Origin of the sequence: Shewanella sp. MMG014 (genome assembly GCF_018100775.1) — a bacterium.
Classification (GTDB): domain Bacteria; phylum Pseudomonadota; class Gammaproteobacteria; order Enterobacterales; family Shewanellaceae; genus Shewanella; species Shewanella japonica.
This window is the reverse complement of sequence record NZ_JAGJDZ010000006.1, coordinates 173,014-288,356: the sequence shown is the minus strand read 5'-3', so window position 1 is coordinate 288,356 and position 115,343 is coordinate 173,014. Positions and strand designations below refer to the sequence as shown.

Genomic DNA, 115,343 nt, shown 5'->3' with positions numbered 1-115,343 from the left:
TCAATAACATGAGTAAGCGTTTGTACTGATTACCTGTTGTGTCGCTAATCAATTTGCATCCTATGTTCATTGTATTTAGAGTAAAGCTCATTTACATGACATGGACCTTAGATATGGAAGCAAGTTTTTGGCACAGTAAGTGGCAGCAACAGCAAATTGGTTTTCACCAGCCGCAAATAAATGAATTTCTAATTAAATATTGGTCGCAACTGGCTATACCGTCCGCTGCTGAGGTATTTGTTCCATTATGCGGCAAGTCGTTGGACATGTGTTATCTCGCCGAACAAGGTCACAGTGTTTTGGGCTGTGAGTTAAACCCAATCGCAGTTGAAGACTTTTTTAAAGAAAATACCTTGCCTGTTACACAACAAGCGCAAGGTGAGCATCAAGAGTACACCACAGATCAAATCACGCTTATACAAGGTGATATCTTTACGCTATCAGCGACGACCACACAAAAAATTGGCGCTTTTTATGATCGTGCAGCATTAATTGCTTGGCCAGAGGTAATGCGTCAGCAGTATGCCAAGAAATTAGCAGAGCTGATCCCATCAGGCGTCAAGGGTTTACTCATTACCTTAGATTATGATCAAGACACACTTAATGGCCCCCCATTTGCTGTTAGCCCATCTTGGATAGAGTCATACCTAGCTGAATCTTTTGACGTTGAGTTATTAGAGTGCGCTGATGTGTTGCGTGATAATCCAAGGTTTATTAATAAACAGGTTCCTTGGTTGAATGAAGCTGCGTATATCTTAACTAAAAAGTAATGGCTAAATTTAACGGTAAAAATTGATATAAAAAAAGCGACCATCAGGTCGCTTTTTTATTAACTAAAGACTCTCTAAAGAGGCATTAATTAGAAGTCGTAGCGCATACCAACAGTAAATACGTTGTCATCTTCTAGATCGATGGTTGGGCCACCGTCAAGTTGGTAATCACCTTCGTACATAGCGTAGTGGCCATATACTAGAGTCGATTTAGAGATGCGGTAGTCAGCACCTACAGTGATTTGTGTAATGCTAGCATCAGTTACAACACCATCTGCTGCTTTTTGTTTAGTTAGGTAACGACCGAAACCACCTTCATCAACACCGTACTCAGCTTTTAAGTTAACGCCGTTTAAGTTGTAAACCACGTTTAAGAAGTAAGAATCACCTTCTTGATCAGTTGTTTGGCTTTCAGTGCTTTGGTATAAACCGCCTACTTTAAAATCACCTAGTTTAACTTGAGCAACGCCACGGTAAGCATCGATGCCACCGATTGTGTTGTAAGCAGCTGCTACATAGTAGTTTTGCGCTTTAAGTTTTTTATCACCGATTGTTGCACTTAATGCGTACTGACTTTCGTAAGACTCATCACCGTTTGCATCAGTGTAGTTATCTTCCATTAAGTAAGTTGCGTTTAACGTGATTAAATCAGCGATTTTTGGAGAGTAGTACCAGATACCGTCAGCAGAACGAGTTTGACCAGCTACTAAACGGTCGATATCAGCATTGGTGTTACCGAAAACGTCAACGCCGCCTTCAGATTGCTTGAATACTGTATCGTTACGGCCCACTAAAACAGTACCGAAGTTAGATTTTAAACCTAAGAAAGTGTTACGTGCTTTGAACACATCAGAGCTAGATGAAGTGTTTTCAACTTGGAATTCCATTTGGTATAGCACTTCGAAAGCATCAGAGATTTTTTCGCTGCCTTTAACACCTAAGTGAGAGAAGTTGTTTTCGAATACAGTGCCAGCTTTACCTTCTTGGGTAGTCACACCTAGATCTGAATCTGTTATTGCTAAGTCTAAACGACCGTAGAAATTTGGACCTTCAGCTGCTGCGCCGAAAGAAGTTAATGCAATCACAGAGGCCACAGATGCTGAAATTAGCGTCTTTTTCATCTTCATACTCCCTTTAGAACCTAAGGTTCTATTCCCATTTTATGGGTTGTTTTAGTGAATTTCAGTCACAGCGGCAATGAATTTACATAGCACTGTGATATGAACTTGACGGAATTTTTGCAGGTTTGAGCTGCTTAAGTTGTGGGCTATGTCAAACTTTTTGGGATAACGTAATGATTTGATGAAAAAATGTGACAAGTTCGAGACTTTTGACTATTAGTTAACAGTGATTTAGCAAACTACCCCTTTGTGGAGGTTCACATAATTGGCGATATGGTGTAAGTGGCGCTGTAATAGGGTTTAAGCATAGTTAAGGTGTTGCTTAATTGTTAACTCTTTGGCGGTATTTGCATATGCGTTATGCATTTTTGCATAGGAAAAAGTGCGTTTGATATATTGAGCTCAAAAAAAAGCGACCTATTGAGGTCGCTTTAGCATTTGCTTAACAATTCGCTGTTAATTAATTCAACAGCTTATCAGTGTATTTAGAAATCTAAACGTACACCAACAGTGAAGATATCATCACTTAAATCTTCAACAACACCATTTAGCTTCATGTCGCCGTCGTATTTCGTGTAGTGACCGTATACTAAAGTGTTGTTGCTTAAACGGTAATCAGCACCGATGCTGAATTGTTGAATTTCAACGTCAGATACATCTTTACGTGCGTCTAATACGTTTGCACCTTCGTCATTTTCAAGCTGACCAGTACGACGGTCTACAATTTTACCTAGACCTGAATCATCGTAACCGTACATTGCTTTAATTTTAAGGTTACCCATCACGTATGCAGCGTTGATGAAGTAACTGTCACCTTCAAGGTGTGCTAATTCGCTTTTTAGGCTTTCAGTGTTTTGGTATAAACCGCCCACAATGAAGTTGCCAAATTTAGCTTGAACTACACCACGGTATGCTTCGATGTCTGTAATTCCGTCTTGGTAAGCGGCAGCTGCATAGAAGTTGTGAGATTTAAGTGCTCTATCACCAATCGTTGCACTTAATGCGTACATAGAGTCACTTTGTGATTCGTAGTTATCATCCATTAAGTAAGTCGCGTTAAGTGTTAGCATGTCAGCTAACTTTGGTGAGTAATAGCTAATGCCGTCACCAGAACGAGTTTGACCAGCTGCTAATAAGTCGATGTCTGAGTTGCTGTTACCGAATAAGTCAAAGCCGCCTTCAGATTGCTTAAATACAGTGTCATTACGACCAACTAATGCAGTACCAGCGTTGGTTTTAAGACCGATGAAGGTGTTACGAGCAGCGAATGTGTTACCTGAATTATCAAAGTTGCTTACGCCGAATTCCATTTGGTAAAGAATTTCGAAGTCATCGTTGATTTTCTCTGTGCCTTTCACACCTAACCAAGAGAAATTGTTTTCAATGACTGTACCGTCTTTTTGGTTTTGAGTTGCGACACCCAAGTCAGAGTTCGTAAGTGCAAGATCAGCACGACCGTAGAAATTTGGACCATCAGCTAAAGCAGTAAATGAAGTCATAGCAGTACAAGATAAAATAGCTGCAGTGATCAGGTTTTTTTTCATCATCTTAATCTTCCTTTGGTAAGGGCTTGATTTTGTTGGGCACTCATCAGGTGTGCTCAACATTGATAGAAATAGTGACTCATAACGGATACGTTAAAGACACTATTATTCTGGATCCTTTATTTGCGCCCGATATTGACATAAAAGCTTCACTGAAAAGTGTGATAATTATCACTAATGATGTTTTTTATTTGATTTGTATCATATTGGTTTACAAGGCTTATATTGCTTTTTAACAAGCAAGCCGCAACCGTTAACTGCACTTATCATAAAATGATGTGGTTAGTTAATGTTTGCAACAGGTGTGTCGAGAAATATGGCTATCTCAATCTGCAGTATTTATTGCAATGGCAGAGTTTTATTTCGCTCCTCAGCGAATTCGTATAAAATACCGCCCCCGAATAAGTCAGTAGCAAGAGCATCACATGTTGTCAGAATCATATTTAAATCGTTTTGGTGGAATTGGCCGTTTATATGGTCAACATGCACTTGAAAACTTTGCCAAGGCACATGTGGTCATTATTGGAATTGGCGGTGTAGGCACTTGGGTTGCTGAGTCGTTAGCTCGTAGTGGGATCGGGCAAATCACATTAGTTGATTTAGATGACATTTGCGTGACTAATACTAATCGTCAATCTCATGCATTAGCGTCAACCATTGGCGAGTCAAAGGTTGAGGTGATGGCAAAGCGTTTACGTGAAATTAATCCAGAATGCGTTGTTTATGAAGTCGAAGACTTTATAACAGCAGATAACTTGGCTGAATACTTGGGCACTAAGCAAGAGCCTCTTGCGATTGATTATGTGGTTGATTGTATTGACGCAGTAAAGCAGAAAGCGGCTTTAATTGCCTGGTGTAAGCGTAATAAGCTGAAAATAGTGACCGTGGGTGGAGCAGGTGGTCAAACTGATCCAGCCCAAATTCAGTTAACTGACTTAGCTAAAACCATTCAAGATCCTTTACTCGCAAAAGTGAGGGGAATTTTAAGACGTGAATATAATTTCACTAAAAATACGCAAAGACGGTTTGCTGTTGATGCGGTATTTTCAACTCAACATCTAGTTTATCCGCAAAATGATGGCAGTGTATGTAGTACCAAGGCTGCATCTGACGGTAGCATGAGAATGGATTGTGCTTCAGGCTTTGGCGCGGTCACTATGGTCACAGGTACATTTGGTTTTATTGCCGCGAGCAGAGTGTTAGCAAGACTTGCAGAAAAGTAACTAAAGTTATCGCCCCTCATTTCAGTGTTGCAACATTTTTTGGCGTAATCCAATAAGGTTACGCCATCTATATTAAGACTTTTCTGTATAACAATGAACGATTTGCCATCTTCACATAACGTAAGAGAAGCGTGATAATTAGCGGTCGAAATAGTTCTATTTCAGATGGCCCACATCATCAGCCACGCCCCTGTGCATCTTAAGTCCTATTAAACATTTATTTTTTTGCTTACGGATAATCTCTTGGCACTAAAATTGCTTTTGAAGTGACAGATTCAAAAATCTGACACTTTGGACGTAACATGATGAAATTTAAATTAGATACCTTAAAGTTAGCCAATATTAAGCGTGTATTGGTAAGCGTGATGCTTTGGTGGGTGGTAGCGTGTGCAGTATTATTATTTGCACCGAACCATGTGTTACAAACTTTGTCCCTTGACGGTTTTGTGTCTAACTATGGGCACTTTATTGGTTTAGGTTTAATTGTTGGTGCCGCTTTCTTTTTGAGTCAGTTATTCACATTTGTTGTTGATGAGTCGATTAGTTACTTACGAGAAAAACGTGCCATAGAAACCATTGAAGCGAAAGTGAAGCTATTAGATCCGGCTGAACGTGCCTTATTACGAGAGTTCTTTCTTCAAGGAGCCACTATTTTGGCACTACCGCAAAACGAGTTAGCCGTAAAAGGACTCGTTGCAACAAGTATTCTTGAGCTTGTCGGTAATGAAAGACATTACGCTATTCAAGGGCCTACTGCTGAATATAAGATTTCAATGAAGGCGCGCGTATACCTCAATCGGGAAGTGCTGCGTTTACCCGCCGGCGAACCAAGTAAAGAAGAGTTAACTCATCTAATCAAAGCAAGGCCGCAGTTTATTAATGGATTAGTGCAGCCAAGAAAACATGCCGCTTAATTGACTATGTAGACTTAAGTCAGTGCTGAACTTTTCAATATGAATTATTGACACAAAAATGGGGGCTAATGCCCCCTAATTATTTGCCAAAAAACACAAAAACTGACTTAAATCTAAATAAGAATTACCTATTTTTTTGGAGCCGACTTCACAATAAACATCCACATCATGTACGACATAATTCCCATAGTGCAGAAGATAACAATCATTGACAGCAAACCAATTGCATTACCAAACATTAAATCTAACCAGAATGCCATTTCATAATCCTCTTTATCGTGAAGTCATAAGTAACATATCGCATACATCTGTTAACAATTATGATCTCGATCAATTAACCTTTCGGTTATTGCTTAATCGCTAATGTAATGTATTAGAAAGGAGTCAATTATAAGCTTCATCACACAAATGCTGGCTAATCCAAGCAAGTTGAGACGTTTAAAGCAGTGTTTAACGTAACTGAATACTTGCTTTGAATGAGATTTGAGCTATTGAAATGAAAACTTCGATTAAGGTGCTGAAAGGGCTTGCCATTGCCATTGGCCTAGGTATAATTCTGATTCTCGATTGAGCCTAGCTCTTTTGAAACATCAATATGATGCCGGTGTGGTGAAATTGGTATACACGACGGATTCAAAATCCGTTGCTTTCGAGCGTGGCGGTTCAAGTCCGCCCACCGGTACCAAATCTATAAATTAAGACGTCTTATGACGTCTTTTTTTATGCCTAAATCCCCATGATTAGTGGCTTTCACGTCTTATTATGTTTTTTGTCTTCTTGTAACATCCTAACATTTATGTACCATGGCATGTACCACAGAATCTTTCTGGTACATGAAATATGGCAAAAGTAATCACCCCCTTAACTAATACTCAAGTAAAGCAAGCTAAAGCAAAAGAAAAGGATTATTACTTACCTGATGGTCAAGGATTGCAATTGCGCATTTCATCTAAAGGGAAGAAGTCTTGGATTTTTAAGTATCAAACACCGATAACAAAAAAAAGAACCAATATTAGTTTTGGTTCTTACCCTGAAGTCTCGCTAGCTTTAGCTAGGAAAAGACGAGAAGAAGCCAGAGAAAATCTATCAATAGGCGTTAACCCTAAAACGGATAGAGAAGAGCAGGAAAGTGTTAGAAAAGCAGCTAGTGAAAATACATTTTCTAAGCAGTCACATAGATGGTTGATGCTTAAAAAAGAAAATACACTAGTCAGTACGTACTTAAAACGAAAACAAATGCTTGAGAAATACTTATCTCCAGCGTTAGAACATATCCCTGTTACAAGCATAAAACCTTTATTAGTTAAGGAGCTCTTAGACCCTATTGCTAAAGAAGGAAAAATTGAAACCGTTAAGCGTTTATGCATTATTTTAAATGAAATAATGAGGTTAGCCGTTGCAGCTGGAGTTATTGAATATAATCCCCTCACTGAAATGACTAAGCTGTATGCAAGTAAAAAGGTCACCCATAACCCTGCTTTAAGCCCTGAAGAGCTCCCTGAGTTAGTCAGTAAAATATCAGAAAGTAATACAAAAAAGGTTACAAGATTACTGATTTTGTGGCAATTACATACTATGACTCGCCCTGGTGAGGCTGTGCGTGCTAGGTGGTCTGAAATTGATTTTGAAAATAAAGTATGGATTGTTACAGCTGCCACAATGAAAATGAAAAAAGAGCATATGGTGCCTTTAACTGAGCAAATGCTACAGATACTAGAAGAGGTTAGGCAAGTATCAGGTCATCATGAATTTATATTTCCCGCCGATAGAAACCCTAGGTTACACGCCAACCCTCAAACAGCTAATATGGCGCTGAAACGCATGGGATTTAAAGGCCGAACCACAGCTCATGGTTTGCGCTCGTTAGCGAGTACAACTCTAAATTTAGAAGGCTTTAACCGTGATTTAATTGAAGCGGCACTAGCACATGAAGAGGAGAATAAAATCAGGAAAGCTTATAACCGAAATGATTATCTTGAGCCTCGTAGGCCACTTATGGCGTGGTGGAGTGACCGTATTGAAAAAGCTGGTTTAGGGGAGCAGATGCGAGTTGGATTTAAGGGGCTTAGAATCGTTTCTTAAATAGAGTTTACTGGTGGGGTATTAGTGTAATTATTAGCAAGTAACAGGTGGAAAGGTGTCTTTAACGTATTGACTGAGCAGGTTATTCACTCCTTTTTGGAGAAGATAAGCTCCTGAAGTGATAACGTTGCCAACTTTTACTAAACGGCGAACACCAGAAAGAGATGAACACTTATCACTTCTACTTAGGCAAACAGAGCTAGGTGGTGTTGTCAGAAACAGATGGACAAGTTTTGTACGCTGAACAGCAGTCTAAGCCATTAGTTTTACCTAAATTTATCAGTTATAGATCAGAGCCTTAACTGACTAGAGTAAACCTAAATCTTACCCCTCTTTGTTATTCCTTTTCTTGTCGAATTAACTGCTTACTCACGTTCATCGCTTGATTAATATGAGATTATAATCTGGACATTAGATTATTGCTGGAAGGGGCCATGTAGTGTTCGTTTTCACAATTGAACTTAACGGTAAACACGTAGTGCAGTTTATCAAATTAAGAGAATAAAAAAAACAAATGAGTAAGTTACTTAAATTAAAGCAGTATTTAACAGTTGAAGATGCTGCCAAGTATTTATCGAGCTCTATAGCAGAGCCGGTGTCACCAGCTGATCTTTACAGGCTAGCGCTAGATAAACACTTACTAATGTCAGTCAAGCTCAACGCCAATGCATATGTAAAAGGGGGGCAATACATTACCCCCGAAGACAGTGATTCGAATACTTTCCAAATTGAGAAAAACCTTGCCACTAACGAAGTCCTAGATAAGCCATATCAAGTCTGTTTAGATGATGAGCTGCAGGTAGGTGAAAACAGTTGGCTTGTTTTCGATAAAAAGGTTCAAGTCATTGATGGGATTTGGGACCTTGCCATGATTGGGCTAGAGTATTATGAGATCGACAAGCTGTATCAGAAAGAGGTAGGTGGGACTGTTCCGACTCTTGATGCATTAAATGGTTTTTTTTTGAAACGTAATGATCATATTTATAAAGTTCAAAGAAACCTGCAGCTTGAGGGAAATCAATACAATTCCACAGCGTTAGAAGCCAATCTCAAGCAAATATTGACTGCAAACGGCAAGAGCCTTTGGGATCTTAAACTCAGTAATAACAGCTTAGAATTAGACGGATTAAGTGATGATGAACTCGATGACTTAATGGCATTGAGTTGTGCGCTTATACCATATGAAACTGGCGAGTATGTCGAAAGTGACTGCTACATAGAGTTGAAGAAACCCAGTTATCAAATTGTTATAAAAACTCAAGAGCTTGACCGCTTTATTCAATCACTTGGAGGTACACCGAAGGAAGTTGCGCCGCTTACAGAAAAGGTCTATACAAAAAATAATTATAATAAAGCCCAAACCCAAGCCAAATATTCAAAATGGCAAAGGCAAGCTATTAAGTTAAAAAAATCGCATCCTAGTCACTCCAAAACGTGGATAGCAGCACAAATTGCTAAATTACCAATCGCTGAAGGTAAAAGCGCAGATACCATTAGAAAAAACATCAAAATTTAGCATAAAGTTGGGCGATTTTTTTTCGCCCATAATTCCCTTTTAATTAACTGTTTTTAAAAGAATAATTTCTTCGGCTATTTTTTATAACGCCCAATCCTTTTTATTTTTTCCTTTCATATCAACTTTTTAAATGGTCTTTCTGTTCATTTCTTAGGGCTTTAATCGCCCAAATCGCCCACCTAATCTTCCTCTCGTCCAATAATCCACTAAAAGGTTCCAAGATGTTCGAAAAAGTAATCCGTATGCCTGAAGTAAAGAACAAAACAGGTTTATCTCGTAGCAGTATTTATTTACGAATCTCTAAGGGGGAGTTCCCAGCAAGTATCTCATTAGGTGAGCGTGCGGTAGGTTGGCTTGAGTCTGATGTTGAGCAATGGATAGATGAACGCATTGCAGCATCTAAGGAGGCTAACAATGGGTAGTCGTAATAATCCTAATCGAATCAAAATTCATCGCATTTATACCGTTTTGGATGTCAGTGAAACTTTAGGTGTTCACCCGAAAACTGTACGTAATTGGATTAATGCTGGCTTGCCAGTTATCGATGCAACCCGCCCTTTACTTATTCAGGGGGCTGACTTGAAGCTGTATTTACAAGAGAAGCGCAAAACATATCTGCATCGGTGTGAGCTTAATGAGATGTATTGCTTCAAATGTAAGAGCCCTATAGTGCCAAACATCGACTCAGTTCAATTTATAGCAAAACCTGCAGGCATGGCACAAATGAGAGGCTGCTGTAATGAGTGTGGCAAGTGGGTAAATAAGTATGTTTCTTGGCGCGACGTTAACCAAATTTGGACTGAGCTAGGGGGGAAATTACCGATAGCAGAGAAACACTTAATCCTAAGGGGTCAAAAGCCCTTAAATTATCCTTTAGATAAGGTATTTGATGATGAAAAGAAGTAGCACTAAAAACACACGAATACTTTACGAATATGCAAAGTATTTAAAGGAAGCAAAACAGCTAGATGACTCAACGATTGACAGTGTAATGAAGTCTATTAATCGTTTTGAAGAGGCAACTAATTATATCGACTTTAAGAAGTTTCGGAGTAAGCATGCAACCGCTTTTAAGAAGAAGCTTCTCAATAGTAAGTCACTTGTGACAGGCGATACCTTAAGCAAGGCTACTGTGCTGACCAGCATGCGACACCTTAAAGGTTTCTTCCAATTTCTGATAACGCAGAAAGGCTACCGATCAAAAATTAATTATAGCGATATCGAGTATTTTAACTTATCCGAAAAAGATACCCGTATTGCCAATGCCAAGCGTAAAAGAAGCGTGGCAACGGTTGAGCAAATTTTGCAGACTTTGGAAGCTATGCCATGTGATACGGCATTAGAAATGCGTGATAGGGCGTTACTTGCTTTTGTTCTTTTGACTGGTGCAAGAGATGGTGCGGTTGCTTCGGCTAAAATCAAACATGTTGACCTGGTTGAAAAAAGTTTTCATCAAGACGCAAGAGAAGTAAATACAAAGTTTAGTAAAACCTTCACCACTTATTTTTTTCCGGTCGGTGAGCTGCCACTCAAGATTTTGACGGAATGGGTTGAGTATTTGATAAAAGAGCATGGGTATAAGCAAAATGCGCCCTTGTTCCCAAAAACCAAGTTGGCACATAACAAAAACCAGCAATTTGAGGTCGTTGGTTTGCTTAAGGAGAGTTGGAGCAATGCAACTCCGATCCGAAAAGTGTTTAAACAAGCCTTTGAAGCTGTTGATTTGCCTTATTTTAATCCACACAGCTTCCGCAATACTTTGGTAAGGCTTGGTGAGAACCTGTGCCGTACGCCAGAAGAGTTTAAAGCATGGAGCCAAAACCTAGGGCACGAAAGTGTGTTGACCAGCTTTTATAGCTACGGTGATGTGTCTGACTACAAACAAGCCGAGTTGTTGCGTAAGTTATCTAAGCCTGCTGAACAGACTTCGCCAGATATGGAAGACCAATTTAAGCTGTTCATGGAGTTTCAGAAGATGATGGGAAAATAGCTCATCTAATCAAGCCTAATGCTGGTATCAAAAAACATTCGTATATTGATACCAGCTTTCTCTACTTAACATTAGTATCATAAAATTAGGGTCAATATTTGATGGTACCTTAATTATATGATACCCCTATATTTGATACCTTCTACAAAGTGAGTGACCCATGCGTATCTTTTCCTATTGCCGTGTTTCTACAACAGAGCAAACCACAGAAAACCAAATTCTTGCTATCCGACAAAAAGGGTATGAGGTAAATGATGCTCGCACTATCAGTGAAACGGTCTCAGGTTCTGTTGAGGCTATGAAGCGTGAGAAGTTTAAGATGCTAATCAATCACCAGATGGAACGTGGCGATATGCTGGTGGTCTTAAAGCTAGACCGTTTAGGCAGAGATAACATTGACGTTCAAAACACCATCAATCTACTTACAGATAAAGGCATCAAGGTTGTTTGCTTAGACTTACCAGTAGCAGACCTATCAAGTGCAGAAGGTAAGCTGATGCTGCAGATGTTTTCAGCTTTTGCAGAGTTTGAGCGAAACCGTATTAGAGAGCGGACAAAAGAAGGACTTGTGCGAGCTAAAGCTCAGGGGAAAAAACTTGGCAGGCCAGCAGCCCATGCAACAACGCATTCAGTTAAAGCAAAGAAAGCTGAGGGTTTATCGCAATCAAAAGCTGCGGAAGTGTTAGGTTTAGGGATTGCTACAGTGAAGAGGCATTGGAATAAGCAATAGCCCAATTCTGATATAGTTTATAAGTCGTACACCTTATGCTGACTTGTTAATACGCCCTTGTTTCGACCTTAAATGTATTGTTTCTGATTTTAATAGACTTGTTTTTTAGGACTAATTAGATCAATTAAGCAGCTAAGGTTCACGCCAAGTGTGGAAAATAAAAAATGATAAATAACTAATATTCAGTAGGATAGATTTTAATTTGTCTTTGTCTAACTTTCGTTATCAATGATCACATGCTAAGATACTGTTTATTAATACAGCATTAGATTTTTAGTTTTTACTGGAGAAAAAATGAACAAAATCAAAAAATGTGTAACTGTCCGTTTTTTTTCTATTGATGCAAGCACTTCATTTTTCGAAAATTTTGAAGCTAATTACTCTATCAGCTGTGATGAGTCCTCTTCTTCCCGTATTGTAACTATTAGAAATAACAAACACTTAATCAAAGCCATATCAAATGTTAATGATAATTACACTATTTCTGTAGTAAAAGAAAGAAACACTTGGCAAACAAAAGCTACTCGTGATGGAGAAATATCAGGTTTAGCAGTTAACCAAGGAATAATTGGTGATCCTTACTATTTTAGTGTGTTACCCAAACAAAAAATAATTTTTGGTTTTACTACTGGCCCAATCGGTAGTTTAAAAAGTGCTGCCCAGTTTGCTTTAGACCAATTCAACTCTGATAGATCTGAAAACATTACCTTATCACTTATACCAAAAGAGAAAGAGTACTCAAAACTTAAAGAACTTCCAGACTACAGTAGTCTCCACTTTAAAATTAACTCATCATCACTATCTGATGTAGCTGATGATGCGCCTCAACTTATTAAAAATTTAAGCTCAGCGCCCTACATTGAAAATAATATACAACTATCCCTTGATTTAGATTGTAGCAATGACCCTGAAAGTATTGTTACCAAGCAAAGCTTGATCGAGATTGTGAATTACCTTTCAGAAAATGATGCTTGTACCGTTCTGAAGGTAAAAGGGTTAGACAATGAGGGTAAAAAAGTAAATCTAGATTTTGGAAATGCATTTATGAACTTTAAAGTTGAGCTTAAACTAAGAAGTAAGTACATAGATCAAAGTACATCCTTGGAAGTATTAAGCTCAGCTTTTGACTCAATGGAAAGTTTATTTAGCTAAGGACCTAATTTCTTTTTTAGTTATAGAGTGAAGCTTATCTAGTTTATTGTTATCTAACATTGCAACCAATTTATATATTGATACTTCTACAAAACTCTTAGGAAGATTACGTTCTATCTCTCTAGCTGCTTCTCTTGAAAGCCCTATGTTTATCAAACTAAGCATTTTGTCATCACAGGCACCAATTTCAAGGTAGCTGTGTAATTTTACGCTTGTTTTATTAATCGATTTCTGTCTCATTTTGTTCGTTAATAACAAGTGATAACAGCTAATCGCATTACGAAGTCTAAACCTCACATCATTATTAATTACCTTAATTACATTTCTTACAGACTTGTTGACGTTACTTTTTCCAAGATTCTTCTTGTCCCACTTAATTTGTTCAGAAATTATTTCTTTAAGACTTGCTCCTGAAATCCACTTAGAAGAAATATAAATAATATATTCAATAGTGTACTCGTCACTATTAATGTATACGCCGAGTTCGTTGAGTTTACTCGCGACTTTCTTCAAAGAATTATATAGCTCAGGTGATTTTGGATGCGGTAAGACCCAGTCGTCAAAGTTTTCTATAGTTTCTAGAAAACTGAATAGCTTATTTTGTTGAATATAACCGACTGTAGGGTTTGCTTCTAATGTAAAAGGAGTTACTTGAAGCGAACGAAAGGCGTTATTCACACTATTAACTAAAAAATCAATATCTGAATTCTTTAAATTTAATTCTTTAGAGTTAACCGTATGTTCTAATCCATCGTTTGAAAACTCTCTAATTAATTTATTAGCAATTGTATAAAACCGATACTGGTCAGAATCAGAATGGGGGTATCTACCTGAAAGAGCATTTATAACATCGCTAAGCTCTTCATTTAAAGTTTTATAATAGGTGGGAATTTTATTGTCATCATCATCATCATCATCTTCTTCTTCAAAATAATCTTTGAACGTCCATTCATCAGGCTCTATCATAAAAATATTCCCAGAAAAGTGCTCTAACATTCTTCCAGCGCGCCCTGTAATATTACTTATTTTTACATTTTCAAGCCTTTCTGAAGGTTGACCTATAATTGTCTGTATTGGGTTTTTTAAAAACAAATTCTTTGCAGGAAGGTTAACTCCCTCAGCTAAAGTGCTAGTACAAGCAATATACTTTATCTCTCCCTCTTTCGCTAAGGTTTCAATCATTACTCGCACAGAGCTAGGTAAAGGTCCGTAGTGAAAAGCTACGCCTTTTCTTAAATTGTTTGCCAAAGAAAAATCTTCATGTATAAACTGCTCGATATAATCAGCGGATTCTTCTAAAGATTCTGTAGTATCAAAATCTTCTATTCTATCAGCAATGTCCCTAGCTATATCTTCGCAATAGTTTGTTTTACTTCTATAAATTATATTGCTTTGACCATAACCTAATCTTAGTACAGTATCAGCCAAATTGGTGCCTGTGAATTCTTTAGCTAACTTGACTATATGGTCTGAGTTTCTTCTTGATATTTCAATATTTCTACCAGACAACTTTACTGACATTAAAATTTTTGCAACAGGAGAGTGCCTAGTAATTTCTTTATGAAAATCTATACCTTCAAAAACAGAAGAAAATGCATTTTGATAACTTTCTGATGGCATGCTTACTATTATTTGCGGGAGACTATCCTCAAGGATCTTCTCTAAAGTTAAGTGTAGTAAAACCCCTCTGCTTTTATCCGAAATGTTGTGTGCTTCATCAACAAAAAGATAGTTAAAACTCAAGTCTCCACGCTGGATTAATTCATAAAGCCTTTCTTGTGTCATTACGAAAATAGTCTTGTTATTGAAATCTTTGTCATCTCTTGGGATGGTACAGATCTCAATATCTTCATGCTGTTTAAAATCTTTAGCTATCTCATAGACCTTACTTGACACCTCAGAAATTAGAGCTCTAGTAGGGACGACAATCGCGGCAAATGAACCATTTGAATTTGCGACCTCTTTAACTAAATAGGTTAGTATAATATGCGTCTTTCCAGCCGAAGTTGGAGCAATGGTAATTACGTCCTCATCAGATTCTAAGTTCATCCACAACATTCTTTGGAAATCAGTCAGTGGATAATTTAATTCATTGACTGAATTTAGTGCCATCTTAAAATCTAGCTTGGCATCAGTATAAAAACCAAGGTCATATTTAAATTCAGGGTACCTGTTTTTTAATAAAGTGATGTTGGGAAAATCGCCATATTCTAAAAATATATTCTGAGCAATTGGAATTATTCCAGGATAGTCTTTACTTGCAACATCAAGTAACATCGCCAGTAAAATAGTGCCTTCCTTTCTGATGGACGTATCATTAGACTTACAAAAATATTGGACTGTTGTTAGGATCCTCTTTACGAATGATTTATCAAAGTCATTATTACTTCCTGATAAAAAATCAATATATCCTACGAACAAGCTTTCCCTATCTTTAACAAAGTTAGCGTTAGAAAGAATATCGATACTTATTTTTTCAATTACTTCACTCATTTGTAAATTCCAATATAAGAAATAAACTCATCAACTAATTCACTAACACAAGTAAATGGCAGCATTAACAAAGTTACCTCTTCTGCTTCAAGACCTTTATCTTCAACTTTTTTAAAAAAGTCGTACACATAGTGAGATGCAATCTCTTTGTAGGCTTCTATGTAATGAGCATCATTCTCGTAAATAACATCTGGTTGAGTGAAGCCAATAAAGCATGGTGAATGTATGCTTTTCAGGTTTTCAGTAGATACATAAGGATTAAGAACATCCAAAATTTTTTCTTCAAACTCGGAGTCTAAATTTGGGAAGTCCATGTGACTGTCAAGAAGATCAAACTCCACATCAAACTTACCTTTGGCGCTAACCATTGAAGATGCAGCTTTAGTAGCAGCAGAATTGAAATTTTGGTAGAGCTTTGACTCACCGAGGTAAACTCTAAATTCTCCATCAACCATTTGACCATGTACAGCATCAGCTCCAAAAACAGGCATTGTTGGAACTGTTTTCATAGAAACTTTACTTAGCAACTTTGGAGCATTTAGATATACATCTAGCAAAGTAAACAAGATCAACTCTCCTAACTCACCTTGAGCAGTATGTTTGCTAATTTTTCTTAATGCTTTATTAAACAATTCTTCCATTGCTGTAGTGCTGTGCATACCGAGCTTTTTTTCTATTTCTTTGCATGAGAAAACAAAGTTTTGAAGTATTCCATTTTTAACACATTCAAAAAACTTTGTGAGGCTAATTTTGCCGTCCTCATAACACGGTAAATAAACCAGCAGTGTATTAACCTGTCTATTATCAGGTAATCGAAAAGTATAAGGGAGCTCTTTCAAGATGCTTTTTATTTCGACTGCATTATTGAGCTGTGGCTTCAATACTTTATCCATAAGTCTGCTAGTACTCCGAGTATAAGGGCGTTTTTTATGCGATAAAGAACATAGTACACCCATATGTACTTGAATTGTTATCTCTTTTAGGATCTATGACTCTAGTAAAGACTAGGAACTTAAAAAGGCTATTGCAATAAGAAAGCGGATAGCTATCGGCGGTGAAAACTTGATTATAAATACATTTCCTAATCCTACACATCATCCTTAGATCCTCTTCGTTAACCCACTTCTATCTAAGAACTGAGTTAAAGAAGTATTTACACGGACAGGTGATTACTCCCCCCTCTTTTAGCCAATGATGACGTTTGCAAATGCGCGCTAGAGCAAGCTGAAAATGATAAGAAGAATAACTAGGTTTAAGTTTGGCATGGAGTCTGAAATTCATCCGATGAGCGACGCTATAGTCCAATTGAGTTAATATGGATACTATGAAAAACACTTTAAGCATTCTGTGAAGATTGAGGGGGGCAGTTCCCTCTTGTGAGTGGCTTTTAGCAACTGGAGTAACGTAATATTAAGAATGTCAGAATGTCTCTGGAGCGCTATCGCTCATGTGTCTTAAAGAACAAAAAAGAGTGTACATATTGGTTGGTGTTTATAGTTGCTTACTTAATTTTAGGTGTGTTACTTAGAAATCCAGAGCTAACATGCTCTTTAATCGCAGTAAAAGTAGGGGTACTCAAATACATGGAAAATTCTTCAAATGTGATTGCGATAGTTGGCGCTGTAGCGGCCATTTCATCAAGTATTGCCGCCTTTTACACATCTCGAGTCGCAAGTTCTTCAAGAGATTTAGCAAAAAATGCACTAAGCTTTCAATATCAAGATTCCATAAAAGAATCGCTTGAACTCATTACATCTACCTTAATCTCTACAAGAAGTGTGATGGTAAAACCCACAGATACAGTGGAAACAAGTCATACACATTATTCACTTTCATTAAAACGCACTGATTGGATATTCGCAGCTCAGGAAGTGGATAATGTAATTAGTCAAATTAAAGTTTTAGCGATTAATCCTGAGCATGAAAAGCGTTTAATGGAGCGCTATGGCCGCATGTTAGAGCAAAAAATATCTCCTTCAAAATATGGTAAAACAGGTACGATTTTTACTTGCGGCAAGCCTAATGACTCCTATTTGGTTAGAAAATTTGTAAATAACCCTAAAAATATAAGAGATGAGGATTTGTTCGTTGTGTATTTATTCACAGAACAGTATAAGCAGTATAATGCTGGCAGTGGGCAATATCCTGTGAATAATATATGTTGCTACTTTGGCGAACTGAGTAGCCTAAACCTTTCTTAGATGTAACTAAGCCTTGTCGAGCTTTTAAGTGCGAAAAATGTGTGATTGCCGTGTTGAATACTTACAATCAGATCCCATTATTTAGAATAACTTCAAATGAAGGGTATAAATAGGGGTATTAAAATTTAGATTGTTAAAGTTGACTTTTAAAACAATGTCTTAAGTTGTTATGTGCAGCATGATGTAACCAGCATGTTCCTACATGACCCATGACGCCCATGTTTTTAATCTACAGATAACAGGCTATTTGGTGCAATAGTGTCATGGGTTTAATCGATTGATATGATTTATGAGAGATTTTTGTTATTTATTTCAAAAAATATTTTTAACGAGTGAAATCAGTTTATGACTTTAGCTTTATGTACCACTTAATGTACCACAGGTGTTGGTTGTTTTAGTTAAAGTGATTATTTAACAATATCTTATGTGTTTTTGTTTAGTCCGCCCACCGTACCATCTCCTTTTTGAGGAATAAACCGACTTAATGTCGGTTTTTTTGTGCCTGCTTTTTGTTGAAATATGCCAATCTAACGCTTTAAGTTCTAATAACACCTATCGAAAATATTACTTAACTAATTGCTTTTATATGTATTATTTCTTATTTGACGTTTTTCGAATCCAGCGACAATACCGAGTTCATAAAAGGGTATTTGACGTGTTAACGAATCTTGCAGTAGCGCGTAGCCGCCGTCATCGATAGAGAGTTCATCAGCAAGACTTTCGCCTTTAATCCAGCCTAGTCCATACAACAGAACAGCGGTCATGCAGGTGTATTGAATTATGCCAGAAAAATAATGCTTCATAAAAATCTCATATTTATCATGTTCTCAGTAAGAGTTGAGCGGTTTTTTAACGACTCTGTAGTATTACTGTTTTATTAAGCTATTGAATATGCTCAAAGTTAATAATGAGCGAATAGTAAAGGTAAGGGATGACATTTTTATGAAAGCTTAGCATGGTTTATCAATAAGCAATCGTACCAATGAGACTGTTTAAGTAGGGGATTTGGCTAATGCATTAAGTGCTAGAGGCTTAAATACTTTTGCTGGCCACATAAAAATAGTTTGTTAATTGAATTGTTATTAACCAAGTAACGGTTATTAACTGCTTAATAAAGCACCATTATTGATTATTACTCTAGAGACTAAAGCTATTGTGAATAATTAAAGTACTTTTATGTCTGGCTAGATATCATTTTCTGATGAATATCATTTTAGGTATTGATGGTTTTATATGTTAATTGGTTAACTAATTGAGTCTCATGCAAATAATAAAGGACACATTAAGTGTCCTCTATTATTAGTATGTTAGTTATTTAACTAGAACTTATAATCAATAGCTAAATAGACCTGCTGGGTATCATTTAATGAGAAGGTACCTGTATTCGCACCATTACCCACATCTTTTTCATAATCTTGCTTTAGGTATTGATAACCAATTTCTGTAGACCAGTTGTCATTGATATTGTACATAAAGCCAGTTTGACCACCCCAAACGAAGTTATTGCCAGAGCTTAAATCAGCATCTTTAATACTCGTGTGTGTCATACCAGCAGTGGCGCCGACAAACCAATTCATTTTATTACTAGCACCGAGTGGAACAAGGTAATCGTATGACAGTAAGAAGTTTTGTTGCTTGCCTATATCTTCAGAGTTGTAGCCATAAGTACCATATACACGGCTGTTGTCATTGATATAGGTACCAACGCGAAGTTGATAAGCCATATCTTTTTCTTTTTCTTTACCACCACCGACTGTTGAGTCTTCATATTTGTTTTGTTGGTAGCCAGCTGCGCCACCAATAAACCAATCAGATGCCATTGCTGGTACAGACATCATTGAGGTGATCACACCTGCTAAAATAAGTTGCTTTGTTTTCATAATCCACTCCAAGTAAAAAATGTAAGTCAGTTCGTTTTGATGGATTCACTATAATCTCGAGATGCTGAATAAAAACTGAATGAAAACATTAAGGTTTATTTTCGGCTAATTATTATTTGTATAAGAATTAAACTTGGATTGGTTTTCAATATTTATAATTAGTTATTTTTAATATGGCTAATTTGATGTTATTTAGACGAAATTATTTGGTTCATCTTATTGTTGGTGAATGCCTTTTTTGTATATTCGAGTTGATTAAAGATTAGATGATCACAGTTTTACAATTAACTTTGTTTTTTACATGAGCAAGGTCACTGTATCGTTTTTAACTGATATTGAGTGCTAGATTATTGATGTATAAACAAGGTGTAAGGCTGTCAAAAAACATAACTAGTCTATAGCCTTAAAAACGATTTCAGCATCATGGATACAGCGAGCTCCCTACATTAACTCTGCTGTTGACTCTGAAATCAATCTGTTATGACGCAGGAAGTCATACATAAATTAATGTTTGCTAAGGAGATTTAGCTAATGTTCTATATTCATATGCTGTTGCTGCTAGCGGTGATATTCGTTGGTATCCGTCACGGTGGTGTTGCGTTTGGTTTGCTTGGCGGTTTAGGTGTTTCGGTTTTGGCATTTGTGTTCGGTATTGCCCCAGGATCGCCGCCAGTCAGTGTTATGCTGATTATTCTCGCTGTAGTGGCTGCTTCAGCTACCCTTGAGGCCACGGGTGGCCTTAAGTTATTAGTTAAATATGCTGAAAAATTACTTAGAAAACATCCTAGCCAAATTACTTTTTTAGGCCCGTTATGTACTTATTCGTTAACTGTTTTAGTGGGAACCGGCCATTCAGTTTACCCACTATTGCCAGTTATTTATGATGTTGCTTATAAAAAAGGTATTCGTCCTGAGCGTCCATTAGCTATGGCAACAGTGGCATCTCAAATGGGGATTACTGCAAGCCCTATTGCTGCTGCGGCGGCAGTAGTCATGGCCACTGCGATGGATAACAATCTTGATATCAGTTTAATTAATGTGTTGTCGGTAACGATTCCGGCTACGTTAGTTGGTGTGCTAGCAGGTTGTGCTTGGAGTTTACATCGCGGTAAAGATTTAGATAAAGATGAAGCATTTCAAGAACGCCTTAAAGATGATGAATTTCGTCAGAATCTGATTGATCCTGAGGTTGAAACTGATGATCAGGCACATACCGATAGCATTGCCAAAAGAGGTTTAGCATTATTTTTGGCCGGGATTTTATCTGTTATCGTGTTAGCTATGTTCAGTAAAGAATTGCTACCAGAAGGCGTAAAAATGTCTGTAGCGATACAGTTCATGATGTTGTCTGTTGGTGCGGTTATATTACTGGCAACAAAGGTTTCGCCACAAAAGATTGTTAATAGTAATGTCTTTACTGCCGGTATGACGGCTGTGGTGATTATTTTTGGTATTGCATGGTTGAGTGACACTATTATTGGACATCATAAAAGCTACTTAGTGAGTTCATTAAGTGACTTAGTGAGCGCCTACCCTTGGTCATTTGCGATTGCCATGTTTATGGCATCTATTTTTCTTAAAAGCCAAGCGGCAGTATTAACGATTATGTTCCCGTTGGGATTTGCATTAGGTATACCCGCACCTGTGTTAATTGGTGTTATACCTGCTTGTTATGCTTACTTCTTTTTCCCATTCTACCCAAGTGATTTAGCGGCAATTAGCTTTGACCGTTCAGGTACGACAAATATTGGTAAGTATGTGTTAAATCATAGCTTTTTAGTGCCAGGATTTATCGGTGTCACCACGGCAACCGTATTGGGTTACTTTATCTCGACATTGGTTATTAACCATTAACTGATAAGTCAATCGACATAAAAAAGCCCAGCATATGCTGGGCTTTTTACGTTAAGTGTTAAATAACGATTATGACTTCATTTTACGACGACGGAACATCGCTAAAGGAAGAAGAAGTGTAGTTAACCAGCCCATAGAGCCGCTGTCATCCTTAAGGTCAGGAGCAGAAAGAATATCTATTGAAACTTGTTCAGTAGTACTATCTGCTTCGCCATCATTTGCTGTGACAGTGAAGGTATAGACACCAGTCTTAGTAGAAACAAAGCTAATATCTTTGGCTGTACTATCGAAAGATACATCTACAGGTCCAGCTGTTTGAGTCCAAGCATATGTTAGCGAGTCACCATCAACATCAGCAGCACCAGAACTAACTGTTGCTTCCAGACCTACTAAGATCTTGCTGGCTGAAGGGGATACAGTCGGTGCATCGTTAACATTGGTTACATCAACCACTACTTCAGTTGGAGTGCTTACAGTACCTGCAGCGTCTGTAGCTGAGTAGGTAAACATATCCTTACCGAAGAAATCTTTATTAGGCGTGTAAGTTGCTTCGCCAGACTCTGTGATTGTCACTGTACCATTTGCTGGCTCATCAACAATTTTCACCATACCAAGATCACCTGTAGCGGCAATATTGATAATGCGTTGAGCAGAGGCTGTTATTCCATCACCAGTCACTTTAGAGCGAGCCACTTTTTGAGCTGGCATTGTATCATTCTCTAAAACGTTGAATGTAACAGCTGTTTCTTCAACTGTAGTTGAGCTGTCCATATACCCAAGATCGAAATCTTCCGCTGTTGCTTTATAGTCAATTTTGACTTGTCCAGCAGCTGATGAAACAACTTGAAGGTAGTCATCGTTAGTTACCGCAGTTCCTTCGCCATTGTAGTAATAAGTAGAACCAATCGTGCCACCTATATTTTCTGCACCAATAGATACATTAGCAGGCATATTTGGAATATCTAGGTAGTTAAATGAAACATCTTCAACATCACCAGTCTTAATCCAAACACTAAATGAATATGCCGTACCAGATGGGTCGGCATATAATTGGCCATCGTTCCATTCAACAACAATGAAGGTTCCTGATGCAAGTTCGATAATGTTTAAGCCTAATTGACCGCCACCAGTATCAGTTGCAGTTCCATCACTTAAATCAAAATCTGACCAGAAAGGAGCAAGAATGTTATTAGGGTTAGCACTATCAGGTAATTCTTTATTATTCCAAGTACCGCCTGTATTACCGCCACCAACTAAAACAATACCATTGTCTGAAATCGTAATCGTATCGTAAGTTGAACCATTATATTTGAATGATGGAAGACCTTCATAAGTGAATGATTTTTCATCACAGCCTTCGTCACATGTTGGAATAAATGCTAAATCTGCATCAAAAATACTTGGATAAGTACCAGTGAAGGCTTCGATAGACATTTCAGATTGCTCTAAACTTCCAACCCAAGTAATTACACCAGTTTCTTCGTTTACACTAAAACCATTTTGAGAAGCATTGGTTAAAGTAACAGATACATCATCTTCTGAAGTTAACATGGAACCTTCAGGTGCCATTGCTGTGAAGGTAACAGTATTCTCAAACATCGTGTTGTTGAGCACTGCTGAAATTTCCATATCATCTGAAGTCGTCAAATCTGCATCATCAGAAGTTACAGAAATCAATGAAGAGTCGCTAGACTCTTGCGCTAACACTGCGAGAGGTAAATGAGCATCTTGCATGCCTGATGCACTCGAAAGCATCACATTACCGAATATCCAATCACCATATTCTGCAAAAGTAGAATCGACTGTGACCATAAAGGTCGCAGAGCCGCCAGCTGGGATATCTAAAGTACTTGGAGAAACCATGATGCCTGCAGAATCAGAGCTTGCGGCTAATGACCATGAGGTGTCTTCTTCACTCTTATTGTAAACCGTGCGAGTGAAAGTACATGGACCAACACATGAATCAGCAGCAATTGAAGGCTTATCGAAAGTTAATACCGCTTTAGCTGCAGCATCTAAATCCATACGACCCGCACCCATTGCAAACGGTGAAGCTGCAGTAGTTGCATCATCATCTAGGATGCCATCAACAGTTGAAGTTGATGTTAGCGCGGTCTTAATATCATTTGCAGACCAATCAGGATGTAATTGACGCATCATTGCTGCAGCGCCAGCAACATGAGGGCTTGCCATACTGGTACCAGAGATCATATTGAAATCTAGTCCACCATCATCAGGCGAGTAAGCTGATAAGATATTAGTACCTGGAGCAGCAATATCCGGCTTTAAGATATTTTGGTTACCGTTTGGTCCACGTGAGCTAGAACTATTAATAGTATCAGCTAGTTCAGGTACCATTAAACGCTTAATTTCTGAACCAACAGTACCTTCGGTTGCCGTTTCGCCCATAGCATCGATAATATCTAATCCATCACCATTTGAAATCATCACCGATGGGAATGTAACGCCAGGCATAGACATGGTAATCGGTGCACCAGGATTACTGTTATATACTACAAGTGCACTTGCACCAGCATTCATCGCATTTTCAGCTTTCGACGAAAATGCACAAGCACCTCGAGATATTAATGCGATACTGTCTTTAAAGCTATCAACTGGGAAAGCATCACACCCTTCAAAATTAGCTTCATCGATATTTATTGCAGCAACAACAGGTGCTGTAACATCCATTTCGATAACCGTATCAGAACCAGGGATTGCGAGTAAGTCTTCACCACCAGCATTGAAACTGTTGGCAAAGTAGCGGCCTGTTGTGCTGTTGGCTACAGCAATACCAGACTCAATACATGCAGGGCAACCAATAGTGCTTGCGCCATTTCCGTCGTTACCCGCTGCAGAAACAACGACAACACCTGCCGCTTCAGCTGCTTCAAACATGGTTTTATATGGGCTACTGGCAGGATCCGCACCAGCGCCACCACCCCAAGAGTTGTTGATAACATCAGCGCCATCATTAACTGCATGCTCCAACGCTTCCATTAACATGATGTTAGAGCCACTACCACCTGAACAGTCTGCTTTAGAATATAACGCCTTGTATGACATTAAGTATGCTGCAGGAGCTACACCTGATAATTCAACATCAATGTCATTAAATTGGGTAGAGACTAAGTTACCTACCGCTGTACCTGCAACGTGTGTACCGTGACCGCCGTAACCTAGTGGACTCATGTATTCATCAGGACAGACTTCAAAAGTCGGTTGAGACCAGCGGGCTACAATCAGTTTGTTATTACAGAATGACTCATCTGTTGTTGAACAGTAATCATCAGTTGGCATGGCGCCCATAGGAGCTTCAAAACCTTCATCGGCAAACATTGGGTTTTCTGGTCGAATACCACCATCGATAACCGCAACTCGAATGCCTTTACCTGCATTTGCCATTCCATTCACAGTTGTCCACATTGCTTCAGTATTAATCACTTGAAGTGATGCATCCATGCTGATGTCATACATAGTTTCAGGGTAAACAGATTTAACCCCAGGAATAGCCATTAACTGCTCAATAGTTAAATTTTGACCTGCGACTGTTACGCCATTGAAAAGCGTTTTGAATTGGCGCTCTACTTTACTGTTGGCAGAGATTTTATTGAGTGCATTTGAAAATGCTTTCTGTTCATTAGCAAGATGTGATGCGTAATTTTGAACAGCAGCAGATTGTATATCTAATTTGGTTTCCTTTGCAGTTACTGCTGTTGCAGCAAGATTTTGAGTACCGCCTTGGTATGATGCTACCGCAGGAGAAGAGAGTTCAACGATAAATCGTTTTGGTGCAGTTACATTGATAGGGCTGACAGCTGGTTTGCTGTATTGATTACTAGACAATATTTCTAACTCATATTTATTGCCTGTCATTTCGGTGTTTGCAAAGCTAGCACTTGATAGTAGTGCTGCTGATATAGCTATTGATAATTTAGTCTTCACAACTTCTTCCTTGGTTAAAGCATTGACCACGTCCAAGCATGTGTAGGGTAGAGACTAGGTCTGTGGTAATGCTGTTTTATAATTTTGTTTATAATGCGTATGGCGCATTCTTCGATGCACTCTACGACTTTTTAACACAAAACTTTAACAAAGGTAACCAAAGGTGTTACAAATTTGCAAAATTATTATGAATTTTAACTATCTCTTAAGTGGTATATCATTATTAAGTAAGTTATAAGCCATTATTTTTTGGACTAAGGCTTAACACCACGAACAATAGGGTTTTGTAGGCTGATTAATGTTTCTGTTGATTGAATTTCATCAATTGACTGGATGCGATTGATTAAAACATGCTGTAATCCATCGATAGACTGGCACATTACCTTTACAAAAACACTGTAATTACCAGTGGTATAATATGCCTCAACAACTTCCTCAAGGGCATTTAACTTTGATATGGCAGCAGGATAATCACCTGCACTTTTTAAATTGATACCAATAAAACAGCAAACGTCATAGCCTAAAGCTTTAGGATCTACTGTTATCCTTGCTCCAGTAATAATGCCTGCTTGTTTCATTTTTTCTACTCGGACATGAATCGTCCCTGCACTGACGGCAAACCGTTTCGCCAGTTCAGCAAAAGGGGTGCGGGCTTCTTCCATCAATGCTTCAAGAATTTGATTATCGAGCTGATCTCTTTGAAATGGGGTTTCCATATTAAAATGCCTAATTTAGTTACAATTAGTTATTAATTTAAGACTAAATATAAATAAATGCCATCAAATACTTCTCATGAAGTCATTTTGATGAATACCCCTTCTGTGATTAAGTCGCTTCAGAGGAGGTGATTTTGAATATGACAATCGACAACTATCTAGACATAAGTCATTAAAATAACGATGCAGAGTATGTAGTAAAGACAAGTAAGCTGGAAAACTAAGTATGAGAGCTAAGTATGGTCTCTCAGTAAGAGACCTAAGTAAAAGAAACTAGCGAGTCACAATAAGGGAAACCATATTAATAGCAATAGTCATAGGGCTGACAGTGCGACAATCTATGATTGAGTCACTTTAATAGTAATATCTCGGTTTTATCGCTAATTAAGCCCTAATTATTGATCATTAATAGGTTCTATAAATGGCACTTCGGCTTTAAAGGTTAATGCTTGCTGATGATACGGGTGATTAAACGAAAGTTCTGCAGCATGCAGTAGTAATCGTGTTGATAATCTTTTGGCGAGTGGATCAGCGTAAAAACCATCACCTAAAATGACATGGCCTATTGCCATCATATGAATTCTTAGTTGATGAGAACGACCTGTAATGGGCGTGAGTTTAACTAAGGTAGATTGTTTGGCGTAACTGATGACTTCTACATAGGTTAATGAGGGCTTACCTAACTTATGGTCCACTTTTTGTTTCGGGCGATTTGGCCAGTCGCAAATCAGCGGGTAATCCACTTGCTTAATCGCAGGGTTCACATGGCCCGCAACTCTTGCGTAATAGGTTTTGGCCGTTTCTCTATCTCGAAACTGACGTTTTAACTCACGCTCTGCATTACGGCGCAGCGCAACGACAATAACCCCAGATGTGGCCATATCTAAGCGATGTACAATTTGTGCATTGGGGTGCTTCTCAAGCACACGGCTATATACGCTGTCATGGTATTGAGCTTCTCTTCCAGGAATAGATAACAATCCTGAAGGCTTATTCAGCACGATGATGTCTTTATCTTCGTGAATGATATCAAGCCAAGGATCGGTTGGAGGAAGGTAAATGAAATCTGCCATGGTAAGCCTTTAACGTAAATGCGCGGCAAAGATACCTTTGCCGTCATATTTGTGCAAGTTGTTCTCGCTACCTTTGTGGCTAAATGACAATTTCAGCCTTTACTTAAATCAAATCGTTAAATTTTGTATTAAGAAAAAGCGTTGCCATTAACGTGCATAATGGTAAAAGTCCAAACAACAAAAGCGAGAGGAACATGAACCAAGGCATAAAAGCTTTGATCTAATCGAGACATACCTTGAGCATTCCAGATTAAATACACATGCGCGATGAGCACTAAAGGAAATAATGACAGTAGCGGATAGAGGGCAAACGGGCTCGCATCAGCAAAAATACTGTGACTAAACAGTGCCCAAAATACCATAAAACTGGTGGTTAGCGGCGGTGCAGCTAACCGATATTGTTCTGGATAAGGAAACATCCTATAACCTTAATAGCAACAAAAGATACTACTAGATTAACCTTTAATTTCCTTTTTGCCATGTATTACTTTTCGATGGACTACAGAATAATGTCTAAGCCCAGCAGGTCCATGAGATACCACAACTGATAACAGCACAATAAAGATAGTGATCTCAGGCTTCCAATTTGCCATTGGGATAAATAGCAACAAGAGTAAAATTTTACAGATGGTTAATACGCCTTTTAATTGAATTAACCAGCGCCAATCGCGAATAACTTCCCATGCAAACAGGGCTACACCACTGGCCATTGCTATTATCCAATAGTTAAGCCACTCACTTTGCTCTATACCCAGTAGCAGACCGCCACCGGCACCGACGACACCAACAATATGCAAGGCGCGTAAACTGGTTTTTCCGAGGCGTTGGATCCAAAATTGAAATTCTGATACTTCTTGTTGCTGCTTTTTAGACATAGAAAATACGTAATTGGTCAGTTATTGACGTATCAGCTTAACAAATTCATTTCGAATGAATAGCGATCTATAGCAAACTCTAAATTATTGCTATGCTGATGTGATAAAAATGCGCAACCTTGATATCCGATTTACTTATTTGATTTCAAGTATAAGCCGTTGTAACGCTTTCTATTAAGGACAATGACATGAAAATTGGCTTCTTCAGTGCCAAAAATTACGATATTCAGCACTTTGATGCAATCAACCAAGATTTTGGTGCAACCATTGAATATTTCGATTATCGACTTTGCATGCAAAACGTTAAATTGGCTGATGGTTTTGAAGTGGTGTGCGCATTTGTTAACGACTCATTGTGCGAAGAAGTTTTAGTAGAGCTGGCTAAAGGTGGCACAAAAATTATCGCAATGCGCTGCGCCGGATTTAATAATGTGGATTTAGATGCAGCGCATCGATTAGGGATCACTGTCGTCAACGTACCAGCTTATTCTCCCGAGTCGGTTGCAGAGCATACTATTGCGATTATGCTGACATTGAACCGGAAAATACATAAAGCATACCAACGCACTCGTGACGCCAACTTCGCCCTATCGGGTTTGGTGGGTTTTAACATGCATGGCAAAACCGTCGGTGTTATTGGCACTGGGAAAATAGGCATTGCTACGATTAAGATTTTGCTAGGTTTTGGCTGTAAGGTGATTGCTTACGATCCATATCCTAATCAGCAAGTGATTGATTTAGGAGTTAACTATACCAGTCTCGATGAATTGTACCCTCAATGTGACATCATCAGTTTGCACTGCCCATTGACTGAAGATAATCATCATATGCTGTGTACTCAAAGTTTTCATAAAATGAAAACAGGGGTCATGGTGGTTAATACTTCACGTGGTGGATTGTTAAATGCAATCGATGCCATGGAAGCGCTAAAAGAGGGGCAACTTGGTGCATTAGGTTTGGATGTTTATGAAAATGAAAAAGAACTCTTTTTTCAAGATAAGTCCAACGAAATAATTCAAGATGATGTTTTTAGACGACTGTCAGCCTGTCACAATGTTATCTTCACTGGTCATCAAGCGTTTTTAACTGATGAGGCGCTTAATGCAATAGCCTCGACAACCTTAAAAAATGTCACCGACTTACTTTCAGGGCTGCATTCAGCTAACGAGTTAAATTAGATTGTAAGCAAACATGGTGAGGCTCATTATTTTAGGTAATGCTCAACGTTTACACATATTAATAAAACCAGCACTCAGACTGACTAAAAAGAGGGAATATGATAATCACCAAGGAAGTTCATGATATTGACACGCCAACAGGCGTGATGCGCACCTACGTTTATCGCCCAGATGTCGCAGGACAGTTCTCGACAATTATTTTTTACTCTGAAATTTTTCAGCAAACAGCACCTATAGCTCGCAGTGCAGCAATACTTGCTGGGCACGGATTTGTCGTGCTAGTTCCTGAGGTTTTTCACGAGTTAAACCCGATTGGTACCGTGCTCGATTATGATGATATTGGTAAAGATAAAGGTAATGCGGATAAATTTGCAAAGCCATTAGAACATCATGATAGTGATACGCAAGCAATGGTGGATTTTGCTCGTAGCCAAGCCTATTGCACCAGTAAAGTCGCTGCTATGGGAGTGTGTATAGGAGGGCATTTAGCATATAGAGCAGCGCTGAATGCGGATATCAGTGGCGCTTTTTGCTTGTATCCTACAGACATACATTCCAATACCTTACCGTGTGAAGCATTGAATGATTCACTTACCCGCACGGGGGATATTGCTGGTGAGGTGGCCTTGGTGTTTGGCAAGCAAGATCCCCACGTGTCTAGTGAAGGGCGTAAACTGATTTACCAAAAGCTTGAGCAAGAAGGCGTGAGTTTTAGCTGGCAAGAAGTCAATGCTCAGCATGCGTTTATGCGTGATGAAGGTGAACGTTATGATGCGGCACTGGCATTGCAAATGTATTTACAAGCTGTGGCATTTTTTCAGCGCTTATTAAATTAACCCGATACACAGATGCGATAGCACTCGTGAAGCTAGCTTAATTAATGAATGCGCTATGGGGGCTCCCCCATGTGGCGCATTTTTTATTAGGGCAATGTGTAAAGCTAATCAGGCGTGATATCTTCATCGATATAATGAGAGGCGGTTTTCTCTGTGGATGAGTTTGGTTCCTTCACTGTTTTAGGTATTTTTATGACTGCCTTTTGTAGCATAAGGTTATTCGGGTAAGTCATCATATCGCCTTGTTCGCGTTTAATTATCACATGAAATAAACTGATTTCGACAATCACCCCTGTCATATCTTCATCTTTATCCACGATTTTTATCTTATCGCCAATTCGATACGGAAATGCAAAGAAAATCAGTACCCCTGCAGTAATGTTGCTTAACATTGACCATTGGGCAAATAACGCAACCCCCAAAACGGCAAAGGCTGATGAAACAAATAACGAGACTTCTTGGTACCCCAATCCTAATGACACAGCCATAATGGATGCAGTAATAAAAAAGAGTAGATAAGTTAATAGTCTTGTCACTAAACGGCTGCGTACTTCATTGACCTGTTTTTTCTTGGCTTGTTGGCTGATAAATTGCTTCAGCTGTTGCTGTATAAAGATAAATACAGCAATGCAAATAGCGCAAATTAGGATTTGAATTGTCATAGTGGCTCACTTTAATGCGTCAAGTTCCGACTTATTTAAGCTAAGTTTGAAGTCAAGATGATGTGAGTTTGAATTTATCCTGTAAACTGTCTTTCTTGCAACCAAATTCGTCAGGTTGAAATTAGCTGACGGTATACCAGAGTCAGTTCCATGTCAGATTATCAGCAGTTACATCATATTAGTGATGAGATCGGTCCTATCTATGTCTTAGAAGACAATGAATGTCGAATTTTGTCCTTTGGTGACAATGACGAACAAAGTAAAATCCTTAAAGCCCAGCCCCATATTCCTCAGCATACCTATATTCAAGCGATGTTAGCAGTATTGCTTTTTAGCCAACCTAAAAGTGCAATCATATTAGGTTTAGGTGGCGGTGGGTTAATTCATGCTTTGCGCCGTTATGATGCAGCCATAAAATTGACCGCTGTTGAACTGCGTTCACCTGTTATTGATATTGCTAAACGATTTTTTCAGTTGCCAATTGGCAAAAAGTTGAATTTGGTTCATCAAGATGGCACCGCATTTCTTGCCGAAGGTAATCATAAACGCGTAGATATTATTTTCGCGGATATGTACATAGAGCAAGGCGTCGATGAAAAACAACTTACTGGGGAGTTTATTGCGCATTGTCATCAAAGCTTAAAAGCTGACGGATTTTTGGTACTCAATTGCTGGAAAGAGCACAGTAAAAGTGAACTATTAAAGCAGACATTGTCTATGCACTTTGCGAATGTTTATGCCACATTAACCGGTGGAGGCAATTGGGTTGTGTATGCCAGTAAGCAGCCACACTCTTTTGGTAGTGCAGTCAATAAGCAACATGTGCAGCAATTATCCAAACAGCTTGATTATCCAGTTGGACGGGCGCTAACACGTTTTACCCAATGGGAATAAGCAAGTTTAATATCAGTGATTCGGAAAATCCGATAACCTAAGTCTTTTATCTGTCTTTGTTCTAAAAAACCGATTAGGGTGATAGTTTTTACCCGTTATATTTAATTTTAAAGACTCGCTATTATCTATTCCATCAAACGGATACAGCGACACACTTAATTAAATTATCGGAGTAACACAATGACTCAATCAATTATCAATTCTACAATCAAGCCATTTTCAGCTACAGCATTTCACAATGGCGAATTTGTACCAGTGACTGAGCAAGACCTTTTAGGCAAATGGTCAGTAGTATTCTTTTACCCTGCTGATTTTACTTTCGTATGCCCTACTGAATTAGGCGACATGGCAGACCATTACGCTAAGCTACAAGAAATGGGCGTAGAAGTTTACTCAGTATCTACTGACACTCACTTCACTCACAAAGCATGGCACGCAAGTTCAGACACTATCGGCAAAATCAACTACCCAATGATTGGTGACCCAACTGGTGCAATCACGCGTAATTTCGGTGTGATGATTGAAGAAGATGGTTTAGCACTTCGCGGTACATTTGTAATGAACCCAGAAGGCGAAATCAAAGTTGCTGAAGTACATGACCTAGGTATTGGTCGTAGCGCATCAGAGCTAGTACGTAAAATTCAAGCTGCTCAGTACGTAGCAACACACGACGGTGAAGTTTGTCCAGCAGCATGGCAGCCAGGTGAAGAAACACTTGCTCCATCAATTGACTTAGTCGGTAAAATCTAAGCTTACAGACTTAATACGTCATATTGGCTTACTCATCTCATCATCTGAGTAAGCCATATTGCTAACAAAGGTTAGCAAGCCTGTTTCAAATCATCTCCGGTCAATCTTAGGAGTCCCGATTTCTGTGTGATTCATCACCATGCAGAGATACTAAGATTGACAATTTTTTTGCTCAATCTCATTTTATTTTCCAGGAGCACACGTATGTTAGATACGAATATTAAAAATCAACTGAATACCTACCTGCAAAACCTCAAGCGCCCAGTTGAACTTGTCGTGTCAGCAGATGCAAGCTCTAAGTCTCAAGAGTTGTTATCACTTGCTCAAGATATTGAAGGTTTATCATCTTTAGTGAGTTTACAGCAGCAAACGTCGGATAGAACGCCGTCAATGAGCATTAAAAATCCACAAAATGGATCAAATATTACCTTTGCTGGTTTACCAATGGGGCATGAATTTACCTCTTTAGTGCTTGCGTTACTGCACTCTGGTGGTCATCCGATCAAATTAGATGCGGATGTGATCGAACAGATCCAAAACTTACCTGGTGAATTCCATTTCGAAACCTATGTGTCGTTGAGCTGCCAGACTTGTCCTGAAGTGGTGCAAGCGTTGAATATGATGGCTGCGACTAACCCAAATATTACTAATGTGATGATTGATGGCGCATTATTTCAAGATGAAATTAATGACCGCAATATCATGTCGGTGCCTACAGTGTATATGAATGGAGAGCCGTTCTCTGTTGGCGCGATTTCTGTTGTAGAAATCTTAAACAAGTTAGATGTCAATGCAGCAGCAAGAAAAGCTGAACAGTTAAATAACAAAGAATCGTTTGATGTTTTAGTTGTTGGTGGTGGCCCTGCTGGCGCATCAGCTGCGATATATGCAGCGCGCAAAGGACTTCGCACTGGCGTAGTTGCTGATAAGTTTGGTGGCCAAGTGGCTGAAACTGTTGGCATTGAGAACTTTATTTCAGTGTCTAAAACAGAAGGCCCTAAGCTGGTGGCCAACCTTGAAGCACACGTTAAAGATTATGATGTCGATATCATGGATAATCAACGTGCTTTGTCATTAAAGTCGGGTAAACAATTTGAACTAGAACTTGAAAGTGGCGCTAAGCTAACAAGTAAAACCATTTTATTAGCAACGGGTGCACGCTGGCGTGAAATGAATGTACCTGGTGAGCAAGAATATCGCGGTAGTGGTGTAGCTTATTGTCCTCATTGCGATGGCCCTTTATTTAAAGGTAAGCGTGTTGCAGTGATTGGCGGTGGTAATTCCGGCATTGAAGCCGCTATTGACTTAGCTGGCATCGTTGAACATGTCACCGTACTTGAATTTGACGCTAGTTTACGTGCTGATGAAGTCTTGCAACGTAAAGCTAATTCAATGGGTAACATTGACATTATAACTCAAGCAATGACCACTGAAGTTTTGGGTGACGGTAAGCGTGTAACGGGTCTTACATATACTGACCGCAGCACAAACGAATCTCATCATGTTGAACTTGCAGGTATTTTTGTTCAAATTGGTTTAGTACCCAATACAGAGTGGCTAACCGATACCGTAGACTTAACTTCGCGTGGTGAGATTATCGTTGATGGTAAAGGTGAGACATCTATTCCCGGAGTATTTGCAGCTGGCGATGTGACTAACTCAGCTTACAAGCAAATTATCATTGCGATGGGAAGTGGTGCAACAGCATCATTAGGGGCATTCGATTACTTGATTCGTCATAGTGATGAAGCAGATAACGCAACTGATGATACTGTTGAGAAAGCATTGAACTCTGATACCGTTGCTGCATAAGTCACCTCCACAAACAAGGCGATAGCCTTTAGGTTACTTTAGCAAATATCGAAAAAGTAAAAGCAGCTAACTTTGTTAGCTGTTTTTTGTTTGGCGAGTAAATTTAGCGTTAACAGTGAAGTGACTAAACCAAGTGGCAATACTATGTAAGCTATTGTTGTTTAAGTTCAAGTGCTGGTTAAATAAAAAGCAAAAAGCATGTCGCAACAGGTGTGAAAGTCGCTATAATCAATTGAGATATCCTCATACATAAGTGAACGATGCAAAAAACAACCCCGACATTTGAGCAACAGTTACACTTTGAAACCCAGCAATACCTTGCCAAAGGGTGTCGTTGGTTAAGTGTACTGAGCTTTATTTTAGCGGTTGTGATTGGCATTACTCGATTGTTGAATATTCCAGAGCTAAATTTCACCTTCACATTGATTAGTATCCTGCCATTAGCATTAGTATCGCTTTACGGCGCAATGCGTGATTTTTCTCTTCCTTCGTCGCAAAAGATAAATGACTACGGCCGCTTCTATCGTTATATATTGGCGTTACTTTTATGTTGGATCACCGTCTGTAACTGGTTGATATTATCAGCACCATTTGCTCAAGGAAAAGTAGAATCAATATTGCATTTAATGATGTTTGCTTTATCTATCGCATTTTTTCCCCTCCGTCGTTTATTGCTTTTTGCTGTATTCATCATGTCGACTTATATGGCATCGGTGAGAGTTTTCTTTTTTGCTGATGAGTTGTTTTTCCCAATCATGAAAATGTTGAGCTTTCTTGGGATTGTCATTTCAGGTCAGCAAGTCATTGAAAAATGGTTTAGAAAGTCGATTTTTAAAGATGTTGAAAATCAACGCTTAGTGAATGAACTCAATCAATTAGCGTTAACGGACAGTTTGACCAAGCTGAGTAATCGACGTTATTTTGATGCGATGTTAACCAAAGAAATTCAGCATTGCGAGCGAAGCGGCTCTGCTATGTCAATCATTCTAATGGATATAGACTTCTTTAAAAAACTCAATGACTACTCAGGCCATCAGCGTGGTGACGAATGCTTGATTGAGCTGGCAAAGCTATTAAAACATCAGATTAAAAGGCCGAGAGATGTTTGTGCTCGTTATGGCGGAGAAGAGTTTATTGTGTTGCTTCCAGAAACCGATATAGCAGGCGCAGTTGAAGTCGCTAATAATATTAAGTTACGTCTTAACCAATTAGCATTTCAGCACCCAGACTCTTTGGTGAGCGAGTATGTCACTGTCTCTCAAGGGGTTGCGCAATGGCAACCTGGGATCAATGCAGAACAATTAATCAAGCAAGCTGATGATAAGCTTTACGAAGTTAAAGCGACGACTCGAAATAATATTGCTTATTAACTTTAGCAATTTGCCGAGTGGCCGATATACAAATTGTAACGTATTTGTCGTTAATAGCAGTATAAAAGGATTTTAACGCGTTTTAGCAAGGTAAGCTGCGATAAATAATATGGTCACTTTAAAGTGACAGCGCAGTTTATTTATACGTGTTTTATTAAGGCAAATATCCTTTTACGAGTGCTTTGGGGGCAACAAATGAATTGGTTTAGCAACATGTCAATCTTCAAGAAAGTCGGCTTGATTTTCGTACTTTCTGTCATCATCTTTGCCGTCAATTTAACGATCAGTATTATTTCGATTAATAAGAACAACGATGCTATGACGTTCATGCAAGACAAAGTCTCGCAGCGTGTTGAGCTTGCCAATCAAAATGTTATTTATGTTCAAAGGCTTGATGAACTTTATACTCAAGCGGTGTCATTTTCTGATGAAGACTTGATTGATAACGCCAATAAAACATACCAATCTTTGCAAAAAAACATTAATAGCCTTATCAGTCTCGACAGTGAACAGTCGAGTAATTTGTCATTACTTAATAAAGAACTAAATCAATATAATGAAGTGACCTTTGACCTTGCAAAAGGCATGGTTGATAACACGATTGACATGAGCAAAGTCGGCCAGATTATTGCTACTAAAACCCAAGTTTATGACAAATTAATGGTAGGTATTCAGCAATATAAAGCGGACAAAGTTACCGAGTTTAATTATACGATTCAAGAGTCGGTTAGCCATTCAGAAACCGGTTTAATGCTGACGTTATCTATTGGTTTGTCTTTACTATTATTAATGGCTATTGCAACTATCTCTATTGCCAAATCGTTAAGTAGCTCTGCGGGTAATTTAGCTAACTCGCTTGGTGAATTAGCCGATGGTAAAGGTGATTTACGTCATCAACTTGATGTCACAGGGCGCGATGAACTAGGCCAAGTCTCGACCAACTTTAACCGTTTTTTACGTTTACTTGCCGATGCGATTCAGCAAGTGGTAAGCGTTACAGCGCCATTACTACAAAGCGCTGAGTCATTAAAAGAGCGAATGGGTATTGCGACTCAAGCAACAGAAAAGCAAAGTCTAGATGCCAAAACAGTGCAGCACTCAATGGAAGAAATGGGTTTGTCTGTTAATGAAATTTCTCAAAGCGCCCAACAGGCAGCAGAAGCGGCTGATAGTGCAGAGCGTGAAGCCACAAACGGCCTAGCTGTGGTGGCAAGTACGATTAATATTTCTCAAGAGCTTAATGCAGAAATTGAAATCGCTTCAGAGTCGATTAATGAATTAGCCAAAGACACTGAAAGTGTAAATTCAATTCTCAATGTCATTACCTCCATTGCAGAACAAACAAACTTATTGGCGCTTAATGCCGCGATTGAAGCTGCACGAGCGGGTGAGCAAGGCCGAGGTTTTGCGGTTGTGGCGGATGAAGTTCGGGCTTTAGCCTCTAAAACTGCAGATGCCACTAAAGAAATTCGTGAAGTTCTGTCTCGCTTAAAAGGCGCCGCAGAATCATCAGTTACAACGATGGATGTTGCTATTGGTAAAGCGTCTGATAATGAAAAACATGCCCGTGAAACTGGTGATGTTTTAAAGTCTATTCAAGAACAGATTGTGAATATCAATACCATGAATACGCACATAGCAGCGGCAACAGAGCAGCAATCTGCAGTAGCTGCGCAAGTCAGCCATAACGTTGTTGAAATGAATGCTTCATTTGTACAAACATTAGAGATTTTAGCCGAAGTACAAGATGTGTCTGATGGGTTGTTAGATTTCTCTGACGAGCTGAATAATGCCACCTCTCAGTTTAAGCTTTAATGTGCTTCCTAAGTTGATGTCTGAGGTATGTGACTTAGCCTTATGCCTTAAGGGTGTTTCTTAGCCTTTTTCACTGGATATGTTCAAACTTTAACTTAACATTGGCACATTAAATTAATGAAAAAACCACCTCTTAGGTGGTTTTTTTGTGGCTGTAGTTAGCGGTTTTTCGGTTGCTGCTTTTACTTGGTAGTAGGTTAACACCTCAAAACGCCAAAACCTGCTCACAATTGTATGCTGATTAAGCAAATTATACTTCAACTGCTGCTTTGTTAAGCGCTGTTTTGAGTTATGTTAGCGTATCATTTAGGCCAATTTAATCAGCGAAATTGCTTCACGCATCGCTTTGATTTAACTTATTAGCATAAGAAAATTGCTCACAACAATAACCGTGATAAAACGAGTTTTTGCTTTCGCAGATAGTGCGTAAAAGGATCCCAATGCCAAGCTTGATCAGAATCGTATTAATCAATACCCATTTACCGGGTGTCGTTGAATTACAACTTGATGGACATACCAATATTTGTGGTACCAATGCATCAGGTAAAACGACATTACAACGACTGGTACCTGTATTTTATGGTGAGTACCCAAGTCGGGTCGTTCCGTCGACTAGGGATAGCTTTGAACGTTGGTATTTGCCTCATGATTCAAGCTACATCATTTACGAATATCAAAAGAGCGATGGCAAGCTATACCAAGCGATTATGTCTTCTGCTGGTGATGGTAAAGGGGTTAATTACCGGTTTATTGCCAAAGGCTTTGAGTTAGATGATTACGTAAAATCACGTAATGGCGACACCATTATTTGTCATACCATGGCTGAACTTGGTCGTGAAATGAAGCGTGCCCAAGTGACTCACACTCATTTGCTAAATACCCGAGAGTATCGAGCCATTATTCAGCACGATCGCAGCTTACTCACCACAGGCGGCAATAAAGGCGAGCTACGCACTTATGGGCATCAATTCTCCTTATGTGATAGCGAATACTCACTACGTCATATTGAAAAACTCGCTAAAGCGGTGCATTCCAAAGAAGGAAAAATGGAAACCGTTAAGTCGATGGTGGCGGCGATTTTAGAAGAAGATGGCGTTAACCCGCCCACATCACGTTTAAACCCTCAGAGAGTAGAAAGTTGGATACGTGAAAGCCAGTTAGTACAAGGTTTTGAACAAATTCGCCCTGAATTTGAAAAACTAGAGCAAGAGTTTAACCAATTACTGAGCGCTGAATTACGACTTGGCAGCCTTGCTAAAGGCTATCGCGGCGATGAAACGTTGGAAGCGCAAAGGCAAGAGCTGAGTCAAAATGAATCTAAAGATGCCAGTTTGCAACTGCGTTTACTCGATGAAGAGTGGAAAGAAGCAAGGGACGAAATAAGCCAAGAGTTATCATTTGCACAAGGTGATACTCGCAAGTATGAGGCTGAGCTTGATGCAATTGAGGACCAATATGAAGGTTTCTTAAATGCCAATATTGAACAAGCCAAAGCCGATTTAGACAGTTTAGATAATTGGCGTAGTGATTTAGAAAATCTAACAGAGCGTCATAAACTCCAAACTGAAAAGCATCAAGATATTGAAGCAGCTTACAGTAGTCGACGTAGCAAGATAGCAGAGCAGCTTCATCGTGAGCTTGAAACGCTCCACGAAGAACAAGATGAACTGCGTGAAAGCCGTGATGCTCAGCGTGAGGCCGCTTCAGAAGATTTAGCTAATCTTGAAAATGTTTGGCGCGAAAAAACTGATGCGGGTAAAGCGACATTTGCGGAACAAGAATATCAGCTTAAATTGACTCGTGGTGAAATTAGCTATCAAGTTGACGGTGTGACGTACACTGAAGAAGAAAAAACCACGTTAGCCATTTTTGATGAGCGCATTAGCCGTGCAGATGAAGAACAAGAAATCTGTAATCAAAAGGTCGATCGCTTATCCATAGACGAACGTAAATTACGTGCTAAACGCGATCAAGTGAGTGAAGCGCTGCGGATTGCGAGTGTCAGAGTGAATGAACGTTTAGCTGATGTTGATGATGTTAAAGGGATATTATTCCCGCAGTCACACACGTTACTTGAGTTTTTACGTAAAGAGTCACCAGGTTGGGAGCAAAGCTTTGGTAAAGTGATAGCACCTGAGTTGCTTCATCGCACCGACTTACATCCTAATGTGGCAGGCAGTAGCGATGACGCGCTATTTGGTATTGGGCTTGATTTAAAGGCGATAGATGTCCCTGATTATGCTGCGTCCGAGCAAGATTTACGCTTACGGTTAACCAAAGCAGAAGAGGCTTTATCTCAAGCTGAAGAGCTAAAGGCTGAACATGAAGATCAGCTTGTTATGATTAATGATGAGTTAGATAACCTCAGCAAAGAACTGACTTTTGCACGAACGGCGTATAAAAATAGCCGTGAAGATGTCAGACGTTTATTTGATGAAAAACGTAGCACTCAGACTCAAATTAACCAAGCGTTAGCAGATAGAAAAGCCCATGCAGCCAAACGATTAGTGCAGCTTGATAATGAGCTCAAGCTGCAACATAACCAGCATCTAGAGTGGCTAGATGAGCAAAAAGACCAAGCGCTTGAAGCTCGAATGGAAAAAAATGCTTATTGGCAAGATGTTGTCGGAGCATTAGATAATCAGCTCGCACAAATCAAAACCAATATTGAAACCCGTCGCAGCAATGCTAAACAAGAGCAAAAAGCCTGTGATACTTGGTATAAAAATGAGCTTAAATCTCGTGGGGTTGATGAAGCTGCAATTGTGGCGCTTAAAGGGAAAATACGAGAACTAGAAGCGCAAATCAGCCATGCTGAAAAACGTCGCAGTGATGTATTGCGTTACGATCATTGGTATCAAAATTCCTGGCTTGTCAGCAAGCCCAAGTTGCAAACAGACTTATCTAAAGTAAAACAAGCCGTGCTTGAACTCGAGCAACAACTTGCGAATAAAACGGCTGAAGTTAAACAGCGTAAACAGCAGCTAGAAACGGTTAAAAAAGCCTCTGATGCAGCACAAGTTGATGCATCAGAGAACTTAACGAAATTGCGTGCAGTGATGCGTAAACTCGCCGAGCTTAAATTACCTAAAAGTAAAGAAGAAGCTGATGGCAGCATTGGTGAACGTTTAAGACAAGGTGAAGAGCTACTTTTACAACGTGACTATCTTCTAGGTTCAGTGAAGCAATATGTTGAACATTTTGATTCCGTTATTGCCAGTAAATCTGGTTCAAGCCTCGCTGAGTTTTGGGAGCGTGCTCGTGATGAGTCTAGCTTTACTAACGATAAAGGCATTCGATTACTGGATTACCGTAAGTTAGTGCCCCAACTTGAACAATTATTAAATGTGATGGTGCCGCAATCACTGATGGCGATTCGTGAACAAGGACGAATTTTTGGTATCGACTTAACCGCTTACTACGATGTATTAGCTGATATTGATAGACGTATTGCATCACAAAGTGCTCGCATTACCCGTGAAGTCGGTGAAGAGTTATTCCTTGATGGGGTATCTGAATCGGCAGTTAAGATTCGTTCTCGCATTAGTGAGTTAGAGTTCTGGCCTGAACTGGAAGTGTTTGTGAAAGCCTTTAAGCAATGGAAAGCAGATGGTTTCAGTCAATTACCTGATGAGCACTACACATCAAGCATGCGTCGTGCGCTAGATATCATTGGTCGTGCAGCGCTTTCGGGCGGTATTGCCAAGCTATTAGAAATTGAGCTGCGCTTAAAAGAAGGTAACAGCGATTTAGTTATACGTACTGATAGACAGCTCAATGAGTCTTCTAGTCACGGTATGGCGTATCTCATTCTGTGTAAGTTCCTGCTCGCATTTACTCGCTTATTACGTGGTAAAGCGGATGTCACGATTCATTGGCCTATTGATGAGCTGGGTACTTTGCATCATACCAATGTGAAAAAAATCTTTGATGCCTGTGTGAATAACAATATTAGCGTATTAGGGGCTTTCCCGAATCCGGAGTCTGAAGTACTTAATCTGTTTGCTAACCGATACATCATTAATAAACAAACCCGCAAATTGCAGGTGGTGAAACCGAAAAGCAATCCACTGGCTGAGCGATTAAGTCAGCGTGCCAATAATAAGGAGGCGATCTAATGTCTGAATCAATGCAATCACCTTTGTCTTCTAAAAGCGAAGCGCCTTCAGAAACCACCTTGGTCGGGACCGGAATGCTTATCGAGCAATTATTGCGTGGTGAGTTTATCTGTCGCACCACAAATGAAGATGGTTGGCGTGCATTAAAAAGCCCGCATACCTTTGAGAAAATTGAACAGTATTTAAATCAAATTAATCGTACGATTTCTTCGGCAGCTGAAGGAGATGTCTTTTTTTGTGGTTATCAGCAGTTAGGCGAGCAAGAAAAGAAAGTGATTTCTAGCCAATTTAAGGATATTTGCTCAGCGCTGGTGCCATTAGTTGAGTGGCTGGTTTTAGTTCAAGAAAGCAGTGGTCAAGATGCTCCTTTAAGTGAAGGTGCACCGATCCGTTTGACTGAGCTTCAAGCGCGTATTGAAGACACCCCAGCTTTTATGGAGCAATTGGCTAAGCTAAGTCATTATCGATTGTTTGGCTCCACCAGTCACAATGTTGATAATCAAATCAAGCTGGTATTTAAGCGTTTAGTTGAACTAGGTTATTTAGTTAAACCCAACAGTGAAAAGCAAATTTACATTGCCACAGGTAAGCTTGATTATTTATACGAAGTGATCCGCTTTATTGATGAAACAGAAGGATTAAGCCTTGAAGCTCAAGCTGAAACTGCGACACAAAGGGATTTAGTATGAGTAATAATTTACATCAAGCAGGGGTTAAGCTGCTAAAGCAGTTAAGCCGTCATGCTGATGTGGTTATGGATGCCTATTTAGCGGGTTCTGTCAGTGAAACAACACATGACGTAGCTGTGATAGAAAAGCTAAAAAAGAGTGGTATTTTATGGCGACCAGAACCCGATGAAGCCTTACGTCTTAAGCGTTCAGTGAGAGCATTACTGGAAGAAGCGTTGAGCGATGAGCGCAATCGTCAGATTGATGCCAATGTTGGCTCAGCGTTTAGTACGATTAAAACCTTAGCCGATCATTATAAAGAAGCACGGCATAATGTTGATTATAGTGCTGCTGAGGCTTACTTAGCCGATTTAAGTGAACATGTTTATAGCTTCACCGATAGCCTAAGATATTCTATTAGGGTGTTGTGGAGCCGCATTAATAACGAGTTCGGTTATGTTGGCAGCATCAGCGCAAAAATTCGTGAAAACGAACTGGCTCAAAGTCAGGTCAGCGAATTACTCAATGGTTTGGAGATGTTTCAGTTCAACGAACTAAGCGAAATAGCTGGTGATATTCGTGAACTCAGACGATTATTAGTCACCAATCTTCAAGAAACCTTAAGCCAATGCACGTTAGAGCTTAGCGCTGTGCAAGGTAGGTTACTAGAGCTCATTGGTCGCTTCAGGCAAATTCAGGGTCGTACTCGTCTGCTTAAAGGCTTTTTGTTACATACTGATCTGCATCCAGATTACCAGCCTGAAAACCACGTTGGTCATAAGCACGTGCCAAACTTATTCAATTGCGCCGAAGCAATGATTAAGCCTGCCAGTGTTGACGTTAATAACAGTCAGCACGAACTTGTGTTATTAGATGTGGTATCTAAAGTGAAAGCCATTAGTCGTGACTTATTGCCAACAAAAGTACGTGAGCATAATGTGGCAACGACCATGAGTGATGTAGAAGATTTCGACATTCCTGATAACCCGCTTAAACTGGCTGTGGATCAATACTTTTGTGAAGTCATCGATTCAGGTCTGCGACAGTCAGCGCTAGAGTATCTTCATGCCAATAAGCTCGATTGGGAAGCTGAAAACTGGTTATATCAGGTGATTGGCGGTTATGAAGGTTTACCAGATGAGCATAAGGTTTACTTTGAACTTGAACCGATTGGTGAGCCTGACCCAATCTATAACGGTAACTTTATGATCCATGATGTAGAGCTGTGGCTGGCCTAATCTCGTTATCGGATCGTTTGATAACATGTTTTTGTATTTTGCGTATGCTTATCGAGTGTGTTAGATAGCCTAGAAAGCGCTCATTGAATTAAAGCAGTTGACTAACCTCAACTGCTTTTTTGTTTTCATGTATTTCCAAAGAGAAATGTAACTGGAGTCTACCTGGTTGTTACAACTTGACCCCTTTTTGTTTTCCTTGTGTTAACTCATATTTCAATTTGATTTAGCAACATATATTACCCATGTGATGCACTATGGGGTGAAGTCGAAATATTAATCCGTATACTAGTGACTTTAACTTTTCAGTCTTTCAAACACGATATGTTTAGCTGTTAAAGGGATGTGTTTTGGTGAGCAAAACTGGCTTTGACTCTTAAATGATTAATATTTTAGTGTAAGGGCTTTAAAATCAGCTGGTTAATTATAGTTGTAAATCTGCCGTTTCAATGGGAGTAACAACTTATTGATCTCTAACATTGAAATGTATTGCAACTTGTTTCAGTATCGTGGTCGCTAAAATAATTAAAACAATTTTATTGTCGTTTTTAGGTGTTTGCTTCTGAAGTCGGCTTGAACTAGGAATACAACAATCATGGTTAAATCATTATCAACTCGAATTTTTATCGGGTTATTCTTAGGGGTATTTCTCGGAAGTATCGTCCAATTTGCGCTAAATGATGTAGCGTTCTTTTCTGGGACATTAGTCGACATTGCATCGGGCATCGGAAAGATGTTCGTCAATATGATCATGATGCTTGTTGTGCCTTTGGTGTTTGTGAGTATTGTTTGCGGTGTCTGTGAGCTGCAAGATTTAAAAAGCTTTGGCAGGCTTGGTGGTAAAACATTTGGTTTTTATATCATCAATACCCTAGTGGCTATCACGGCAGCATTTGCCGTTGCTATGCTCATAGAGCCTGGTAAAGGGATCGATATGACAAGCAATGTCGATGTGGCCATTACAGCGACTGAATTACCCAACTTAATGACGCTTATCGTGAATATCGTGCCGAATAACCCGTTCTCGGCATTTACTTCGGGCAATATGCTTCAGGTTATCTTTATGGCGCTGCTACTTGGCGGTGTGATTAAATCATTAGGTGAAGTTGCCAAAGGTGCTGTAAAAGGCTTTCAAACTGCAAATATTATTATGATGCGTTTGATTTCTGTTGTGATGAATTTGGCTCCTATTGGTGTGTTCGCGTTGATGTTCAAGTTAGGGGCAACGTTGGAACCAGAAATTTTCTTCAGTGTTGTGCAGTATTTATTACTCATTTTAGGGCTATTGTTGCTGTGGATTTTTGTGGTTTACCCATTCGCAGTCAGCTTCTTCACGCAAGTGACTGCCAAGCAGTTTCGTGAGAAAACCCGCGAGCAAATCTTATTCTCGTTATCAACCGCAAGCTCAAATGCCACGATTCCGGTCACTATGCGAACCTTAACTGACAAGCTTGGTGTTAATCGTGCCGTAGCTGGTTTTGGTGTTCCGCTTGGTGCAACGATGAATATGGGCGGCGTATCGATTTATATTACTATCGCGATTTTCTTTGTGGCTAATGCCTTTGGCATGCCAATCAGTGGCGAGCAAATCCCAGCATTATTGTTCAGTGTCTTTTTACTATCAGTGGGTGCTGGTGGTGTTCCAGGTGGCGGGATGGTCATGATTGGTGTGCTTATTCATCAGATGGGCTTACCTGTTGAAGCCTTTGCGATTGTGGCAGCGCTTGACCGTATCATTGATATGGTACTAACTTCGTGTAACGTAGTAGGTGATACCGCGGTATTAACTATCGTTGATCAAACTGAGAAGCCGCATCAATTAGAAGCTGAAAAAGCTTAATGCGATGAGTTGATTCACTATTAAATGAATTAGTTCTTTTAATAAGCTAGATAAGAGGTCTGCAATTGCAGGCCTTTTTTGTATATGCTGATAAGGTAAATCAGTATCACTGAGCAAAAGGGAGCGTTAAGTGAGATTAGCTATTGGAATATTATTAATACCATTGATGTTATTGATGGGCTGTCAGTCAACAGAGCACCACGTTGAAGCGTTACCGCAATATACTTTTATCGCACACGATAATGATCTGCAAAGAGTTGAGTTGGCTCAGTCAAAGGCTTTAGAGCAAGGAAAGTTATTGTTAGTCGTGATGGGGGCACAGTGGTGTCATGACAGCAGAGGTCTGGCGGGTAACTTTTCAGACCAAACAATGCAGCCTATTTTAATCTCACGTTTTGAAACCGTATTCGTCGATGTGGCATATTTTGACGATATGCATAGCTTACCGCAAAAGTATGGTTATCCTGCTTACTTTGGCACACCGACTGTGATGGTTATTGATCCAAGAACAGGGCAATTACTTAATGAAGTCAATTTATCAAAATGGCAAAGCGCCGACAGTGTTCCGTTAGATGAATATATCGAGTTTTTCTCAACCATCGGCACTCAGCCTGTTGAATCATTACCAACATCACCGCAACTAGATGAGTTCATTGATGCAAATGTGGCCCACTTAAAGCAAGGTTTTGATTATCTACGTCCAATATGGGCTGCGGTGAGAAATGGTAACGCTGGCGATTCAAAAGAGCTTCAAGCGGTTGCGACAGAAGTGTGGCAATACAGAACGCAGTTGCAAAAAGATATTATAGCAATGAAGCAAGAACTAGCAGCTAACCCGCAAACTGCGCTGGCTTTTCCTGAATATGGTAAATTCAGTTGGGAATAGGGAATCGTTGAGCCAGCGAATCAGTTTGGGTCGATGGCTTAATAAAAAAACCGCCAATTGGCGGTTTTTTTATTAAGTTTGCACGATTATGCAATATCTGGTTCGTTACTATAATCAAGTCCATGATAGCTTAAGCAAGCATCGACTTCGTTAGCACTACCTAAGATAACCGCAACACGCTGATGAATTTCTTCAGGTTTAATATCTAAGATATCGCCATAACCCGTAGAGGCTTTACCACCGGCTTGTTCAACTAATAATGCCATAGGGTTTGCTTCGTACATTAAACGTAGCTTGTATGGCTTCTCTGGGTTCTTATTGTCAGTTGGGTACATGAAGATACCGCCACGACATAATACGCGATGAACATCGCCCACCATCGCAGCAATCCAGCGCATGTTAAATGACTTTTCTCGAGGACCAATGTTACCCAGCAATAATTCACTGATGTAAGTTTGCATTGGTGCTTCCCAAAAGCGCTGGTTTGACATATTGATGGCAAACTCTGCAGTGTCTTTACTGATGTTAACCGCTTCATCAGTCAGTAAAAACTCATTGGTATCAGGGTTTAGGGTGTATAACTGAGTACCTTGGCCAGTGGTTAATGCCATCATGGTTGATGGTCCATAAAGCACGTAACCTGCAGCAAGTTGCTGACGACCATTTTGTAAAAAGCTGGCTTCAGTTAATTCGCCATCTTGTGCTGGCAAGATTGAAAAAATAGTGCCAACAAGCGAATTGATATCAATGTTTGATGAACCATCTAAGGGATCAAAACACACAAGGAATTCGCCTTGTTTATTGACTTCAACGACATAATCTTCTTCTTCTGATGCGAGTCCACGCACGTTTCCTTCGGCTTTTAACGCATCTTTAAGCATGTCATTAGTGATAACGTCGAGCTTTTTCTGAGTTTCACCTTGAACATTTTCTTGCTCTGTTGCGCCCAAGACGCCAGCAAGTGCGCCGTGGCGAACCGCTTGACTGATGTCTTTCGAACAGTCGGCTAAGCGTAAAATGAGTTGTGAAAGTGAGTCGGGTACTGCTTGTTTTGTAAGGGTTTGTGTCAAAGTTTGCATGCTTGTTCCTAAGACAGTAGAGGTTAAGGTCGGTAACCAGTGGTTAATGTTTTAATTTATTGGCAACGATAATACCTCAGATTGACGCACAATACAGCGTGAAAAAGTTGAGCAAGTTAGGACGGGATACCGATTTGTTATAAACTCAGGCAAAATAACGAATTCTAGTAGGCATTAGGTTAAATAAATAATTCAAATAATGAAATTTGCCTCGGTTTACAGCAAGGAATAACAATGACAAATAAATGGAAAGCGACATGGTCAGCTGTGTCGGTAATGTCGTTAGCATTGGCTGGCGCACTGGTTTCTTCACAAGCAATAGCGGCGACGAAAATGACAGGAAATTCTACCCCACTCACTATCGAACGTATTCATGCATCGCCTGCCTTAGCAGGAGCAAGCCCAAGAGGGTTAAAGCTGTCACCTGATGGCAGTCGAGTAACCTACCTTGCGAGCCGTGAGGATAACCAATATTTGTTTGATTTATGGCAAATGGATATTAAGACATCTAAACGCAGCATATTGCTTAATGCTGATGATTTAGCGTCAGGCGAGCTTTCTGACGAAGAAAAAGCTCGCCGTGAACGTCAGCGTATTTATGGTCAAGGGATCATGGAATATTTTTGGGCTGATAACAGCCAAGCTTTGCTTATTCCTGCTGCGGGTAAGCTTTATTACTTCACTTTAGCAGACAATAAAACGGTAGAACTGGATACGGGTGAAGGCTTTGCTACTGACGCAAGATTATCGCCAAAAGGAAACTTTGTTTCGTTTGTACGTGAGCAGAATATTTTTGTCCTAGCCCTAGAAACGTCAAAACTCATCCAACTGACTTTTGATGGCAAAGGGCCGATAAAAAATGGTATGGCTGAATTTGTCGCTCAAGAAGAAATGGGGCGCATGACAGGTTACTGGTGGTCACCAGATGAAACTTCCATTGCCTTTACTCGCATTGATGAGTCAGGCGTTGAGCTGGTTACTCGTAATGAGATTTATGCTGATGGAATTAAACTCACCGAGCAGCGTTACCCATATGCGGGAAAAACCAACGTTGAAATAGAGTTAGGCGTTATTACGCTTGCCAAAGAAGGAAAAGAGCAACAAGTTTCATGGATTGACTTAGGCAAAGAAAAAGACGTTTACCTGCCAAGAGTGAAATGGTTACCAGATAGTAAGCATCTGTCATTCCAATGGCAGAGTCGCGACCAACAATCACTAGACTTACGGATTGCTGATTTAACCAGTAACAACAAGACGAAAACCATTGTTGCTGAACGCAGTGAAGCTTGGGTTAATCTTAATGACGATTTACAGTTTTTAAAACAACAAAAGTCTTTCATTTGGGCATCAGAACGTGATGGTTTTAACCACCTTTACTTATTCGATTTAAGCGGCAAAGTGCTGCAACAATTAACCCAAGGTGATTGGACGGTTGATGCGCTGGAGTTAGTCGATGAAAAAGGCGGTTGGGTGTATTTCTCTGGCCGTAAAGATACTGTTGTTGAGCGTCACTTATATCGTGTGCCGTTAGCTGGCGGGGAAATAGAGAAGCTATCATCTCGAAGTGGCATGCATTCAGCGGTTTTTGCTAATAATAAACCTGTGTATATCGATTACTTCAATAGTCTTAGTCAGCCACCTCAAGTCAGCCTACATGATGAAAACGGTCAGCGTTTAGCTTGGGTTGAACAAAACGAAGTTAACTCGTCGCATCCTTTGTATGATTTTGCAGGCCTTTGGAAAATGCCTGAGTTTGGCGAGCTTAAAGCTGAAGATGGCCAAGCATTACAGTATCGCTTATTTAAGCCTGTACCATTTGATGACAGTAAAAAGTATCCGGTAGTGGTACGTGTTTATGGTGGTCCACATGCGCAATTAGTCGTTAATAGCTGGAGTGAGGCGGATTACTTTACTCAGTATTTACTTCAACAAGGCTTTGCAGTATTTCAGCTTGATAATCGTGGCTCTGCCCATCGCGGCACAAAATTTGAGTATGTAATTTATCAAAATATGGGCGATGCGGAAGTTGAGGATCAAAAAGTCGGGGTTGATTACCTGAGAAGCTTACCGTTTGTTGATGGTGATAATATTGGTATTTATGGCCATAGTTATGGCGGGTACATGGCGCTTATGGCGCAGTTTAAAGCGCCTGATTATTTTAAAGCGGCAATCTCTGGGGCTCCGGTAACGGATTGGCGTTTATATGATACCCATTACACAGAACGTTACATGGGTCACCCAGAAAAAAATAAAAAAGGGTATGATGCAGCGAGCGTTTTACCATATGTGAAAAATTATCAATCAGGCTTGATGATGTATCACGGCATGGCCGATGACAATGTATTGTTTGAAAACAGTACGCGTGTTTATAAGGCATTGCAGGACGAAGGTAAATTATTTCAGATGATGGATTATCCAGGTTCGAAACATTCAATGCGTGGTGAGAAAGTGAGAAATCACCTTTACAAATCATTGGCTGCTTTCTTGGAAAATGAGTTGAAGTAAATGGCTGTAGTGGTACTCATTGCCCTCAATTTGATTGTGGGGGCATTGTGTTTAAAGAATTTGATAGAGTTGCTCAACAATAATCGTCGCCATTAAAGGGATGTTAGATTTAAGGAAAAACAAGTAAGTGCGTAATGCACTTTGGCGAGATGTCATATGCTGATCATTGTAGAAACGTGACTGATAAAAAGTCATAAAAAAAGCCAAGTCATTGACTTGGCTTTTTTGTATCACTATTAATGATTAGTCTTCTAAGTTACCGCAAAAACGATAGCCTTCACCGTGGATAGTCGCGATGATTTCTGGCGTATCAGGTAAGCTTTCGAAGTGCTTACGAATACGACGGATAGTAACGTCAACAGTACGGTCATGTGGCTTAAGCTCACGGCCAGTCATTTTCATTAACAGATCTGCACGAGTTAAGATTTTGCCTGGGTTTTCAACAAAGTGAAGCATTGCACGGAATTCACTACGTGGTAGCTTGTAAGACTCACCTTGTGGGCTAACTAGAGAACGACTGTTGATTTCTAAGCTCCAACCATTGAAACGGTAGAACTCAACTGAACCTTTCTCTTCTACTTCTGCGCCAGTGCTATTAACACGAGTTAATAAGTTACGAGCACGGATAGTTAATTCGCGTGGGTTAAATGGCTTAGTGATGTAGTCATCAGCGCCAATTTCTAAACCAAGAATTTTGTCAACTTCGTTATCACGACCAGTCAAGAAAATAAGACCGATGTTGTTGATTTCACGAAGTTCACGAGCTAACAATAAACCGTTTTTACCAGGAAGATTGATATCCATAACAACAAGATTAATCTTATTATCCTGCATGGCTGTGTGCATTTCTGCGCCATCGTTTGCTTCAGTTACTACATACCCTTCTGCTTCAAAAATACTGCGCAGAGTATTACGGGTTACAGCTTCATCTTCAACAATAAGAATGTGTGGGTTTTGCATGTTATTTACCTAAATTAAAAACAATTCGATTCTAGTCATGTTGCACTAGGGCGGTGGCACTGCTTATTTATGAAAGTGCCGATAATTTTTCAATTTCACGATAGGTGTTTATCTATGTCTGCCCTGAACAAAACACGCTTCATGACTAACTACATTATATACATTCAGCTTAATACATCATTAAAGTGACATACGTGACATAAATGTGATCATAAAAAATCAATACTTAGATTGTATGCTGAGTATTAATTGACTCACAATCAGTCGAAAGATCTATTAAAACAATGATTCATAAAACTATGAGATTAGATTGCTCGTTAAAGTTCCTTGGCAAACTAATAATTGTTCTATATTTATATCATCTAAAATGTAGAACAAAATGTACAAGCTTGAAAATTTAGTAGCAATTAAACTACTGAAGTATGTAACTGCTTGTATCACTGTTAATAGTTATGTAGCAAAATCTAGCTAGTGATGATTATTGTACTCGTTTTAGGCATTTGTTAACAAATGAAATGTTAACAAATTTACTCTCTAGAATTGTTACAAAATTGGTTTTTTAGGTAAGATGCTGATTTAAAAGGTTAATATAATTATGGTTCTTGTGACTTGTATCACATGGGCTGTCACTGTAATAAAGGGTTTGCTACTGTAAACTGGGTTCAACAGAGAAAATGAAATAATGAAAAATGCAATTGAGTGCCTTTGGCACAAATATCAAGGGACACAATTCTTACTAACGCAGAGACTTGCGAATGATATTCCTTTTGCAATCGTCACTGCTCATAACCCGTTAGGGAGTATCTTAACTCCTTGTCAAAACCGTTTGCTCGACCGCCAATTACAAACCAAAATCGAACAATATAAGCGTCCATATCGCTCGCTTATTGGAGCCGCTCCCGATTTATCTCATATGGAAAAAAGCTGGGCTATCTTTATTGAAAAAGAACAAGCTTTGGAGCTTGGACGCGAGTTTAAACAGCATGCAATCTATTATGTCAATCAAGGCCGTTTGTCATTAGTTGCTTGTGGCGATGCACCTGATAAAGAAGTGATGATAGGCGATTTTATGACTCGCACTCAGGTGGTCAATGAGTTGCCTGATCTTCATGAGTAATTTTTTGATTGATAAAGCTGTTCCGTCAAGCTGATACTGCTACTCATCTATTATATCAACGCATTAGGGCAGCTGATAAACCCACTTTATATAGACAAGGTTATTTATAATAGCGCTGTATTGATTTGAATTAGAAATGGCTTATGGAAGGCCGACCTATCTAAAAATGCCTTTATTCAGAGTTTGAAACTAAAACTTCCCTTATGGTCTATTTAATATAGCTAAATACTGTATTGTTAGCATTTTACGTTAAAGTTAATGCGTGCTTTCATATCTTTAGTGTCTGTAAATAAAGCTATTTTTATCCAAACTATTTAAATATCTAAGCTGATGTGATGACAGCGAGTATGAATGTCGTATATTCAGTATTCAGTTATTTAGTAATTTTATTACATTCCATAATTGACTTAGGTGGTTATTTATTGGTATTTTTCAATTTCTTCCAGAGGGAAGAAACAGAAGAGGAGCGTTAGCTAGGTAGTAAGTGCGAGGAAAACCAATTCCTAAAACCACTTATGAGGGAGATTAGCGCCGAGGTATGTCAAATGGTTGGTTTCATTTCATATCGGTCGATTAGGCTGAATCCTAACGATTGTCACCTATTCATTGGTGGAGAGCTTCTGGTGAAGATTGCTGTTTCCCTTCTTATAAGGGTGCGTTATCACTGCACCAGGCTCTTCGAACGAAGTAAGTTCGGAGTGTAATCATGTTTTTTAATCTAAGTAGTCAATTCGTATTTGTATGTCAGCCTTCAAGCGTGGAGGTGTCAGTATGAGCTTAGTTGTAGCTAAATTCGGTGGAACCTCTGTGGCTGATTACGCTGCAATGAACCGCTGCGCCGATATTATCTTAGCCAACAGACATACTCGAGTCGTTGTTGTTAGTGCATCCAGCGGCGTAACTAATTTATTGGTGGAGCTTACGCAAGCTAATGTGAATGACAAGCGTCGTTTAGCATTACTGACGCAAATTGGCCAAATTCAATATGACATTGTTGATCAGCTCGATCGTCCTCAAGATGTTGCCGCAGGTATTGATAAGTTACTTAGCCGTATGTCAGTGCTCAGTGATGCGCTTGTATTAGATCGCAGTAAAGCAATCATTGATGAACTACTTTCAATGGGAGAGCAATGTTCTTCATTGCTATTTTCTGCTGTTATTCGTGAAAAGGGCACTCCTTCAAGTGCATTTGATGTCAGACAAGTATTACGTACAGACAGCCATTTTGGCCGCGCAGAGCCGCAAATAGAGCAAATAGCATCGTTAGGTGCTGAGCATTTAGCACCACTATTAGCCAATGAAGTTATTGTTACGCAAGGTTTCATTGGCGCTGATGACCAAGGGCGCACCACTACTCTTGGCCGTGGTGGTAGTGATTATTCAGCAGCACTGTTGGCAGAGGGCTTAAAAGCTGATGCGGTAGAAATCTGGACCGATGTAGCAGGTATTTATACAACCGATCCTCGTCTTGCTCCCAATGCTAGACCAATCCCTGAAATCAGCTTTAATGAAGCCGCTGAAATGGCAACATTTGGTGCTAAAGTATTGCATCCTGCGACGATTCTTCCTGCCGTTCGTCAACAAATTCAAGTGTTTGTTGGTTCAAGTAAAGCGCCAGAACAAGGCGGTACTTGGATTCGACATCAAGTAGAAAATGCTCCCGTATACCGTGCTGTTGCATTAAGACGTGATCAAACCCTGCTTAATTTGCACAGCCTGCAAATGTTGCATGCACAAGGCTTCCTTGCTGAAACATTTGCGACATTAGCCAAGCACAAAATCTCAGTTGATCTGATTACCACTTCAGAAGTGAATGTTTCATTAACGCTCGATAAAACAGGATCAGACTCTAGCGGTCAGGGGTTATTGAGTGAATCATTACTGCAGGAGTTATCACAGCATTGTCGAGTTCGTGTTGAAGATAAATTGGCGCTAGTGGCTATTATTGGTAATAAAATTGCCTCAACAGCAGGGATTTGTAGCCGTGTTTTCTCAGTATTAGAAAAGCACAATGTGCGAATGATTTGTCAAGGCGCAAGCCCGCATAACTTATGTGTATTAGTAGCAGAGTCTGAAGCGGCAGATGTGGTTAATTCATTGCACCAAAATTTATTTGAATAATAGGAAGTGTTCACCAAGTAACAATGCTTGGAACATATGAGGCTAAAGAATATATGACAGAAGCGAATCGCACCTCCAACGCTTACGTATCTACAGTTCAATTAGGTGAATTGGCTACTGGCCAAGCGCTAACAGCTCCTATTTATACGTTTAAAGGAAGTGATAGTGCTGCACCATCTGTCTATATTCAAGCCAATGTTCATGGCGCAGAAGTGCAGGGTAACGCGGTAATTCATCAGTTGATGACGCTATTAGAAGGCCATCAAATCTTAGGTGATATACATTGTGTTCCTTTAGCTAACCCATTGGGGATTAATCAAAAAAGTGGTGAGTTTACTCTTGGGCGATTTGATCCTATTACGGGAGTGAACTGGAATAGAGAATATTTTGAACATGCCGCAATAGTGGCTGACATTCCTAATTGGTATCAAGCAAACAAGGCTTTATCAAATAATGAGTTGTTCGCCGCATTTCGAGTGTTATTAGCACAAAGCTGTCAGCAACGTTTAAATAACTCTTGGGGAATTAGCACGGGGCATCAACTCGCGGTGACACTACAATCGATGGCGCATCAAGCGGATATTGTATTGGATTTACATACCGGCCCTAAGTCTGCAAAACATCTATATTGCCCAGAGTATGATGTCGCATCTGCGGCTTATTTCTCAATTCCTTATTCATTGGTAATTCCTAATGAGTTTGGCGGTGCTATGGATGAGGCTGCATTTTACCCGTGGTGGCAGCTCCAACGCTTTTGTGCGCGTCAAGGGAGACATTTTGACGTCCCCGTAGCGGCGTTTACGCTTGAATTGGCGAGTCAAGAGCGTGTCGATATGGCTGATGCAGAACTCGATGCGATGGGGATCTTGGCGTACTTAAGTCATAGAGGTGTAATCGCAGAAAAAGTGCAACCTGCACCAATGAAGCGTTGGGGATGTGATTTAGCTAACTATAAAAAATTCCATGCACCAAAAGCTGGATTAGTGGAGTATTGCGCAGAGGTAGGACACCCTTTGAAAGCTGGTGAGCCGTTAGTGACCCTTTTACGACTTGATCAATACGGAACTGAGAATGCCGTGACGACAATCAGTTTACCTTGTGATTGCGTTCCTGTACTGCATTTTGCCTCAGCTTCTGTGCATCAAGGGACAGAGCTTTATAAGGTAATGACCAAGGTTTTTGAGATCAGTTAATGGTGAGTCGCTGGCAATAGCAACGATATTGCAAACTGCCAGCGATAGCATATTGAAGTATTAACTCTTTAAAATTTCAAGCGGCATAGCCAGCATCTCGTCGCCTGAAGCTGCAAAATACCAAATAATAGCGATAAGTAGACCAACCGTTAAAAAGTACCAAACCGTTGAGAAAATTTGCCCATACCTATCTAAGGGCAACAGGTGACTTTGGTGCCGAGTTTTCCACTCAAATACAATCTCTAAACTACCAATTAGCAACAAGAATCCTAATAAAGCCAGCCCTAAGCTGTAACTGATAAATACGCCTATTGCCGCTCCAGCGATACAGGCTATTAACCCTACCATGCTGTTCATTGAAAAAGTGATGCTTTTAAGAATATGGCCGCCATCTAAGGGTAAAATTGGCAGTAGATTAAACAGATTTAGTAAGGCGTTAAAACTGGCTAAACCTGCAAAAAAGATATTGCCGGTGATCCAATAAGCGACCATGCAGGCTATTGACATCAAGAGGCCAAATGTTGGCCCCATGATAGAGATGACGACATTTTGCCATCGAGTATTTATTCGCTCATCGCTGACAGCTAAACCGCCCATGAATGGGATAAGGTAAATCCCTTTGGTTTTCATACCAAAGTGCTTCATGGCTTTAATATGGCCATATTCGTGAACAACCAGACAGGCAATTAATGCAAGTGCAAATTCAATTGAGAATAGCCATGAATAGGCCGCGACACTTGCCGCAGCGAGCATAGCTTTGACAACTTTGGCACTTTTTAATAGCTTGAACCCAAGTGAGGCTAAGCCAATCATACTGAATTTTTGCGTTTTAACAGGAGCGACTTCAGGCACTTGTTGTTCGATATCTTTAGTATTTCTCTGCCCTTGAGCTACTGTGTCATTATCAACCAAAATCGTGTAGTTAATGATAAAAGGCTGCCACTGGACATCAGCCTCTACTCTTACTTTTACAATGGTTTTACTGGTTTCAGTAATAATGTCATCAGTCGTTGCTCCCGCCATTGAAGCCGGGCGCGATAATTCGAATTCGTGCACATTGAAAGCCTGGTTATCTGCAGATGCCGATTTTTGAGAGACTAATTGATTATCCCAATAAAGTTGTTGCCAACCGGCCATAGAGCCTTCTAATCGTAGACGTTTGCCAAGGCATTCTATATTCAGCAGTTCCATATCTTTTACTGTTCCATTGTTGTGTGATGAGTCATGATGAGTGAAGTAGCGATGGTGAAATTGCTAGGCATTTTGCCCGATAGGTTGCAGTGACTCAAGCTAAATAGATTCAAGATATGCCACAGTGTCGATACCTTGCTTGATATCCGTAAACACCAGTTTTGCACTGCAGCAATGACCATTAAGGGTTGCATGTGTGCGTACGTATTGAATAAAGGTCACTAAATCTATGGGGTGCTGGCTTGCTCTAAATTGTGGTAATTCCGCTGTTGGGTGATAAGCCTGATGTTGTTGAGGGTGAGCTTGCGCCTCGATAACAATATCGAATGTAGAGCCCTCGCTATCTAATAATCTATCGTTACTACCTATGAGGTGCAGTTGTAAACAACAATACTCTAGCCAGTCAGTCTGATTAGCGAGGTAAATGAGCTCTTCACTTGCTTGCTGTTTTATAATTGCTGGCCAACAAATCGCTAGCATCGAATTCTTCTCTAATGGTCAATAAATTCAGTCAACTTGTTAACTGTTTCCTAAGTGCGATATTTAGTAAAAAAAGCGATTAGGTTTTTAACGTTGAATGTTTTATAAGTTGCTGTTTGATAGCAACAATTATCATGCTAATTGCTGCATTCGCTGATCGCAATCGGCCAAGTTAGAAATTAATGGCTACCATAATCGAAACTGATTTCATTATGGAGGTTTTTAACATGACAAGGGCCATGTTCACGCTGGGTGCGATTTTGCGCTGGGCCAATATGAATCTCTACATTGGCAAAGATGTGTTTCTCTGCTTGCACAAAATATTTACTGTAATAGCCATCCACTTCTTGCTGAAGTTGCTTACATTCTGCTTCAGCTTTCGCACGGCGATTGGCGATTTCTTTTTTCTCATCAAGCATCATTTTCACTTGCTCAATCATTCCGGCATCTGTTTGCCACTCCGTTTTTGGAGGCAGCTTTCTCAAGCGAGACTCGATATCTAATCCTGCGACAACAAGCTGCTTAGCTTGGTCATCACAGGCTTTAGCCTCAGCTTTGAGCTCAGTTTGATCCATGGCGCAATAAAGCTCAGTCTTAGTGCCAGCCGTTGCGCCAAAAGCTACAGCCTTAATGCCTTTTTTAGCGGTCGCTCGCCCACCGACAAGATCGCCTCGTCTGGCATTAGGATCGCTAACGGTAATGACATTGTCTGAGACTGAATGGCTATGAAGCAGTTGTTTAGTGACTAAGATGTCACTTTTGGCGGTTAAATTGGAATATTGCACAAACTGAGCACAGATTTGGCCACGGGCAGTAATATGGGTACTTAACTCATGCTCTTTAATTTGTCGGCCAATGACTCCTTTACTGACAATTACATCGCCTTGGGCTTCAAGGCTAGCTGAGTCTACAAACCCCATAACAGTAATGTCACCAGTGCTTTTTACTTTCATCCCCTCGTGGACATCGCCTGTGATTAAGACACTACCTTCAAAATCAACATGGCCGTATTTTACGTCAACATCTTTAATTTGCAGTACATCATCTACTTGCATACCTTTTGGTGTTTCAACAGGTTGACCAGATACTGTTGCGACAAGTTGGTTGGTATCGCTACTTAATAATTCAGTGCCATTACCCGGCTTCATTTGCAGATCTTTGCCCTCAATCTGCATGATAGGTTCCCCGTGTACGTTATAGCCTGGAGTACCGGTAGTCGCAGGCGTTTTTATCATTAAAACGTCGCCTGGCTTCACCATGATCATTGCGCCCAGATTTCGCATGTCGACAGAGCCATCTTCACGTTCTTGAGGTTGTAATAACCGTTCACGAGCAAGGGGGACTTGTCTTGTTAATGTTGCATTAATGCCATTTACAGCCAATTTGCCAATGGCGATTTGGCTACTGCAACTTTCACCCGGCGGTAAAATCGCTAATTGCTGGATCAGAGATTGAATTTTAGGTTTGCTTAATCCCATTTTGACTTTATGGGATTTTAGGGTGTTAAGGATCATTGGCAGTGAAGGGTCTTTCCCACCCCATGCTGATGCTAATGTCATAGAGGCCGACATTTTATCTTCGCTGATTTCTATGGTCACACTGCCATCAGCTCGTTCACCAATGATAAAAAATAACTCATGCTTACCATTGTCATGAGTGCTGAGGGCATTAACTTCAGCGACACAATTATGAATGTTGTGGGTTAACGGTTTCAGCATGGCAAACTCTGCCTGCGTCAGTAGCTGTTTTACGTCATCTTCAGAAATTGGCCCATGAATATTGGGCGTAACACGAAACTCTACTTGGGTTTGAGTTTCATTAAAAACAGCCATGCTCCAATCCAGCATAAAAACCCTTATTAGCCATGAGACTTAAATGCGTGTTAGCTCATGTATTGTTTTTCATAATGTGTGGTGTTGATATCAAAATGTAGCTGTTTTTATGAATAAAGACTAGATAATTATCAAGCTTATGAGCGCAAATTGAGAATTAGCACTCATCTTTCTTTAGTTGTTAATTTGTTGTTACTTATGGAAAAAGTACAATTTGTACTTATTATTTTCAGCAGGAACATTAACTTGGCCAAATTCAGCTGCAATTGTGTCTGCGTATGGAAGGTTACGGTTAGCCACAATTTGCCATACACCCTTGGCAGATAAACTGCTGGCGCTTTGCTTGACGAAATCTTTGGCAATATGTGTGGTGGCGGCTAATCCATCGTGAAACGGCGGATTAGAAATTATGCCGTTAAATTGCCCTTGTATTTGTTTAAAGCCATCTGATGGATAAACTTTAGCAGTCATCTGATTGGCAGCTAAGGTCAGCTCGCAGGCTTTGAGCGCCATTGCATTAATATCAATACATTCAACGTTAAGTTGTGGGTTTACTTTAAGCATTGCTGCACTTATAACGCCAGCTCCACAGCCGAAATCTAGAACTCTTCCCGATAATTCTGGCAGGTTTGACAGTAGTAATTCAGTACCTTGATCGAGCTTTTTCTCACTGAACACGCCAACAAGGTTACAAATAATAATGTCTCCTTGTGGTGTCGATAATGAATAGTGGCTGACCCAATCTTCAATCGAGAATATTGGTGCAATTGCGGTTAATTCAGCAATGAATAGTAAACAATGACGAGCATTATCGCGCTTTAATGGCGCAGAATAATAGTCAGGCAATAGTTTTGCTAAGGATTTTACTCCGCCTTTATTGTCGCCAATAACGATAAGCGTACCGCCAACAGATAGATGTTGAGCTGCTAATTGAAATAGGTAGGGCGCCAATGCTTTTGCTTTTGGAAAGTAGACAATGACAGTATCAAACTTCTGTTTGGTATCGTCAGGCAGTTGGTGACCAAAGTAGCTCGTAAGATGCGCTTTATCCTGTTTAGCCACATATTGATAATGATTAAAATCAAGCGCTAAGCTTGTAACTGATGCAGCATGACTAAGGAGCTCTGATGCGAGAGTATCGGCTTCATGGTTTAAAATCAGCAGGTGCTGGTTTTCGATGAATTGAACATTGCGCATTAAAACTTGAGAAGTGTTGGTGAGCACAGAATCGACCTTAATAAATTAACTCAGTTGTTATGAGGGCGATTATAGCAAAGAAGTGCTGAACTGTTTACGTTATCAAAGCGTGTTTATTAAAGGTAAACTTGCATAAAAAAGGGCACAGCTAATACTGCGCCCTTTCATCAAGAGATGAGATTTAGGGGTTATCGAGCAGCTTTAGGCAATAAACTCATCATCTTGGTGGCGATATCAATATTATCTTGGTGACCACTGAATAAAATTGCTCCTGGTCCAGCGGCAAACACTTGTACGTCATCAGCAGTGTGTCCTAAAGACGTCCAACCTGTGTTTGTACGAAGATCTATGACAGATAAAATGGTTGTAAATAGCTGCTTTTGTCCCTGCATTCTTGCAGCGCTAAGCTTAGCGATTTCTTCGTCTGTTGCCTCAAAACCAATGAGCTCGTTAAATCGTTTTTGCCATTCATCAGTTGCGATTAGAGCTTTTGCAATCATTTCAGGTGAAGCCGTTATCTGATGAAGAATCGCGGGCTCCCAAGCGTATTCATTATTTGCGCCGATAGATAGGCCACCGGTATTGTGGTCAGCAGTAACAACCATTAGCGTATCTTGGCGTTCACGAACAAATTGCTCCACAACCTCGATAGCATTAGCGAACTCATCCATTTCTCCCATGGCCGTGGCGATATCATTTGAATGGCCAGCCCAGTCGATTAGGCTACCTTCAACCATTAAGACAAAACCTTGCTCGTTTTGAGATAATAATTCTAATGCTTTTTGAGTTAAGGTGCTGAGTTTGTGTCCTTGTTTGTCATCGATGACCCAAGGCAGTTGCACATCGGCAAACAGTCCTAGCACTTTAGGTTCGGTTATAGAGTCTAATTGAGCAAACTCTGTGATGTGCTGATAACCTTTATCGGTAAATTGCTTCAGTAAGGCTTCTGAAAAGTATTTTTGTCCGCCACCTAAAATGGCATCTGCATCAGAGTTAAGGTAGTCCTCAGCGATTTCGACGTAGTTTCTGCGGTGTTCATTATGGGCAAGAAAAGCCGCTGGTGTGGCATGATTTACCTGAGATGATACAGCTACGCCAGTCGATAAACCTCGCTTTTTAGCCATTTCCATAATGGTTGTCAACGGACGTTTATTTTCATCAACAGCAATGGCACCGTTATAGGTTTTAAAGCCCGTCGCTAAGGCTGTGGCTGATGCGGCTGAATCTGTGACATATCCGCTAACAGGTGCTGGGTAAGTGCTTGACATACCGACAAGTAAGCGATCAAACACTGTTTGTTCAATCTCTTGTGTTTCAGGGTTATCTTTAAAATAGCGGTAGGCGGTGGTGTATGCGGGACCCATACCATCACCAATCATAATGATCATATTCTTGGGTTTAGCCGGGCCTGAAGTTTGTTTTGCTTTTTTATTAGGAGTATTAGTGATGGGCGCGACAATAGGTGTTGATGAGTCCTTGCTTGGAGCTGTGTCAGAATTTGTGGCTTGTGGTGTTGTGCTTGGAGCACTAGAAACAGTGGTATCAGAAACGCTAGAAACTTGAACCTGTACTTGATTGGTCTGTTTGGTTGCTGCAAGCATATTGGCTTCTGCTAATGGCTGACTTGCCATAGAAACCGATGAGAAACACAGAGTCATCCCAAGCATTAAGCTCAGTGTTGTTCTTATTGTCATGATAAATCCTGAAGTAAAATTAAGGCTCAACTTGATGGTAAATGACCGTCATTATTGAGCCTATAATATTGTTAAGCTTGTTTATTGATTCGTGCTTCAATTGCGTCCATTAGCATGCCGGTAATATCGACATCAAACGCAGCTTCAATTTCTTTGATGCACGTTGGACTAGTAACATTGATTTCGGTGAGCTTATCACCGATAACATCTAACCCAACAAAGATGAGGCCTCGCTTTTTAAGTTCAGGCCCTAATGTGCGTGCAATATGAAAATCGCTTTCAGATAGCGGCTGAGCAACCCCGCTGCCACCTGCCGCTAAATTACCTCGGGTTTCACCTTTCATGGGTATACGTGCAAGTGAGTAAGGGACTGGCTCACCATCAACAACTAAAATACGTTTATCACCTTGTTTAATTTCAGGGATAAAGCCTTGCGCCATGGCGTAACGAGTACCGTGTTCGGTTAGCGTTTCTAAAATAACGCCAATGTTCGGGTCATCTTGCTTTACACGGAAAATTGATGCACCACCCATACCATCAAGTGGTTTAAGAATAATATCGCCTTTTTCAGCGAGGAAAGCACGGATGCGTTTGGCATCACGAGTTACCACGGTTTCAGGGGTAAACTCTGGAAACCAAGCAGTGAACAATTTTTCATTCGCATCACGCAAACTTTGTGGTTTGTTGACGATTAAAACGCCTTCTTCTTCAGCGCGTTCAAGCATGTAAGTGGCATAAATGAACTCAGTATCAAATGGCGGATCTTTACGCATTAAAATGACATCTAAGTCAGCAAGTGGCGTATCTTCGCTGTCGCCTAATTCAAACCATTTAGTGGCATTATCTTCAACTGTCAGTGAACGCATGGTTGCCATTGCCTTGCCATTTACCATAGCGAGATCTTGCATTTCCATATAATACAGTTCGTAACCACGAGATTGGGCTGCCATTAACATTGCAAAGCTAGAGTCTTTTTTAATGTTAATGTCGCTGATTGGATCCATTACTATGCCGAGCTTAATCATACTTTATCCTTATTTTCTCAATGCTTATTATCATTGATTAACCGATATCACCGAAACGTAGTTGCAACGCGGTAATCGCAGTCAGTGAAGCTGTTTCTGTGCGTAATACTCTAGGGCCAAGTAACACATCCGTAAATTGATGTGTTTCCGTCATGGCGATCTCTTCTTCTGATAGACCGCCTTCAGGGCCAATTAATAACCGAACCTTGGTATTTTCTAGCGATAGTCCATTAATGCCATGTGCAGCACGCGGGTGCAGATTTAACTTTAATGCGTCAGTTTGCTCAGCACACCATTGATTAAGTGTCATTGCAGGCCTGACTTTCGGTACGAAACTACGTCCCGATTGTTCACAAGCACTGATGACAATTTTTTGCCATTGGCTGATTTTCTTTTCTAAACGCTCGCCACTTAATTTGACCCCACAGCGGTCAGAAAAGAGCGGGGTGATAGTGGTTACGCCCAATTCAACTGACTTTTGAATGGTAAAGTCCATTCTGTCACCTCGAGATATCACTTGACCTAAATGTAAGTCTAGTGGTGACTCTGAATTATTTGGCGTATTTTCAACGATTTCAACGGTGACGTTTTTTTTGTTTGCACTGATTATTGTTGCCAAATAATCGTTGCCATTTCCAGTAAATAAACGGATGTTTTCGCCTTCGGTCATTCGCAGAACACGACCAATGTGCGCAGCACCATCTTCGTCTAGTTTTACGAGCTGATTAACAGCAAGATCATTGATTGGTTGGTAAATTCTTGGGACGCGCATAGTAAATCCTTAATCAATGAGGCCGAGATTCTGACATTGTTTTAAGACAAAATTATTATGATTGCCTTGATTCTCTGAAATTAATTTATCTCTTAAACATTCAACCTTATCAACTGGATAAGTTTTATCCCATGCGTTGAATAAGCGTTTCTGGCTAGCAGAGATAGCTAAACCATAGGTTTGCTGCATGTAAAAGTAGGTACGAGCAATTGCGCCGCGGCTTTGCTTTGGCGGCTGTGCTTTGCGGCCTTTAAAGTCAACAACCATAGCACATTGGCCATATTGTGTGGCTTCTCCATTCCATTCGCTAAAGCGGTAGTTGCTTCTATCGCCATTAACTTCACCAACAGCAGGGGTTAGATTGTGTAAATCGGCTTCCATTTTCTTAAATTCTGCACTGGTTCTGCCGCAATTCTTACGACCGCCATTTTGCCAGCACTGCAACTGATGACCAAACTCCCATGCAGGGACAACATGCTCCCACTCGATTCGATTTGCTCGTGGAATTTGTTTGCGTACTTGGTAACCACAGCTATCTAGGTTTGGTTTCCATTGTTTACCAATCACTTCAATATCACAACCGCAATAAAAGCTACTCATTGGTAATGACTGACTATATATCTTTTGGGCAATTTTTTTCGCACTTCTAAAACTTGATGGATGTTGGGCTGCTTGCGCACTAGCACTCGTAATAGTTGTGATAACAAATAACACGATACCCATTTGGAACAGATTTGAAACTTTTAAATACGGCACAATAAACCCTAACGACATTCAATACGGCACAGGCTATACGGGTTGGTTTAGCCTGATATTTGCAAAGGATGGTAAGGGATTGAAACTTGGGATGCAATCAGAACTGTGGATTGTATTTTGGATTTTAACTTCCAGACCATAAGCACATATTTTGCATTATTAAATAGCAGATTATTGCGGAAGTTATTGCGAAAGAGTTAATGGCGTTAATACTTGCTGACAAGATTTGCAGCGGTACTGTGTTTGATGACGTTGCACTTTATTGTGGCGCCTAATGGATAACATGATAGGACCACAGTCACAACGATATTGAAATTGCTTACCTGCAACGGATTGAGTATTCAGCTGATGGGTCGTATCGGCAGGTACATTAAATATATTAGTCATGATGTTTTGCCACTCTTGCCCGTGGGGCTTAACCCGACCATACAGTTGAAAACTGAGTAAATGGCTGATTTCATGAGGCACAACTTGATCGATAAATTCAGTGATATTTTCTTCAAGTAATACAGGGTTAAACCTGAGCTTATTTAATTGGAGGTGAGCCGTTCCTGCGCTTTTTCCTCTTAAGGTAAATTGGATAGTAGGGCGAGGGAATTGACGTTTCAATAAGCTTTCTGCTTGCAGATAGTCAGCTTCTACTTTGCGTAAAATTTGTTGTTGCGCCTCAGTTTTAGGTAAACAAGTTTTCATCGATGCTTTATCGTTGGGAATACTTGGTGCAGCGTGGTTTATTGATGACTGCGTTTGACGACGGAACAATGATTTAAGCATATTTGGCTTAGCTAAAAGGCTTGTTGAAAACGTTTATAGTGAATAAGGAAATGAAGACATCGAGCTTGATTATAGCGTGTAGAATCGTCCTGCCGCAAACCTTGAGATAATAGCATGCGGCAAGATGAGTGATGCTGCAGTTATTCTGCAGCGGCAAGTTTTATCATGTCGACGATTTGTTCAACAATGGCCCATTCCGTATCGGCATCATAACCACTGACTCTCGGGGTATGAATGTGCCCAACAGGAATATCACGGTTAAACTGCTGTTTTAACAAGATACTACGATAAGATATTTCATTGGACAAATAGCCGCCGCCAGAACCTTCAACTGATGTTTCATTGGCTAATTCGTAAATGTTTTTCGCATCAAATTGTCCACGGCTCACGGTGGTGACTTGATGATTGTCATTGACCTTCCATTTACCCTCTACTTGTTGCATTGCGCTAACAGGCAGTGAGAACTCAACAAATTCAGGACCGTTTAATGTTCCTCCATTGAACAGCGGAGCTTGTGGAGCAGTTTTACTGGCACCAGTATAAACATTGAGATTATCAGGCGCTGCAGCACTTCGACCTCTTGCAGGAAAACGCTCAATATCAAAATCATCTCGCCCCATACTGACGGTGAAAATCATATCAATACTGTTATCGCGATACATAGGTGTCAGTAGAGATTCAATCATACCGTCATCGAAATCAGCAAAACGAACTGGGATCATCACAGTTTCGATTTGAGCTTGTTTACCATTAACGTCGAACGTCATGCCATCAAGTGCTAATGCAGTTAATCCTGAAGGGTTACTTTGAGTGATGTCTTTGTCTAAAAAGAAAGGGTCAAAGCCAGTGACTAGGATCTTTATTCGAGTTTCTGGTTTAAAGTGAATATCGCTTAACCCGCGAGATGACTTCTCAAATGCGTTAATCAGAATGTCGCGCTGCCAAGGCACTATATTGTAACCAGCATCTGCTGTTTTTAAGGTTTTTCGCATTGCTAAGCGGCTCCAGTAGAGCGCGCGATCATCGTAGTTACCTGCTTTAACATCGGCGACTGCCTGTTGCCAAAGCTTGGTTCCTTGTGATGCCACCATTTGCGTAATGGCCAGTTCATCCGTTGATGAATTGAGCTTATTATCTAATTGTGTATTAAGGTTATCAAAGCGGTTAGCCACATCTGCCATCACTTCCATCACATTAGGTAGGCGCAATTCTTCTACATTTAGGCTGCTTGATTCATTTTGCGCATAGGCGGGATTAACACTGAGCAACATTGCTACAGCTAATGTGCTTGTGATTAAGGGCTTGAACATGGCTATTCCTTTAGAATGTCTTTGTTATTGTTTAATTTAACACGGCTAGATCGCTAATTCATTATAGATTGTAATGATTCCTGACTACTATAACGTTTGGCGAAGAAGTCTAAAAATGCACTGATATTACTGGCTAACTGGCGGCGGCTTGAGTAAACCCCATAAACTTTAAATGGTTCCATCGGCCATTCTTGCAACAGTGGCACTAATGTTCCTGCGGCTAACTCTTGCTTACAACTGGTATTTGATAACATCGCAATGCCAAAGTCATCTTGAGCGAGTCGCTTAACCATACTGGCACTATTAACGCGTACTTTGCGTTTAAAGGTGGCCATTGTTTTACGGCTCCCTTTACCAACAGGCCATATTGGTGCTGATAAGCTTGTTCCTAATAATATCCCACTGTGCTGAGCTAGCTCTTGGGGCGTCGCTGGCGTGCCCGATTTTTTGAGATAACCAGGACTTGCGACTAAAATAGGTTGGCGCTCAAAAAGCAATCGAGCGACTAAGTCAGAGGATTCTAACGGCCCGTACTTGATGGCGATATCATAGCCTTCACCCACTAAGCCTACATTACTGTCGGTAAATTGAACATCCAGCTCAATGTTGGGGTAAAGACGCATGAAGCTACTACATAAGTTAGCAATGACTTCTTGAGAAAATGACACTGGAATTGCGATACGCAAAGACCCCGAAATATCGCTATGGGTATTTTCAATAATGGCCTTGGCGGCATCAATTTCTTGGCTAATCGAATCGCAATGCTGAAAGAATAATGCACCAACTTGGGTTAGGCTTAAATTACGCGTGTCCCGTTGCAATAAACGCACGCCAAGTTGCTCTTCTAATTGAGCTACTTTGCGACTTATGGTTGATTTTGGTTGTCCGATGTCTCGGGCGGCTTGCGAAAAGCCTTTTGCTCTAACTACTGCTGCAAACAGCATCATACCGTTTAAATCAGGCACTTTAGCCTCACTGTCTCAAAAATGGAACAAAGCGTCTTCGACAGTTTAATGGTAATTGGACAGCGAACAAAGTTATATTTACCGACTAAAAATTTTAGAGGCTATAAAAGCAGAGGATCTAAGGATGACTAGCAAAAAGCAGCCCGTAAACAAGACAGTACAACAAGTGGCTGATCCACTATTTTTACAAGCGGAACATTTAGCTAAAGATTTTTCGCTTTTCCCAGCCCACAGTAAGCAGACATTAGCTGAAGAAGTTAAAGGTCTACTTTCTGAAGATGCTATCCAATCGAATTTAAAAGAATTGTCGACACTTGATGTTGACAGTTATGTATCTAAGGTTATTCAACCGACTCAAGATAAAAACCGCCCAAGTGCCAAGCGTGTGATTGCAGACCTTAAAGGTAAGCTGATCACTGAAGAGCATTTAGGCTCTTTTTACAGTGCTGAAATTGAATTAAATTTCGGTTCTCGTACTCGCCGTGTTGGTTTTATCGCTCAAGAAAGAACCACATCTAATGGCGCGTGGATGCCAGAGCATCACTTAGCGGCATGTAAAGCGATTCGTCATTTTGCTGAGTTATCAATGCCAATCGTATACCTCATTGACACTCCAGGTGCTGATGCGGGTGAAGTGGCTAACAGTCAAAACCAAGCACACTCGATTTCAAAAGCGATTGCTGAAAGTGCCAACGTTGATGTTCCAACCGTTGGTATTGTCATTGGTGCGGGTTACTCAGGCGGTGCAATTCCATTAGCTGCAGCCAACATCTTATTGTCATTACGTGATGGTATTTTCAATACTATTCAGCCTCAAGGTTTGCAATCAATTGCCCGTAAATATAACTTGTCTTGGCAGGAATGTGCTAAGTCAGTCGGTGTATCACCAGAAGAGTTACTTTCTGCAGGTTGTATCGACGGTATCGTTGATTTCTCACCATACGATAAAGATGAGCGCCAACATAATTTACGTCGTGCAATTATCAGTGGTATTGAAGCAGTAGAGAAAGCAGCAATTACTTTCGTTCGTGATTCTGATGATTTACGTGAGCATTATGACCGCAGTTTGTCGCGTTTCTTAGACCCATCTAAGAACTTAGCTGCACTTGAAAATAACCAAGGTTTGGCTGTGGCGAACAGCCCGACCATGCACCATAACTTATTTGGCAGTGCATATCGTTACCTACGTTATTTAACCTTACGTAGCCGTATTCATTCTATTTCTGTTGAACAGTATGGTCGCTTGTCGAAAGTCAGTGTGCCTGAAGGTGATTTATTAGCACGTATTCAGCAAGAACAAGACAGTGTTTTCCAAGCATGGTTATCAACGCCAGATAAGCTAGTTTACGATGAAGAATTGAATAAGCTTTGGGGCACATTCGACAGTAAACGTAGCGAAATTTCAGCTGAACGTAACGTCATTACTCGTTTCATTCTTGGTGAGCCAAAAGAAAACTATAAAAAAGCACGTAAGGCATTGTTATTCAACATTGGTTGGTCGCTATATCATCGCTGGAAAAGCAATGCTGCGAACAACTTTAAAGGCTTAATCAAGTACCTTGAGTCTTTACCTGCTTCAACAACACAAGCGCCATGGCCTGAGCTTAATCAGTTAACCGTGCTTGATATTGTTGTTAATGATGAGCTGCGTGAAGACTTTATTTGGCAATGTCACAACGTACTTATCTTCAATGCGTTATATGACAATGTGGTTCAAAATTTAGCATCGATTTCTAAAGAAGCGATGATGTCTAAAAGCTTATCGCGTGAATCAGTTGATAAGCTATTACATACTTCTATCGACACTGCATTATCTACTAATGATGATGCCAATGATAAAAGTAAGTTCTACAAGTGGCTTAAATTCTTCATGGGTCAATCGAACCGTGCTGAACTGCTGACTCGTGTTGAGCAATGGAAGAGTGTTGGTTTCCCGCAATTAAACGACAGTTTATTCGTGATCTTAACTTACTTCTTTGAACGTTTATTACCAGAATACTTTGACAGTGAAGAAGACCATTCTAAGTACACGGGTGCAATTAACCCTGTGCGCATTGGTCGTCGTAAAGACTTCTGGAACCGTTTGACTATGGGTTACCAAGATTTACTTATCCAAAAAGTTTTACGTGATGAAAAACGTCAAGGAAAAATGGGTTGGGAAAGTGTGATTGCTAAGTTCTTCACAGAATTCGAAGAGCTAAATGGCGACAAAATGTCGGCAAACCAACTTAACTTCCCTGGTTTCCGTTTATCTATTGAAGATGCATTAGATAAAAGCATTCGCCCATGTGGTTTAATCACAGGTCTTGCTGACTTTGAACATGGCGAAAGCAAATTACGTGTAGGTGTTGCGGTATCAAATATTGCATTCCAAGCGGGTGCATTTGATATGGCGAGTGCTGAGAAGTTCAGCGCGCTATTGATTGAATGTGCTAAGCGTAAATTACCTGTCGTTTGTTTCATCAGTTCAGGTGGTATGCAAACTAAAGAAGGTGCAGCGGCGCTATTCTCAATGGCTGTGGTTAATGACCGTATTACCCGTTTTGTTCGTGATAACGAATTACCAGTATTGATGTTTGGTTTTGGTGATTGTACTGGTGGTGCTCAAGCAAGTTTTGTAACGCATCCTTTAGTGCAAACTTACTACCTATCAGGTACAAATATGCCGTTTGCGGGTCAAATGGTTGTTCCTGCTTACTTGCCGTCTACTGCAACGTTATCTAACTACTTATCAAAAGTACCTGGTGCAATGACGGGGTTAGTGCATAATCCATTCAGCGACACACTCGATAGCCATTTATCAAGCATTGATCCGTTAATGCCACTACCGACATTACATGCCCATGATGTCATTGCGAAAGCATTATCAAGCTTAGTGCCGGAAGTGAAAGCGATAGAAGAGAAAATCGTTCAAGACGATCCTCGTATGCTGATGAAGCCAATTGACAAAGTCTTGGTTCACGCACGTGGCTGTACAGCGGTTAAATTGATCCGTAAGGCACATGATAATGACATCAATGTTGTTCTTGTTGCTTCAGATCCTGATATGACCTCAGTGCCAGCAGATATGTTGAAAGTTAACGATAAGCTGGTTTGTATTGGTGGTAACACCTCAGATGAAAGTTACTTAAATGCATACTCTGTTCTGAAAGTGGCTGATTACGAAAACGTAGATGCACTTCACCCTGGTATTGGTTTCTTATCTGAAAGCCCGCAGTTTGCTGCATTGTGTGTAAACAATGGCGTTAACTTTGTTGGTCCTAGCGTTCATTCAATGACGACTATGGGTAACAAGTCGAATGCAATTAAGACTTCGCAAGCGCAAAATGTGCCTGTTGTACCTGGTTCACATGGTATTTTAACTAATGCTGAACAAGCAGTGAATGTGGCCATTGAAATTGGTTACCCAGTATTGCTTAAAGCGGTACAAGGTGGTGGCGGTAAAGGTATCCAGGTTGTCACTAAGCCTGAAGACATGATTGGCTTATTCCAAAAAACCTCTACTGAAGCGGCTGCAGCATTTGGTAACGGTGATTTATACCTTGAGAAATACGTGACTTCACTTCGTCACATCGAAGTGCAATTGTTACGTGATAAGTTTGGTAACACCAAAGTATTGGGTATTCGTGACTGTTCAGTTCAACGTAATAACCAAAAAGTAATCGAAGAGTCTGGTTCAACCATGTTGCCTGAAGAATTGAAGCAACGTGTACTGGAGTATACGCGTGCTTTAGGTGATGCGACTGATTACATGGGTGCTGGTACGGTTGAGTTTATTTACAACCTTGATGCTAACGAAGTGTACTTCATGGAAATGAATACACGTCTACAAGTAGAGCATCCAGTTACTGAAGCAACATCAGGTATTGATATTGTTAGCGCTCAGTTCGATATTGCTGCAGGTCGCTCAATTGAAGATTTACAGCCTGTTGAGCAAGGTTACGCGATGGAAGTACGTGTCACTGCTGAAAAAGCAGCTTTAGATAGCGAAGGTGTACTTCAATTATTACCAAACCCTGGCATGATAACTGAGTGCGTGATGCCAGAAGGTGAAGGTATTGAGATTATTTCTATCGCTGAAACTGGTAAGGAAGTATCGCCATACTACGATAGCTTAATCGCACAAATCATTATCCGTGGTGAGTCACGTGAAGATGTTGTCTCTAAGATGTCTGCATATCTAGACAGTGTCGTTATCAAGGGTATTGCGACTAACATTCCATTACTGAAGCTAATTCTGAAAGATGCCACCTTTAACCAAGGTGTTTACGATACGAATTATCTGCCACGCCTAATGGCAGAGCTAGACGTACCTGCATTGGTTGCTGAAATGGAAGCAGCGGCTGAAACTGTTGGTTTAGATACTGAATCATTACGTGTTGCTGAGAGTAATGAACTTAAAGTACTCGCACAAGGTGCCGGTATCTTCTATACCTCTCCAGCGCCAGGTGAGCCTGACTTCGTTAAAGAAGGTGACATTGTCACTGTCGATCAAACTTTAGCGCTTACAGAAGCGATGAAGATGTTCTCACAAGTCACATTAGCCGGCTTTAACCGTCAAAATGCGATTCTTTACCCTGAAAATCAGAAGTACCGTATCGAACGTATTCTGAATGGTAACGGTCAGCAAGTATCACAAGGCGACTTACTGTTTGTTATTTTACCGATTGACGGTGAGTAATAATGAACAAGCCATAATGTAATGTTTATGGCGATGATATAGCAAAAATCCTCAGTTTATGGCTGGGGATTTTTTTATGGAAATTACCAGCAAGTTTTAACGAATAGCATGTTTGTTTTGATACAAATTGGCTTTTTTGTTGCTAATTGCACGAAATTTACCTCGGTTGAGCTAGCCGTTGTCAAAAATGCGGTGTTTTAACATAAAAAATTAAGTTGTTTGAAAAATAAACAATAACTTTTATTTTGTTGTTTTATTTAGAAATATTGAAATTAATGACAATTTTTTTATGCGAAATGTGATAAATTTTGCAAGTCTCATTTGCGCATTTGAAGGTTCCCACTTACAATATGCGCCTTAAATAACCAGATGTGCGGTGTGTCTAGCTTTTTTACATACTCCGTTTACCTCTTAACTAATCATTAAAGTTGAATCATGACCGAATTATCCAAATACAGAAACATTGGTATCTTCGCTCACGTTGACGCGGGTAAAACCACGACCACCGAGCGTATCCTAAAGCTAACCGGTAAGATCCATAAGATCGGTGAAGTACATGATGGTGAATCTACTACTGACTTCATGGAACAGGAAGCTGAGCGCGGTATTACTATTCAGTCAGCAGCAGTAAGCTGTTTCTGGAATGACCACCGTTTTAACGTTATCGACACTCCAGGCCACGTTGACTTCACAGTTGAAGTATATCGTTCGCTTAAAGTTCTTGATGGCGGTGTAGGTGTATTCTGTGGTTCTGGTGGTGTTGAGCCTCAGTCAGAAACTAACTGGCGTTATGCTAACGAATCAGAAGTTGCGCGTATCATCTTCGTAAACAAATTAGACCGTATGGGTGCTGATTTCTTACGTGTTGTTAAGCAAACTCAAGACGTTCTAGCTGCTAATCCATTAGTTATGGTTTTACCGATTGGTATCGAAGACGAATTCTCTGGTGTTGTTGACCTATTAACCCGTAAAGCATGGGTTTGGGATGAAACAGGCCAAGCAGAAAACTACAAGATTGAAGACGTTCCAGCTGACATGGTTGACTTGGTAGAAGAATACCGCGAAATGTTAATCGAAACTGCTGTTGAGCAAGACGACGATCTAATGGAAGCTTACATGGAAGGCGAAGAGCCATCTATGGAAGACATCAAGCGTTGTATCCGTAAGGGTACTCGTACAATGGACTTCTTCCCAACATACTGTGGTTCTGCGTTCAAGAACAAAGGTATGCAGCTTCTTCTTGATGCTGTTGTTGATTACTTACCTAACCCAGTTGAAGTTGATCCACAACCTCTTACTGATGAAGAAGGTAATGAAACTGGCGAACACGCAATCGTTGATGCAGATGCTCCATTAAAAGCGCTTGCATTCAAGATTATGGATGACCGTTTCGGTGCACTAACTTTCGTACGTATCTACTCAGGTCGTATTAAGAAGGGTGACACTATCCTTAACTCTGCAACAGGTAAAACTGAGCGTGTTGGCCGTATGGTTGAGATGCAAGCAGATGAGCGTAACGAATTAGATTCAGCTCAAGCTGGTGACATTATCGCTATCGTAGGTATGAAGAATGTTCAAACTGGTCACACTTTATGTGATGTTAAACATCCTTGTACTCTTGAAGCAATGGTATTCCCAGAGCCAGTAATCTCTATCGCTGTAGCACCTAAAGATAAAGGTGGTTCAGAGAAAATGGGTATCGCTATCGGTAAAATGATTGCAGAAGATCCATCTTTCCGCGTAGAAACTGACGAAGATTCAGGCGAAACCATCCTTAAAGGTATGGGTGAGCTTCACTTAGACATTAAAGTAGACATCCTTAAGCGTACTTACGGTGTTGACTTAATTGTTGGTGAGCCTCAAGTTGCTTACCGTGAAACTATCACTAAAGTTACAGAAGATAGCTACACGCATAAGAAACAGTCTGGTGGTTCTGGTCAGTTCGGTAAGATCGACTACGTTATCCGTCCAGGTGAGCAAAACTCTGGCTTCACTTTCAGCTCTTCAGTTGTTGGTGGTAACGTACCTAAAGAATTCTGGCCTGCAGTTGAGAAAGGTTTCGCTAGCATGATGAACACCGGTACTGTTGCTGGTTTCCCTGTGTTAGACGTTGAACTAGAACTTACTGATGGTGCTTTCCACGCAGTTGACTCGTCAGCTATCGCGTTCGAAATCGCTGCTAAAGGCGCATTCCGTCAGTCTATGCCTAAAGCCGGTGCACAACTTCTTGAGCCTATCATGAATGTTGACGTATTCAGCCCAGAAGACAACGTAGGTGACGTAATTGGTGACCTTAACCGTCGTCGTGGTATGATCAAAGACCAAATGGCTGGTGTTACTGGTGTTCGTATTAAAGCTGACGTACCGTTATCAGAAATGTTCGGTTACATCGGTTCACTACGTACTATGACATCTGGTCGTGGCCAATTCTCTATGGAATTCGCTCACTACGCACCATGTCCAAACAGTGTTGCTGAAAAAGTAATTGCTGAAGTTAAAGAGCGTGAAGCTAAGAAGTAATTCTTAACTAAACCCTTTAATTAAAAACCGCTGCCTTTGCAGCGGTTTTTTTATGCTTAAAATTCAATACTGAGAGTTTGTCTATTCGGTTTTTATTAAGAGAAAGTAACGAGCATCTTTACGTGTTTGAAGCGTCGTAGCGCCTTGTGACTTATATATCAAGATGTAAAATGTAGGCAAAAATAGTATCAAGGAAGAGTCATGATTAAAGTAAGGCGCTTTACCACAAGCGACATAAAGCCTTTATGGCAGCTAAAGCTTAACACTATTCATAATGTTAACCGTCAGCACTATTCGTTAGCTGAGGTGACCGCGTGGGCGCCCCATGAATACAATGAAAGCGCTTGGGTAGAAAGAGTGACAAAAATTAATCCGTTTGTGGCTGAGGTTAATCATGTGATTGCAGGTTTTGCAGATCTTCAAGATGATGGTTACATCGATCATTTCTACTGTAGCGCAGACTTTCAGAGACAAGGTGTGGGTGCTGCATTAATGCAAGCCATCTTCAATAAGGCTACAAAGTTAAAGCTTAACAGTTTGTATGCTGAAGTGAGTATTACCGCAAAACCATTTTTCAGCCGATATGGCTTTGTGGAAGAAGAGGCTCAAAGAGTGGAAGTTAGAGGTCAGAAGATTAATAACTTTGTCATGCGCAAAGTACTGTAAAAATACTTTATAAAGTGCTGTAGAAAATTAACAGCCATAAAAAATGCCACAGTCATAGGACGGTGGCATTTTATTGTTTGTAATATTCTGACTCAATAAAGCTTAGTTAGTGTGAGTGTTACCCACTAACGCTTCTTTATTATCAGCTTGTGCAACGTGACACTGAACACAGAAGTAATATTTATCATCAAACTTACCGTCTGCACTTAAGTGAGACTCATGCACTGGTGTCGCTTTCATGCGAGCTGCTTTTTCTGTGCTGTGACAGGTTAAGCACCCATTTTTCTTGGTTGTTAGTTTATAAGAGTCTTTATGCGGAATGAGCGGCGGCATATGTACAAAATCTCTTTCTAAAGCTGTCCCACGACTTGGGTAAGTCGCTTTAGCTTCTGCAGGTAACGTATCAGTAATGGCTACGTCTCCGGCAAGTGATTTAACATTTACAGGTGCGGCAGCTTCTTGTGCTTGTTGGCCTGAGCAAGCGCTAAGACTGAGCACTATCGCAGCAAGGCTGAGTATTTTCTTCATGATTTACACTCCGTCATATCCATTATGTTTCATCATCAATGGATAGAGAAAATTAGTGATGTTGTCATGCCTCAATATCGTTTAAAGAGGCATGACAGTCAGTCAAATTAGGCTTTAACAATCTTCACAGGACACTTCTTGAAGTCCGTTTCTTTAGATAACGGATCAGTCGCATCGAGTAATAACTTGTTTACCAGCTGTCTAGCGTCAAAGAATGGCATAAATACCACGCCGACAGGCGGTTTGTTACGGCCTTTGGTTTCAACACGTGTTTTAACTTCTCCACGTGGAGAAATCACTTTCACTTCATCACCATTTTTAAGACCACGACTACTCGCATCTTTAGGGTGCATGAATACCTGTGCATCTGGATATGACTTGTGTAGCTCAGGTACACGTGCAGTCATACTTGCTGTATGCCAGTGTTCAAGAACACGTCCCGTAGACATCCATAAGTCGAATTCTTCATTTGGCTCTTCCGCTGCTGGCTCGAATGGTAGAGCGAAAATAACTGCGCGACCATCAGGCTTTCCGTAGAAGTTATAACCTTCACCCGCTTTAACGTATGGGTCACTGCCTTCAACGAAGCGACGAACTGTTTCAGTACCGTTAACAACAGGCCAGCGTTTACCGCGGTTTTCGTGGTAGTTTTCAAAGGTATCTAAGTCATGACCATGGCCACGACCAAACTGTGCGTACTCTTCAAACAGACCCTTTTGAAGGTAGAAACCGAATGCATCATTTTCATCGTTGTAGTCGCCTTTACACTCAGAAGTAGGGAATTTATCCACTACACCATTTGCGAACAAGATGTCATATAACGTTTTTTCAGCGTATTCAGGTTTTTTAGCAATTAATTCAGCAGGCCATACTTCTGACACTTTGAAGCGCTTAGAGAACTCAACAAGTTGCCACAAATCAGACTTAGCGCCTTCCGGTGCTTTAACTTGCTGATGCCACATATGAGTACGACGTTCAGCGTTTCCGTAAGCCCCTTCTTTTTCTACCCACATTGCTGTTGGAAGAATCAAGTCAGCGGCAGTTGCGGTAACCGTTGGGTATGGATCAGATACCACGATGAAGTTTTCAGGGTTACGGAAACCAGGGTAAATTTCATCATTGATATTAGGACCAGCCTGCATGTTATTGGTACACATAGTCCAGTAACAATTTAACTTGCCATCTTTAAGCATACGGCTTTGAAGAACGGCGTGATAACCTGGTTTAGGCGGGATAGTGCCTTCAGGTAATTGCCATAAATCTTCAGTCATCGCACGATGTTTAGGGTTAGCAACGACCATATCTGCAGGTAGACGGTGAGCGAATGTACCGACTTCACGAGCCGTACCACAAGCTGATGGTTGGCCAGTTAACGAGAACGGGCTGTTGCCTGGGGTAGCAATTTTACCGGTTAACAAGTGAATGTTATAAAGCATGTTGTTTGCCCAAACACCACGAGTATGTTGGTTAATACCCATGGTCCATAAGCTCATGATCTTGATGTTAGGATCAGCGTAAGCTTTTGCCATTTCCTCAAGATTCTCAACAGGTACACCACTCATTTCTGAAGCGTATTCAGCAGTGTATGTGCTAACGAACTTCGCGTATTCTTCAAACGAGATAGGCTTAGATTTACCGTTACCTGGGTTTTTCGCTTTCTGCTCTAATGGATGCTCTGGACGTAAGCCATAACCAATGTCAGTGACACCTTCAGCGAAGTTTGTGTGTTTGTTAACGAAGTCTTTATTAACCGCATCGTTTTGAATGATGTAGTTAGCAATATAGTTCAAGATAACTAGGTCAGACTGTGGCTTAAATACCATTGCGTTGTCGGCAAGCTCGAAGCTGCGGTTTTCAAACGTTGATAAAACGTGAACCTTGCTGCCTGCGTGGCTTAAACGACGGTCAGTTAAGCGAGACCATAAAATTGGATGCATTTCTGCCATGTTCGCGCCCCAAAGCACGAAATGATCTGCCGCTTCGAAGTCGTCATAACTACCCATTGGCTCATCAATGCCAAAAGTACGCATGAAACCACCCACTGCAGATGCCATACAGTGACGTGCGTTAGGATCGATGTTGTTGGTTAAGAAGCCAGCTTTATGCAATTTAGATGCAGCGTAGCCTTCCCAAATTGTCCATTGGCCAGAACCAAACATACCAACTGAAGTTGGCCCTTTTTTGGCGATGCTTTCTTTCCACTTGTCAGCCATAGTGTCTAGAGCAACATCCCAACTAACAGGAGTGAACTCACCTTCTTTGTCATACTTGCCATCTTTCATTCTTAATAATGGCGAAGTTAAACGATCCTTACCGTACATGATCTTAGACAGGAAGTAGCCTTTAACACAGTTAAGACCTTTGTTAACTGGGCTTTCTGGGTCACCTTGAGTCGCAACAACTTTACCGCCTTTTGTTCCGACTAATACACTACAACCTACACCACAGAAACGACATGGGGCTTTATCCCATTTAATTTCTGCAGATTTCTCTTCTGCTTGAACCATTTTGATTGGTAAGGCAAGCCCAACAGCCGACGCGGCTGCAGTAGCGGCATTGGCTTTTAGAAACTCGCGACGGCTTATGCTCATGGTGTTTCCTCACTCTTTGCTGTTAGTTGATAACCTTGAAAGGTTAATCATCGTTTTATATGCCAAATAATGGCTTTATTCATCTCTATAATGTTGAGTTTAAACCTCACATTTATCATGGGTATACCTCGCAATGAGTATACTGATAGTTTGTTGTTGTAGATCACATTTTGTAACGTGATCTAAGACACATTTTAGAAGTTACTCAGTCACTTAATTAGGTGATGATAATTTAAGCGATACATTGATTCTAGGCCAAGATGAGAGAATTTGAAGGAAATTAGCGGGATAAAACACATTAAATTAATTGTTTTTATTTTATACAGAGTTTGATTTAAATATAAACATACATCCAATAAGCCCAGTGCCAAGTGGATGGCACATATTCATATCGTATTTGGTATATATTACATAGTGAGTAGTTATCCTAATAACCAGTTAACTCCATATAACCATTGCCTTTATGGCTACCAGAAACCTGAATCGGTCCTTCCCAGTAAGGGATTGAAAGTGACATATTACTGTCAGGGTTGAGTGCTGTTACTGTCACATCGATTTGTTCGCTTTCAATAGATAATTGCCAGCTAACGGGATATTTTCCGCTGTCAGTTTGCTGCCAGCTTATCGGTCTCATGGCAATATCGTTGGTTCTCTGGTTAGTGATATTTCGGCCACTACCGTCGGCAAACATTCTCCTAGCACTGAAAAATGCTGGTGTATTTTTGTCTGCTCCACGTAGCTGAAATACCATTAATGCAGAATCATCATCAAGACGGATGGAAAACCAATCCCAACCTTGTTGCGCCTTGGTCAGAAATTGCGAACTCCATTCTCTATCTAACCATGCTTTGCCTGTGACGGTTTCTTGTTTTCCGTTACGAGTAATCGTGCCAGTTAAATCAATAAATGGTTGGCTGTAATAATAAGAGGCAACTGCGCTATCAGCACTTTTTATGCTATAGCCACTTTCGCCCTGTAATTGCATAGGTGCAGAGCTTGATAAGGATAATTGATAACTAAAGGTATCAGTTGCGATCTTGAGTGTTGCAGGAAACATTGCTGATGATTCACTCATCCATTGCCAATTATCTAGTTTCACTGTGAAAGGGTTTGCTGTTACATCGGCAAATTGGGGATGACCTCGTGACCATTTTTCCGCGGCTTGATGAGTGTCAATTGATGTTAAAGCTGCATGGGACATGTACATCTGTGATGTTGCCCATTTCGAGTGGTCAGTTTGTTGCTGAAGTGGGGCGGATTCATTGGCTTGATCGTGGCTGCTTTTTTCAGTCACTTCTGCGTTAGCTATTGCACTCACTACCCCACTTGGCTCTTCACTAGTGAGCGCAATACGAAATTGAGTCCATTGTAGGCCAAGCTGTTCACCAGATTGAGTTTGCATATTGGCAGTTAAATACCACCACTCTTGTCGAAAATCATCATGGCCTAAATGATCTGCTGGAAATGTAAATTGATATCCCGGTTCGACCTTAGTGTATTGAGTCAAACTCGATGAAGCGTCTCCTAATATCCCGCCCATGTTAATTTGACTCGATTCGGGGTCAGGCTGGCATGCGCTGAGCATTAAAATCGTCATACAACAGAGGCTAATTTTATGAGCAATTGAGTTCATATTTTGCTTGTTATCGTTCATCACAACGCCTCCTGCTGTAAGCTACTAATTAGCGGTTTTCTGGTTTGCCAATATAGTGGAATCGCAATGGCGATAGCGCTGGTTGTTAGTGCGATAACGACCACTCGAAAATAAGCTGGCCAATCCCATAGCATTGCAATGCTCCAACCAAACGCTTGCAGTGTCACTTTATTAATGAGCAAGTAACCCAAAACCGCTCCTGTAGGAAGCGCAATTAAACAGGTTAGCAATACAATCAACTGCATTTGCACAAAGGTCATTAGACGTAACTCTCTTTTATTAATTCCTAGTGCGTAGAGCTTGGCGAGTGGAGCTTGCCTTGCCTGAATCAGCATTAAACAAGCGCTGAATAATCCTATGGCAGCAACAATCAGAGTTAAACTGTTTAGTACCATGGTTATCGAGAAGGTTTGCTTAAACATGGCAATGGCTTGCTGCTTGATTTTGGCTTGATTGTACATTTGGGCATTAGAGATCAATTTGCTTTCTAACAGCAATGATTCAAGTTGACCGATATCGCCTTGATAACTTGCTGCAATACTTTTGGGTTGCTGTGGTAATTGCAGTTGTTGCCATAAACTTCTATCTATAACGACTTGCCCCTTGGGATTACCATAGTCAAAAAAAATGGCTCCAATCGTTGGAAGTTGATGTGTACTGGCATGATTGAAGGGGTCGATGTTGAAACTATCACCAATGTTTAAGCCATATTTTATTGCGATGGGTTCACTGATTAAGATTTGCTTACCCGCGACAAATTCTGACCATAGGTTATCCGTCTGACTCTTCAAAGAGCTTGTGACTTTGGTTGAATAGAGGTCTCGACTCACTAACTCAATTGGCATTCCTTGGTAGGTCGAGGCGATAGTCCACTGTGTGTAAATACCTGAAACCTTTTCTTGTTTTGATAACAAGTCTTGGATCTCAAGAATTTTGTCGCTTGCAGGGCGCATATACAAGTCTGCATGAAGACGACTTTCAAGCCAGTTTTTCAGTGTGATTTCAAAACTGCCCACTAATGTATTCATTGATATATTGGCAGTTAATGCCAGTAGCATAGCCATCATAGCTAATGATAGCGGGCCGATTAGCTCTTTTGTTTCTGCAATCATGTAATGCCATAACCCAGTAGGAAAGAGGTTGGTCATCCATTCACTGATACGGTAAATCGTCAGTGGTAATAGCAGTGGAATCGCAATGATCACAATCCCCATTAACCCCAAACTGACCTGATACTGTTTAGCAAAGGGAAATGCTAATGCACAACCAATTAATGCAATGCAGGCAATCATAAATTGCATACGATGGGTTTTGACCAAATGCGATACTTGATTGCTTTTGGCTATCATTCGAGCAAGTGGCTGGTTAGTGAGTTGGCGATAAAGAGGTAAACAGGCCAGTAATCCTGCAAATAAGGTTAATGCCATTGCTTGAAATAACCATTGCCATTGCCATGAACCAGGCATTAAGCGTGCACCGTATAGTTGCTCAAGTGTCATCGCAACCATAGGCTGCAACCAGAGACTTAACTGCAAACCAAGTATGAAGCCAACGACTGAACCGACAAACACCAGAAAACTGAGCTCAACCACAAGTGCCAGTAATAACATGTGCTTTTGGACACCTAATTGCAGCAGTTGAACTAACAGTTTTTGCCGTTTCATCAAGCTGTAACGCACACCGTTGTAGGCGATAAACAGGCCGACAACAAAGGCTAACATACTCATCGCATTTAAATTGAGATGGAAACTACGGGTTAACTCTTGGAGTGCCTGTCCTTGATCTTGTTCTGTTATCGTAGCTTGTTGTAATAATAATTGTGCTTGATTAATTTGAGTTATCAAGCTGCTGGGTTCGTCAAATAAGGCAATATAAGATAACTTTTGAGAATGATTTAGCAGAGACTGCGCAAGAGAGATATCAGCAACAATTGCATTTCCTAAGCCAAACTCATCGTCTAAGCCTACGACTTCAAGTGAAATAGGCGACCCTTGTTCATTTAATGGGTCTTGAAGGTAAAACAGGCCATCTGGGGCGACTTTATCGGCTAAGGATTGGCTCATGAGCAGAATATTTTTAGCGCCGAGTAATTTCGCTAAGGGGATATGTGGGTTAATTGCAGAATCTGTTTTCTGATTAGTGCCACTATGCTGCTGGAGGTTAATTGCTGCAAACAGGTCGCTACCTTGAAGTTGCCAGCGTCGTCCTTCACTATCGACCACTAACCCATTAATAACAGCGAGTGCTTGGCTTATTCCTGCTTGACGAAGGCGAAAGTAAACTTGCTCATCCAGATACTGTTCACCTGTATTAGGTGTGATGAGTAACGAGGCTCGTTGGCTTAAAAGTTCCGTAGCTTCACTGTAACTTCGGACTGCGTTTTCGTTGGTGGATTTAACCCCAATTAATAGCGTAACAGCCAAAATAATACCAAGTAAGATAGCACCAGCTTGTAAAGGTGCATGGCGATAATGCGCAGCAAATACGGCCAAACTATTGTATAAGCTATAGCCAGAAGCAGAGTCTTGCTCTAAACGATAATCAAGTTCAGTTGGTGTGCAGCTTATGGTACCTAGATTCGTACCTGTATCTAGTTGAGGCTTATTCTCTTGATTGCTTCGCTTATCATTCATGCACTTTACCTTGCTCAAGGTGCCAGCGCCTTTGCATAAACGCAGCACAAGTATCGCTGTGCGTTACCATAAGTACTGTTGTGTTAGCGGCTTTGGCTAGATCGCACAACAGTCCCATGACTTGTTGTCCTGCTTTTTCATCAAGATTACCCGTTGGCTCATCAGCTAGCAGTAGTGCAGGCTTATGGATTAAGGCTCTTGCAATCGCTACTCGCTGCTGTTGTCCACCAGACAAGGTCTCAACGGGTCGGTTAATGACTTCAGTAAGTGTTAGTTTTTCAATGAGTTGATCACCCCAAATGTTCCATTTTTGATTATTCAGCTGAAGCGGAAATCGAATATTATCAATGACATTAAGCGGTGTGAGGAGGTTGAACTGCTGAAATACGACACCTAATTGTTGGCGCCGAAATAATGCCCATTGGTTATCAGTCCAGAGGTGTGTGTCTTGTTCTAGCAGTGTTAAGTGTCCGGCATCAACACGCTCAAAGCCTGCAATAATGTTAAGCAGGGTACTTTTACCTGTACCACTAGGCCCTGTTAATGCAATGGTATCACCGAGATGTAACCTTAAGTCGACATCATTAAGAACTTGATGACGTTGCTCGCCGTCGGTAAAGCTTTTAGTGACTTGTGATAATTGACAGACAACAGAGGACATAACATGTTCCAGTAATTCTCGTAATAACATCATCATACGGTATTTTTAGCAGAATAGATCTTTATATGCTGCATGCGATGATGCGCTTTAGTTAAATGAATCGACATTAAGGTTTGCATGAATAAAAAATTGCAACTTAAGTTGTAGTGGCTGGAAACTCTTACTAGGCTTATAAGGGCGTTTACAAACAGATAAACGAGTCAAATTTAAACAATATTTACAATTGCATTCATAGGGTTAACCGTTATAGTAGAGTGGGTGTTTTTTATACAACGCCGCATCGTGATAGTGAACATGTGCTGATGAGGCTTGTTGCGCCAATATCAGCATTGAATGTCAGGAAAGTGAAATGTCGTGATGAGCTAAAATTTGACTGAGTAAATGAGACTTATATTTATGGATAAAAATGAGCGCAAGTTACATAGTTTTCGAAGTCGAATATTGGCATATATTGCATTGCCATTAATCCTTATCATGGGATTAGTTTATGGTTTTCATGGCTGGATTAATTATCAAGAATATGAAAGAGATACCTACCTTCGCTTAGAGCAACAAGCCGTTTTATCTGCCAATCATCTTAACTTTGTGATGGACTCGATTCAAAATAATACGCGAGGCCTTTCTGACTATCTCACCTATGTCGACAGTGATGATTTATATGACGATGTTCATAAAATAGAAAACCTGCTTATCAATCGTCTTGGACGCAATCCGAGTATTTTTGGCAGCGCCATTGCCTATCGTCCTAACTTTTTAGCAGAAAAGCTACGCTACGCACCTTACGTTTTTCGTGATGGCAATGAAATAAGCATGCTTGATATTGGTGCTGAGGCTTATGACTATACCGATGGCAGTTGGAGTTGGTGGAGTGATGCAATAGCCAGTACAGAAGGTGTATGGTCAACACCTTACTTTGATGAAGGTGCGGGCAATATTCTTATGATCACCTATTCAAAAGCGTTTGGTGAAATAGATGATCGCATTGGGGTCGTCACTGCCGATATTGCGTTAGATAACTTACCTAGGTTGATGCAAATTCCCAGTAAGAATTTAGTGGTACTGGATAAAGATGACCAAGTCATTTTTTATGATTCTGAAAATAGTGACTTAAAAGGCAGTAGCGATAAGTGGCTGTCTAAAAGTGGCGTTAATAATGAACTAAGAAACCTACTGGAAAATAATCTAACAGGCCAAACTAATGCCATTACTGAATCGGGACATCGTTTTTTAGTCAGTGTTGCTAATGTTCCAGTATTAGGCTGGCAGGTGGTTATTGCGACAAGTGACGAAGAGTTAAGTCAGTACTTCTTAACGAACATATCAAGGCTCGCCCTTATTTTATTATTACTATCAATTGCACTGCTTCTAACAAGTATTATTGCTTCTAAACGCTTAAACCGCCCGCTTGAAAACTTAGCAAATGGCATTATTGCGTTTGGTGAAGGTAAGGTGAACCGATTAGATACCAGTGGCAATAATATTTTTGAAGTTGCAACCTTAACCAATAAATTCAATCAGCTCGCTGAGTTACTGGCTGAAAGGGAACTCGCATTAAAAGATTCAACCGGAAGTCGCTTTGCCAGTCTCATTGATGGTATGAGTGATAAATCATTTTATTGTTCTTTAGATCCTCAAGGGCAATTAGCGCAAGTGAGTGACGGTGTTCAAAAAGTATTAGGTGTTGACGTTGATACGTTAAAACGAAAATACCAACGCATGTTTACCAATGATCCAATTAATGAACAAAATTGGCATTACACTGAACAAGCATTAACAGGTAAAACCGTTCCGGCTCATCAAGTTGAGATGCTTGCCGATGATGGTCATATCAGACGGCTCGATGTGTTTATGCAGCCATTAATTTCAGATGCTGGCGAATTAATTTCTGTTGAGATGTTATTTACTGATGTGACGGAGCAATTTTCTGCAGCTCTATGGTCCAATGCGGTTATTGAGTCATCACCACAAGCGATGCTAATTGTTGATGAATTAGGGAATATCATCTTTACCAATAGCCGCTGCCAAGAGTTGTTTGGCTATAGCGCTGAACAAATTTTAGCCCTCAATGTTGAGTTACTTTTTCCTGAACGATTTAGGAAAAAACATGAAGCTGTTCGAACTGTCTTTTTAGAGCAAGAGTTAACCCGATTTGCCACCCCTAAAGAAGGCTGGGTAGCGTTAAAGTCAGATAACACCGAAATGCAGGTTGAAATAAACTTAGCATTGTTACCAATACGGCATGAAGGGAGAAAACAAATTGCGGCGACGATTCGAGATCTTACCAGCCAGCTAGCTATCGAACGTAAAATAAAAGACAGTGAAAGCCGCTTTAGAGGGCTGGTGGCTAATATTCCTGGTGCGATTTACCGTACTCGAATTGAAGACCATTGGATAATGGAATATGTCAGCGACAATATCGCTGATATGACAGGTTATTCAGCCATAGATCTCATTGAGAGTAATAAGCTTAGATTTAACACCCTTATTCACCCAGACGATGATGCGGCTTGTTTTGCCGCTATCAGTGAGGCGATTAAAACTCAACAAAGTTTTGATGTCGAATATCGAATTTATCATCGAGATGGCAGCATTAAATGGATACATGAGAAAGGTAAAGCCAGTTACGATGATCAAGATAATCCGCTGTGGTTTGACGGTAGTTTACATGACGTAACAGACAGCAAGCATGCATTGGAAGCGATTAAAAACTCCCAGAAACAGCTCGAAAATATCACCGAGTCATTACCCAACTTAGTTTATCAAATGATTTGGCACTCTGATTCAGAGCGCGAATTTAGCTTTTTATCAGAGGCTTGTGTGAGCATTATTGGCTTCCCTCGTGACATGCTAATGCAAAACTTTGATTTGCTCATTGACAGAATTGTAGATAGCCAGAAACAAACGATTTTGGATGATTTAGCCGGTAAAGGTGTTGATGGCTTGCAATGGGTGACAGAGTTTCAATATCTGCATCCGTCAGGTGAGACTATCTGGTTAGAAGCTGGTGCGAAAGGGCAGTCATGGAATAACGATTCGATTATGTGGAATGGTTATTTAATGAATATCACAGATAGGAAGCAAGCAGAAACACGCTTAGCTGATCGTGAAAAACATTTAAGAGCATTATTAAATACCGCCGAAATGGGCATAGTAAATATTGATGCTTACGGCGTGATTTTGAATTGTAACGAGCACTTTGGCCGCAATATCGGGATAAATTCAAATGCGCTAGAAGGAAAATTATTCTTTGAATTTATGGCGCCTGAAGACAAGGTACTAGCAAAAGAGCAGTTTAAAAAACTGATCAATAATGAATTTGAAAACTTTAATATTGAGCCAAGAATACTGAGCCAATCAGGTGATGTTATTTGGATGGATATGACCTTTGCTGCGCTCAATAATGACCAAGGTGAAGTGACCTCAGCAGTTGTGTCTATGGCCGATATTACCAGCTTAATGACGGTTTCCAATGAGTTAAAAATTGCTAAAGATGAAGCTGACGCAGCAAGCAAAGCGAAAAGTGATTTCTTGGCTAATATGTCCCACGAAATACGCACTCCTATGAATGCCATTATTGGTATGTCACATCTTTGTCTACAGACCAATTTAGATAAAAAACAACATAACTTTGTGGAGAAAATTGAACGTGCATCTAAGTCATTGCTAGGCATTATTAATGACATTTTAGACTTTTCAAAAATTGAAGCTGGCAAAATGGAAATCGAAATCGTGCCATTTCAGCTTGATACATTGTTAGAAGATCTCAGTGATATGTTTGCTGTTAAAGCGGCCGATAAACAGTTGGAGTTATTGTTCTCTGTCGCACCCAATATTCCAAGTCATTTAATGGGCGATCCCCTTAGATTAAGCCAAGTGCTGATTAACTTAATGAACAATGCCATTAAGTTTACCGAGCGTGGGGAAGTCATTCTGACTATCGAGACTTTAGTTCAACAGGGTGATGAGATAGAACTTAAGTTTAGCGTAAGAGATAGTGGAATAGGTCTTACCCCAGAGCAATGTAATAAGCTTTTCCAATCCTTTAGCCAAGCTGATAGTTCAACAACCAGAAAGTATGGCGGTACTGGTTTAGGTCTTGCTATTTGTAAGCAACTCGTCGAGTTGATGGATGGACAAATAGGAGTGGAAAGTAAGCGTGGAGTCGGAAGTACATTCTACTTTACTGCGCAGCTCAGCCAAGCCGATGATCTACAGCTAAAGGCAACTCAAGAGCTAGAAGGGATGGAGCTTTTAGTTGTTGATGATAACCAAACCGCACGGGATATTTTACAGACCATGCTTAAAGGTATGGGCTTCAGTGTTTCCTTGGCAAAAGATGGTACTGAAGCAATCTCCATGTGTCATTCAAACAATTACAAATTGGCCTTAATTGACTGGAAAATGCCTGGCATGGATGGTTTGGAAACGGCTGAAACCATAATGAAAGAGAGTGCGAATCCGCCGTTAACGATTATGGTATCAGCTCATGCGACTCCTGAGTTTACTCAGTCAGTAAATGAGCTAGGAATCAACGGTTATATTACCAAGCCCATCAGCGCTTCACGACTACTCGATGCCATAATGTCGGCATTTGGTAAGCAAGGACAGATGCCAGTTAGAGCAAAGGCGACCAGCTTAAATGCAGAGTTGCTTGAACAGCTAAATGGCAAAAAAGTGTTATTAGTTGAAGATAATGACATGAACCAAGAAGTCGCAGCAGAGTTTCTACAGCAAGTGGGTATTGAATTAACTATTGCTGATAATGGCCAAATCGCTTTAGACATGGTAGCGAAACAAGATTTTGACTTAGTGCTAATGGATTGCCAAATGCCAGTAATGGACGGCTATACCGCAACAGAGCAAATTAGATTACAGCCAGAATTTGAAAATCTGCCGATTATTGCGATGACTGCTAATGCCATGGCCGGTGATAAAGAGAAATGTATTAACGCTGGGATGAACGATCATGTTGCCAAACCAATAGAAGTTTCTCTTCTATATCAAACCTTGCTTAAATATTTAGGGTCAAACATAGCAACAGAAAACCTGACATTCACCGCAAAGGGTTCAACTAAGACCGATGAAACTTGGCCTCAGCATCCTGACGTCGATGTCGATCGTGGTTTGCAATTAGTGCAAAACTCAGCTCGCCTATATCGCAAAATATTGACCCGGTTTGTAGAGGGTAAGCGTCACATTGTTAAAGAGATAACGAATGCTATCGATAGCAATGAACGAGAAGATGCTATCAGGTACGCACATACTCTTAAGGGGTTATCCGGTAATTTAGCTTGCGATAAGTTAACTGCTCAGGCAAAAGAACTTGAAAAGAACTTGATTGACGAAACTGAGCTTTCAGATGAACTTAGTCAATTAGATAGCTTAGTTAGCTCAATTTGCGAAGCTATCGATGTTTGGTTAAATAACAATGAAACTGGCGATGAGGCTACTCAGCTTGAACTTATCAGCGATGAAGTTTTTGCGGAATTACTCGATAAGTTATTGGCGCTGTTAGACGATGGCGACGCATCAGCTACCGATATGATCGACAATCTACAGTTACAGGTGAATCAGCAAACTTGGGCTAAACTTAAGCCCGTAGGTGCAATGATTAAAGGTTACCAGTTTGAAGATGCTGTCGAACATATTGAGAAAATTCGTAAGAGTATTGGCTGATGTGATTTTTACAGCTTACCGAAAAAGTATTTTAAGTCATATTCACTAGGAAGAGTTATAGGGATTTAACATGGAAAAAGCGACGGTGCTGATAGTTGATGATACACCTGAAAATATTGACATTTTAGTTGGTATTTTAGGTAAAGATTACAAGATCAAAGTCGCAATTGATGGTCCTAAAGCGTTAGCTTTGGCTCAAAAGTCGGCTCCAGATCTTATTTTGTTAGACGTTATGATGCCTGGCATGAACGGCCATGAAGTTTGCCAGAAACTCAAAAGTGAGCCACTAACCTGCCACATTCCGGTGATATTTGTTACGGCATTATCTGAGACTGAAGATGAAGCACAAGGCTTTGAGTTAGGCGCCGTGGATTATATTACTAAACCTGTCAGTCCCGCAGTGGTAAAGGCGAGAGTAAAAACCCATCTATCTTTGTATGATCAAAAACGCTTACTTGAATCAGAAGTCGCCCAACGTACTAAAGAGTTGAGTGAAACTCGATTTGAAATCATTCGCCGTTTAGGTCGAGCAGCAGAATACAAAGATAATGAAACCGGATTACATGTTATTAGAATGAGCCACTACGCTAGATTATTAGCGATTGCATCTGGTCATTCTTCTCGATTTTGTGAATTAGTCTATAACGCAGCGCCCATGCATGATATTGGCAAAATAGGCACGCCAGATTCGATATTAAAAAAGCCGGGTAAATTAGATGCCGATGAGTGGAAAGAGATGCAAGCGCATGCGCAAATCGGTGCTGAAATTATCGGCGATCATGATGACCCTTTATTGCAAATGGCTAAACGCATTGCCATTAGTCATCATGAAAAATGGGACGGTAGTGGTTACCCCCACGGTTTATCCGGTGAAGATATTCCAATAGAAGGACGTATTATTGCTATTGCCGATGTATTTGATGCTCTGACTTCAGCAAGGCCTTATAAAAAAGCGTGGACGGTTGAAGACACGATGGCGCTAATTGAGAAAGAGTCAGGCAAGCATTTCGATCCTGATTTGGTAAAACAGTTTCGTTCAGTACTCGATGATGTGAAAGAAATCAAAGCGAAGCACGAAGAAACTTTTTAATACTGCCGCTATTTAGAATATAAAAAGGCTGCTAAGCCTTATTGGGTTAGCAGCCTTTTTTATATCACGTTTGATTAGCGCAACTACTTATGCTGTTACTCATCGTCTAATGAATAAGGTAGTGGTACAACTGAAAGTAGGCTATCACTGTCATCGCTAATACGAAGTACAGCATCATTATCAGTGTCGTTTGCTAGGACTGCGGTAAGCAATACTTGGCCATTATACTGAACTGACTCAATGACTTTACCTGCACGGCGATAGTCACCATCCATTTGAACTTCGATTTGTGTTTCGCTATTGACGGTATCGGAGGCTGTTCCAGATAAAATATACAAGGCACGTTTATTACCACCTCGGTATTTCATTCTGGCGATAGTCTCTTGACCCATGTAACAGCCTTTTTCAAAACTAATCCCATTTACAGCTTGTACATTACACATTTGTGGCACAAATTCAGCGCTATGATTAGCGTCAATGTTGGCATAACCCGCTTTTATCTCTAGTGCTTGCCAAGCAGAAGCATTAAGTAATGGCTGCTTAGAAGCTGCAATGACTTTGCTTGCTATATCTTCGTTTAGAATCAATATAAATCGGTCATTATCTTTTAAAATAATCGAGTTATCGACGACAGTTAATTCGTCATTTATCGCACCAAATTCTTGTTCAACGAACTGGCTTGCTGTGTTACCTGCTATCCCTATAATACATTTACTCGCACTGATATCAGTTAATTCAGCTTTACTGAAAACAGCATATTTTTGCCACTGAGCCAAACTTAGTGGTAATGCGGATGCTGTGTGAAGGGTGAATAAGCTGTCATTGCATGAGAATGTTCTGAAGCTTGAGATCATTTTCCCTTTTGCATCACAATGAGCTCCCCAACGCCATTGCTGGTCTGTTAGTGAGGTGATATCAGTGGTGACTTGGCCGTGAATAAAGGTTTTACCTTGCTCACCAGTAATTTCAATTAAGCCTAAATGCGTGAGATTGGCGACAAATAAGTCAGGGGAAGTATGTAGAAAGTCCCAATCAGGCTGTGTTGTTGCAAGTGTCATAAACTGATCCTTAAGATGACCATCAAAAGATAGACAGTGAGTGTAACGGAATTCATTAATGCTCAAAAGAAAAAGCTACCTTCAATTGAATGAAGATAGCTTTAGTTCACAATATTTTCGTGATGTTATTGGTCAATTCGTCATCAAGTTTAAATGGGCTGATTGACCGTTTAACTTAACGATTAAAACAATACACGAGTACGAATCGTACCATCAATCGCTTTCAATTCACCAAGAGCTTGTTCAGCTTGATTAGAGTCAACTTCCATCACTACATAACCGATGTCTGCAGTGGTTTGCAGATATTGCGCTGCAATGTTGATACCTTTTTCAGAGAAGGCTTGGTTAATTTTGATCAATACGCCAGGGCGGTTATGGTGAATATGCAGTAGACGTGAAGTGCCTTTGTGTTGTGGCAAGGTCACTTCTGGGAAGTTAACTGCAGATACAGTTGAACCATTATCTGAGTATTTAGCTAACTTGCCAGCGACTTCAATACCGATATTTTCTTGCGCTTCAGCGGTGCTACCACCAATGTGCGGAGTAAGAATCACGTTATCTAAGCCTCTTAATGGGCTAACAAATTCATCATCATTAGATTTTGGTTCTACAGGGAATACATCAATCGCAGCACCTGCAAGGTGACCAGACTTTAATGCCTCAGATAACGCTTCGATATCAACAACGGTGCCACGAGACGCATTAATGAATATGCTTTTTTCACGCATTTGAGCAAACTCAGTTGCGCCAAACATGTCTTTTGTTTGAGGCGTTTCAGGTACATGCAAACTGATTACGTCAGCTTCATTCAATAGGGCTTCTAATGAGTGAATTTGACTCGCGTTACCGAGTGGCAATTTGTCTTCGATATCAAAAAATACGACTTTCATGCCTAAGGTTTCTGCAAGAATACCTAGTTGAGTACCGATATGACCGTAGCCGATAACGCCTAAGGTTTTACCACGAACTTCGTAACTGCCAGCTGCACTCTTCAACCACCCACCACGATGTGCATGAGCATTTCGTTGCGGAATGCCACGCATCAGCATGATGATTTCACCCAATACTAATTCTGCTACACTTCGCGTATTAGAAAATGGCGCATTGAATACAGGCACACCTAACTTTTCAGCGGCAGCAATATCGACTTGGTTAGTACCAATACAGAAACAGCCAATAGCCACTAATTTCTCAGCATGATTTAACACATCAGCAGTTAATTGAGTACGGGAACGCAAACCGACAAAATGGGCATCCTTAATGGATTTTAATAGCTCATCTTCTGGTAACGAAGCTTTGTGATATTCAATGTTTGTGTAACCTGCACGCTCTAGTACATCGACCGCAGTTTGGTGGACGCCCTCCAACAGCAGGATTTTGATCTTATCCTTGTCAAGCGAGTGTTTCGCCATGATATGGGTACCCTCTTATCAATAGTTATGCTTATGTTATGCTGATAGTAATGCAAGACCAAAATAGCACTTTTTTAACTGGTTGTAGAGGGCTAGATGGCTAAAGTTAATATTCTAATTCTAGAACAATATCATCTAAGAGGGATTTAGTTTGAATAAGAAAGTTATATGGCTAGTGATTTATTGCAGCGTGCTCTGTTGGTCTGTTATCTCACCTAAGGATATGTTTACTTGGTGGCTTGAAGCGCTTCCTGCGTTATTGGCTATTCCTATCCTATTTTTTACTCGAAATAAATTCCCCTTAACCTCACTGTCTTATCTGTTAATTTTAATCCATTGCTGTGTGCTGTTGGTTGGTGCTAAATACACTTATGCAGAGGTGCCGTTATTCGATTGGTTAGCACAACTGATGGATAGTGATAGAAATAACTACGATAAAGTTGGCCATCTCGCACAAGGTTTTATACCTGTGATGTTAGCCCGTGAAGTGATGTTGAGAAATCATGTGTTACAACCAGGCTATTGGTGCCAGTTTTTATCTGTGTGTTTTGTGTTAGCGTTTTCAGCTTTCTACGAACTCATAGAATGGTGGGTTGCTCTATTAACGGGAGAAGATGCAGAAGCCTTTTTAGGCACTCAAGGTTACGTTTGGGATACCCAATCTGACATGTTTATGGCATTAGTAGGAGGAATTAGTGCATTAGTGTTGCTTACTGGACTACATAATAAGCAGTTAGCATCACTTAATCGTCACTAATTTTTAGGTAAATAAACTAAATTAGGCAGTGCGGAAAGTTTTTTTATGCTATTAATAGAGGACTTTATAAGGACTTAGATGATTAATTCATACATTAGTATTGCAAAAATACCTTATGGACTAGTTAAAATATACTATCATTGAACATTGTTGTTACATGTTTTCAGCATTTCAGGAAGAAACTCGCTGACGCGAGATGTGATGGATACTTTTCAGGGAGAAAAGTGATGAATTCAAATATTGATGAATTAGTTTTTTTGCACCAAGTCGCAGCGCCATGTCATTTGGCCATTTTAGCTGAGTCTATTGGTCTCAAAACTCGCATAGTTAAACATGCTAGTGAACTAGAGGTTGAGAAAAATACCAATAGTTTTTATCTAATCGCTCAAAAAGGAGCGGCTTTAGACAGTAAAGGTATCCCTTTACTGGTTTCTCGGCTCGTCAATCATGTCCCTGTTGCTTTATATCAAGTTGAGCGTGGCTCGCTTGATCAAGAGTCTGCGCTATTGTTAGGAGTAAGAGGCTTACTTTATGCCGATCAGCGTATGGATCTGATGTTAACAGGGCTGAGAAAAATGGTCGCAGATGAGCTTTGGTATGATAGACCGCTAATTAGTAAGATTTTCCGCAGACTGGTTCAGAAACTGGATGCAAATATTGATATTCCGCCTGATACGGTTGCTATGCTACAAATGCTAACAAGCCGAGAAAGAACGATTATTCAACTTGTTTCTAGCGGTGCTCGCAATAAAGAAATTGCCCACAGGTTGTGTATTAGTGAGCATACAGTCAAAGCCCACATTTCATCTATTTTCCGTAAAACGCAATCACGCAATCGGGTTGAGTTATTGCGTTGGGCGCAAACTTATCAAGCTCACTTTGAGTTCGCTTAAATCTGTATACTGGTAGAAGTTATAGTTACTGATTTTCCATTAAAATTGCAGTCAACAACAAGTTTGCATAAAAAGGGAGCCAAATGGCTCCCTTTTTATCTCTATATCTACAAATTATTTGTAAAAAGCAATAATTAGTTTTGGTAAATAGTTGCTGTATTAAAGTCGCCAGACTGCGATACATTGATCATATCGTTACTGCCTACTTGCATACCCGTTACTAAGTTATCATTGCCTACTTGAGAAATAGTTAAGCTGTTGTTAGTACCATCGACAAGGAAATAGCCGTCATCGCCACCAACCCAGTTACCAGCGCCTTCTTGTGCAATATCGATGATATGATCTTCACCAAGAGACACAACATCAGCTAAGTTAAATTCGCCTTCTTGTACGATATCAACACTTTGGCCAATCCCAACGACGCTCACAGTGGCTTCGTTGTCAGAGCCGACTTGTTCAAGTGTCGTGCTGTTTTCAAAACCAAAGGTATCTGAATAAGCAAAGTTAGTGTCGCCTTCTTGGCTAACTGAAACTGTATTTTGATCAAGTTCAACAAACACAGCAACTTCATTACTGTTACCTGTTGAGCTAATTTCTACCATGTTATCAGCACCATATGTACCTGAAGCAACGTAGTTATCTTCGCCATCTTGAACGACACTAATCACGTTTAAATCGCCGATTGTTTCGAACTCGGTTAGGTTGGCAGTACCTGACTGATCAATATCAATCATGTTGTCATTACCAGAAATTACAGCAATGTTGCTATCACCAACTTGGTTGCCTGTACCATCTTGATAGATGAATACTTCATTACCATTGCCAGTAGCAAACTCAATAACGGCGCTGTTCAAGTCACCGCTTTGATCGATAACAATATCGTTATCTGAGCCCGTTAAACTTGCAACAACCCCTGTGTTAGCAAAGCCAGATTGGACGATTTCAAAACTGTTATCATTACCTGTGACACCTAATACAGCGCCAAAGTTTTCATCACCTGATTGGTCGACAAATAAATCGTTGTTATTACCAACGTTTGTACCACCTGCAGCAGATACTAAGCCAGCTTGGTTATTGTTACCTTGCTGAGAGATAATGCCGTCATTGTCATTACCTTCTACACGAAAAATTGCCAAGTTAGTTTCACCAACTTGTGTGGTTTGAGTTAAGTTGCTATCACCCACTTGCTGGATAATGCTGTTGTTTCGAAACCCATCTTGAACTGTATCAGCGATATTAGATGCGCCTACAGAAGTGGTTTCACTTGTATTCCAAAACCCTGATTGGTCAACAGTAACTTGGTTGTCATTACCATTCACACTTACGTTTGAAATATGCCAGTCATCAACCTGATTGGTTAACACAATATTACCATTACCTTCAGAAGTAATGTATGACTCCTGCCAATCACCTGTCTGTATCACTTCAGCAATTTGGTCATCACCAACTTGAGTGACCTCTGCAACATGACGAGTACCAGATTGACTAACTAAAGCATCTTGCCCTAATCCAGTTTGAACAACAGTCGATTGACTGTTAACTGCTGCAGCGACTTCTGCTGATTTTTCTACAGCAGTGACACCAGGCAGAGATAGGCCAGTAGCGCTGACCGGTAAAGCAAGACTTGCTGTAATAGCGAGAGAAATTAACGATAATTTTGTTTGCGACTTCATTAGACGCTCCCTGTTTGAATATTGATTCAAGTGATAGTGCTGGTAACTACCTTCTCAATAGTAAAATTCGCTTCCTAGCACAGATAATGCATACAGAATTAACCGCTGCAGAATGAGTCCTGACTGCGAGCATGAAGTGAACTTGGTACCCGTACATTTCAAAAAGTCTGTTTGAGAAAATGTCGAAAAGTCCGCATTGAAATCTTCCGTCTTTCTTTGCAAATCTTTGGCACTCTCGTGAACCTTGATGACTTCCTTTATATGAACTGAGACAAGCTACATGGATTAACTTACGGACAGATACTTGATAGCTCAATCGGAAGAATGGCTACTTTTATTTGCCCTGTTAACAACAATACTTTAGTGCTATTTTCGTTTAAGTTGATGTTTATAAGAGATTTAATTTGTGGACTTTGGCTGGTTGATATTTTATCTAGACTAATAGGGTTAGTAGTTTATTACTATTTCACGATTCGCCACTTTTAAAACTCCTTTTGCTATGACAACAATCACAATGCAACAACAATTCCGGGTTTCACTTAGTGGAATGTCAACTCGCTTATAAGGCTAATGGATAAGCTACCAGTGTTGAGGTACCGGTTCTGGAATTAATAATGGAAGATAGGAAGCCAGAAAATGATCAAGAAAATGTCACCAATTGCAATCGCAATTACTTCAGTTATGGCGTTAAATGCCGCCCCTGCAATGGCAAAAAATACCGTTGAATATAAAAAGGATCAATTGCTCGTTGTTTATAAAGACAACGTGACTAAATTTGAAAAGTTATCTGCTCAACGCTTAGTTAGCGGTACGTTAACCGATAAAAATTTAGATGGTGTTGATGATAAATTTCAGCATTTATTATCAGGACGCCTTGCAAAACTGCAACTAAAAAGCGGTAGTGATTTAGATGCTGCAATCAAAATGATCAGCAAGCATCCAGCGGTAAAATATGCAGAGCCAAACTACACATACAGAGCCTTAGGCATGCCGGATGATCCTAGCTTTGTAGACCTATGGGGCCTGCATAATACTGGTCAATCTTCAGGCACTGCAGGGGCTGATATTGATGCCGTTGCTGCTTGGGATATTACTACGGGTAGCGACAGTGTTGTCATTGGCGTCATTGATACTGGTGTTGATTATAATCACCCAGATCTTGTCAGTAATATGTGGGTTAACCCTGGTGAAATTGCAGGTAACGGCATAGATGATGATGGTAATGGGGTCATCGATGATGTACATGGTTATAATCCGATAACTGGATCTGGTGATCCAATGGACGGCAACGGTCATGGTACACACGTTGCGGGTACCATTGGTGCAACAGGTAATAACGGCGTCGGTGTCGTGGGGGTTAACTGGGATGTAACGATGATCGGTTGTAAGTTCCTATCGGACGGTGGTACAGGAACAACCGAAGATGCAATTGCTTGTATTGATTATTTCACAAATCTCAAGGTCAACCATGGCGTTGATGTTAAAGCGACCAATAACTCTTGGGGTGGCGGTGGTTTCAGCCAAGCATTAAAAGATTCTATTGATTCAGCTGGTGATCAAGGCATTTTATTTGTTGCTGCAGCGGGTAATGACGCGATTGATAATGACGTTAACCCGCACTACCCATCAAGCTATGACTCTGATGTTGTCATGTCTATTGCGAGTACTGACAGAAATGATGCCATTTCTAGCTTCTCACAATGGGGTTTGACCAGTGTAGATATGGGCGCGCCAGGTTCTGCGATTTTATCTACTTTCCCTAATGATTCGTACGGCACTATATCAGGTACTTCAATGGCGACCCCTCACGTTACGGGTGCAGCTGCTTTAGTATGGTCGGTTGAACCAGATATTACCCCGACTGAAATGAAACAGTTGCTAATGGATTCGGGTGAAGTTAATGGTGATTTAACTGGTATCACGGTTGCGGGTACAAGATTGAATGTGGCTGATGCGTTAGCGGCAGCGGATCCAGACCCATCATTTAAGTTATCAGTGACGCCAGCTTCACAATCTGTTGAAGCAGGAAGTGCAGTAAGTTACGACTTCTCTGTAGGCAGTATTGCAGGCTGGAATGATCAAGTAAGCCTAACGGTATCGTCTTCACCAGCGCTTGATGGTGTGAGCTTATCAACAGACACAGCGATGGCTGGTGATGACTTTACATTGGATGTTGCTACCCTTGATGACGCTGCTTGGGGAGACTATGTATTAACTGTTTCTGCTGATGATGGCGTAACTGTTAAAGATAAAGCGGTTGCGCTTACTATTTACCCTGCTGGATTGAATGATTACAGCTATGGTAATGATTCACCTGTTGATATTAGCGATAACAGTCTAATTACTAGCACGATTGAAATTGTAGATCCTGTTCAAATCTTTGATTTAGCTGTTAGCGTTGATATCAGCCACACATGGATTGGCGATTTAATTGTTAGCTTAACATCGCCTGATGGGACTGTTGTGGTATTACATGATCGTGAAGGTGGTAGTGCTGATGATCTTGTTAAAACTTGGAGTCTATCAGACTTTAACGGTGATATAGCAGCTGGTACATGGACACTATCTGTATCAGATAATGCCACTGGCGATACGGGTACACTTAATAGCTGGGGATTAGATATTTCAGCATTAGGTGAAGCGGCTCCAGCTGCACCTGTTGCCGGTTTTGAATATGATGTTGATGGGCTAATGGTTAGCTTTACTAACACAAGTTCAGATATCAACGATGATATCGTTAGTTATGAGTGGGACTTCGGTGATGGCAGCATGTCATCAGATGAATCTCCAGCATACATGTATGCTGCTGGTGGTATCTATAATGTCTCGTTGGTTGTAACTGATAGTGAAAACCAATCTGACACTGTATCTATGGATGTAGAAGTATTTGATTATTCAATTGATGCAGCGGTGACTCGTACAATGAAGTCTCGTCGAGGTAGTGCTTTAGTTGATCTAACTTGGAGTGGTGCTGTTGGTGACAATGTGGCGATTTATCGTGATGATGTCATGGTAGCGACAACAGCGAATGATGGCCGTTATCGCGATCGCTTTACTAATGCTCCAGCTGAAGTGACATATAAAATCTGTGAAACAGAAACGAGCTTATGTTCTGATCCAATTGTTGCAGCATTTTAATCAACACTAAACAGTAATCTTACTGTAGAAAAAGGGATGGCTTGCCATCCCTTTTTGTTGTTAAAAACTTTATCTTTAAAAGCGTTGATATTAAAAAGCGAGCCAGTAGACTGAAGACAGTTTTTTGATATGGATGACAAGATGAGTATTTGGTTTAGAGAAGTTACCTTAGAGAATTGCGCCAAAATGGACAGTGGGCTCCATGGTAAAGGCACCTTAATGAAAACGTTAGGCATTAAAATTACCGAAATTGGTGATGATTATATGGTTGCAACGATGCCTGCAGACCCTGCAGTTCACAATCCCTTAGGTATTGTTCATGGCGGAGCTAATGTCGCATTGGCGGAAACTGTTGCAAGTTATGCTGCTAATTTTGTTGTCGATTTTGAGAACTTTTATTGTGTGGGCCAAGAAATAAATGCCAATCATTTAAAAGCATCGCGTAAAGGTGAGCTGATTGCTACAACCAAACCTGTTCATATTGGCAAGCGTAGCTCAGTCTGGGAGGTTCTTATAACCAATAGTGCAGGCGAGTTGTGCTGTATTTCTCGAATGACAGCTGCTGTTGTAGCGAGAAAGGCTGGCTAGGCTAGCAGCATAACTTATGAAGATTAGCTACACTGAAGTAATAAAGACAATTAAGGATTAATGAATGGAATCTGCAACAATATGGGAGTGGGTGGGTTATTTAGCATCTGTAGTGGTGGCTATTTCACTCATGATGTCGAATATTAAAAAGCTTCGCTGGTGGAATTTAATTGGTGCAGCTTTGTTTGTCGCTTACGGACTCGCAATTAGTGCTATACCTGTGGCATTAGTGAACTTTTTTATTGTATTGATTGATATTTATTACTTAGTGAAACTGTATCGAGAGCCCGAACCTGCTTCAAATGACAAGGCCTGATAAGACAGGATGAATCAACTAGCGTTCTTTTGGCACTGGTTGTTGTGTTGTGCCTTTGATTTGAAACAAGCTTAAGCCTTTTCAGAACCTGGAAAGGCTTTATTTATTAAGCCAGCGTCTTGGCTAGTTCAAACCATAGTTCCAACCACAGTTCAAACCACAAAAGATTACTCTACAGTCAAATTACAACAGAAAACTGCGTTGTATTTGAGTGCGATAATTAAGTCAAGCTATCGCATTTTTTCTGAATCATTTTCGGCAATTTTCTTAGCACATTTTAAGTTTTTTCTTTGTCGGCTCAGAGGCGCCTATTGAAGGAAAAACGCAGCAATTTTTATCAAAACTTTCCTTTTTAATGTGAATGAAACTCAATTACAAACTAATTTACACACTTTTACTATATAAATCAGATATTAATCCTGAATCGTTATTTCCTATTGTTATTATCGTATTTAATCGTTTTGGTTAATTGTCTTTTGTCACTATTATTGATTTATCGCAATAAATACTGAGCCAGGAGAGAGCATCATGGCAACCGTCCACGATTTAATTGAAATGTGGCTACAAGATAACTAAAAGGAATAAATAGAGAATGACTACTTCACATTATTTAACTAGCCAAAGTGGCGCACCAATAGCTGACGATCAAAATGCATTAACAGCTGGAGAACGAGGCCCCGTTTTACTCCAAGACTGGCATTTAATTGAGAAACTAGCTCATTTCAATCGTGAAAGAATTCCAGAGCGTATTGTTCATGCCAAGGGAACGGGTGTTTACGGTAAATTTACCTTAACCAAAGATTTAAGTGACTACACCATTGCTGAGCACTTCAATGGCGTTGGAAAAGAAACTGAAACATTTGTTCGATTTTCAACAGTGGGCGGTGAGATGGGATCTGCTGATGCAGAGCGCGATCCTCGTGGCTTTGGTTTACGTTTTTATACCAAGCAAGGTAATCACGATATTGTGGGTAACAATACGCCAACTTTTTTTTTAAGAGATGGTATTAAATTCCCTGATTTTATTCATACACAAAAGCGTAACCCACATACAAACCTAAAAGATCCACAAGCCATGTGGGATTTCTGGTCATTAAACCCAGAAGCAATGCATCAAGTGACAATCTTAATGTCAGACCGTGGGATCCCGGCTAATTATCGCCAAATGCACGGCTATGGTTCGCATACGTTTTCTTTTTGGAATGCCAAAGGTGAGCGTTTCTGGGTGAAATTCCACTTTAAATCGCAACAAGGTGTAGTTAATTTAACTGGCGAGCAAGCGGATAAATTAAAAGGGATTGACCCTGATTCGTCGCAGCGTGATATGGTTGCCGCAATTAACGATAAAAACTTCCCTAAATGGACTGTAAATGTCCAAATTATGCCGGAAGCTGAAGCGAATACTTATGCGATCAATCCATTTGATCTAACAAAAGTATGGCCACATGCTGATTATCCTTTGATTGAAATTGGTGAACTTGAGCTTAATCGCTTACCTGAAAACTACTTTGCAGAAGTTGAGCAAGTGGCTTTAGCACCAAGTAATCTTGTACCAGGTGTGGGCGCGTCTCCAGATAAGATGCTGCAAGCCCGTTTATTCGCTTATGCAGATGCACAGCGTTATCGAATTGGTGCCAACTATAATCAACTTCCAGTTAACTGTCCGCATGCAGCGAAGGCTAACCACCATCAACGTGGCGGCGCGATGGCAGGAACGCAATGCCCTTATAACGGTAACCAAACAGGCGGCGATGCAACACTTAACTATGGTCCAAATTCAGTTGACACGGGTTTACAAGATGCGAGCCAATTTGCTGAGCCACCGCTAAGACTTGATGGGGAAGCTGATAGATACAGCCGTTATGACCAAGATGATTATACTCAAGCTGGTAATCTATATCGCATCTTCAGTGAGGAAGAAAAACAACGCCTTGCGGAAACGATTGCAGGTACACTCGGTCAAGTGACTCAAGATGTTCAGCAAAAAATGTTGGCACATTTCACTAAAGCTGATGCTGACTACGGACAACGCATTAAAGCATTGTTAGAAGCGTAATCATGCTCTTTAATCTTGTTAATGCTTAAATAGTATTAAACAGAGTGTTATGTTCAAAATATAAGGGAAGGCAGATGCCTTCCCTTTTTTGCGTTTATTTTTCATTTCTAAGCTGTTAGCCTAATTGTTCTATTCCTTAACGTCATTCCTCTTAGTTGCTTCACTTATCTTCTTATGCCGATTTAGTGTAAATATTGATTGTAGCGGCGTAATGCTACGCCATTGCAATATTATTGCATTTAAGTTTTTAAATTAATGTTGCGTAATTGTTTATTAACAGGCTTGTAAGCCTTTATATAACTAAGTGTCTTGCTTGTTACAAGAAGCATCTGATACTGTCAAAACAGCTCGATGAAATGTTATACACACTTTCAATCTAGCCAAATAACGACCAATAAATAAAAATTAAACGGGACTCATGTTTTGAACTTAAAAATGCTTGGCTCAATAGCCATTGTTGCAGGTACTGCAATTGGGGGAGGAATGCTAGCGTTGCCGCTAGCGACTGCAGCATTAGGGATTATGCCTGCGATTATGTTACTGGTTGTCATTTGGGGATTATCGGCTTATACCTCTTTACTCATGCTTGAGATTAATTTACGCGCTGGTGTGGGTGATAATGTTCACGGCATAACGGGTAAAACCTTAGGCAAAGTGGGTCAGTTAATTCAAGGTGCTTCATTTTTAAGCCTGCTATTTGCTTTGACAATGGTGTATCTAATGGGCGGTTCTTCATTACTTGAAACCCGTTTAGAGCCGTTATTAGGTGTGGATTTAAATAACCAAGTCTCGGTATTGCTATTTACTTTAATCTTCGGTGGTTTTATTGCTATCGGCGTGACTTGGATTGATAAGGTTTCAAGAGTCTTATTCACCGCTATGGTGGTGTTGCTTGTACTTGTGGTTGCCTTTTTATTGCCAGAAGTGAATATTGTTGCTTCATTGACTAACTTCTCTGCCAATGTCGCAGAAGGCGATAAATTGGATCAACTGTGGTTAGCTGCCATACCTGTGGTATTTACCTCATTTGGTTTCCATGTGTGTATTGCAACGATCGTCAGATACCTAGATGGCGATGCGGTATCGTTACGTAAAATATTGCTGATTGGTTCTACAATACCGCTGTTTTGCTACATATTGTGGCTACTTGTGACGCTGGGTACTTTAGGTGGGGAAACCGTTCATGGTTTTGCTGGTTCTTTACCTGATCTCGTTAATGCGCTTCAAGGTGTTGCTCAGTCAGCTATCGTAAGTCAGTTTATCGACTTATTTGCTAACCTTGCGTTGATTACATCATTTTTGGGTGTGACCATGAGTTTGTTTGATTATGTGGCTGAATTAACTCGTGCAAGAGATGATAAAGCGGGCCGAGCTAAAACATGGTTAATCACGTTTGTTCCACCTTTGTTATGTGCGCTTTACTATCCTGATGGGTTCTTCCAAGTGTTGGGTTTTGCGGCTATACCGCTAGTTGTCATGATCATATTCTTGCCAATTGCAATGGCATTGAAGCAACGTAAAGCGCAAATGGGTGGCTATGAAGTCGCTGGTGGAAATCTTGCGCTGGGCGTAACAGGGCTCTTAGGTGTGATGATTGTGCTAGCGCAATTAATGGTCGCACTGGGCTAAAATGTAAACGTCAGTTAACGTTTTTTAGAAAGGAATGTAACTGAGTTTGTCTAAGGCTATTATTCCTTTGTTTCAATATGATAAAGTCAGGCTATATGCCTGACTTTTTTATTGGCCTAAAAGTAAGTTTAGTGGTCTGCTTTTGTTCATCTTTTTGCTATTAAATAGGTATAACAAACAACACACTCACTATTGTGAATCAAATGGAATTAACAACATGAAAAAATGGTTATTAAGTGCCGCAATCTTGGCATCTTTTTCTGCACAAGCTGATGAGGGGATGTGGCAACCTTATCAATTACCAGCAATGGCTGATGAACTTAAAGCAAAAGGGTTAGAAATTGATGCCAAATCGATCTCTAAGTTAACGGAATTTCCAATGAATGCTGTGATAAGCCTTGGTGGTTGTACAGCATCATTTGTGTCTCCTAAAGGCTTGGTTGTAACCAATCACCATTGTGCGTATGGCTCAATTCAATACAACTCTACCCCTGAAAAAAACCTGCTAAAAGAAGGCTTCTTAGCGAAAACTTACGCAGAGGAATTGCCAGCAACCCCTGGTTCACGAATTTATGTTACCGAGGCGGTAACTGATGTGACTGATAGAGTGAAATCAGGTCAAATGAATAAAGTCGGTAATGAGTTCTATAAAGGTATCGAGCAACAAGAAAAAGCATTAGTTGCTGAATGTGAAGCTGAAGATGGATATCGTTGTAAAGTTTATAGTTTCCATGGTGGTCTAGAGTATTACCTTGTGAAACAAATGGAAATTCGTGACGTTCGTTTAACCTATAATCCAGCGGGTAGTGTTGGTAAATATGGTGGTGATATCGATAATTGGATGTGGCCTCGCCACACGGGAGATTACTCTTTTTATCGTGCATACGTAGGTAAAGACGGTAAGCCTGCTGACTTTAGTAAGGATAACGTTCCATACGAGCCTAAAAGCTTTTTAAAAGTCTCTGCTAAAGGGGTTAGTGACGGTGATTTTGTAATGGTTGCTGGTTATCCAGGTCGCACTAATCGTTACCGCACAGCTAATGAAGTTGAGAACCAATTTGAATGGGCTTACCCAGAAGGGAAAGTTCTTCGTGAACGCCTAATTGAAATCATCAAAGAGACCGCGCCAGAAGGCAGTGATGAACGAATTAAGTATGAGAGTGCTATCGCTGGGTTAGCTAACTATGCGAAAAACTTTACCTCAATGATTGAGTTTTATGGCAAGTCGACCATGCTTGATGATCGTAAAGCGCTAGAGCTAAAACTGTCGCAGTGGATAAAAGCTGACAGTAAGCGTAAATCACAATATGGCGAAGTCTTAGCACAACTGGATAAGCTAATTAAGCAAAGCCAGCAACAGCAAGAGCGCGATTTAATCATGAGCTATATGGGTTACAGTTCAATGATGTCGACAGCTGAACGTTTATATCGCTTAGCGAACGAGAAAACGCTGGCTGATATGGATCGTGAACCTGGGTATCAAGAGCGAGATATGACTCGCTTTACTTCTGGTATGGAGCGTATTGAGCGTCGATATGCTGCCAGTGTTGATAAAGCGATGTTATTAGACTTAATGAGCCGTTACGCAGCATTACCTCAAGCTGATCGCTTACCTGCATTTGATAAAGCATTCGCTATTGGTAAAAGTGCCGATAACGCTAAATTGAGCAAGACCCTTGATAAGATGTATGCCAAAACTGAACTTTCAGATAAAGCGGTTCGATTGGCGTGGATGGATAAGTCTGTTGCTGAGTTTAAAAAGTCAAAAGATCCGTTTATTCAATATGCTGTTAGCACTTATGATGAAAGAATGAAGCAAGAAAAGGCACGTAAACAACTTGCTGGTGATTTAATGAAGGTGCGCCCTCAATATATGGATGCAATCATCGCGTACAATAAAGAGTTAGGTAAGCCAGTATATGCTGATGCTAACTCAAGTTTACGTGTGACTGTAGGTAATGTGAAAGGTTACAGCCCACAAGATGGACTAGTTGCAGTGCCATTTACTCGCTTAGAAGGTATCCTTGCTAAAGACACTGGTGCAGATCCGTTTGATGCGCCAGCTAAACAGCTTGAGCTAATCAAAAACAAACAATATGGCGATTACTACGTTAAATCGTTAGATTCTGTTCCGGTTAACTTCTTATCGACGCTTGACACCACAGGTGGTAACTCTGGCTCTCCAACACTAAATGGCCGTGCTGAATTAGTCGGTCTGTTATTTGATGGTGTGTATGAATCAATTATTGGCGACTGGGGCTACGACCCACAAACTAATCGCTCAATTCAAGTTGATAGCCGCTACATGCTATGGGTGATGAAGTACTTAGATAATGCTGAAAACTTATTGGAAGAGATGGAAATCGTTCATTAAGCAAGTCTTATTTAACAGGCATCTACAGCTTAAGTTGATGCCTTAATAAGCTAATTTCTGCGGCCTCTAATGGCCGCATTTGTTTTTCTGGCAAGTCTAATAATTCACAATTCATCATGCTTAATCTGATCAAATCAATGACAGTATAACCTAAGGCCTTAGCCATTCTTCGGATCTGACGATTCAGCCCTTGAGTCAGTGTGATTTTAAATTGGTTGCTCGAAACTGCTTCTACATCGCATGGTTTAGTGGTGACGTCTTTGTAGCTCACCCCATTTGCCATTTTTTCAATAAATTCAGCTGAAAAGTCTCGATCTACAGTAACCAAATACACTTTTTGATGCCCGTAGTCTGGGTGCATTAATTTATGGGTCAGCTCACCATCATTAGTCAGCAATAACAAACCACGGGAATCCTTATCCAATCGTCCTGCAGGATACAGTCTAGGGGCTGCTGGTAGAATATGAATTAGGCTGGAAGGTAAATCGGGTAATAAACGGCAATCAATACCAACCGGTTTATGGTACAACCAATATTGCTTGGTTTCGATGGGAGCGATAGGGGCGCCGTCTAATAAAATATTCGGATTGATAGCGTTGGCATTGACCCTATCAAGAGGGCTAGCTAATTGACCATTAAATGTCACTCTTCCTGCCGCAATGAGGCGCTGGGCCTGACGACGTGAACTGACGCCGCAATGAGCTAGATATTGTTCTAAACGCATGTTTACTGGCAAGGCTAGTTACTCGCAAAGGTCAGTGTAGAGAGCTGGCGTTGCTGAGTTTTTATCATTTTTCTCATAGTTAATCCAAGCAGTACACACCATAAAATATTGGCTTGAGTGAGCACCCACATAACCAGTGAGACCCAACAAATTTCGTGAGCCTTATGAGAACATGGGTCAAAATCCAATGTAGACCAATTCAGTAAATACATCAGTGCGACTGAAAAAATCAGGCCGATGATATTGAAAGCGAATAAGGATGCGGAAAGAGAGCTACTCTTGCGGAAATAATCAATAAAACAAAAGCTGTGTAGCACAAAGGTGCAAATCAAATATCCGGTAGAAAAGAACCGATGTTGTTCTAAAAAGTTGATCGGAAAGATACCAATTAACACAATGAGCACGCCTAATGTCGCCCCGGTTACGGTGATTGTGCGGCTATAAAAGTCCTCAAAAACATAATAGCGAGCTAACATAGATAGCATTAAGCAAGCGCCACCAATAACCAAGCCCATATTATAAACGATTGCTAAAGGAGAGGTCATATAATCGCCCAAGGTGTCTGCACGTATACTTAACGGACTGACGCCCAATCGTGCCACTTCAGCGATTAATGCGGTTCCAATTCCTAGTCCACTGATCACAGCCGTCGCTAACGACATGAAAATAATCATTAAATGAAGGTCGTAATGTTTATTTGATTCGATTGAACTAGACATGGGGCCATTGTTAACTAAATGTTTAACTCAGAATATCACTGTTTACGTGTTTTAATCAGCAAAAATAACGAAAAAAGCCTGATATTGCTCCAGCGTTGCGGCAGCGATATCAGGCTTTAAAGATGTATTGTTGACGTGTATTAGATAGTTTTGATTAAGCTCGCTTACGCAGAATTACAATAGTGATAGCAACAACGGCTAAGATCATGCAGTACCAAGCATTTGAAATTGCAGCAAGTGGACTAATGGCAAACGTCGATGCTATTAGTAGTGCTTGAGCGCCATGTGGAATTAAGCCTTGAATAATACAAGCAAAGATATCCAGTACACTTGCTGCACGTTTAGGCGCAACACCATGCTTTTGAGCAAGCTCTTTAGCAATATCACTGGCGACAACAATTGATACGGTATTGTTAGCAACACAGGTGTTGGTTGCTGCAACAATACTTGCCATCCCTAATTCTGCCGCGCGGGTTGAAGTGCCACCTTTCGCCTTTGAGAAACGTTTAATCAGTGCTTCGATTTTCTCGCTAACAAACTTCAAGCCACCTTGTTGTTGCATTAACGCAGCTAAACCACCAACTAACATTGAAAGAATGAAGATTTCTTGCATGTTAGTAAAACCAGCATAGATATCTTGACCGAACTGGATAACGCTGTAATCGGCGATAAACAGTCCAGTTGCACCAGCAAGCAATATACCGACAGTTAGCACGACGAAGACGTTTACGCCTGCGACAGCTAAAAATAAGATAGTTAAGTAAGGAATGACATTGATTAAGTCGATTTCTTGTGGCGCAACTTCTGCTTGTCCTTGGCCTGCAAAAGCAAATAAAACCAATGTAATTATCGATGCAGGCAAGGCAAAGATTAAGTTTTCACGGAACTTATCTTTCATCTCACAACCCTGAGTGCGAGTTGCAGCAATGGTAGTGTCCGAAATAATCGATAAGTTATCACCAAATAATGCGCCAGACATAACAGCACCCGCCATTAAGGCATAATCAATTTGGGCTTGGTCGGCAACGCCTAAAGCAATAGGTGCAACGGCGGCAATGGTGCCCATTGATGTACCCATTGCAGTTGCAATAAAGGCGGCGATAACAAAAAAGCCTGGTAGCAACATGCTAGATGGGATCATTGACAGCCCCAAAGCAACAGTTGCATCAACGCCGCCCGTTGCTTTTGCAACAGAGGCGAATGCGCCAGCAAGCAAATAAATAAGACACATTGCAATGATATTGCTATGGCCGATACCCGCAATAAAGGTATCAATAGATTGGTTTAGTTTCTGCTTAGAAAGCAGAAGCGCCAGAATAATCGCTGGTAAAATGGCGATTACACTTGGTAGTTGATAAAACGCAAAGTCTACACCTTGGCTTTGAAAGTAAACGCCCGCGCCAATAAATAATGCAAGAAAAGCAAATAGAGGCAATAAAGCAATAAAGGAGGCTGGGCTCGTTGTTGTTTGTTGTGTCGTCAAGGTTGTCTCTCTTATTGTTTATTTAGTGTCAAAAGTGCAGTGTTCTAGTCTTTCGAAGTTCAAAGCTACTTTAGCAAGCTCTGTATTAATAATCAGTATTATGATGACTTCTTAAGTTCTGGCAAGCATAGGAGATCTATAAATTAGTGTCAATCTAGACGTCTAGACTTCTTTGCTTCTCTGGTGACTTTTACATTGTTAATTATGTTTTGTTTAATTGGGTTAACAATTGAGTGCAAAAACTCAGCGTGGCGATGCTATTTTGAACATAAATTCGTAGGCAAAAAAAAGCTCGCACTGTGGCGAGCTTTAAATGAAGGCTTAGATAGTCAACCTTATCTTTGGATAAGGTTAATCCGCATCGCCTAAAGACAATAATGTCGCATTACCGCCAATGGCAGTAATGTTATTAGTACGTGTTTTCTCAGTGATAAAGCGAGTAAGGTAATGCGGTCCGCCTGCTTTAGGGCCAGTACCAGATAAACCTTGGCCACCAAAAGGTTGTACGCCGACGACAGCGCCAATCTGGTTACGGTTGATATACACATTACCCACATCAACTTTATCCGCTAAATTAAGTGCATGGCTTTCGTTACGGCTGTGGATCCCTAAGGTTAACCCAAACCCCGTGCTATTAATTTCATTAATTACCTCTGCAAGGTTGGCAGCCTTGTAACGTATAACGTGCAGTATTGGTCCAAAATGCTCTTTATCAAGCACTTTGATTGAATCAATTTCAACCGCTGTTGGTGCAACAAAGTAACCATTTTCTGTGCCTTCAGGAAGTTGATTTTTCTTAATCAATTTGCCCACTTGGCTGATATGATCAATATGCGCATTGAGGTTAGCTTGAGCTGTTGCATCAATCACAGGCCCTACATCGGTTTTAACTGAACTAGGGTTACCAATACTGAGCTCTTCCATTGCCCCTTGCATGACATCAAGCACACGGTCGGCAATATCTTCTTGTAAGAACAGCACTCGTAACGCTGAGCATCGTTGTCCAGCACTCGTAAATGATGAAGCAACAACATCAGCAACCACTTGCTCAGCCTGTGAAGTAGAATCGACAATCATGGCATTTTGGCCACCAGTTTCAGCAATTAATGGAATAATTGCGCCTTCACGATTTGCTAAAGTACGATTAATTAATTTTGCAGTGCCTGTTGACCCTGTAAAACACACACCACCAATACGTTCATCAGAGGTAATTGCTGCGCCTACCGTTGCACCTGTACCCGGTAAGAATTGTAAAACATCAGTTGGAATACCCGCTTCGTGAGCCAGTTGAACTGCGCGATAGCCGACAATTGATGTTTGTTCAGCTGGTTTTGCAACTACAGTGTTACCTACAGCAAGTGCTGCTGTTACTTGGCCTAAGAAAATCGCTAAAGGGAAGTTCCATGGGCTAATACAAACAAAAATCCCACGTCCTTGAATGAATAACTCATTTAGCTCACCCGTTGGGCCTGGGAGTAGTTCTGGTTTTGCCATCATTTTTTTAGCTTGAATGGCGTAGTAGCGACAAAAATCGACGGCTTCACGGACTTCATCAATCCCGTCTTGAATACTTTTTCCCGCTTCGCGGGTACAAAGTGCGATTAACTCTTCTCGATTTTCTTCGAGCAAATCCGCCAGTTTTTGAAGAGCGTTGGCACGTTCTTCAACTGGAGTGTGGCTCCAGCTGTGGAACGATGCTTGAGCAGAGCTTAGTGCTAATTCAACGGCTTGGTTATTTGCAAAGGCCACTTTACCAACAGCTTGGTTAGTATCAAAAGGACTGACAACATTAATCGTTTCACCCGTTAGCGTCTCGCCATTAACTAATGGGCCAGCTTGCCATTGAGTTTGGCTAAATTTTTCAATTCCTGCGAAAAATGGCTCGGATTCGGAGATGATATTCATGTTGAGTCCTTTAGAGTTTTTACGTTCTTCGCCGAAGATATCTTCCGGCAAGACGATTTTATTATTGGCTAAAGTTTTATAGGATTTGAGTGTGATAACAGGGTGAACCACTAAGCTGTCAATAGGGGTTTTAGGGTCAACTAATTTATGCACAAAAGAAGTGTTGGCACCATTTTCAAGTAGTCTTCTGACTAAGTATGGTAAGAGATCTTTATGCGCACCGATCGGTGCATAAATTCTGACAGCTTTAGCGCCAGCTTCAGCAAGCATGGTGTCATAAAGCTCTTCGCCCATGCCATGTAAACGCTGATATTCATAGTTTCTATCACCGGCCATCGCACTGATACTGGCAACAGTTTGTGCATTATGAGTGGCAAACTGTGGGTAAATAGCCCCACGAGTGGCTTCTGACAATAAGTATCTTGCACAGGCAAGGTATGACACATCAGTACCTGCTTTACGGGTGAATAGTGGGTAACCGCCATCGCCTGCTTGTTGAGCCCATTTTAATTCACTATCCCAGTAAGCGCCTTTTACTAGACGTAATGGGATTTCATCTCCTTGCTCACGAGAAAGCTTCGTCAACCAACATAGAACGGGCAGAGCACGCTTAGAGTAAGCTTGGACGACAATACCTAATAATCCCCATCCTTTAATTTCTTCAGCGTTATACAGCTTTTTAAATAGCTTTAACGATAACTCTAAGCGATCCATTTCTTCTGCATCGATAGAAATACCGATATTTAGCTCACGCGCTTGAACACAAAGTTTAATCACAGTGTCATAAAGCTCGCTTAATACTCTATCCTCGTTGGCGACTTCATATCGCGGATGAAGAGCTGAAAGCTTGATCGAAATAGTCGGTAAAGGTGTATTTGATTCTTCATATGACTGAGCGCCTAATTGACGAATGGCATTGCTGTAGTCGAGATAATATTTTTGTGCATCTTTAGCTGTGAATGCGGCTTCACCTAACATGTCGTAGCTGTGGGTATAGCCTTGTTGACGTTTAGCTGTGCTGTTTTTAAGGCCCTCTTGAACGGTTTGCCCTAAAACAAATTGCTTACCCATGATTTTCATTGCGGCATTCATGGCTTGACGAATAACAGGTTCACCTGCGCGATTGATGAGTCGATTTAATAAACTGCTTGGCTTACCATCAATATTCTTATCGAGCTTAACGATTTTACCTGTAAGCATTAATCCCCAGGTGGATGCATTGACTAACAATGAATCGCTTTTCTTAAGGTGTAAATCCCACTTAGCACCAGAAAGCTTATCTTCAATTAACGCATCGGCAGTCGCCGCATCAGGAATACGTAACAGTGCTTCAGCAAGACACATTAAAATAATGCCTTCTTGTGTTTCTAAACTGTATTGCTGCAAAAAGGCATCAATGCCTACCATTAAGCCTTTCTTTTCGTACTGACGAACTTTAGTGACTAATTCATGGGCTCGATTCGTCACTTGTTTAATATCGGTGTCAGATGACGGTACTAACTTCAAGAGTTCAGTAAGATATTGCTCTTCATCAACGATGTAATTATTTGTTATGGCTGAGAATAGCTCATCTAGGCTGGCATTGTCGTAATGGCCGTTTAGTACTTCACTAGCTTTAAACATAATTTTCATTCCGTCTTTAGCTGTTTACTACCTGATGTAAACAAGTTGTTTTATTATGATATTTTTTATTTTGTATACAATGTACGAAAATCGAGGCGATTATAATATTAAAATGTGACATTGAGCAATGTTTGCAAAGAAATGTGATTGTAAATAAAAGTGTCGACTGTTTTATGCTCAATAATTCGGATGATAATGGCTAAGATCCCATCAACATTTTTAGGTAAATGCATCAGAGTTGAGTTCATTGAGGCCTGCTAAAACACCTTAAAAGACAATCAATTACTTTGCGCTGCAAAATATCAAAGCTCGTTTCTTTACGGCTTTTTAGCGTGTTAGTTACTATCACCCGATAGCATGTTTTGGTACAGGGGACTTTGGTCGTACAACCCGCTGAACAGGATCAATGGTAGTGAAATGTAAGGTGGAAAGTTTCAAGATAACTATTTTTTAATAGAAATTTGTCAGAGGCAAGCTGGAGACAATAAGCAATACAAAAGTCTCATGCTGTCTACAAATAAAAAAACCAGTGCAAGCACTGGTTTAATCGTTGATTGAATCTAGTTGGGCATCTTGTCGTAATACAAGCCTGGAGCAATAGATTTCATTTAGCCGTTAAAACTTACATCCAGCGGCTTTTTTGTTTGCGTTGTGGTCTTGGCAAGTAAACCAAGATAATACCAATCAAGGCGCCTAAACCGGCAATCATTGCACCTTGCTGCCACATCTTTGACTGGGCGTTATCTTTGATTGATTGCAGTTGTTGATTACTGCTATCACGCTCATTTGTCACTCTTGATAATTCAGACTGTAAAGAAGCAATCTGATTGTTAGCTGATGTCAGCTCCTGAGCAACAGACTCTGAACTTTGATCAAGTTGAGATAAGGTGGTTTTAGTTTTTGCTAACTCAGCTTCTAGTAGCGGTAAGCGATTTCGTAAACTCGTTCCTGTTTCAATTAAATCAGACTTTACCCAGCCTTCACGATTTTTATGATCACGAATTTTACTGTATTCATTTTGAGTTTCATTTAATAAGGTAATCGTTTGACCAGCCTCAATGCTGCCTAAAATACGATATTGGGTACCTGGACCACCGTGGATGTAAATAAACACATCGTCAGTAATGTAATGCGTCTGAGCCATTAAACCTTTTGAGAGCAGTAGCAAAGCTACTATTGTAAGCATTCTGAACACGTTATTTTTCCATACCATTAGAACTATCCGTCATGCTATTTATTTACTGTCTTGATTGCAAGGAAGAACCGCAAAGTCTTATTTAAATAAGCGGGATTACTGATTTTTTGACGACTTTTACGTGAAAATTGCTGCAAAAGTGTCATCAATTAATAACTGGGTGGATTTTTTTATGCTCCATAATCTGTTCGGTTTGTTTTAGGCAATAAAAAAGCCAGTCACAAGGACTGGCTTTATTTTGGCTATCTATCTCAGCAATCTTAGCTGAATACACCTTTGATGGTGAAGAAGAACAAGATAGATAATGCAGCGCCGGCTGGTAACGTTACTACCCAAGAAATAACGATGTTACGAACTACACCGATATTAATTGCAGCAATACCACGTGCCATACCCACACCTAATACCGCACCAACTAATGTTTGAGTTGTTGAAATGGGTAAACCAGTACCAGAAGCAATTACCACGGTTGATGCAGCAGCTAATTCAGCGGCAAAACCACGGCTTGGAGTCAGATGAGTAATGTTTTTACCAATGGTCTGCATGACACGCTTACCAAAGATAGCTAGACCCATTACGATACCGATAGCACCTAGAGGAAGAATCCACCATGCAAGTGCTGCTTTCGATTCAATTGCACCGCCACTGTTAACAACAGATACAACTGCAGCTAATGGGCCAATTGCGTTAGCAACGTCATTTGAACCATGAGCAAACGCCATACAACATGCTGTAACAACCATTAAGATTGCGAAGACTTTTTCAACGTTTGCATATTCAGTTTGACGATTAATATCAGTGCTCATGTTTAAGCGAGCAATAGCGACTTTACCGAAAATACCAACACCAATAGCAACAGCAATTGCTAAGCCGTACGCTTCAACGGTTGAGAAGTGTAGACCAACATGTTTTAGACCTTTAGTAATGGTAACAAGTGACATAACGAAGCCAGCAAGTGCCATATAGAAAGGAACGTAACGTCTTGCATTAGCTAAAGGGTCGTCAGTATTAAAAATTAACTTTTGAACACTTTGGAAAATCATGAAAGCAATAAAGCCGGAAATCGCAGGTGTGACCACCCATGAACCGATAATGCCAACAACTTTACCCCATTCAACCGCTTCAGTACCTACACCTACTGCAGCGAAACCAACAATCGCACCAACAATTGAGTGAGTTGTTGATACTGGCCAGCCTAATGCTGATGCCGCAACTAACCATAGACCCGCAGCGAGTAGTGCGCCGATCATGCCGTAAACCAGAAGTTCTGGTGAATCGACAAAGAAGCTAGCGTCAATAATCCCTTTACGGATAGTACTGGTAACTTCGCCACCGGCTAAGTAAGCCCCAGCGAACTCGAAGATCATTGCAATAATAATTGCTTGTTTGATTGTGATGGCGTTGGAACCTACTGAGGTACCCATAGCATTAGCAACGTCATTCGCGCCAATACCCCATGCCATCAAAAATCCAAATACAGCCGCAATACCAATTAGCATTGGGCCATTGGTGACTAATACATCAACCATGTTGTTTCCTTGATAACTTTTTTAGTTATGAACTGCGAGCTAACATTAGCTCTAGGCGAGAGCCTACACGCTCAGCTAGATCAGCTAAGCCTCCAACCCATTCAATGATCTTGTACATAAACATGACATCGACAGGATTCAAATCTGCTTCCAAGCTTAGTAGTAAACGACGTACTTGGATCTGCAAATCATCAGAATCAGCTTCAATTAGATCTAATTCATTGATCATCTTGGCTACTAATTCGACTTCACGACCACGGAAACCTGTTTCAAGAAGGTCATCGAGTTCGTTAATTGCTTGCTTAGCAAGAGAGACAGCATCTAAACAACGTTTGAGGTAAGCATTAAACGGTGCTTGAACTGGTTGAGGGAACACTAATTGGCGACCGATAATACGGCCTGAGATGTCTTTAGCTTTGTTGGCAATTTTGTCTTGCTGAGTTAACAACTCAAGCAA

83 protein-coding genes, 1 tRNA gene and 1 riboswitch (1 of these 85 running past the window's edge) are annotated in these 115,343 nt (G+C 40.5%); of the genes, 42 read left to right on the top strand and 42 right to left on the bottom strand.

Annotated features, from left to right (window positions below; all coding sequences use genetic code 11):
* The first annotated feature begins 113 nt into the window (after positions 1–113).
* Positions 114–770 carry a thiopurine S-methyltransferase gene (locus J8L86_RS12130; protein ID WP_211030571.1) on the top strand — a complete coding sequence of 219 codons (657 nt, stop codon included), beginning with the start codon at positions 114–116 and terminating at the stop codon, positions 768–770.
* A gap of 89 nt (positions 771–859) precedes the next feature.
* On the opposite strand, the gene J8L86_RS12125 is transcribed toward J8L86_RS12130, so the two are convergent.
* Complete coding sequence (locus J8L86_RS12125) at positions 860–1,891, bottom strand: porin (protein ID WP_211030503.1); 1,032 nt, start codon at positions 1,889–1,891, stop codon at positions 860–862.
* A gap of 485 nt (positions 1,892–2,376) precedes the next feature.
* A complete protein-coding gene (locus J8L86_RS12120; RefSeq protein ID WP_055022756.1) occupies positions 2,377–3,435 on the bottom strand; it encodes a porin in 1,059 nt (352 codons plus the stop codon).
* A gap of 428 nt (positions 3,436–3,863) precedes the next feature.
* On the opposite strand from J8L86_RS12120, the gene tcdA reads away from it, so the two are divergent.
* Both tcdA and J8L86_RS12110 read left to right on the top strand, forming a co-directional pair.
* Positions 3,864–4,658, top strand: coding sequence for a tRNA cyclic N6-threonylcarbamoyladenosine(37) synthase TcdA (tcdA, locus tag J8L86_RS12115; protein ID WP_211030569.1), 795 nt, complete (start codon positions 3,864–3,866; stop codon positions 4,656–4,658).
* Positions 4,659–4,960: 302 nt separating this feature from the next.
* Positions 4,961–5,572 carry a superinfection exclusion B family protein gene (locus tag J8L86_RS12110; RefSeq protein ID WP_080914885.1) on the top strand — a complete coding sequence of 204 codons (612 nt, stop codon included), beginning with the start codon at positions 4,961–4,963 and terminating at the stop codon, positions 5,570–5,572.
* Between the two features lie 128 nt (positions 5,573–5,700).
* Here the strand turns inward: J8L86_RS12110 and J8L86_RS12105 are convergent, their stop codons facing one another.
* Positions 5,701–5,832 carry a DUF3149 domain-containing protein gene (locus tag J8L86_RS12105; RefSeq protein ID WP_065109785.1) on the bottom strand — a complete coding sequence of 44 codons (132 nt, stop codon included), beginning with the start codon at positions 5,830–5,832 and terminating at the stop codon, positions 5,701–5,703.
* Between the two features lie 340 nt (positions 5,833–6,172).
* Between J8L86_RS12105 and J8L86_RS12100 the strand changes: the two genes are divergently transcribed.
* The 8 genes from J8L86_RS12100 to J8L86_RS12065 all read left to right on the top strand — a co-directional run bounded on the left by J8L86_RS12100 (position 6,173) and on the right by J8L86_RS12065 (position 13,042).
* A tRNA-Leu gene (locus tag J8L86_RS12100) sits at positions 6,173–6,257 on the top strand.
* Positions 6,258–6,412: 155 nt separating this feature from the next.
* Positions 6,413–7,654, top strand: a complete 1,242-nt coding sequence (locus tag J8L86_RS12095) for a tyrosine-type recombinase/integrase (RefSeq protein WP_211030501.1) — start codon at positions 6,413–6,415, stop codon at positions 7,652–7,654.
* 595 nt (positions 7,655–8,249) lie between these two features.
* A complete protein-coding gene (locus J8L86_RS12090) occupies positions 8,250–9,170 on the top strand; it encodes a hypothetical protein (protein ID WP_211030499.1) in 921 nt (306 codons plus the stop codon).
* 221 nt (positions 9,171–9,391) lie between these two features.
* Complete coding sequence (locus tag J8L86_RS12085) at positions 9,392–9,592, top strand: AlpA family transcriptional regulator (protein WP_211030497.1); 201 nt, start codon at positions 9,392–9,394, stop codon at positions 9,590–9,592.
* The gene (locus J8L86_RS12080; protein WP_211030495.1) at positions 9,585–10,076 is read left to right on the top strand and encodes a helix-turn-helix domain-containing protein; all 492 of its coding nucleotides are present in this window, start codon (positions 9,585–9,587) and stop codon (positions 10,074–10,076) included. Before J8L86_RS12085 ends, J8L86_RS12080 begins: the two co-directional genes overlap by 8 nt.
* On the top strand, positions 10,060–11,160 hold the full coding sequence (locus J8L86_RS12075) for a tyrosine-type recombinase/integrase (RefSeq protein ID WP_211030493.1): 1,101 nt from the start codon (positions 10,060–10,062) through the stop codon (positions 11,158–11,160). Before J8L86_RS12080 ends, J8L86_RS12075 begins: the two co-directional genes overlap by 17 nt.
* 160 nt (positions 11,161–11,320) lie before the next feature.
* Complete coding sequence (locus J8L86_RS12070) at positions 11,321–11,890, top strand: recombinase family protein (protein ID WP_211030491.1); 570 nt, start codon at positions 11,321–11,323, stop codon at positions 11,888–11,890.
* A 294-nt stretch (positions 11,891–12,184) separates the two neighbouring features.
* Positions 12,185–13,042: a hypothetical protein gene (locus J8L86_RS12065; RefSeq protein ID WP_211030489.1), complete on the top strand. Its 858-nt coding sequence runs from the start codon at positions 12,185–12,187 to the stop codon at positions 13,040–13,042.
* On the opposite strand, the gene J8L86_RS12060 is transcribed toward J8L86_RS12065, so the two are convergent.
* Positions 13,031–15,535: a DEAD/DEAH box helicase gene (locus tag J8L86_RS12060; protein ID WP_211030487.1), complete on the bottom strand. Its 2,505-nt coding sequence runs from the start codon at positions 15,533–15,535 to the stop codon at positions 13,031–13,033. The genes J8L86_RS12065 and J8L86_RS12060 overlap by 12 nt on opposite strands.
* Positions 15,532–16,428 (bottom strand): DUF1837 domain-containing protein, encoded by an 897-nt coding sequence (locus J8L86_RS12055; protein WP_211030485.1) that lies wholly within the window; start codon positions 16,426–16,428, stop codon positions 15,532–15,534. Before J8L86_RS12055 ends, J8L86_RS12060 begins: the two co-directional genes overlap by 4 nt.
* 531 nt (positions 16,429–16,959) lie before the next feature.
* On the opposite strand from J8L86_RS12055, the gene J8L86_RS12050 reads away from it, so the two are divergent.
* Positions 16,960–17,736 (top strand): hypothetical protein, encoded by a 777-nt coding sequence (locus J8L86_RS12050; RefSeq protein WP_211030484.1) that lies wholly within the window; start codon positions 16,960–16,962, stop codon positions 17,734–17,736.
* A gap of 572 nt (positions 17,737–18,308) precedes the next feature.
* Here J8L86_RS12050 and J8L86_RS12045 read toward each other — a convergent pair.
* Together J8L86_RS12045 and J8L86_RS12040 are read right to left on the bottom strand one after the other, a co-directional pair.
* A complete protein-coding gene (locus J8L86_RS12045) occupies positions 18,309–18,539 on the bottom strand; it encodes a hypothetical protein (protein ID WP_211030483.1) in 231 nt (76 codons plus the stop codon).
* Between the two features lie 516 nt (positions 18,540–19,055).
* Positions 19,056–19,616: an outer membrane beta-barrel protein gene (locus J8L86_RS12040; protein ID WP_065109787.1), complete on the bottom strand. Its 561-nt coding sequence runs from the start codon at positions 19,614–19,616 to the stop codon at positions 19,056–19,058.
* A gap of 531 nt (positions 19,617–20,147) precedes the next feature.
* Between J8L86_RS12040 and J8L86_RS12035 the strand changes: the two genes are divergently transcribed.
* The gene (locus J8L86_RS12035; protein ID WP_055022685.1) at positions 20,148–21,470 is read left to right on the top strand and encodes an anaerobic C4-dicarboxylate transporter; all 1,323 of its coding nucleotides are present in this window, start codon (positions 20,148–20,150) and stop codon (positions 21,468–21,470) included.
* A 69-nt stretch (positions 21,471–21,539) separates the two neighbouring features.
* Here J8L86_RS12035 and J8L86_RS12030 read toward each other — a convergent pair whose 3' ends face one another.
* The 5 genes from J8L86_RS12030 to J8L86_RS12010 all read right to left on the bottom strand — a co-directional run bounded on the left by J8L86_RS12030 (position 21,540) and on the right by J8L86_RS12010 (position 28,079).
* Positions 21,540–25,415 (bottom strand): S8 family serine peptidase, encoded by a 3,876-nt coding sequence (locus J8L86_RS12030; RefSeq protein WP_065109788.1) that lies wholly within the window; start codon positions 25,413–25,415, stop codon positions 21,540–21,542.
* Between the two features lie 254 nt (positions 25,416–25,669).
* Positions 25,670–26,131: a transcriptional regulator AsnC gene (asnC, locus tag J8L86_RS12025; protein WP_055022683.1), complete on the bottom strand. Its 462-nt coding sequence runs from the start codon at positions 26,129–26,131 to the stop codon at positions 25,670–25,672.
* 395 nt (positions 26,132–26,526) lie between these two features.
* Entirely contained in the window at positions 26,527–27,204 is a 678-nt protein-coding gene (rluA, locus tag J8L86_RS12020) for a bifunctional tRNA pseudouridine(32) synthase/23S rRNA pseudouridine(746) synthase RluA (RefSeq protein ID WP_211030481.1), read from the bottom strand.
* A gap of 128 nt (positions 27,205–27,332) precedes the next feature.
* Entirely contained in the window at positions 27,333–27,623 is a 291-nt protein-coding gene (locus J8L86_RS12015; RefSeq protein ID WP_055022681.1) for a hypothetical protein, read from the bottom strand.
* Between the two features lie 36 nt (positions 27,624–27,659).
* Positions 27,660–28,079 (bottom strand): hypothetical protein, encoded by a 420-nt coding sequence (locus tag J8L86_RS12010; protein WP_055022680.1) that lies wholly within the window; start codon positions 28,077–28,079, stop codon positions 27,660–27,662.
* A gap of 188 nt (positions 28,080–28,267) precedes the next feature.
* Between J8L86_RS12010 and J8L86_RS12005 the strand changes: the two genes are divergently transcribed.
* Together J8L86_RS12005 and J8L86_RS12000 are read left to right on the top strand one after the other, a co-directional pair.
* Complete coding sequence (locus J8L86_RS12005; protein ID WP_211030479.1) at positions 28,268–29,257, top strand: 2-hydroxyacid dehydrogenase; 990 nt, start codon at positions 28,268–28,270, stop codon at positions 29,255–29,257.
* A 98-nt stretch (positions 29,258–29,355) separates the two neighbouring features.
* Positions 29,356–30,093 carry a dienelactone hydrolase family protein gene (locus J8L86_RS12000; RefSeq protein WP_065109790.1) on the top strand — a complete coding sequence of 246 codons (738 nt, stop codon included), beginning with the start codon at positions 29,356–29,358 and terminating at the stop codon, positions 30,091–30,093.
* Positions 30,094–30,197: 104 nt separating this feature from the next.
* Here J8L86_RS12000 and J8L86_RS11995 read toward each other — a convergent pair whose 3' ends face one another.
* Positions 30,198–30,755 carry a mechanosensitive ion channel family protein gene (locus tag J8L86_RS11995; RefSeq protein WP_211030477.1) on the bottom strand — a complete coding sequence of 186 codons (558 nt, stop codon included), beginning with the start codon at positions 30,753–30,755 and terminating at the stop codon, positions 30,198–30,200.
* A 150-nt stretch (positions 30,756–30,905) separates the two neighbouring features.
* On the opposite strand from J8L86_RS11995, the gene J8L86_RS11990 reads away from it, so the two are divergent.
* The 10 genes from J8L86_RS11990 to J8L86_RS11945 all read left to right on the top strand — a co-directional run bounded on the left by J8L86_RS11990 (position 30,906) and on the right by J8L86_RS11945 (position 46,143).
* Positions 30,906–31,649, top strand: coding sequence for a fused MFS/spermidine synthase (locus tag J8L86_RS11990; protein ID WP_211030476.1), 744 nt, complete (start codon positions 30,906–30,908; stop codon positions 31,647–31,649).
* A 180-nt stretch (positions 31,650–31,829) separates the two neighbouring features.
* Entirely contained in the window at positions 31,830–32,399 is a 570-nt protein-coding gene (gene ahpC / locus J8L86_RS11985; RefSeq protein ID WP_055022675.1) for an alkyl hydroperoxide reductase subunit C, read from the top strand.
* Between the two features lie 204 nt (positions 32,400–32,603).
* Positions 32,604–34,211, top strand: a complete 1,608-nt coding sequence (gene ahpF / locus J8L86_RS11980; RefSeq protein WP_211030473.1) for an alkyl hydroperoxide reductase subunit F — start codon at positions 32,604–32,606, stop codon at positions 34,209–34,211.
* Between the two features lie 260 nt (positions 34,212–34,471).
* Complete coding sequence (locus J8L86_RS11975) at positions 34,472–35,581, top strand: GGDEF domain-containing protein (protein ID WP_211030471.1); 1,110 nt, start codon at positions 34,472–34,474, stop codon at positions 35,579–35,581.
* Between the two features lie 195 nt (positions 35,582–35,776).
* Positions 35,777–37,396, top strand: coding sequence for a HAMP domain-containing methyl-accepting chemotaxis protein (locus J8L86_RS11970; RefSeq protein ID WP_065109794.1), 1,620 nt, complete (start codon positions 35,777–35,779; stop codon positions 37,394–37,396).
* Positions 37,397–37,836: 440 nt separating this feature from the next.
* Positions 37,837–41,514 carry an ATP-binding protein gene (locus tag J8L86_RS11965; RefSeq protein ID WP_211030469.1) on the top strand — a complete coding sequence of 1,226 codons (3,678 nt, stop codon included), beginning with the start codon at positions 37,837–37,839 and terminating at the stop codon, positions 41,512–41,514.
* Entirely contained in the window at positions 41,514–42,203 is a 690-nt protein-coding gene (locus J8L86_RS11960; RefSeq protein WP_247663356.1) for a hypothetical protein, read from the top strand. The genes J8L86_RS11965 and J8L86_RS11960 overlap by 1 nt, the downstream gene beginning before the upstream one ends.
* Positions 42,200–43,420 (top strand): phosphoenolpyruvate carboxylase, encoded by a 1,221-nt coding sequence (locus tag J8L86_RS11955; protein WP_211030467.1) that lies wholly within the window; start codon positions 42,200–42,202, stop codon positions 43,418–43,420. The genes J8L86_RS11960 and J8L86_RS11955 overlap by 4 nt, the downstream gene beginning before the upstream one ends.
* Before the next feature lie 592 nt (positions 43,421–44,012).
* Positions 44,013–45,257 carry a dicarboxylate/amino acid:cation symporter gene (locus J8L86_RS11950; protein ID WP_055022669.1) on the top strand — a complete coding sequence of 415 codons (1,245 nt, stop codon included), beginning with the start codon at positions 44,013–44,015 and terminating at the stop codon, positions 45,255–45,257.
* Positions 45,258–45,387: 130 nt separating this feature from the next.
* Positions 45,388–46,143, top strand: coding sequence for a thioredoxin family protein (locus J8L86_RS11945; RefSeq protein ID WP_211030464.1), 756 nt, complete (start codon positions 45,388–45,390; stop codon positions 46,141–46,143).
* Positions 46,144–46,229: 86 nt separating this feature from the next.
* On the opposite strand, the gene J8L86_RS11940 is transcribed toward J8L86_RS11945, so the two are convergent.
* Positions 46,230–47,222, bottom strand: a complete 993-nt coding sequence (locus J8L86_RS11940; RefSeq protein ID WP_211030463.1) for a class 1 fructose-bisphosphatase — start codon at positions 47,220–47,222, stop codon at positions 46,230–46,232.
* Between the two features lie 234 nt (positions 47,223–47,456).
* Between J8L86_RS11940 and J8L86_RS11935 the strand changes: the two genes are divergently transcribed.
* Positions 47,457–49,727 carry a S9 family peptidase gene (locus J8L86_RS11935; RefSeq protein ID WP_211030461.1) on the top strand — a complete coding sequence of 757 codons (2,271 nt, stop codon included), beginning with the start codon at positions 47,457–47,459 and terminating at the stop codon, positions 49,725–49,727.
* A gap of 51 nt (positions 49,728–49,778) precedes the next feature.
* Here the strand turns inward: J8L86_RS11935 and J8L86_RS11930 are convergent, their stop codons facing one another.
* A complete protein-coding gene (locus J8L86_RS11930; protein WP_156669181.1) occupies positions 49,779–49,922 on the bottom strand; it encodes a hypothetical protein in 144 nt (47 codons plus the stop codon).
* Between the two features lie 48 nt (positions 49,923–49,970).
* Positions 49,971–50,687, bottom strand: coding sequence for a two-component system response regulator ArcA (gene arcA, locus J8L86_RS11925; RefSeq protein WP_055022666.1), 717 nt, complete (start codon positions 50,685–50,687; stop codon positions 49,971–49,973).
* A gap of 682 nt (positions 50,688–51,369) precedes the next feature.
* Here arcA and J8L86_RS11920 point away from each other — a divergent pair.
* The 3 genes from J8L86_RS11920 (at position 51,370) to J8L86_RS11910 (ending at position 55,118) form a co-directional block, all read left to right on the top strand.
* Positions 51,370–51,804, top strand: a complete 435-nt coding sequence (locus tag J8L86_RS11920) for a DUF3293 domain-containing protein (RefSeq protein WP_211030459.1) — start codon at positions 51,370–51,372, stop codon at positions 51,802–51,804.
* Between the two features lie 451 nt (positions 51,805–52,255).
* A riboswitch (Lysine riboswitch) is annotated at positions 52,256–52,432 on the top strand.
* 143 nt (positions 52,433–52,575) lie between these two features.
* The gene (gene lysC, locus J8L86_RS11915; protein WP_055022664.1) at positions 52,576–53,925 is read left to right on the top strand and encodes a lysine-sensitive aspartokinase 3; all 1,350 of its coding nucleotides are present in this window, start codon (positions 52,576–52,578) and stop codon (positions 53,923–53,925) included.
* 53 nt (positions 53,926–53,978) lie between these two features.
* Positions 53,979–55,118, top strand: coding sequence for a succinylglutamate desuccinylase/aspartoacylase family protein (locus J8L86_RS11910; protein ID WP_211030457.1), 1,140 nt, complete (start codon positions 53,979–53,981; stop codon positions 55,116–55,118).
* A 60-nt stretch (positions 55,119–55,178) separates the two neighbouring features.
* Here J8L86_RS11910 and J8L86_RS11905 read toward each other — a convergent pair whose 3' ends face one another.
* The 11 genes from J8L86_RS11905 to J8L86_RS11855 all read right to left on the bottom strand — a co-directional run bounded on the left by J8L86_RS11905 (position 55,179) and on the right by J8L86_RS11855 (position 67,114).
* Positions 55,179–56,309, bottom strand: coding sequence for a site-2 protease family protein (locus J8L86_RS11905; RefSeq protein ID WP_055022663.1), 1,131 nt, complete (start codon positions 56,307–56,309; stop codon positions 55,179–55,181).
* A gap of 99 nt (positions 56,310–56,408) precedes the next feature.
* Entirely contained in the window at positions 56,409–56,789 is a 381-nt protein-coding gene (locus tag J8L86_RS11900; RefSeq protein ID WP_211030455.1) for a DUF4144 family protein, read from the bottom strand.
* A 179-nt stretch (positions 56,790–56,968) separates the two neighbouring features.
* Positions 56,969–58,636, bottom strand: coding sequence for a FapA family protein (locus J8L86_RS11895; RefSeq protein ID WP_211030453.1), 1,668 nt, complete (start codon positions 58,634–58,636; stop codon positions 56,969–56,971).
* 177 nt (positions 58,637–58,813) lie between these two features.
* The gene (locus tag J8L86_RS11890) at positions 58,814–59,845 is read right to left on the bottom strand and encodes a methyltransferase (protein WP_065109803.1); all 1,032 of its coding nucleotides are present in this window, start codon (positions 59,843–59,845) and stop codon (positions 58,814–58,816) included.
* Positions 59,846–60,006: 161 nt separating this feature from the next.
* Complete coding sequence (locus J8L86_RS11885; protein WP_247663355.1) at positions 60,007–61,512, bottom strand: alkaline phosphatase; 1,506 nt, start codon at positions 61,510–61,512, stop codon at positions 60,007–60,009.
* A gap of 71 nt (positions 61,513–61,583) precedes the next feature.
* Positions 61,584–62,537, bottom strand: coding sequence for a glutathione synthase (gshB, locus tag J8L86_RS11880; protein ID WP_211030452.1), 954 nt, complete (start codon positions 62,535–62,537; stop codon positions 61,584–61,586).
* A 37-nt stretch (positions 62,538–62,574) separates the two neighbouring features.
* Complete coding sequence (gene rsmE / locus J8L86_RS11875; RefSeq protein ID WP_065109805.1) at positions 62,575–63,309, bottom strand: 16S rRNA (uracil(1498)-N(3))-methyltransferase; 735 nt, start codon at positions 63,307–63,309, stop codon at positions 62,575–62,577.
* A gap of 9 nt (positions 63,310–63,318) precedes the next feature.
* The gene (locus J8L86_RS11870) at positions 63,319–64,032 is read right to left on the bottom strand and encodes an endonuclease (RefSeq protein ID WP_065110053.1); all 714 of its coding nucleotides are present in this window, start codon (positions 64,030–64,032) and stop codon (positions 63,319–63,321) included.
* A 216-nt stretch (positions 64,033–64,248) separates the two neighbouring features.
* On the bottom strand, positions 64,249–64,839 hold the full coding sequence (locus J8L86_RS11865) for a SprT family zinc-dependent metalloprotease (protein ID WP_065109806.1): 591 nt from the start codon (positions 64,837–64,839) through the stop codon (positions 64,249–64,251).
* Between the two features lie 140 nt (positions 64,840–64,979).
* Positions 64,980–66,110 (bottom strand): hypothetical protein, encoded by a 1,131-nt coding sequence (locus J8L86_RS11860; protein WP_211030563.1) that lies wholly within the window; start codon positions 66,108–66,110, stop codon positions 64,980–64,982.
* A 92-nt stretch (positions 66,111–66,202) separates the two neighbouring features.
* On the bottom strand, positions 66,203–67,114 hold the full coding sequence (locus tag J8L86_RS11855) for a LysR family transcriptional regulator (RefSeq protein WP_055022654.1): 912 nt from the start codon (positions 67,112–67,114) through the stop codon (positions 66,203–66,205).
* Between the two features lie 124 nt (positions 67,115–67,238).
* Between J8L86_RS11855 and J8L86_RS11850 the strand changes: the two genes are divergently transcribed.
* The 3 genes from J8L86_RS11850 (at position 67,239) to J8L86_RS11840 (ending at position 74,981) form a co-directional block, all read left to right on the top strand.
* A complete protein-coding gene (locus J8L86_RS11850) occupies positions 67,239–71,795 on the top strand; it encodes a biotin carboxylase N-terminal domain-containing protein (RefSeq protein ID WP_211030450.1) in 4,557 nt (1,518 codons plus the stop codon).
* Between the two features lie 435 nt (positions 71,796–72,230).
* Entirely contained in the window at positions 72,231–74,315 is a 2,085-nt protein-coding gene (fusA, locus tag J8L86_RS11845) for an elongation factor G (RefSeq protein WP_080914906.1), read from the top strand.
* Positions 74,316–74,516: 201 nt separating this feature from the next.
* Positions 74,517–74,981: a GNAT family N-acetyltransferase gene (locus tag J8L86_RS11840; protein WP_211030448.1), complete on the top strand. Its 465-nt coding sequence runs from the start codon at positions 74,517–74,519 to the stop codon at positions 74,979–74,981.
* 102 nt (positions 74,982–75,083) lie between these two features.
* Here the strand turns inward: J8L86_RS11840 and J8L86_RS11835 are convergent, their stop codons facing one another.
* The 5 genes from J8L86_RS11835 to J8L86_RS11815 form a co-directional block, all read right to left on the bottom strand.
* Entirely contained in the window at positions 75,084–75,509 is a 426-nt protein-coding gene (locus J8L86_RS11835; protein WP_055022651.1) for a nitrate reductase cytochrome c-type subunit, read from the bottom strand.
* Between the two features lie 107 nt (positions 75,510–75,616).
* Positions 75,617–78,100: a nitrate reductase catalytic subunit NapA gene (gene napA / locus J8L86_RS11830; RefSeq protein ID WP_211030446.1), complete on the bottom strand. Its 2,484-nt coding sequence runs from the start codon at positions 78,098–78,100 to the stop codon at positions 75,617–75,619.
* A 427-nt stretch (positions 78,101–78,527) separates the two neighbouring features.
* Positions 78,528–79,685 (bottom strand): lipocalin-like domain-containing protein, encoded by a 1,158-nt coding sequence (locus J8L86_RS11825; protein WP_247663366.1) that lies wholly within the window; start codon positions 79,683–79,685, stop codon positions 78,528–78,530.
* A 68-nt stretch (positions 79,686–79,753) separates the two neighbouring features.
* Positions 79,754–82,387, bottom strand: coding sequence for an ABC transporter permease (locus J8L86_RS11820; protein WP_211030444.1), 2,634 nt, complete (start codon positions 82,385–82,387; stop codon positions 79,754–79,756).
* A complete protein-coding gene (locus J8L86_RS11815; protein ID WP_211030442.1) occupies positions 82,380–83,048 on the bottom strand; it encodes an ABC transporter ATP-binding protein in 669 nt (222 codons plus the stop codon). Before J8L86_RS11815 ends, J8L86_RS11820 begins: the two co-directional genes overlap by 8 nt.
* Before the next feature lie 396 nt (positions 83,049–83,444).
* Here J8L86_RS11815 and J8L86_RS11810 point away from each other — a divergent pair, with 396 nt between their 5' ends.
* Both J8L86_RS11810 and J8L86_RS11805 read left to right on the top strand, forming a co-directional pair.
* Complete coding sequence (locus J8L86_RS11810; protein WP_211030440.1) at positions 83,445–88,724, top strand: PAS domain S-box protein; 5,280 nt, start codon at positions 83,445–83,447, stop codon at positions 88,722–88,724.
* Between the two features lie 70 nt (positions 88,725–88,794).
* Positions 88,795–89,814, top strand: coding sequence for a two-component system response regulator (locus J8L86_RS11805; RefSeq protein ID WP_055022647.1), 1,020 nt, complete (start codon positions 88,795–88,797; stop codon positions 89,812–89,814).
* 95 nt (positions 89,815–89,909) lie between these two features.
* Here the strand turns inward: J8L86_RS11805 and ygfZ are convergent, their stop codons facing one another.
* A complete protein-coding gene (gene ygfZ, locus J8L86_RS11800; protein ID WP_065109813.1) occupies positions 89,910–90,872 on the bottom strand; it encodes a tRNA-modifying protein YgfZ in 963 nt (320 codons plus the stop codon).
* 182 nt (positions 90,873–91,054) lie between these two features.
* Positions 91,055–92,284 carry a phosphoglycerate dehydrogenase gene (gene serA, locus J8L86_RS11795; RefSeq protein ID WP_065109814.1) on the bottom strand — a complete coding sequence of 410 codons (1,230 nt, stop codon included), beginning with the start codon at positions 92,282–92,284 and terminating at the stop codon, positions 91,055–91,057.
* Positions 92,285–92,435: 151 nt separating this feature from the next.
* Here serA and J8L86_RS11790 point away from each other — a divergent pair, with 151 nt between their 5' ends.
* Both J8L86_RS11790 and J8L86_RS11785 read left to right on the top strand, forming a co-directional pair.
* Positions 92,436–93,041 (top strand): DUF2238 domain-containing protein, encoded by a 606-nt coding sequence (locus tag J8L86_RS11790; RefSeq protein WP_055022644.1) that lies wholly within the window; start codon positions 92,436–92,438, stop codon positions 93,039–93,041.
* A gap of 227 nt (positions 93,042–93,268) precedes the next feature.
* Positions 93,269–93,934, top strand: coding sequence for a LuxR C-terminal-related transcriptional regulator (locus J8L86_RS11785; RefSeq protein WP_055022643.1), 666 nt, complete (start codon positions 93,269–93,271; stop codon positions 93,932–93,934).
* Positions 93,935–94,068: 134 nt separating this feature from the next.
* Here the strand turns inward: J8L86_RS11785 and J8L86_RS11780 are convergent, their stop codons facing one another.
* Positions 94,069–95,607 carry a hypothetical protein gene (locus tag J8L86_RS11780; RefSeq protein WP_080914911.1) on the bottom strand — a complete coding sequence of 513 codons (1,539 nt, stop codon included), beginning with the start codon at positions 95,605–95,607 and terminating at the stop codon, positions 94,069–94,071.
* A gap of 636 nt (positions 95,608–96,243) precedes the next feature.
* Between J8L86_RS11780 and J8L86_RS11775 the strand changes: the two genes are divergently transcribed.
* The 6 genes from J8L86_RS11775 (at position 96,244) to J8L86_RS11750 (ending at position 105,708) form a co-directional block, all read left to right on the top strand.
* A complete protein-coding gene (locus J8L86_RS11775) occupies positions 96,244–98,745 on the top strand; it encodes a S8 family serine peptidase (protein ID WP_211030438.1) in 2,502 nt (833 codons plus the stop codon).
* Positions 98,746–98,886: 141 nt separating this feature from the next.
* Positions 98,887–99,333, top strand: coding sequence for a PaaI family thioesterase (locus J8L86_RS11770; protein WP_055022640.1), 447 nt, complete (start codon positions 98,887–98,889; stop codon positions 99,331–99,333).
* Positions 99,334–99,397: 64 nt separating this feature from the next.
* On the top strand, positions 99,398–99,649 hold the full coding sequence (locus J8L86_RS11765) for a YgjV family protein (protein WP_055022639.1): 252 nt from the start codon (positions 99,398–99,400) through the stop codon (positions 99,647–99,649).
* Positions 99,650–100,241: 592 nt separating this feature from the next.
* On the top strand, positions 100,242–101,705 hold the full coding sequence (gene katB, locus J8L86_RS11760; RefSeq protein ID WP_211030437.1) for a catalase KatB: 1,464 nt from the start codon (positions 100,242–100,244) through the stop codon (positions 101,703–101,705).
* Between the two features lie 423 nt (positions 101,706–102,128).
* Positions 102,129–103,334 (top strand): aromatic amino acid transport family protein, encoded by a 1,206-nt coding sequence (locus J8L86_RS11755; protein WP_080914913.1) that lies wholly within the window; start codon positions 102,129–102,131, stop codon positions 103,332–103,334.
* A 217-nt stretch (positions 103,335–103,551) separates the two neighbouring features.
* Positions 103,552–105,708 carry a S46 family peptidase gene (locus tag J8L86_RS11750; RefSeq protein ID WP_065109820.1) on the top strand — a complete coding sequence of 719 codons (2,157 nt, stop codon included), beginning with the start codon at positions 103,552–103,554 and terminating at the stop codon, positions 105,706–105,708.
* Positions 105,709–105,730: 22 nt separating this feature from the next.
* Here the strand turns inward: J8L86_RS11750 and J8L86_RS11745 are convergent, their stop codons facing one another.
* The 7 genes from J8L86_RS11745 to J8L86_RS11715 form a co-directional block, all read right to left on the bottom strand.
* Entirely contained in the window at positions 105,731–106,432 is a 702-nt protein-coding gene (locus J8L86_RS11745) for a 23S rRNA pseudouridine(2604) synthase RluF (RefSeq protein ID WP_065109821.1), read from the bottom strand.
* Positions 106,433–106,446: 14 nt separating this feature from the next.
* Complete coding sequence (locus J8L86_RS11740; protein WP_082972416.1) at positions 106,447–107,094, bottom strand: hypothetical protein; 648 nt, start codon at positions 107,092–107,094, stop codon at positions 106,447–106,449.
* 211 nt (positions 107,095–107,305) lie between these two features.
* Entirely contained in the window at positions 107,306–108,634 is a 1,329-nt protein-coding gene (locus J8L86_RS11735; protein ID WP_211030436.1) for a Na+/H+ antiporter NhaC family protein, read from the bottom strand.
* A 351-nt stretch (positions 108,635–108,985) separates the two neighbouring features.
* Entirely contained in the window at positions 108,986–112,162 is a 3,177-nt protein-coding gene (gene putA, locus J8L86_RS11730) for a bifunctional proline dehydrogenase/L-glutamate gamma-semialdehyde dehydrogenase PutA (RefSeq protein WP_211030435.1), read from the bottom strand.
* A gap of 622 nt (positions 112,163–112,784) precedes the next feature.
* Positions 112,785–113,348: a TIGR04211 family SH3 domain-containing protein gene (locus tag J8L86_RS11725; protein WP_244899767.1), complete on the bottom strand. Its 564-nt coding sequence runs from the start codon at positions 113,346–113,348 to the stop codon at positions 112,785–112,787.
* Between the two features lie 269 nt (positions 113,349–113,617).
* Complete coding sequence (locus J8L86_RS11720; RefSeq protein ID WP_065109824.1) at positions 113,618–114,886, bottom strand: inorganic phosphate transporter; 1,269 nt, start codon at positions 114,884–114,886, stop codon at positions 113,618–113,620.
* Positions 114,887–114,911: 25 nt separating this feature from the next.
* On the bottom strand, positions 114,912–115,343 hold the 3' portion of the coding sequence (locus J8L86_RS11715; protein ID WP_055022631.1) for a TIGR00153 family protein. 252 nt of this gene lie beyond the right edge of the window; 432 of the gene's 684 nt are visible here — the last part of the coding sequence; its start codon lies beyond the right edge, outside the window — the gene reads right to left on this strand; its stop codon occupies positions 114,912–114,914.

Bases quoted from the DNA above. Each gene is read 5' to 3' on its own strand.
- J8L86_RS12005 (WP_211030479.1), top strand. From the start codon at position 28,268: ATGAAAATTGGCTTCTTCAGTGCCAAAAATTACGATATTCAGCACTTT.
- J8L86_RS11870 (WP_065110053.1), bottom strand. From the start codon at position 64,032: ATGGGTATCGTGTTATTTGTTATCACAACTATTACGAGTGCTAGTGCG.
- rsmE (WP_065109805.1), bottom strand. From the start codon at position 63,309: ATGCGCGTCCCAAGAATTTACCAACCAATCAATGATCTTGCTGTTAAT.
- J8L86_RS11815 (WP_211030442.1), bottom strand. From the start codon at position 83,048: ATGTCCTCTGTTGTCTGTCAATTATCACAAGTCACTAAAAGCTTTACC.
- J8L86_RS12125 (WP_211030503.1), bottom strand. From the start codon at position 1,891: ATGAAAAAGACGCTAATTTCAGCATCTGTGGCCTCTGTGATTGCATTA.
- ygfZ (WP_065109813.1), bottom strand. From the start codon at position 90,872: ATGACACTTGCAACAACACAGCCTGATTGGGACTTTCTACATACTTCC.
- ahpF (WP_211030473.1), top strand. From the start codon at position 32,604: ATGTTAGATACGAATATTAAAAATCAACTGAATACCTACCTGCAAAAC.
- J8L86_RS11740 (WP_082972416.1), bottom strand. From the start codon at position 107,094: ATGTCGTTAGCGACGGCTGTGATCAGTGGACTAGGAATTGGAACCGCA.
- J8L86_RS12120 (WP_055022756.1), bottom strand. From the start codon at position 3,435: ATGAAAAAAAACCTGATCACTGCAGCTATTTTATCTTGTACTGCTATG.
- J8L86_RS11910 (WP_211030457.1), top strand. From the start codon at position 53,979: ATGACAGAAGCGAATCGCACCTCCAACGCTTACGTATCTACAGTTCAA.
- J8L86_RS11750 (WP_065109820.1), top strand. From the start codon at position 103,552: ATGAAAAAATGGTTATTAAGTGCCGCAATCTTGGCATCTTTTTCTGCA.
- J8L86_RS12000 (WP_065109790.1), top strand. From the start codon at position 29,356: ATGATAATCACCAAGGAAGTTCATGATATTGACACGCCAACAGGCGTG.
- J8L86_RS11825 (WP_247663366.1), bottom strand. From the start codon at position 79,685: ATGCTCAGCGCATGCCAGCCTGACCCCGAATCGAGTCAAATTAACATG.
- J8L86_RS11990 (WP_211030476.1), top strand. From the start codon at position 30,906: ATGTCAGATTATCAGCAGTTACATCATATTAGTGATGAGATCGGTCCT.
- J8L86_RS11885 (WP_247663355.1), bottom strand. From the start codon at position 61,512: ATGACAATAAGAACAACACTGAGCTTAATGCTTGGGATGACTCTGTGT.
- J8L86_RS12080 (WP_211030495.1), top strand. From the start codon at position 9,585: ATGGGTAGTCGTAATAATCCTAATCGAATCAAAATTCATCGCATTTAT.
- J8L86_RS12040 (WP_065109787.1), bottom strand. From the start codon at position 19,616: ATGAAAACAAAGCAACTTATTTTAGCAGGTGTGATCACCTCAATGATG.
- J8L86_RS12110 (WP_080914885.1), top strand. From the start codon at position 4,961: ATGATGAAATTTAAATTAGATACCTTAAAGTTAGCCAATATTAAGCGT.
- J8L86_RS11900 (WP_211030455.1), bottom strand. From the start codon at position 56,789: ATGCTAGCGATTTGTTGGCCAGCAATTATAAAACAGCAAGCAAGTGAA.
- gshB (WP_211030452.1), bottom strand. From the start codon at position 62,537: ATGATTAAGCTCGGCATAGTAATGGATCCAATCAGCGACATTAACATT.
- ahpC (WP_055022675.1), top strand. From the start codon at position 31,830: ATGACTCAATCAATTATCAATTCTACAATCAAGCCATTTTCAGCTACA.
- arcA (WP_055022666.1), bottom strand. From the start codon at position 50,687: ATGCAAAACCCACACATTCTTATTGTTGAAGATGAAGCTGTAACCCGT.
- J8L86_RS12050 (WP_211030484.1), top strand. From the start codon at position 16,960: ATGTCTCTGGAGCGCTATCGCTCATGTGTCTTAAAGAACAAAAAAGAG.
- J8L86_RS12045 (WP_211030483.1), bottom strand. From the start codon at position 18,539: ATGAAGCATTATTTTTCTGGCATAATTCAATACACCTGCATGACCGCT.
- J8L86_RS11805 (WP_055022647.1), top strand. From the start codon at position 88,795: ATGGAAAAAGCGACGGTGCTGATAGTTGATGATACACCTGAAAATATT.
- J8L86_RS11895 (WP_211030453.1), bottom strand. From the start codon at position 58,636: ATGCTGGATTGGAGCATGGCTGTTTTTAATGAAACTCAAACCCAAGTA.
- J8L86_RS11955 (WP_211030467.1), top strand. From the start codon at position 42,200: ATGAGTAATAATTTACATCAAGCAGGGGTTAAGCTGCTAAAGCAGTTA.
- rluA (WP_211030481.1), bottom strand. From the start codon at position 27,204: ATGGCAGATTTCATTTACCTTCCTCCAACCGATCCTTGGCTTGATATC.
- J8L86_RS11785 (WP_055022643.1), top strand. From the start codon at position 93,269: ATGAATTCAAATATTGATGAATTAGTTTTTTTGCACCAAGTCGCAGCG.
- serA (WP_065109814.1), bottom strand. From the start codon at position 92,284: ATGGCGAAACACTCGCTTGACAAGGATAAGATCAAAATCCTGCTGTTG.
- lysC (WP_055022664.1), top strand. From the start codon at position 52,576: ATGAGCTTAGTTGTAGCTAAATTCGGTGGAACCTCTGTGGCTGATTAC.
- J8L86_RS11770 (WP_055022640.1), top strand. From the start codon at position 98,887: ATGAGTATTTGGTTTAGAGAAGTTACCTTAGAGAATTGCGCCAAAATG.
- katB (WP_211030437.1), top strand. From the start codon at position 100,242: ATGACTACTTCACATTATTTAACTAGCCAAAGTGGCGCACCAATAGCT.
- J8L86_RS11775 (WP_211030438.1), top strand. From the start codon at position 96,244: ATGATCAAGAAAATGTCACCAATTGCAATCGCAATTACTTCAGTTATG.
- J8L86_RS11965 (WP_211030469.1), top strand. From the start codon at position 37,837: ATGCCAAGCTTGATCAGAATCGTATTAATCAATACCCATTTACCGGGT.
- J8L86_RS11720 (WP_065109824.1), bottom strand. From the start codon at position 114,886: ATGGTTGATGTATTAGTCACCAATGGCCCAATGCTAATTGGTATTGCG.
- J8L86_RS12105 (WP_065109785.1), bottom strand. From the start codon at position 5,832: ATGGCATTCTGGTTAGATTTAATGTTTGGTAATGCAATTGGTTTGCTG.
- J8L86_RS11960 (WP_247663356.1), top strand. From the start codon at position 41,514: ATGTCTGAATCAATGCAATCACCTTTGTCTTCTAAAAGCGAAGCGCCT.
- J8L86_RS12035 (WP_055022685.1), top strand. From the start codon at position 20,148: ATGTTCTATATTCATATGCTGTTGCTGCTAGCGGTGATATTCGTTGGT.
- J8L86_RS11995 (WP_211030477.1), bottom strand. From the start codon at position 30,755: ATGACAATTCAAATCCTAATTTGCGCTATTTGCATTGCTGTATTTATC.
- J8L86_RS11820 (WP_211030444.1), bottom strand. From the start codon at position 82,387: ATGAATGATAAGCGAAGCAATCAAGAGAATAAGCCTCAACTAGATACA.
- J8L86_RS11810 (WP_211030440.1), top strand. From the start codon at position 83,445: ATGGATAAAAATGAGCGCAAGTTACATAGTTTTCGAAGTCGAATATTG.
- J8L86_RS11935 (WP_211030461.1), top strand. From the start codon at position 47,457: ATGACAAATAAATGGAAAGCGACATGGTCAGCTGTGTCGGTAATGTCG.
- J8L86_RS11940 (WP_211030463.1), bottom strand. From the start codon at position 47,222: ATGCAAACTTTGACACAAACCCTTACAAAACAAGCAGTACCCGACTCA.
- J8L86_RS12130 (WP_211030571.1), top strand. From the start codon at position 114: ATGGAAGCAAGTTTTTGGCACAGTAAGTGGCAGCAACAGCAAATTGGT.
- J8L86_RS11920 (WP_211030459.1), top strand. From the start codon at position 51,370: ATGAAAAATGCAATTGAGTGCCTTTGGCACAAATATCAAGGGACACAA.
- J8L86_RS11850 (WP_211030450.1), top strand. From the start codon at position 67,239: ATGACTAGCAAAAAGCAGCCCGTAAACAAGACAGTACAACAAGTGGCT.
- putA (WP_211030435.1), bottom strand. From the start codon at position 112,162: ATGTTTAAAGCTAGTGAAGTACTAAACGGCCATTACGACAATGCCAGC.
- J8L86_RS12095 (WP_211030501.1), top strand. From the start codon at position 6,413: ATGGCAAAAGTAATCACCCCCTTAACTAATACTCAAGTAAAGCAAGCT.
- napA (WP_211030446.1), bottom strand. From the start codon at position 78,100: ATGAGCATAAGCCGTCGCGAGTTTCTAAAAGCCAATGCCGCTACTGCA.
- J8L86_RS11975 (WP_211030471.1), top strand. From the start codon at position 34,472: ATGCAAAAAACAACCCCGACATTTGAGCAACAGTTACACTTTGAAACC.
- J8L86_RS11840 (WP_211030448.1), top strand. From the start codon at position 74,517: ATGATTAAAGTAAGGCGCTTTACCACAAGCGACATAAAGCCTTTATGG.
- J8L86_RS12070 (WP_211030491.1), top strand. From the start codon at position 11,321: ATGCGTATCTTTTCCTATTGCCGTGTTTCTACAACAGAGCAAACCACA.
- J8L86_RS11865 (WP_065109806.1), bottom strand. From the start codon at position 64,839: ATGCTTAAATCATTGTTCCGTCGTCAAACGCAGTCATCAATAAACCAC.
- J8L86_RS11905 (WP_055022663.1), bottom strand. From the start codon at position 56,309: ATGGAACTGCTGAATATAGAATGCCTTGGCAAACGTCTACGATTAGAA.
- fusA (WP_080914906.1), top strand. From the start codon at position 72,231: ATGACCGAATTATCCAAATACAGAAACATTGGTATCTTCGCTCACGTT.
- J8L86_RS11930 (WP_156669181.1), bottom strand. From the start codon at position 49,922: ATGACTTTTTATCAGTCACGTTTCTACAATGATCAGCATATGACATCT.
- J8L86_RS12085 (WP_211030497.1), top strand. From the start codon at position 9,392: ATGTTCGAAAAAGTAATCCGTATGCCTGAAGTAAAGAACAAAACAGGT.
- J8L86_RS12015 (WP_055022681.1), bottom strand. From the start codon at position 27,623: ATGTTTCCTTATCCAGAACAATATCGGTTAGCTGCACCGCCGCTAACC.
- J8L86_RS11725 (WP_244899767.1), bottom strand. From the start codon at position 113,348: ATGCTTACAATAGTAGCTTTGCTACTGCTCTCAAAAGGTTTAATGGCT.
- J8L86_RS11745 (WP_065109821.1), bottom strand. From the start codon at position 106,432: ATGCGTTTAGAACAATATCTAGCTCATTGCGGCGTCAGTTCACGTCGT.
- J8L86_RS11950 (WP_055022669.1), top strand. From the start codon at position 44,013: ATGGTTAAATCATTATCAACTCGAATTTTTATCGGGTTATTCTTAGGG.
- J8L86_RS11835 (WP_055022651.1), bottom strand. From the start codon at position 75,509: ATGAAGAAAATACTCAGCCTTGCTGCGATAGTGCTCAGTCTTAGCGCT.
- asnC (WP_055022683.1), bottom strand. From the start codon at position 26,131: ATGGAAACCCCATTTCAAAGAGATCAGCTCGATAATCAAATTCTTGAA.
- J8L86_RS12065 (WP_211030489.1), top strand. From the start codon at position 12,185: ATGAACAAAATCAAAAAATGTGTAACTGTCCGTTTTTTTTCTATTGAT.
- J8L86_RS12055 (WP_211030485.1), bottom strand. From the start codon at position 16,428: ATGGATAAAGTATTGAAGCCACAGCTCAATAATGCAGTCGAAATAAAA.
- J8L86_RS11780 (WP_080914911.1), bottom strand. From the start codon at position 95,607: ATGAAGTCGCAAACAAAATTATCGTTAATTTCTCTCGCTATTACAGCA.
- J8L86_RS11765 (WP_055022639.1), top strand. From the start codon at position 99,398: ATGGAATCTGCAACAATATGGGAGTGGGTGGGTTATTTAGCATCTGTA.
- J8L86_RS11860 (WP_211030563.1), bottom strand. From the start codon at position 66,110: ATGTTGCTCAGTGTTAATCCCGCCTATGCGCAAAATGAATCAAGCAGC.
- J8L86_RS12010 (WP_055022680.1), bottom strand. From the start codon at position 28,079: ATGTCTAAAAAGCAGCAACAAGAAGTATCAGAATTTCAATTTTGGATC.
- J8L86_RS12075 (WP_211030493.1), top strand. From the start codon at position 10,060: ATGATGAAAAGAAGTAGCACTAAAAACACACGAATACTTTACGAATAT.
- J8L86_RS12060 (WP_211030487.1), bottom strand. From the start codon at position 15,535: ATGAGTGAAGTAATTGAAAAAATAAGTATCGATATTCTTTCTAACGCT.
- J8L86_RS11970 (WP_065109794.1), top strand. From the start codon at position 35,777: ATGAATTGGTTTAGCAACATGTCAATCTTCAAGAAAGTCGGCTTGATT.